This window comes from Pseudomonas sp. GW821-FHT07F01, from assembly GCF_059418825.1.
On sequence record NZ_JBWKQO010000006.1, the window covers coordinates 1 to 89,159 of the forward strand.

Genomic DNA, 89,159 nt, shown 5'->3' on the forward strand with positions numbered 1-89,159 from the left:
CGAACTCAGAAGTGAAACGATGCATCGCCGATGGTAGTGTGGGGTTTCCCCATGTGAGAGTAGGTCATCGTCAAGATCAAATTCCAAAACCCCTGTCTGTTCACGCAGACAGGGGTTTTGTTTTTATGCGCTATAAAGCCTGGGCTGTGTAGCAGAAGCAGATTACAGGGTGGGTTTAGGGCTTCATCAGCATCGAGTAAGCAGCCATCAAGACCACACTTGCTTGCCTCTTACGCCCTGTTCTTACGCATCTTGCTGTTTCTACGGGCGATTAACTTACGCCACCAGATATAGATGCCGGTCAGTGCCAGCACGGCAATCAGAACGCCCAATAGAGCAATGATCACCTGCCCCGTGGTACCGATGATCCTGCCTCCATGTATGGGCAGTTGCAGTCGGTAGAAGCGCTCTCCGAGGGTGCCTTGCCCCGCTATCTCCTGCCCCAGCAAGCGCCCATCCGTACCGTGGAAGAACAGCCAGGACTTACCATGGGCCTGGCTGTCATGCCGACCAAAACCTGCTCCATAGAAGTTGTATTCAAAGCTGTAATACAACTCACCAATCGTCTCCTTCAAGCCCAGCCGCTGCCCCTCTTCCAGAGCCCGTTCATAGGCCTGTTGATAAGTCAGCCGGGTTATCCCCAGCTCTGCCGCCGGTACTCGTCCCCGAGCTTCATAGACGCTGGGTTCGATGGACGAGAGCAATGACACCACGGGTTTGAACACCTGGCTCGGCAGGTTCATGGCCACGCTACTGATGGCGATCGGCAGCAGGAGCAGCCATAACCACAAGCCTGCGGCGCGATGCAGGTCGAAGTTGAGCCGATAGGCATGGCCGCCCTTGATCTTCCAGGCCGTGGCCCACTTGCGCCAGAACGGCCGTCCACGAGGCAGGGTCAGCAGCAAGGCAACAAAACAGTCGATGACCCAGGCAATGGCCACCAGCCCCATCAACCATAGCCCCCAATTGCCGGGCAGGCTCAGGTTGTAGTGGAACTCCAGCAGAAAAGGCACCAGGTTCTGCCGCTGGAAGCAGCAGGCGCCCCAAAAGCGCTGCCCCTGCTGATGGGCCGTAACCGGGTCCAAGTAAAATACTTGATTGCGCTCGGTATACGGTTGGCCGGTGGCCGGGTCGGTGCGTGGCACCGCTGCCAGCAGCGCGGCATGCCCGGCTTCTTGTGGATATTCCATGTACCAGACCTGCAGCCTCGGGTGCTCGGCCTGAACGCTATCCACCAGTGCGCCGGGGGCCAGCACCGGCCCCTTGCCTGGCGTGTGATAGAACTCGGGGTTGAGCCACTCATCCAGCTCGTGATGAAAGGCCAGGACACTCCCGGTCAGCCCGGCCAGCAGCAGGAACACTGCGGTGGCCAGGCCCATGTAGCGGTGCAATAGAACCAGAATGGCGCGCATGACATTTTCCCGTAGAGACGACAAAGCCAGCGGCTGCTGCCAGGCGCTGGCTTTGTTGGCGTCAACCTAGATCAGAACTGGTAGCTCACCGTGGCGGCGACATTGCGCTCTTCGCCCAGGTAGCAGTAGCTCAAGCTTGCACAGGAGGCGACGTAGGACTCGTTGGTCAGGTTGTTGGCATTGAGCCGTACATCCACTCCCTTGAGGCCCAGCTTGCCCAGGTCATAGCCGATGGAGGCATCGAAGAGCGTGTAGGCCGGTACCTTCATGGTGTTCTCGGCATCGGCCCAGCTGTAGCCCACATAGCGCACACCGCCGCCCAGGCGCAGGCCATCCAGCGCCGCGCTGTCGAACTTGTAGTCGGCCCACAGCGACGCCATCTGCCGCGGTGCCTGAGTAGGTGAGTTGCCCTTGTTCTCGATGAGGTTGGTGGCGCTGCTCAGGGTGCTGGTCATCGACTTCGAATACTGGATGTCGGTGAAGGTATAGCTGCCCAGCAGTTTCAGGTTGTCGGTCAGTTGCATGTGGGCTTCCAGCTCCAGCCCCTGGGAGCGAACAGCACCCACCGCACGATAGAAGTTTTCCTGGGGCAGCTTCGACGCCAGGTTCTCCTGGTCGATGCGGAACAACGAGGCAGTGAACAAGTTGTCCGTACCTGGTGGCTGATATTTCAGCCCGACTTCCCATTGAGTGCCGTCGGTAGGTGGCAGCGGATTGCCTGCGCTGTCTGCGTAGGAGTTGGGGTTGAATGACTCGGAATAGCTGACGTAAGGCGCCAGACCGTTATCGAACAGATAGAGCGCGCCCGCACGCCCAGTGAACTTGGTGCGTTTGTCGCTGATTTCGGTGCCCAGTGGACGCTGGGCTTCAGCCAGGCGGTTTTCATCCGAGGTTTCCACCCAGTCCTGGCGCAGCCCCAGGGAGAAGCGCCATTTGTCCAGCTCGATCAGGTCCTGCAAGTACACGCCGGTCTGTTCCAGGCGCCGCAAATAGCTGGTGTGGCTGTAGTAGTTGATCGTCGAGTTGCCATAGACCGGGTTGAACGCATTGATCGGTTGCAGCGTTCCCTGGTCCCAGTCGACCACGGTCTTGCGCCGTTGATAGTCGGCTCCCAGCAGTAAGGTGTGCTTGACCTCGCCAGTGAGGAATTCGGCCTGCAGCATGTTATCGACGATGAAGGAGTGGAGCTTCTCATCTCCACCCGAGTAATAGCGGTTCAGGTCATTGCTGGTGGCATTGGTCCAGCCATAGGCATAGACCTGGTCGAGCTTCACCTTGGAGTCCAGGTAGCGGAAGTTCTGGCGGGCGGTGAAGGTGTCGTTGAAACGATGCTCGAACTGATAGCCGAAGGACTGTTGATCGCGTTTGTAGCCATCCACGCCCGGCTCGCCCTCGAAGAAATGCTCGGAAATGCGCTGGCCATTGCGCTGGTTCAGGGTGCCGTTGGCCGGCATGCCGCCGTGGTAGCCGCCATCGGGGTCATTCTGCAAATAGGCCTGGAGCGTCAGGGAGGTGTCTTCACTGAAGTCGATACTCAGGGTCGGTGACAGGGCGAAGCGTTTTTCCTTCGCGTGGTCGAACTGAGTGTCGGACTTGTCCGTCAGGCCGATCAACCGATAGGCAACGCGCTTGTCGTCATCGAGCGGGCCGCTGAAGTCGAACCCCAGGCCCTGTTTGCCCTGGGTGCCCACGGTTGCCTGAATCTGGTGATAGGGCTCGTAGAGAGGCTTTTTGCTGGTCAGGGCCACCAGGCCGCCAGGGGAACTGCGGCCATAAAGCACCGATGAGGGGCCCTTGAGAATATCCACCCGTTCGAGGAAGTAGGGGTCGACCTGCATGCTGCTGTAGGTGCCGCTGTCACCCATGGACTTGAGGCCATCGAGGTAGATGTTGTCCACCGAACCATCGTTGAAGCCGCGCATCGCTACATAGTCGTAGCGATGGGTGGCGCCATAGGGATTGGTCAGCACGCCGGGGGTGTAGCGCATGGTCTGGGCGACGGTTTGCGCGCCCTGGTCGTCGATCTGTTCACGGGTGACCACCGAGACGCTTTGCGAGGTCTCCAGCAACGCGGTACTGGTCTTGGTGGCGATCTGACTGTGCGTCGCGTTGTAGCCCTCCATGCTGCCCAATGCGTTGCCCAGGGCGAAGCCCTTGACCTCAGTGGCGGGCAGGGTCAGGGCGCTGCCCTGGGGCAGGGGCCGCAGCACGTAGCTGCCGCCGTCCTGGCTGACCGCCTCCAGTCCCGAACCCCGCAGCAGCTGGTTCAGGCCCTGGGGAATGGAGTAGTCGCCCTGGAGCCCGGGGGACTGCCGGCCCTGGGTCAGGGCCGGGGTGGTGGACAGGGTGATCCCGGCCTGCCGGGCGAACTGGTTGAGGGCATCGCCGAGGTTGCCCGGGGCCACGCTGTAGCTGTGACGCGGGGCATCAACAGCGCTAGCGGCGGCCAGCACCTGGGGCGCCACTGTGCCGAGGCCGATGCTGGAGCACAGCAGGGCGGCGCGGATGGCTTGGCGCAAGGGGCGGGCGCAGGGAGAGCTTGGGCGGGTGTCGCGCAGAGTCATGGTAGGTTCCGTTGAAGTCGCAGGAAGCAGATTGAAGTGCTTACTGACTAAGCCGGACGTCCTGGCAAAACCCGCCAAAAAAAATCACCCCAGTGAATTTCAAGCCACTGGCCCCAAGGTCACCCACCAACGGGTGCGGTAGCGCAACTGCACTGGCAGGGTCTGGGGCAGGATGGCCAGCAACTTGTCGGTGTCTTCCAGGCGGAACACACCTGAAAGGCGCAGATTGCCAACCGCTGCCGAGCAGCCCAGATAGCCATGGCGATAGCGGCCGACCTCCTGGAGGAAGTCGTCCAGGCGCATGTTGCGCGTAACGATCAGGCCATCGGCCCAGGCGCCGACGTCCATCGCCAGGGGGGCCGCAGGTTCGGCCAGGCCATGGCTGATCTGATAGCTCTGACCTGCTTCCACCCGGGCGCTACGGCCGTCGGCGGTGTGCGGCGCATGAATGGCCACGCTGCCGTGGGTCACGCTCAGGCGCGTGCAGCGATCCTCCACGCGCACCACGAAGCGGGCGTCGAAGCCTTCCAGCAGGGCGTGGCGGCTCTCCACCAGCAGCGGGCGGGCAGGGCCGTGATCGGCTCCACAGGACACCATGATCTCGCCCCGGCGCAGTTTGATCAGGCGCTGCTCGGCATTGAAGTTGAGGTCCGCCGCGCTGTCGGTATTGAGTTCCAGGCGGGTGCCATCGGGCAACTGGAAGCCTCGCTGCTCGCCGACGGCGGTGGCAAAGTCTGCGTTCCATTGTTGCCAGCCCAGCAGATCCTTGCCGACCCAGGCACTGGAGCCCAGGAGCAGGGCGCCACTGAGCAGTTTCAGGGCCTGGCGCCGGCCCAGGCGCTGACTGCTGTGTTCCAGGGTATGCAAGGCCACCTGAGCCCCCGGCACTGAACGCAGGTTGGCCGTGAGTTCCTGCTGCAACGATTGCACCCGCTGCCAGGCCAGTTCGTGCTCCTGGTGCGCCGCCCGCCACAGATCGCACTGTTGCTGCAGCTTGGGGTTGGCACCGTTGTTGCGCAGGCGCAGCAACCAGTTGATTGCTTGCTTGACCACCAGGTGATCGGGATTGGGCTTGAGCGGCAGGCTGGCGGGAAAGTTATCCACAGGCTTCAACTCTCGTAGCGCAGCAGGTAGCAATGGTAGAGCGCCTGGGCGACATAACGCTCGACGGTACGCAGGGATAGGCCCATCTGCTGAGCAATCTGCTTGTGGGTAAGTTCCTCGCACTGAGCCAGGAGAAAAGCCTGACGTACTTTCGGCTTCAGCCCTTCAAGCATCCGCGCAATGCTTTCCAGCAGCTCCAGAATCAACGCCCGAGCTTCAGCGCCGGGTGTTTCGGCTTCGGGCAAGTGGGCGATGGTTTCCAGATAGGCACGTTCGATTTCCTCGCGGCGCCAGTGATCGATTACCAGCCCCCGGGCGATGGTGCGTAAAAAAGCCCGGGGGGCCTTGAGTTCCAGACGTTCAGTTTTCTGCAGCAGGCGTACGAAGGTGTCCTGAGCCAGGTCGGCAGCATCCGCGGCATTGCCCAGGCGCTGGCGCAGCCAGCGGTTGAGCCAGCCATGGTGATGGCTGTAGAGCGTCTGTACGGCGAACTCGGGTGATGACATGGACGCGGACTGCCTGAGTGTCACTAATGATAATTAGTCGCATTGTCATTGAGGCTTTATCGATTTGGCAATAAGCAGCGCACTGTCGGTCATCTGAAAATGTGCCACGGATGCTCTGGAACACCGTTCGGCGGGATTAGGTAAATTCAGGCGAGTAATTCAGAAAAATCTCTAAGGGTTCGCAGATTCTTGCCGAAAGACTGATAAGACATGCGTGCACCAAAGTAGAGCGGTCAGAGAACATCGCCTGCGCTGTTACATGGAATGTTGCATTACGGACGCATCCCCACTTTCGGCATAAGAAGTCCCATGAAATGAATCTCAAGTTCAGCCATAAAATCCTTTTGGCCGCCTCCGGCGTAGTGGTTCTGGCTTTTGCGTTGTTCACCTTGTACAACGACTACCTGCAGCGAAACACCATCCGACAGAACCTCGAATCCTCTATCCAGCAGGCCGGTGAGCTCACCTCCAGCAGTGTGCAGAACTGGATGAGCGGGCGGATCCTGGTGCTCGAGAACCTCGCGCAGAACGTTGCTCACCAAGGTCAGAACGCAGATTTCCCAGGGCTGGTGGACCAACCGGCCTTTACCTCGAACTTCCAGTTCACCTACGTCGGCCAGGCCAACGGTACCTTCACCCAGCGCCCTGACGCGAAGATGCCCGACGGCTACGACCCGCGTCAGCGCCCCTGGTACAAGCAGGCCGTCGCCGCCGACAAGACCATGCTGACCCCGCCCTACATGGCGGCTGTCGGTGGCCTGGTGGTGACCATCGCCATGCCGGTGAAAAAGCAGGGTGAACTGCTGGGCGTGGTTGGTGGCGACCTGAGCCTGGAAACCCTGGTGAAGATCATCAACTCGGTGGATTTCGGTGGCCTGGGCCACGCCTTCCTAGTCAGTGCCGACGGTCAAGTGATCGTCAGCCCGGACAAGGACCAGGTGATGAAGAACCTCAAGGACATCTACCCCGGCGCCAACGTACGGATCGAAAACGGCAACCAGGAAGTGGTCCTGAACAAACAGGAGCGCATCCTCTCCTTCACCCCGGTGACCGGCTTGCCGAATGCCGAGTGGTACATCGGTCTGTCCATCGACAAGGACAAGGCCTACGCACCGCTGAGCCAATTCCGTACTTCCGCCTTGATCGCGATGTTTATCGCCGTGGCGGTGATCGCCGTACTGCTGACCCTGCTGATCCAGGTGTTGATGCGCCCACTGATCACCATGGGCCGTGCGATGCAGGACATCGCCCAGGGCGAGGGCGACCTGACCCGGCGCCTGGTGGTGGAGAGCAAGGACGAATTCGGCGAACTGGGCAGCTCGTTCAACCAGTTCGTCGAGCGGATCCATGCCTCGATTTCCGAAGTGTCCTCGGCCACCCGCCAGGTACACGACCTGTCCCAGCGCGTGATGGCTTCGTCCAACGCTTCGATCATCGGTTCCGACGAGCAGAGCGCCCGCACCAACAGCGTGGCCGCCGCGATCAACGAACTGGGGGCCGCAACCCAGGAAATCGCCCGTAACGCCGCCGATGCCTCGCAGCACGCCAGTGGCGCCAGCGAGCAGGCCGACGACGGTCGCCAAGTGGTGGAACAGACCATCCAGGCCATGACCGAGCTGTCGCAGAAGATCAGCCTGTCCTGCACTCAGATCGAGACCCTGAACGCCAGCACCGACAACATCGGGCACATTCTCGACGTGATCAAGGGCATCTCCCAGCAGACCAACTTGCTGGCCCTCAACGCGGCCATCGAAGCGGCCCGTGCCGGCGAAGCCGGTCGTGGCTTCGCCGTGGTGGCCGACGAGGTGCGCAACCTGGCTCATCGTACCCAGGAGTCGGCGGAAGAGATCCACAAGATGATCACCTCCTTGCAGGTCGGCTCCCGTGAAGCGGTGTCGACCATGAACGCCAGCCAGGCGTCCAGCGAAGAGAGCGTCGAAGTGGCCAACCAGGCCGGTGCGCGGCTGGTCAGCGTGACTCAGCGGATCGGCGAGATCGATGGCATGAACCAGTCGGTGGCGGCGGCGACCGAAGAGCAGACGGCCGTGGTGGAGACCCTCAATGTCGACATCAACCAGATCAACCTGCTGAACCAGCAGGGCGTGGCCAACCTCAACGAAACCCTGAAGGATTGCGATGCCCTGTCGCAGCAGGCCAGCCGCCTGAAGCAGCTGGTGGACAGCTTCAAGATCTGAGGTTTCGCGTCACTTTCAAGCCCGCTCCCGCCTCACGGCAGGGCGGGCTTTTTCATGGGTACCGATCAGGCCGGGTGGTCGCCCAGCAGCCCCAGGTGAGTATTGATCACCTGCAACAGGCGCTGGCGCTGGGACTTGATGAAGAAGTGATTGCCGGCCACTTCGATCAGCTCGAACTCGCGGCTGGTGAACTCGCGCCAGTTGAGCATGAGGTTGGCCGTGGCCAGCGGGTCCTCGCTGCCGTAGAAGGCCGTCAACGGCACATCCAGGCAACCGCTGGAGGTGTCGTACCAGGTTTCGAAAAGCTTCAGGCCGTTGCGCAGCAGGCGTTCGTAGGATTGCAGGTCGTTCTGCCCGCGGGGCATCTCCAGGGGGCTGGCGCCGAGGGTCAGGATCGCCTCGCGAAACGCGGCGATGGGCAGGGAGTGGAGCAAGGGCCGGCGCGGCAGGCTATCCGGGCTGCGACAGCCGGAGACGAACAGGTGGCGGGTCTGCTGGGGAAAGCGTTCCTGGGCATGCTTGCTGGTCTCGTAGGCCAGCAGCGCGCCCAGGCCGTGGCCGAACAGCGCATGGGGCTCGCCGAGCCAGGGGTCGAGGGCGGTGAAGGTGTTTTCCAGCAGGCTGGGCCAGTTGTCGCAGGGCGCTTCGTCACGGCGCGGACCGTGCCCCGGCAGGTTGAGCACCACCAGCTCGATATGATCGGCCAGGCCACTGGACCAGACCCGCATTTGCTCGGCTGCCGCCCCGGCCTGGGGAAAGCAGATCAGGCGGATCCGGGTGGCTTGCCCGGGTTTGATCACCAGCGTCCATTGTCGGGTGTCGGTGTACACAGCTTTTCCTTAAGCAAGTGGGCCGGCACTGCGCCGGCCAGAGGCAGCCTGAAGAGGGCGTCGCAGTCTGCGGATGGTTTCTAACATAGTGCCTGTCGTCCGTGAAGGTACGCGTGTGCCGGGCTGGGCGGGCGGTTGCTGTCGGTCGCCGGAACGCGGCTTGCGGCTATGCTCTGAATGTTTCGCGCCGGCTCTTTTCCGGCGGCTGGTGATTGTAAGGTGCCATTGTTTTTTGCCGGGCCAGCCTTCACCATCAGCCGATTTACGACAGCTCCCATGGACGCATTGCATTGGCGGCACGTTTAGCTCTTTCTCGGACCCTGCGCTGGTTCTGCGCGGCATTGCTGCTGGCCGGCGCACTGCTGGGCAGCCTGCACGCCGACTGGGATTTCTCCCTGATCAGCCGCCGTGCCACGGCGCTCTACGGTCCGCTGGGCGAAGGGCAGCCGCGCATCGATGCCTGGCAGCACCTGTTGGCCACGCAAAAGCAGGTGCCCGAGCGCGAGCAGTTGAAGGTGGTCAACCTGTTCTTCAACAAGAACATGCGCTACGTGGAAGACATCGACCTGTGGCACCAGGTGGATTATTGGGAAACGCCGATCGAGGCATTGTGGAAGGGCGCCGGCGATTGCGAGGACTACGCGATCGCCAAGTATTTCAGCCTGCGCCACCTCGGGGTTTCCAGTGACAAACTGCGCATCACCTACGTCAAGGCCCTGCGCCAGAACCGTGCGCACATGGTCTTGACCTACTATTCCAGCCCGGAGGCCATGCCTCTGGTGCTCGACAGCCTGGAAGACTCGATCCGCCCGGCCAGCGAGCGTACCGACCTGTTGCCGGTGTACTCCTTCAATGCCGAGGGTCTGTGGCTGCCGGGGGCCAAAGGCAACAAGCGGGTGGGCGACACCAAGCGCCTGTCCCGTTGGCAGGACGTGTTGAAAAAAATGCAGGCCGAAGGTTTTCCGGTCGAGACGACTAACTAGGAGCACGAGCTCAGATGTCTTTGTTCAAACAACTGTTGATCGCAATCTGTGTGTTCCTGGTGGTCGCCTTCAGCGGCAGCTTCATGGTCAGCCTGGAAAGCTCGCGCACCCAGTATGTCAATCAGCTGCGCTCCCATGCCCAGGATGCCGCCACTGCCCTGGCACTGTCGCTGACGCCGAACATCGACGACCCGGCGATGGTCGAGCTGATGGTCAGCTCGATCTTCGACAGTGGCTACTACGCCAGTATCCGGGTGGTGGACCTGGCCACCGACAAGACCCTTGTCGAGCGCAGCGGCATCCCGGAAGTCGGCAACGTGCCCCAGTGGTTTGTCAGCCTGATCGGCCTGGAACCGGCGGGTGGCGATGCCATCGTCAGCCGCGGCTGGGAACAGGCGGCTCGGGTCGAGGTGCTCAGCCACCCGATGTTCGCCGTGGCCAAGCTCTGGCAAAGTGCCCTGGGCAGCCTGGGCTGGCTGTTGATCTGCGGTGCGGTGAGCGCGGTGCTCGGCGCCCTGCTGCTGCGGCGCCAGCTCAAGCCGTTGGACTACATGGTCCAGCAGTCCCACGCCATTGCCCGTCGTGAATTCCTCAGCCTGCCGCAATTGCCTCGGACTCCGGAGCTGCGGCGGGTGGTGCAGGCCATGAACCAGATGGTCGAGAAGCTCAAGGCGCTGTTCCAGGAGCAGGCCGAGCGCAGCGAGAAACTGCGCACCGAGTCCTATCAGGACAGCCTGACCGGGCTGGCCAACCGGCGTTATTTCGAAATGCAGCTGCACGCCCGCGTAAGCAACCCCGAGCAGGCCAGTTCCGGCTACCTGTTGCTGTTGCGGGTCAAGGACCTGGCCGGGCTGAACCAGCGCCTGGGCGGCCAGCGTACCGACCAGTTGCTCAAGGCGGTGGGTGAACAACTGCTGCGCGAGTGCGACAAGTACCCGGAAACCCACAACCTGGTCACCCGGGTCCGTGGTGGCGAGTTCGCGGTGCTGGCGCCGGGGCTGGTGCGTGAGGAAGCCATCCAGCTGGCCCAGAGCCTGGACAGTGCCCTGGGCAACCTGCACGCCACCGGCGCCACCGATGTTGCCTCAGTGGCCTCCATCGGCCTGGCGGCGTTTGCTCACGGTGATTCGCCGCAAGCGGTGCTGAGCCTCGGCGACCAGGCCCTGGCCCAGGCCGAAGCCCAGGGTGACACCAGCTGGGCCTGCCTCGATCAAGGCGCCAGTGCCCAGGTCGGGGATGACCACCATGCCTGGCACCGGCTGTTGGACCGGGCGCTGTCGGAGCAGCACTTCCAGCTGTACTTCCAGCCGGTGGTGGCCGCTCGGGACACCCACCTGGTGCTGCACTACAAAGTGCTGTCGCGGCTGCTGGATGAACAGGGCCAGACCATTCCGGCCGGGCGTTTCCTGCCGTGGCTGGAGCGTTTCGGCTGGACCTCGCGCCTGGATCTGCTGATGCTCGAACAGGTGCTGAGACAGATGGCGAGCCACGAAGACTGCCTGGCGCTGAACCTGTCGGCGGCGACCCTGGCGGACCCGCACGCCCTGAATCGGGTGTTCGAGATCCTGCGCCAGCATTCCGACCTGGGCCCGCGCCTGACCCTGGAGATCGGTGAAGAGCAATTACCCGAGCAGGCCATGCTGGAACAGCTGACCCGGCGCCTGCGCGAGCTGGGTTTCTCCCTCAGCCTGCAACGCTTCGGTGGGCGCTTCAGCATGATCGGCAACCTGGCGCGCCTGGGGCTGGCGTACCTGAAGATCGATGGCAGCTACATCCGCGACATCGATCAGGAAAGCGACAAGCGCCTGTTTATCGAAGCCATCCAGCGCGCGGCCCACAGCATCGACCTGCCGCTGATTGCCGAACGGGTCGAGACCGAGGGCGAGTTGCGGGTGATTCGCGAGATGGGCTTGTACGGGGTGCAGGGCCAGCTGTTCGGCGAGCCGGCTCCCTGGGGTTGAAACCGCTTTCGCCGGCGGTCCTGCTTACAGGCCTTTAAACCGCTTTCGCCGGCAAGCCGGCTCCTACAGTAGGAGTCGGCTGGCGAAAAGGGTTCAGATCAATCCGGTTTCATCGTCATTGATCAACCGGCTCAAACCGCCCAGCGCCTCGCGGGCCTGGGTGCGATCCATCAGCTTGGCCTGGGCCGCGGCCGGCAGGTCGGTGATGCGGATCACGCCCTTGAGGGTCAGGAGCTGGATCAGGTCGTCCAGCACCCGGATCATTTCCAGGTCGCTTTGCTTGAGTTGCTTGAGACTGACTTCCACCGCCTCGTTGGCGTACCAGGTCTGGATCTCGTGGTGGTCGGCGGGCAGCGTCTCGGTGGCCTCGGCGTAAGCGGCGGCTTCCACGCGAATCAGCTGGCCCTGTGCATCGCGTTGCACGTAGAACATGGCGAATCCCTCAGGCATGTGTTTCCGGCGTCAGGCAGGCAGCAGCATAGGCCAACGCAGCATTCAGAGCGCGAGTATGCGGTGCGCCGCGGCGCTCGTCACGCCGCGGGCTGCCTGCCGGGGCCCGGCGACCACCCTGGGGGGTGGCCGCTAGGGACCGGTCAGCTGTTGTTGTGATCGATCTTGATGGTCGGGTCGCTGCCGGCGATCAACGAATTGATGTTGGCGTTGGACCAGTTGTTGCCTTCCAGCTTGATCGTCACGTCGGCGTTGGCCAGGCCCCCGGCGGCGTTGAGCTTGCCCTCGGAGCTGACCTGCAGGGTCGAGACCCCGTCCACGGTGGTGATCTTGAGGAAGTTGTCGATGGTGCTGGCGCTCTCGCCCTGCAGCAAGTCACGCAGGTCGATGCGGTCGCCTTCGCTGGCCTTGAAGTCCTTGATCACGTCGTTGCCGGTGTCGCCGGCCTTCCAGACGAAGGTGTCGGCACCCGAACCGCCGATCAGGATATCGTTGCCCTGGCCACCGATCAGGGTGTCGTTGCCGGTTCCCCCCAGCAGGATGTCATTGCCCTTGCCGCCGTCCAGCAGGTCGTTGCCGCCCTGGCCGAAGAGAATGTCATTGCCGGCACCGCCCAGCAGAGTGTCGTTGCCGTCGTGGCTGCCAGACACATCGAACTCGGTGTAGTGCTCGGTGATGTACTGGTGCACGTTGCTGGTGGTGACCTTGCTCACGTCGACCCCGGTCTGCTTGGCCACATAGGCCTGCATGGCCTGGTAGCCCTCGCCTGCGACGCCGTTGAAGCTCACCAGGTCGCCGAACAGGATGTCGTTGCCGTCGCCGCCGCTGACCTTGTCGGCCCCCGGCATGGTCGCTTCGGTGTGGCCGATGATCGAGTTGGCCAGGTCGTTCGGGTCGATGTTGGTCTGCGGCTTGCCGTCGCTGTCGTAAGGCTTGAGGTCGTTGAGGCTGACACCACTGTTGATGCCGATGGCTTCGACGTTCGACAGGCCGCTGAGCAGGGCAAAGCCGCTGTTGGAGTTGGTGGTGGTGTAGTAGTCGGTGCTGCTGCCGGAGCCGGCCAGGTTCGACAGCTCGTAGGTACCGTCGCCCTGGGCGTGCAGGGTGCCCAGGGTCTTGCTGCTCCAGCCCCAGCCATTGTTGGTCTGCAGGATCGTCGTGCCGTCGCTGGCGACGCTCAGGTAGTGAGAGTTGTCGAGGTACTTGCCGAAGGTATCCCCCAGCTTGTAGTTGCTGGTGGTCACCACATCGTCGAGGCGCACGTTGCCGTACAGCGTCGGGTTGGTCTGCTCGCCGCTCTGGTAGTAGGTCGGCTTACCGTCGGTGATGAAGTAGGTCAGGTTGGTGGCGTTGCTGTTGCCGGTGGCCTGGCTGCTCTGGAAGAAGTTGGCCGTGGCCTTGAACACGTCTTCGTAGTTGGTACCGCCGCCGGACGTCATCGAGTCCAGCACCGCCTTGAGCTGGGCCAGGGCGGTCGGGTCGTTGAGGTTAACCGACACCGACTTGTTGACCTGGGTATCGAAGTCGGCGAGGAAGATGTTCACCGTCCCCGAGCTGCTGCCGCCGATGCTGTTCTTCAGGGTATTGAACACCGAGGTCAGGGAGTTCTTGGCCGCGGTGATCGAGGCGCTGCTCATGCTGCCCGAGCTGTCCACCATGAAGGCGATGTTGTAGTTGGTGCCCGGGACCACGGTCAGGCCGCCGATGTCGGCAACCACGATGTCGTTGCCATCGGTGCCGGTAACGGTGTCGTCGCCGGAAGTGGCGACCACCGAGTTGTAGACCGCCGGGTAGACCTTGACCGGGATCTGCGCCGAAGTGCTGGCAGAGCCGCCCAGGGACTCGGTGGAGGTCGAGGTCACGTTCAGGTTGAAGGTGCCGTTGTAGTACGGCGGCGGCGTGACCGTCAGGTTGCCCAGGTTCCAGCCGGTGACGTTGGCTTCACCGGAAGTCGCGGTGGCGGTGAAGGTGTGCCCGGCGCCATCGCTGAGCACCGAGCCTGCCGGAATGCCGCTGATCTTCACGCTGAGGGTTTCCGAGCCGTCGGTATCGGTCAGGCCGGTGGTGATCTTCGACAGATGCACGCTGCCGCCTTCGCCGCCCTCGTTGAGCTTGTAGCCGTCGTAGTAGCCTTCGCCGTTGGTGCCGTGCAGGTCGGACACCGAGACTCCGGCGTTGGTCAGGTCGGTGACGCCGGTGTACAGCGGCACGCCGGCGTTGCTCAGGTCCACCGCAGCCCCGCCGTTGACCGAGAGGTTGACGTCGTAGGAGCCCGGGCCGCTCTGGTTGTGGTGGTAGATATCGATGGTGTAGTAGCCGCTGGTGGTCGGGGTGAAAGTACCGTTGAGGTTACCGCCCGCGCCCCAGGTGGTGCTGGCCACGTTCTTGCCGCCGATGGTCACCAGCAGGCTGTCGTCGCCGGTGCCGGAGAAGGTATAGGCCTTGCCTGCTTCCAGGTAGATCAGGCCTGAGGTCTTCGACGCGGTGCCCGGCGTGATGTTGCCGTCGGACTGGACGTTGGTCGCCAGGCTGCTGCTGTTGGGTGTGCCGGCAGCGTCGATCACCGATTTCAGAGTGCTGGCGGAAGCGCCGCTGCCGTCGGTGCCCAGGCCGCTGAGGTTGGTCCAGACTTCCTTGAGCAGGCCCACCGAATTCACGCTGTTGCCGGCCACGCTCAGGGTCGGCGCATCGGCTACCGGGGTGATGTCGACGGTCACCGTGCCGGTGTTGCCCAGGGCCTGGCCGTCGGTTGGCTGGAACTTGATCTGGGCGTAATCGGCCTGCTGGTTGCCCACGCCGTTGCCGCCGTAGCCATTGGTTCCGGATTCGTTGGTGTCCGGTGTGAAGCGCAGTTTTCCGGCATCGATATCGGCCTTGCTGAAGGTCTGGTTGTTGGCCACATCCTTCCAGGTCGAACCGTCCAGGTATTGCAGTTTGCCGTCGCTGGGCAACTGGGTGATCTTCACGCCGAGGCTGGACGCCGGGCTGTCGACGTCGCTGACGCCGAAGTTCGACCAGGACAGTGCCAGCGGGGTGTCTTCGTTGCCGGTCACGGCGCCGCCAGTGGCGGTTGGGGCGTCGTTCACCGCCACCACGTTGACCGTGGTAGTGGCGACGTTGGAGTAGTTGCCGCCGTCGGTCACGGTCACGGTGATGGTCCGTGGCGTGGTGCTCGGGTCTTCACTGTTGTTGGTGAAGGTGATGTTCTTGATCTGCTGCATGTAGTCGGCCAGCGTCGCGCTGCCCGACAGGGTCAGGGTGATCGAACCGTCCTTGCTGTTGGCATTGATGGTGATGCCGTTGACGCTGTTGCCCAGGTTCAGCGAGTCCCCCGGCTGGCGGTTGGTCAGCACGATGGTGGCGCCGGTGAGCAGGGTGCTGTCCGGGTCGGTGATGCTCAGGTCGGTGTCGGCGATCGACACGCCGGGGCCTGTGGTGCCTTCGGTGAAGGTGACCTTGTAGTCGGCCCCGGTAGCACCGCTGGAGTTGTTGGCATCCAGGTCGATGACCGGCGGAGCGTCGTTATCGATGATCGAGGTAGTGACGCTGTTGTTGCTGCCCACCACCAGGTTCTCGAAGTTGCCGCCAGTGGCCGAGTCGATCTTGACCGTGAAGTTCTCGGTGCCTTCGGTGATCTTGTCGTCAATGGTGGCGACGTTGAAGGTGGCGCTGCTGGCGCCGGCCGGGATCTTCACGGTGTACACGCCGCTGAAGTCCGAACCGTCGGTGGCGGTGCCGCTGTAGCTGATCTTCAGGGTGACTTCGGTCTGCGCCGGGTGAGTCAGGCTCACGGTGTAGCTGGCGGTCTGGCCTTCGGTGACCGAGGCGCTGCCGCTGATACCCACCGAAGTGGTGTCCAGTGTATCGGTGACGTTGGTCACCGCTGGCGTGGTGTCCGTGACCAGCTTCTCGAAGTTGCCGCCAGTGGCGTTGGTGATGGTGGCGTTGACCTTGCCTGCGTCGATGTAGACGTCGTCTGCCGGCGCCGCAACGGTGACCGTCCCGGTGGTTTTCCCGGCCTCGATATGGATCACCGAACCGTTGGACAGGGTCACGGTCACCGGAGTGCCGGCGGCGTTGGTCAGGGTGGCGGTGTAGGTGATCTGGCCACCTTCAGCGACGGTGCCAGTGGCAGTCAGGCTGACGCTGGTGGTGTCGACCGTATCGGTCACGGTGGTGCTGACCGGAGTCTTGTCGGCGACCAGGTTCTCGTAGTTACCGCCGCTGACATTGGTGATGGAGTTGGTCAGCGGGGTATGGCCGACCAGCACATCGTTAGGCGCACTGATGCTTACCGAACCAGTGGTTTCGCCGACCGGGATGGTGATCTTCTCGCCATTGGCCAGGGTCACGACTACAGGTGAGCCGGTCACTGGAGCAGTGACGGTGGCGGTGTAGGTGACGTTGCCACCTTCGGCCGCCGAAGGCGTGGCCTTGAGCGACACGGTGGAGTTGTCGATGGTGTCGGTAACGTCAGTCACGGCCGGCGTGGTGTTCGGCACCAGCTTCTCGAAATTGCCGCCCTCGGCCTTGGTGATGGTGGCTTCGACCTTGCCTGCGTCCTTGTACACGTCGTCAGCCGGGGCCGCGACGGTGGTGGTGCCGGTAGTGGCGCCCGCGGCGATGGTGATTACCGCACCGTTGCTCAGGGTCACGGTCACCGGAGTACCGGCGGCGTTGGTCAGGGTGGCGGTGTAGGTGATCTGGCCGCCTTCAGCGACGGTGCCAGTGGCAGTCAGGCTGACGCTGGTGGTGTCGACGGTGTCGGTCACGGTGGTGCTGACCGGAGTCTTGTCGGCGACCAGGTTCTCGTAGTTACCGCCGCTGACATTGGTGATGGAGTTGGTCAGCGGGGTATGGCCGACCAGCACATCGTTCGGCGCGCTGATGCTTACCGAACCGGTGGTTTCGCCAACCGGGATGGTGATCTTCTCGCCATTGGCCAGGGTCACGACTACAGGCGAGCCGGTCACTGGAGCAGTGACGGTGGCGGTGTAAGTGACGTTGCCACCTTCGGCCGCCGAAGGCGTGGCCTTCAGCGATACGGTGGAGTTGTCGATGGTATCGGTAACGTCAGTCACGGCCGGCGTGGTGTTCGGTACCAGCTTCTCGAAATTGCCGCCCTCGGCCTTGGTGATGGTGGCTTCGACCTTGCCTGCGTCCTTGTACACGTCATCGGCAGGTGCGGCCACGGTGGTGGTACCCGTGGTGGCGCCGGCGGCGATAGTAATCACTGCGCCGTTGGAGAGGGTCACGGTGACCGGAGTACCTGCGGCATTAGTCAGGGTGGCGGTGTAGACGATGGAGCCGCCTTCGGCCACCGACTCGGTAGCGCTCAGGCTCAGAGTGGTGGTGTCTGGTGTGTCAGTTACCGAGGTTTCAGCCGGCTTGTCGCTAATTTCCAGCTTCTCGTAGTTACCACCGTCGGCTTTGGTAATGGTCGTGCTGAGCGAACTGCCGCCCGCCAATGCATCGTTGGGTGCGGTGAAGTTCACGCTGGCGGACGATTCACCCACTGGAATGGTGATGGTCTGTCCGTTGGACAGGGTCACTACGACCGGCGAGCCGGTTACTGGCGCAGTCACGGAAGCGGTGTACACCACATTGCCGCCTTCGGCGACGCTAGGGGTAGCCGTCAGTGAAACAGTGCTGGTGTCGATGGTATCGGTAACGTCGGTGACCGCTGGCGCTGGATTGGTTTCCAGATTCTCGAAGTTGCCGCCCTCAGCCTTGGTGATGGTGGCTTCGACTTTGCCTGCATCTTTGTAGACGTCATCCGCCGGGGCCGCGACGGTGGTGGTGCCAGTAGTGGCACCCGCTGCGATGGTGATCACTGCGCCGTTGGACAGCGTCACGGTCACCGGGGTGCCGGCGGCGTTGGTCAGGGTCGCGGTGTAGACGATGGAGCCGCCTTCAGCCACCGACTCGGTCGCGCTCAGGCTTAGAGTGGTGGTGTCCGGGGTATCGGTGACGGAGGTTTCAGCCGGCTTGTCGCTAATTTCCAGCTTCTCGTAGTTGCCACCGTCGGCTTTGGTAATGGTCGTGCTCAGCGAACTGCCGCCAGCGAGGGCATCGTTTGGCGCGGTGAAGTTCACCGAGCCCTGGCTTTCGCCCACTGGAATAGTGATGGTCTGTCCGTTGGACAGGGTCACCACGACTGGGGAGCCGGTTACTGGCGCAGTCACCGATGCGGTGTAAACGACGGTGCCGCCTTCAGCCACATTCGGAGTGGCGGTCAGACTGAGCGTCGACGTATCGATCGTGTCTGTGACGTCGGTGACTGCCGGGGCTGGATTGGTCTCCAGGTTCTCGAAGTTACCGCCTTCGGCCTTGGTAATGGTGGCTTCGACCTTGCCGGCGTCTTTGTAGACATCATCCGCCGGGGCCGCGACGGTGGTGGTGCCGGTAGTGGCGCCTGCGGCGATGGTGATCACTGCGCCGTTGCTCAGGGTCACGGTGACTGGAGTACCAGCGGCATTAGTCAGGGTCGCGGTGTAGACAATCGAACCACCTTCGGCCACGGACTCGGTAGCGCTCAGGCTCAGAGTGGTGGTGTCAGGGGTATCGGTAACCGAAGTCTCGGCTGGCTTGTCGCTGATTTCCAACTTCTCGTAGTTACCGCCATCCGCCTTGGTGATGGTAGTGCTCAGGGAGCTGCCGCCAGCGAGGGCATCGTTGGGTGCGGTGAAGTTCACGCTGGCGGACGACTCACCCACCGGGATGGTGATGGTCTGGCCGTTGGACAGGGTCACCACGACTGGCGAGCCGGTTACTGGAGCAGTGACCGACGCGGTGTAAACAACAATGCCACCCTCAGCCACGCTTGGTGTTGCAGTCAGACTGACAGTCGAAGTGTCGATGGTGTCAGTGACATCAGTCACCGCTGGCGCTGGATTGGTCTCCAGGTTCTCGAAGTTGCCGCCTTCGGCCTTGGTAATAGTGGCTTCGACTTTACCGGCGTCCTTGTAGACGTCATCGGCAGGTGCGGCCACGGTGGTGGTACCCGTGGTGGCACCGGCAGCAATAGTGATCACGGCACCGTTACTCAAGGTCACGGTGACCGGAGTACCGGCAGCATTGGTCAATGTGGCGGTGTAGACAATCGAACCGCCTTCGGCCACGGACTCAGTAGCCGAGAGGCTCAGGGTGGTAGTGTCTGGTGTGTCAGTTACCGAGGTTTCAGCGGGCTTATCGCTGATTTCCAACTTCTCGTAGTTACCACCATCCGCCTTGGTGATGGTGGTGCTCAGGGAGCTGCCGCCAGCGAGGGCATCGTTTGGCGCGGTGAAGTTGACGCTGGCGGACGACTCACCCACCGGAATGGTAATGGTCTGGCCGTTGGACAGGGTCACTACGACCGGCGAGCCGGTTACTGGTGCGGTCACGGAGGCGGTGTAAACCACGGTTCCGCCTTCAGCCACGCTCGGCGTAGCAGTCAGGGAAACAGTGCTGATGTCGATAGTGTCAGTGACATCAGTTACCGCCGGGGCTGGATTGGTCTCCAGATTCTCGAAGTTACCGCCTTCGGCCTTGGTAATGGTGGCTTCAACCTTGCCGGCGTCTTTGTAGACGTCATCGGCAGGGGCTGCGACGGTCGCTGTGCTCGAGGTAGCACCGGCAGCAATGGTGATCACTGCGCCGTTGGACAGAGTCACGGTTACTGGGGTGCCGGCTGCGTTGGTCAGAGTGGCGGTGTAGACAATCGAACCGCCTTCGGCCACGGACTCGGTAGCGCTCAGGCTCAAAGTGGTGGTGTCCGGGGTATCGGTGACGGAGGTTTCAGCGGGCTTGTCGCTGACTTCCAGTTTTTCGTAGTTGCCGCCGTCGGCCTTAGTGATGGTGGTGCTCAGGGAGCTACCGCCCGCCAACGCATCGTTGGGTGCGGTGAAGTTCACGCTGCCGGACGATTCACCCACTGGAATGGTGATGGTCTGTCCGTTGGACAGGGTCACCACCACTGGCGAGCCGGTTACCGGAGCAGTGACCGACGCGGTGTAAACAACAATGCCACCCTCAGCCACGCTTGGTGTTGCGGTCAGACTGACCGTCGACGTATCGATCGTGTCTGTGACGTCGGTGACTGCCGGGGCTGGATTGGTCTCCAGGTTCTCGAAGTTACCGCCTTCGGCTTTAGTGATGGTGGCTTCGACTTTACCAGCGTCTTTGTAGACATCATCAGCTGGCGCGGCGACGGTCGCGGTACCCGAGGTAGCACCGGCAGCGATGGTGATCACTGCGCCGTTGCTCAGGGTCACGGTGACTGGAGTACCAGCGGCATTGGTCAATGTGGCGGTGTAGATGATCGAACCGCCTTCAGCTACAGACTCAGTAGCCGAGAGGCTCAGGGTTGTAGTGTCTGGTGTGTCAGTTACCGAGGTTTCAGCCGGCTTGTCGCTGACCTCCAGTTTTTCGTAGTTGCCACCGTCGGCTTTGGTAATGGTCGTGCTGAGCGAACTGCCCCCAGCCAGAGCGTCGTTTGGCGCGGTGAAGTTGACGCTGGCGGACGACTCGCCCACCGGAATGGTGATGATCTGTCCGTTGGACAGAGTGACCACGACCGGCGAGCCGGTTACTGGCGCGGTCACCGACGCGGTGTAAACAACAATGCCACCCTCAGCCACGCTTGGAGTTGCGGTCAGACTGACAGTCGACGTATCGATCGTGTCAGTGACATCAGTCACCGCCGGGGCTGGATTGGTCTCCAGGTTCTCGAAGTTACCGCCTTCGGCCTTGGTAATGGTGGCTTCGACTTTACCGGCGTCTTTGTACACATCGTCAGCCGGAGCGGCGACGGTGGCAGTACCGGAAGTGGCACCGGCGGCGATGGTGATTACCGCGCCATTGCTCAGGGTCACAGTGACCGGAGTGCCAGCTGCATTGGTCAATGTGGCGGTGTAGACGATGGAGCCGCCTTCGGCCACGGACTCAGTAGCCGAGAGGCTCAGAGTTGTAGTGTCAGGAGTATCGGTGACCGAGGTTTCAGCCGGCTTGTCGCTGATTTCCAGCTTCTCGTAGTTACCGCCATCCGCCTTGGTGATGGTGGTGCTCAGGGAGCTGCCGCCCGCCAACGCATCGTTTGGCGCGGTGAAGTTGACGCTGGCGGACGACTCGCCCACTGGAATGGTGATGGTCTGGCCATTAGACAGAGTCACTACGACCGGGGAACCAGTCACGGGGGCGGTGACCGACGCGGTGTAAACCACAGTGCCGCCTTCGGCGACATTAGGGGTAGCTGTCAGCGAAACAGTGCTGGTATCGATGGTGTCAGTGACATCGGTGACGGCTGGAGTCGGGTTGGTCTCCAGGTTCTCGAAGTTGCCACCCTCGGCTTTGGTGATCGTTGCCTCGACCTTGCCGGCGTCCTTGTAGACGTCATCGGCTGGCGCGGCGACGGTCGCTGTGCCTGAGGTAGCACCGGCAGCGATGGTGATCACTGCGCCGTTGGAGAGGGTCACGGTGACCGGAGTACCTGCGGCATTAGTCAGGGTGGCGGTGTAGACGATGGAACCGCCTTCAGCCACGGACTCGGTCGCGCTCAGGCTCAGAGTGGTGGTGTCCGGGGTATCGGTAACCGAAGTCTCGGCTGGCTTGTCGCTAACTTCCAGCTTCTCGTAGTTGCCGCCGTCGGCTTTGGTAATGGTGGTGCTCAGGGAACTACCACCAGCCAGAGCATCGTTGGGCGCAGTGAAGTTCACGCTGGCGGACGACTCACCCACTGGAATGGTGATGGTCTGACCGTTGGACAGAGTGACGACTACCGGCGAACCGGTCACTGGCGCAGTCACGGAGGCGGTGTACACCACAGTGCCGCCTTCGGCGACGCTTGGTGTTGCAGTCAGACTGACCGTCGAAGTGTCGATGGTGTCAGTCACGTCGGTGACTGCTGGAGCTGGATTGGTCTCCAGATTCTCGAAGTTACCGCCTTCGGCCTTGGTAATGGTGGCTTCAACCTTGCCGGCGTCTTTGTAGACATCATCCGCCGGGGCCGCGACGGTGGTGGTGCCGGTAGTGGCGCCTGCGGCGATGGTGATCACTGCGCCGTTGGACAGCGTCACGGTGACCGGAGTACCTGCGGCATTAGTCAGGGTGGCGGTGTAGACGATGGAGCCGCCTTCAGCCACAGACTCAGTAGCCGAGAGGCTCAGGGTTGTAGTGTCTGGTGTGTCAGTTACCGAGGTTTCAGCGGGCTTGTCGCTGACCTCCAGCTTCTCGTAGTTGCCGCCGTCGGCCTTAGTGATGGTGGTACTCAGGGAGCTGCCGCCAGCCAACGCATCGTTGGGTGCGGTGAAGTTTACCGAGCCCTGGCTTTCGCCAACCGGAATAGTGATGGTCTGACCGTTGGACAGAGTGACGACTACCGGCGAACCGGTCACTGGCGCAGTCACGGAGGCGGTGTACACCACAGTGCCGCCTTCGGCGACGCTTGGTGTTGCAGTCAGACTGACCGTCGAAGTGTCGATGGTGTCAGTCACGTCGGTGACTGCTGGAGCTGGATTGGTCTCCAGGTTCTCGAAGTTGCCGCCTTCGGCCTTGGTAATAGTGGCTTCGACTTTACCGGCGTCCTTGTAGACGTCATCGGCAGGTGCGGCCACGGTGGTGGTACCCGTGGTGGCACCGGCAGCAATAGTGATCACGGCACCATTGCTCAAGGTCACGGTGACCGGAGTACCGGCAGCGTTGGTCAATGTGGCGGTGTAGACAATCGAACCACCTTCAGCCACGGACTCAGTAGCCGAGAGGCTCAGGGTTGTAGTGTCTAGTGTGTCAGTTACCGAGGTTTCAGCGGGCTTGTCGCTGACCTCCAGCTTCTCGTAGTTACCGCCATCCGCCTTGGTGATGGTGGTGCTTAGGGAACTGCCGCCAGCGAGGGCATCATTCGGCGCGGTGAAGTTCACCGAGCCCTGGCTTTCGCCAACCGGAATAGTGATGGTCTGTCCGTTGGACAGGGTCACCACGACTGGGGAGCCGGTCACTGGCGCAGTCACCGATGCGGTGTAAACGACGGTGCCGCCTTCAGCCACATTCGGAGTGGCGGTCAGACTGACCGTCGACGTATCGATCGTGTCTGTGACGTCGGTGATAGCTGGAGTCGGGTTGGTCTCCAGATTCTCGAAGTTACCGCCTTCGGCTTTAGTGATGGTGGCTTCGACCTTGCCCGCGTCCTTATAAACGTCATCGGCAGGTGCGGCCACGGTTGCCGTGCCCGAAGTGGCACCGGCAGCAATAGTGATCACGGCACCGTTACTCAAGGTCACGGTGACCGGAGTGCCAGCGGCGTTGGTCAGTGTGGCGGTGTAGACGATGGAGCCGCCTTCGGCCACCGACTCGGTCGCGCTCAGGCTTAGAGTGGTGGTGTCTGGTGTGTCAGTTACCGAGGTTTCAGCGGGCTTGTCGCTGACCTCCAGCTTCTCGTAGTTACCGCCATCCGCCTTGGTGATGGTGGTGCTTAGGGAACTGCCGCCAGCGAGGGCATCATTCGGCGCGGTGAAGTTCACCGAGCCCTGGCTTTCGCCAACCGGAATAGTGATGGTCTGTCCGTTGGACAGGGTCACCACGACTGGGGAGCCGGTCACTGGCGCAGTCACCGATGCGGTGTAAACGACGGTGCCGCCTTCAGCCACATTCGGAGTGGCGGTCAGACTGACCGTCGACGTATCGATCGTGTCTGTGACGTCGGTGACAGCTGGAGTCGGGTTGGTCTCCAGATTCTCGAAGTTACCGCCTTCGGCTTTAGTGATGGTGGCTTCGACCTTGCCCGCGTCCTTATAAACGTCATCGGCAGGTGCGGCCACGGTTGCCGTGCCCGAAGTGGCACCGGCAGCAATAGTGATCACGGCACCGTTACTCAAGGTCACGGTGACCGGAGTGCCAGCGGCGTTGGTCAGTGTTGCGGTGTAGATGATCGAACCGCCTTCGGCCACGGACTCAGTAGCACTCAGGCTCAGAGTGGTGGTGTCCGGAGTATCGGTGACCGAGGTCTCGGCAGGCTTGTCGCTGACTTCCAGTTTTTCGTAGTTGCCGCCGTCGGCCTTAGTGATGGTGGTGCTCAGGGAGCTGCCGCCAGCGAGGGCATCGTTTGGCGCGGTGAAGTTTACGCTGGCAGAAGACTCACCCACCGGGATGGTGATGGTCTGACCGTTGGACAGAGTGACGACCATTGGAGAACCGGTCACTGGTGCAGTCACGGAGGCGGTATACACCACGGTTCCACCTTCAGCCACGCTCGGCGTGGCAGTCAGGGAAACGGTGCTGGTGTCGATGGTGTCAGTGACATCGGTTACCGCCGGGGCTGGATTGGTCTCCAGGTTTTCGAAGTTGCCGCCTTCGGCCTTGGTAATGGTGGCTTCGACTTTGCCTGCATCTTTGTAGACGTCATCCGCCGGGGCCGCGACGGTGGCAGTACCGGAAGTGGCGCCAGCGGCGATGGTGATCACCGCGCCGTTAGAGAGCGTGACAGTAACAGGCGTACCCGCAGCATTGGTCAGGGTCGCGGTGTAGACAATCGAACCACCTTCGGCCACGGACTCGGTAGCGCTCAGGCTCAGGGTAGTGGTGTCCGGGGTATCGGTCACGCTGGTTTCAGCCGGCTTGTCGCTGATTTCCAGCTTCTCGTAGTTACCACCGTCGGCTTTGGTAATGGTGGTGCTGAGCGAACTGCCGCCCGCCAATGCATCGTTGGGAGCAGTGAAATTCACGCTGCCAGACGACTCACCTACTGGGATGGTGATGGTCTGACCGTTGGACAGAGTGACGACCACTGGAGAACCGGTCACTGGCGCGGTCACGGAGGCGGTGTACACCACGGTTCCGCCTTCAGCCACGCTCGGCGTGGCAGTCAGGGAAACGGTGCTGGTGTCGATGGTATCGGTGACATCAGTCACAGCTGGAGTCGGGTTGGTCTCCAGGTTCTCGAAGTTGCCGCCTTCGGCCTTGGTAATGGTGGCTTCGACTTTGCCGGCGTCCTTGTACACGTCGTCAGCCGGGGCCGCGACGGTCGCTGTACCCGAGGTAGCACCGGCAGCGATGGTGATCAGTGCACCATTGCTCAGGGTCACGGTGACTGGAGTACCAGCGGCATTGGTCAATGTGGCGGTGTAGATGATCGAACCGCCTTCAGCTACAGACTCAGTAGCCGAGAGGCTCAGAGTGGTGGTGTCCGGGGTATCGGTAACGCTGGTTTCAGCCGGCTTGTCGCTGATTTCCAGCTTCTCGTAGTTACCGCCGTCTGCCTTGGTAATGGTGGTACTCAGGGAGCTACCGCCCGCCAACGCATCGTTGGGAGCGATGAAATTCACGCTGCCGGAAGACTCGCCCACTGGGATGGTGATGGTCTGGCCGTTGGACAGGGTCACCACGACTGGCGAGCCGGTTACCGGCGCTGTCACCGAGGCGGTGTAAACCACAGTGCCGCCTTCGGCGACGCTCGGCGTGGCAGTCAGGGAAACGGTGCTGGTGTCGATGGTGTCCGTGACATCGGTGACGGCTGGAGTCGGGTTGGTCTCCAGGTTCTCGAAGTTGCCGCCTTCGGCCTTGGTAATGGTGGCTTCGACTTTGCCGGCGTCCTTGTAGACGTCATCCGCCGGGGCCGCGACGGTGGTGGTGCCGGTAGTAGCGCCAGCGGCGATGGTGATCACCGCGCCGTTGGAGAGGGTCACGGTGACTGGAGTACCAGCGGCATTGGTCAGGGTGGCGGTGTAGACGATGGAGCCACCCTCGGCCACGGTATCGGTGGCGGTCACGCTCAGGGTCGTTGTATCCGGAGTATCAGTAACCGAGGTCTCTGCCGGCTTGTCGCTGATTTCCAGCTTCTCGTAGTTACCGCCGTCCGCCTTAGTGATAGTGGTGCTCAGGGAGCTACCGCCCGCCAACGCATCGTTGGGTGCGGTGAAGTTCACGCTGCCGGAAGACTCGCCCACTGGGATGGTGATGGTCTGGCCGTTGGACAGAGTGACGACGACCGGCGAACCGGTCACTGGCGCAGTCACCGATGCGGTGTAAACGACGGTGCCACCCTCAGCCACGCTTGGTGTTGCGGTCAGGCTGACGGTCGAAGTATCGATAGTGTCTGTGACGTCGGTAACTGCCGGAGCCGGGTCGGTGACCAGTTTTTCGAAATTGCCGCCATCGGCCTTGGTGATGGTGACCTCAACCTTGCCGGCGTCTTTATAGACGTCATCGGCAGGGGCGGCGACGGTGGCAGTACCGGAAGTGGCACCGGCAGCGATGGTGATTACCGCGCCGTTGCTCAGGGTCACGGTGACCGGGGTGCCCGCAGGGTTGGTCAGGGTCGCGGTGTAGACGATGGAGCCGCCTTCGGCCACGGTATCGGTGGCCGACAGGCTCAGGCCGGTGTCGTCGATGCTGTCGGTCACGGTGGTGACCGCTTTGTCTGGGCTGGGTTGCAGGTTCTCGAAGTTGCCGCCTTCAGCCTTGGTGATACCGACTTCGATGGTCTCGCCGTTCTTGTAGACGTCATTGGCTGGCGCCGGGACGTCGATCGAGCCACTGGACTTGCCCGCTTCGATAGTGATCACCGAGCCGTTGGACAGGGTGATGGTCACCGGAGTCTGTGCCGGGTTGGTGAGGGTGGCGGTGTAGGTGATCTGCCCGCCCTCGGTAACGCTGGCATCAGCGGTCAGGCTGACGGTGGTGGTGTCGATGGTGTCGGTGACCTGGGTGACCGCCGGGGTCGGGTTGACCGTTACCAGCAGGCCGCCACCGCCGGTGGTGCCGGTCACGCTGACGCTGATCTGGCCCGGGTCGATATAGACGTTGTCCTGGGGCGCAAGGGGCACCTGCACGCTGCCAGTGGTCTGGCCGGCGCTGATGACGATGACCGCGCCATTGGACAGGGTCACAGTCAGGTCGGTAAGTGGCGCCTGGGTCAGGGTCGCGGTGTACACCAGGGTGCCACCGGCTTCGGTAATGGTTGGGGTGGCGCCCAGGGTCAGGGTGGCCGGGCGCAGGGAGTCACTCCCGCTGCCATTGCCGTTGCCATTGCCCAGGCCGCCATTGTTGGTCAGGCCGCCAAAGGTGTTGTCCTGGGTCGAGTTGGCCAGCCCCAGGCCAGCGGTGGGGAAACCGATGGTCGGGTCGACCCGGCCCGCAGTCTCTTCCAACTGCACAAAACTGTGGCCACCACCGGCCGCGCCGCCATTCCCCGCGGCGGTCGGGCCGGCGGCGGTGGCTTCCAGGTCGGTGGTCGGGTCGGCGCCGGCGGCGATGGCCTGCTGCAGTTCTGCCACCGAAGGGGCGGCCTGAGCGGTGGCCTGTGCCAGGTCCGTGCTGGAGTCCGGTGCGGCACCGCTCCACTGGGTGTCACGCCCCAGGTCCAGAGTACGCCCGTCGGTCAACTCCAGGGTGACGGCCCCGGCCGGGCCGGTGTCTACCTGGTCACCCACGAACAGGCGGTCCCCTTCAATGAGTACGCGTCGGATCCCTTCCGGGGAAACCACGAAAACTTGGCCGACAATGCTTTTGACGATGGCAACAACACTGCTCATTGGGGACTCTCCGGTGTACCGCTCAGTCGACTTCCATGTACCGGCTTGGGCGCGGGCCGCAACTCAGTCAGGACGTACTAGGTGTGTAATTGGGAACGGGTAATTGACAGATCTATCGTCAAAAGTTTGGCTATATTTTTTGGGTATTAACTTTATGCCAAACTATTGACCTTATGGACGCCATCCTAAACAATCGCCGAATTAATGTCACATTGATATTCACGCGGTAACCTGACTTGAAGTATGTGAACCAGTTCTTAGTTTGAACTTTCCGACGGACGGTTGTTTTGGTTGTAATAAATCGATGTGGTGCCACGTTCTGACGTGATTCTGGACACGCTGTCCGAGGGAAATTCTTACCATGCGTTTTCATCTGTTCAAGGCCCTGCCCTTTGCCTTAGCCGCCAGCTTTGTGCAGGCTCAAACCCTTCCTGAAGCCATGCAGAAAGCACTGGATGTGCACCCGGAAATCCAAGCCGGCGTGAACAGCCGTCTGGCTGCTGACTACCAGCTGAAAGCCGCCAAAGGTGGCTATCTGCCACGAGTGGACATGTTAGCTGGCTATGGTCGTGAAGGGACGGATAACCCTACGACCCGTGCGGGTACAGGCAGCAATCACTGGGAAACCTTGAACCGCGGCGAGTCAAGTTTGCGTCTGCAACAGATGGTTTTTGACGGTTTTGCCACGTCCAGCGAAGTCGGGCGTCAACAAGCCACCGTCAACTCCCGCGCCTACTCCCTGCTGGGCACCTCCGAGCGCACGGCCCTGACCGTGGCCCAGGTCTATCTGGATGTGCTGACCCGCCGTCAATTCGTGCAACTGGCGGAAGACAACCTGCGCAATCACGAGCGTATATACGACCAGATCAAACTGCGCACCCAGCGTGGCGTGGGTAGCGGCGCCGACCTTGACCAGGCTGAAGCGCGGATGGCCCAGGCCCGCAACAACCTGATCACCGAGCAGACCAACCTCGCCGACGCCCAGACCAACTACCTGAGTGCCGTCGGAGAAATGCCGGACCAGCTGGAACGCCCTGCCAGTTTTATGGCGCTGTTGCCGGCCAACCTCGACGAGGCCCGGCACCAGATGCTGGAAAACAGCCCGATCCTGCGTTCCGCCGAGTCCGATATCGTCGCTGCCGAGAAGCAGTACGATGCCGCCAAGTCGGCGTTCTATCCGCGCTTCGACGCGGAGCTGGGGCGTACTGCCGACAACGACCTGGACGGCCAGAACGGCCACAACAATGAATGGCAGGCCATGCTGCGCATGCGCTTCAACCTGTTCGCCGGCGGCAGCAACAAGGCCGACCTGGAGTCCAAGGCCTACCAGTCCAACCAGGCGCTGGATATCCGCAACAACGCCCTGCGGGTGCTGAACGAGGAACTGGGCCTGGCCTGGAACGCCTTGAACAACGCCAACGCCCAGGTGCCGATCGCCCAGCAATATGTGGATCACAGCACCAGCGTGCGGACCGCCTACCAGAAGCAGTTCAGCCTGGGTGAACGTACCCTGCTGGACTTGCTCGACAGTGAAAACGAGTTGTTCACCGCCTCCCGGCGCCTGGCCGAGATCCAGAACATTCAGTTATTTACTCAATATCGAATCAAGGCGACCATGGGCGAGTTGCTCAAAAGCCAGGGAGTGGTGGCACCTATGGCCTCCGTCGTGCAAAGCGATGTGAAGCCCAAGGTCCAGCTGCCCGGGATGAATTGAGCTAATTTCATCCAACCAGCCAGTCAAGAGTGTCGAGCGTGGAATCAGAAGTCAGTGTGCAACTCAGTCATGATCCACGCGGCATGCATGACGATCCCCTTCTGGATGGTTTGCTGACCCTCTGCTTCCTGCACCAGAAGCCCGCCAGTGCGGCGATGCTGACCACCGGCCTGCCCTTGCCATCCCAGCGCCTGAGCGCCGAGCTGCTGCCTCGGGCCGCGGCCCGGGCCGGGCTGCAGGGCCGGGTGCTGCGGCGCAAGCTCGAACAGATTCCAGCCATCGCCATGCCCGCCCTGTTGCTGCTCAAGGACGGTCGCAGCGCGGTGCTGCTGGGCTGGCAGGGTGAAGACCAGGCGCGGCTGCTGCTCAGCGAAAGCGATGGCGGCGAAGTCTGTGTCGACCGCCAGTTGCTGGCCGACGATTACAGCGGCCAGGTGTTCTTCGCCCAGCCCCAGCACAAGTTCGACGTCAACCACGGGTCGCTGATCCCCCGCGCCCGTTCCTGGTTCCGCGACACCCTCAAGCGCTCGCGCTGGCTGTATGCCGACGCCATTGCCGCGAGCCTGCTGATCAACATCATCGCCATGGCCGCGCCATTGTTCGTGATGAACGTCTATGACCGGGTGGTGCCGAACCAGGCCACCTCGACCCTGTGGGTGCTGTCCATCGGCATCATCGGCGCCTACATCTTCGACCTGATCCTCAAGGGCCTGCGCAGCTTGTGCCTGGACCTGGCGGGAAAGAAGACCGACCTGATCATTTCCGCCACGCTGTTCGAGCGCATCGTCGGCATGGCCATGAAGTACCGCCCGGCACGGGTCGGCAGCTTCGCCCAGAACATCCATGAGTTTCAGAGCCTGCGAGACTTTCTCGCATCCCTGACCCTCACCAGCCTGATCGACCTGCCGTTCACCCTGCTGATCTTCCTGGTGATCGCCATCCTTGGCGGGCATCTGGTGTGGATTCCGGTGCTGGCCTTCCCGATTGCCCTGTGCATCGGCTATGCCCTGCAGAAGCCCCTGGTGGCGACCATGGAAAAGACCATGGCCCTGGGCGCCGAGCGCCAGTCGAGCCTGATCGAGACCCTGGCCGGGCTGGACGCGGTCAAGGTCAACAACGCCGAGAGCGAGCGCCAGTACCAGTGGGAGCAGACCATCGGCACCCTCAGCCGGCTTGAGCTGCGGGTGAAGATGCTGTCCAGCCTGGCAATGAACATCACCTTGCTGATCCAGCAACTGGCCGGGGTGATCATGATCATCTTCGGCGTGTACCAGATCATCGACGGCAACCTCAGCATGGGCGGCCTGATCGCCTGCTACATGCTCAGCGGTCGGGCCCTGAGCCCGCTGGCTTCGCTGTCCGGGCTGCTGACCCGCTACCAGCAGGCGCGGGTCACCATGACCTCCGTGGACCAGATGATGGAGCTGCCCCAGGAGCGCAATTTCGACGAGCGCCCCCTGAGCCGCAGCGTGCTGCAGGGTGCCATCGAGTGTCGGCAACTGAGCTTTACCTACCCGGGGCAGCAGAACCCGGCGCTGAAGAACATCAACCTGATGATCAAGCCGGGGGAAAAGGTCGGCATCATCGGCCGCAGCGGCTCCGGCAAGAGCTCCCTGGCCAAGCTGCTGGTGGGGCTCTACCAGCCGGATTCCGGGGCCCTGCTGGTAGACGGTGTGGACATCCGCCAGATCGACGTCAGCGAACTGCGTCACAACATCGGCTACGTGCCCCAGGACATCCAGCTGCTGGCCGGTACCCTGCGTGACAACCTGACCTCCGGTGCCCGCTACGTCGAGGACGAACTGGTACTGCAGGCTGCGGAACTGGCGGGGGTCCATGAGTTCGCCAGGCTGCACCCACAGGGCTATGAATTGCAGGTGGGCGAGCGCGGGCAGAACCTTTCCGGTGGCCAGCGGCAGAACGTCGCCCTGGCTCGCGCGCTGTTGCTCAACCCACAGATCCTGCTGCTCGACGAGCCCACCAGCGCCATGGACAACACCGGCGAAGAGCGCTTGAAACAGCGCCTGGAGGCGGTGGTGCAGAGCAAGACCGTGGTACTGGTCACCCACCGGGCGTCGTTGCTGTCGCTGGTGGACCGGCTGTTGGTGGTGGACCGTGGACAAATCCTGGCCGATGGCCCGAAAGCGGTGGTGATGGAAGCGTTGAAGAAGGGGCAGATCAGTGTTGCTTAAGTCGGGATTCAAGGACTCGATCCGTCGCTATTTCAAAGGCACCGATTCGCTCCAGGGGCAGCCGCTGCCCGAGGTCAACAAGGCACTGATCGAAGATGCGCCGCGGGTTATCCGCCTGACCATCTGGGGCATCATCGCGTTCTTCCTGTTCCTGGTGCTGTGGGCCAACTTCGCGGTGATCGACGAGGTAACCAAGGGCGAGGGCAAGGCGATTCCTTCCTCCAAGCTGCAGAAGATCCAGAACCTGGAAGGCGGCATCGTCTCCGAGCTGTACGTCAAGGAAGGCCAGATAGTCGAAGCCGGCGCGCCGCTGATTCGCCTCGACGACACGCGCTTCCAGTCCAACGTCGGCGAGACCGAGACCGTGCGCCTGTCCATGCTGCTGCGGGTCGAGCGCCTGAGCGCCGAGGTGGATGAACGCGAGCTGAATTTCCCCGCTGAGGCGGTCAAGGAAGCGCCGGGCCAGGCGGCCAGTGAGAAATCCCTGTACCAGAGCCGTCGCCAGCAACTGCATGACGAGATCGGTGGCCTCCAGGAACAGCTGATCCAGAAGCAGCAGGAACTGCGCGAGTTCACCTCCAAGCAGGCGCAATACCGCCAGCAACTGGGCCTGCAGCGCCAGGAAATCGCCATGTCCGAGCCGCTGGTGGCCCAGGGCGCGGTGTCGCCGGTGGAAGTGCTGCGGCTCAAGCGTGCCGAGGTGGAAACCCGTGGCCAGCTGGACGCCACCACCCTGGCGATCCCTCGCGCCGAATCGGCGATCAAGGAAGTGCAGCGCAAGATCGATGAAACCCGCGGCAAGTTCCGCAGCGAGGCCCTGACCCAGCTCAACGAAGCGCGCACCGAACTGAACAAGGCCAGCGCCACCGGCAAGGCCCTGGAAGACCGGGTCAGCCGCACCCTGGTGACCTCGCCGGTACGCGGTATCGTCAAGCAGCTGATGGTCAACACCATCGGCGGGGTGATCCAGCCGGGCAGCGACATGGTGGAAATCGTCCCCCTGGACGACACCCTGCTGGTGGAAGCCAAGATCCGTCCCCAGGACATCGCCTTCCTGCACCCGGGGCAGGAAGCGGTGGTCAAGTTCAGCGCCTATGACTACACCATCTACGGTGGCCTCAAGGCCCGCCTGGAACAGATCGGCGCCGATACCATCACCGATGAAGACAAGAAGACCACCTACTACATGATCAAGCTGCGCACCGACCGCAGCCACTTGGGCACCGATGAAAAGCCGCTGCTGATCATCCCCGGGATGGTGGCCTCGGTGGACATCATCACCGGCAAGAAAAGCATCCTCAGCTACCTGCTCAAGCCGATCATCCGCGCCCGCGCCGAAGCCCTGCACGAACGTTGATCCATGTAAGAAACCACCTGCCAGCCTTGTAGGAGCTGGCTTGCCAGCGAAGGGGCCTTGAGAGCGCCTTCGTCGGCGTGCCGTCCCCAAGCGGTCCATCGGTTGAATCAACATATCGTTATTCACTAACGGTATTTAAATTCGTTTTCTTATATCTATAAAGTTGACTCCCTGCGTACCTGCCGACCAATCGGCGCGCCGCACGAAATGAACCCACACGGGATCTCCGTGAGTTTCTGATCGACGCGCGCGCCCTGGGCGCGCCTGCGCGGGAGTTTCAGTCATGTCTGCATCAGCCAGTGCCGCCTCCATTGCCGCACAAGCTTTCGAAATCCGGCCCTTGAATGGGGCTGTAGGCGCCGAGATCGTCGGCCTCGACCTGTCCCGGCCAGTCAACGACCAGGACTTCGCCCGCATCCACCGCGCCCACCTGGACCATCACGTAGTGGTGTTCCGCGACCAGCGCATCAGCCCCGAACAGCAGATTGCCTTCAGCCGTCGCTTCGGTGTGTTGCAGATTCATGTGCTCAAGCAGTTCCTGCTGGCCGGGCACCCGGAAATCCTCATCGTTTCCAACATCATCGAGAACGGCCAGTCCATCGGCCTGGGGGACGCCGGCAAGTTCTGGCACTCGGACCTCTCCTACAAGGAACTGCCGAGCCTGGGCTCGATGCTGCACGCCCAGGAACTGCCAGCCGAAGGGGGCGACACCCTGTTCGCCAACATGCACCAGGCCTGGGACAACTTGCCCGAGGCGCTGCGCAAGGCGGTCGAGGGGCGCAGCGCCGCCCACTCCTATACGGCGCGCTACAGCGAGACCAAGTTCGAGGGCAACTGGCGCCCGACCCTGACCCCGGAGCAACTGGCCCAGGTCGCCGAGGTGGTGCACCCAGTCGTGCGCACTCACCCGGAAAACGGCCGCAAGGCGTTGTTCGTCAGCGAGGGCTTCACCACCCGCATCGTTGGCCTGCCGGAAGACGAAAGCGCCCAGTTGCTGGCCGAGCTGTATGCCCACAGCGTGCTGCCGGACAACATCTACCGCCATCAATGGCAGCCCCACGACCTGGTGTTCTGGGACAACCGCTCGCTGATCCACCTGGCCGCCGGTTGCCCGAGCCATCTGCGCCGCAAGCTGTATCGCACCACCATCCAGGGCGACGCCCCTTACTGATCAGCCAGGCACGGCAGGAGAACCAGCATGTCCTTATCCATTCCCTTCATTCCCCGCCTCGGCAGACTGGCCACGGCCATCGGCCTGGGTTTCAGCCTGCTGGCCGGCAGCCTGGTTGCGCCTGCGCCGGCCCAGGCCGAAGGCGAGATCCGCATCGCTGAACAGTTCGGTATCGTCTACCTGCTGCTCAATGTGGTGCGCGACCAGAACCTGATCGAAAAGCACGGCAAGGAGCAGGGCATCGACATCAAGGTCGACTGGACCCAGCTGTCCGGCGGCGCGGCGGTCAACGACGCGCTGCTGTCGGGCTCCATCGACATTGCCGGGGCCGGCGTCGGGCCGCTGCTGACCATCTGGGATCGCACCCACGGCCGGCAAAACGTCAAGGCCGTAGCCTCTCTGGGTAACTTTCCCTACTACCTGGTGAGCAACAATCCCAAGGTCAAGACCATCGCCGACTTCACCGAAAAGGACCGCATTGCGGTACCGGCGGTGGGGGTCTCGGTGCAGTCGCGCTTCCTGCAATACGCCGCCGCCAAGCAATGGGGCGACAAGGAATTCAATCGCCTGGACAAGTACACCATCGCCGTTCCCCACCCGGACGCCACCGCCGCGCTGATTGCCGGCGGCACCGAGCTGACCGGGCACTTCTCCAACCCGCCATTCCAGGACCAGGCCCTGGAGAACCCCAATGTGCACGTGGTGCTCAATACCTACGACCTGCTGGGGCCCAACTCACCGACGGTGCTGTTCGCCACCGAGAAATTCCGCAACGACAACCCCAAGACCTACAAGGCCTTCGTCGAAGCGCTGGCCGAAGCGGCCGAGTTCGCCCAGCACGACAAGGGCGCAGCCGCCGATACCTACCTGCGCGTGACCAAGGCCAAGATCGACCGCGCCGCTTTGCTGAAGATCATCGACAACCCGCAGTTCGAGTTCAGCGTGACACCGAAAAACACCTACCCACTGGCGGAATTCCTCTACCGGGTCGGTGCGATCAAGAACAAGCCCGAGTCGTGGAAGGACTACTTCTTCCAGGATGCCAAACCGTTGCAGGGGAGCTGATCGCCATGAATGCCCTCTTGCCAGGCCACACGGCCAGCAATCGCGCTGCCATCGCCCAGGCGCTGTTGGCGGTGGAACAAGTCAGCCTGGAATACCGCACCCCGCAGCGGGTGGTGCGGGCCACCCACCAGGTGAGTTTCGAGGTTGATCCGGCCGACCGCTTTGTCCTGCTGGGGCCTTCAGGCTGCGGCAAGTCGACCCTGCTCAAGGCCGTGGCCGGGTTCATCCAGCCCTGTGAGGGCGAGATTCGCCTGCAAGGCCAGCGCGTCAGCCAGCCCGGGCCGGATCGTATCGTGGTGTTCCAGGAGTTCGACCAGTTGCCCCCCTGGAAAACCGTGAAGCAGAACGTGATGTTTCCCCTGCTGGCGTCGAAGACCCTCGGCCGCCGCGAGGCCGAAGAGCGCGCCCTGGAATACCTGGAGAAAGTCGGCCTGGCGGCTTTCGCCGATGCCTATCCGCATACCCTGTCCGGTGGCATGAAGGCCCGGGTGGCGATCGCTCGCGCCCTGGCCATGCAGCCGAAGATCCTGCTGATGGACGAACCTTTCGCCGCCCTCGACGCCCTGACCCGGCGCAAGATGCAGGAGGAGTTGCTGCGGCTCTGGGAGGAGGTGCGCTTCACCTTGCTGTTCGTCACTCACTCCATCGAGGAAGCGCTGGTGGTGGGCAATCGCATCCTCCTGTTGTCGCCTCATCCGGGGCGCGTGCGGGCGGAAGTCCACAGCCACCAGTACGACCTGCAGAGCCTCGGTGGCGTGGCTTTTCAGCAGACCGCGCGGCGCATCCACCGCTTGCTGTTCGATGAAGGCCAATCGCCGGAAACTGAAACCGAGCTGGATTTCGCCGATATCCGTATCGCTTATTGAGCCGTCAGGCCACCGTTGAACGAGGAATGCCCGATGAGCCACTCATCCCCTGCGCGCGAGGAATACGAAGTTGTCCTGCAGCCCTTGCTGCAAGTGCCCCTGGAGCGCGAGCTGCCCCTGGGGCAGCGCCTCTGGCAACAAGGCTGGTTGCGCAAGAGCCTGATCCTGGTCCTGCTGGCGCTGCTCTGGGAAGCCGTGGCCCGTTACCAGAACAACGACCTGCTGCTACCGAGTTTTCTGCAAACTGCCAGCGCTCTTTACCAGGGCCTGCTCAGCGGCGAATTGCTGGGCAAGGTGGGCATTTCCCTGGTGGTGCTGCTCAAGGGCTACCTGATCGGCATCGTCCTGGCGTTTGCCTTGACCACCCTGGCGGTCTCGACCCGGCTTGGCCGTGACCTGCTGAGCACCCTGACCTCGATGTTCAATCCGCTGCCGGCCATTGCCCTGCTGCCCCTGGCGCTGCTGTGGTTCGGCCTGGGGCAGAACAGCCTGATCTTCGTGCTGGTGCATTCGGTGCTCTGGGCTTTGGCCTTGAACACCTATGCCGGGTTTCTCGGGGTTTCCGAAACCCTGCGCATGGCCGGGCGCAACTACGGCCTCAAGGGCCTGCGCCTGGTGCTGTTCATCCTGATCCCGGCGGCGCTGCCGTCGATTCTCGCCGGGTTGAAGATCGGCTGGGCTTTCGCCTGGCGCACCCTGATCGCTGCCGAGCTGGTGTTCGGCGCCACCAGCGGCAAGGGTGGCCTGGGCTGGTACATCTTCCAGAACCGCAATGAGTTGTACACCGACAAGGTGTTTGCCGGGCTGGCAGTGGTGATCCTCATCGGCCTGCTGGTGGAAAACCTGATCTTCGACACCCTGGAGCGGATCACGGTAAAACGCTGGGGCATGCAGCGCTGAGCTACCTCGTCCGCCAGCCCCCGACCGTAGGAGCTGGCCTGCCAGCGAAAGCGTCCTCAAGGGCTATGCAAGGTTCGAGGGCCCATTCGCCGGCAAGCCGGCTCCTACGCGGCTAGTGGGTTCACGGGTAAGGATTGATCTCCCTCATTTTCCTCGGCGCCAAGCCTGCTAGCATTGCGCCTGGATCATCCCTGACCAGTCACGAGTGCTCAGCATGCAACTTCCGGACATGAACCTTCTGGTGGCCCTCGACGCCCTGCTCGACGAGGGCAGCGTGGTGGGCGCGGCGCGGCGCATGAACCTCAGCCCGGCGGCCATGAGCCGGACCCTGACGCGGATCCGCGACGCCCTCGGCGACCCGGTGCTTGTACGTGCCGGACGCGGCCTGGTGCCCACCCCCAAGGCCCTGGAACTGCGCAGCCAGGTGCGCGATGTAGTGGAGCAGGCGGCGCTGGTGTTCCGCTCGGCGGACAAGGTCGACCTGGGTTCCCTGCAGCGGCGCTTCAACGTGCGCGCCAACGATTTTTTCGTCGGTGTGTATGGCGGTCGCCTCATCGATACCCTGGAGCGTCAGGCGCCCTTGTGCGAGCTGCGCTTCGTGCCCGAAGGCGATGGCGATGACGAGGCCCTGCGGGAGGGAAGGATCGACCTGCGGATTAGCAACACCCGGCCCCTGACCCCGGAAGTCAAGGTGCAGAACCTGTTCACCACCGCCTTTGTCGGCCTGGTGCGCGAAGGCCACCCGCTGTTGGACGAAGACATCACCGCCGAGCGTTTTGCCGCGTTTCCCCACATCAGCATGTCTCGCCGGGGCATAGCCCGTGGACCTATCGATGCGGCCCTGGCCGAGCAGGGCCTGGAGCGCCGGGTGCCGCTGATTGCCCCGAGCTTCCACGCCGCCATGTTCATGCTGCCGGATTCGGACCTGATTTTGCCGGTGCCCCAGGAAACCCTGCTCAGCGTCTCGCGCCTGGGCCTGCGCTTGCGTTCGTTCGTGCTGCCGATTTCCCTGCCGACCCTGGTCCTGACCCAGGCCTGGCATCCGCGCTACGACAAGGACCCGGCGCACAAGTGGTTTCGCGAAACCCTGCGCACCTCCTGCCAGGCCACCTGGCAAGAAGCCCAGCCGACCTCCTCGTAGGAGCCGGCTTGCCGGCGCAAGCGGTCTTGAGGGCCCCTTCGCTGGCAAGCCAGCTCCTACGGTCAACAGGGTGAATCATTGCGTCTGACGCACTTATAAACTGTCGATAAGTCAGTTTTCGTCAGCATCGGCTGTTCATAAACTGCTCTGGTTTTCTTGTCTGGAGCAGTATTTCCATGAGTTCCCTCGCTGTCGCTGCGCCTGCTTCGGTTGAAGCCGCCAGCAAGCCGGCAGCCATTGCACCGCCGGTGTTCGGGCCGCGGATCATCATCGGCCTGGTGGGCGTGCTGCTGGCGGTGCTGGTCTCGGGCCTCAACGAGATGGTGACCAAGATCGCCCTGGCGGACATTCGTGGTGCGCTGTTCATCGGCTACGACGAAGGCACCTGGCTGGTGGCCTGCTACACCGCCACCTCGGTGGCGGCCATGGCCTTCGCGCCCTGGTGTTCGGTGACCTTTTCCCTGCGGCGCTTCACCCTGTGTGCCATTGGCCTGTTCACCCTGCTGGGGGTGCTGTGCCCCTTCGCCCCGAACTACGAAAGCCTGTTGCTGTTGCGCACCCTGCAAGGCCTGGCCGGCGGCGCGCTGCCGCCGATGCTGATGACCGTGGCCCTGCGTTTCCTGCCGGCCAACGTCAAGCTCTACGGCCTGGCCGGCTATGCCCTGACCGCCACCTTCGGCCCCAGCCTGGGCACGCCCCTGGCGGCACTCTGGACCGAGTACGTGGGCTGGCAATGGGCGTTCTGGCAGGTGGTGCTGCCTTGCCTGCTGGCGATGGCGGCGGTGGCCTACGGCCTGCCCCAGGACCCGCTGCGCCTGGAGCGTTTCAAGCAGTTCAACTGGCGCGGCCTGCTGCTGGGCTTTCCGGCGATCTGCATGCTGGTGATCGGTATCCTGCAGGGCAACCGCCTGGACTGGTTCGAGTCGCCGCTGATCTGTGTGCTGCTGGCCGGCGGCCTGGTGCTGCTGGTGCTGTTCATGATCAACGAGTGGTCGCAGCCGATTCCGTTCTTCAAGCTGCAGATGCTCGGCATCCGCAACCTGTCCTTCGCCCTGCTGACCCTGGCCGGGGTGCTGGTGGTACTGACGGCGGTGATCATCATCCCGTCCGCCTATCTGGCTCAGGTCCAGGGCTACCGGCCGTTGCAGACCGCGCCGGTGATGCTGGTGATGGCCCTGCCGCAACTGCTTGCGCTGCCCCTGGTGGCAGCACTGTGCAACCTGCGCTGGGTCGATTGCCGCTGGGTGCTGGGGATCGGCCTGGGCATGCTGGTGCTGTCCTGTCTGGGCGGTACGCACCTGACCTCGGCCTGGATCCGTGACGACTTCTATGTGCTGCAACTGCTGCAGATCTTCGGCCAGCCCATGGCAGTGCTGCCATTGCTGATGCTTTCCACCGGCAGTATCACCCCGATGGAAGGGCCTTTTGCCTCGGCGTGGTTCAACACCGTGAAAGGCCTGGCGGCGGTGATTGCCACCGGTGTGCTGGATGTGCTGACCACCCGCCGCCTGCATTTTCATTCGACCATGCTGGTGGACAGCCTGGGCAACTCGCCTCTGGTGGACGACGGCGTCGCCGGCCTGGCCCGGCGCCTGCACCAGCAGGCCGTGGTGCTGACCTCCGCCGACCTCTACTACTGCATGGCAGGGCTGGCCGCTGTGCTGATCCTGCTGATTTTCTGGCTGCCGACGCGGATCTACCCACCGCGGGCGCCGACTTGAACGAGACCTTTGTCATGACGACCCAGAACAAACACAAAATCGCCATTGCGGTAGCGGCAGTGGCGGCCCTTGGCGTGCTGGCCTACCTGGCGCTGCCGGGGCTGTTCGGCCGCGCCGGCGAGCAGACCACCAACGACGCCTTCATCGCCGCCGACTACACCCTGGTGGCCCCGCGCGTGGCGGGGTTCATCAAGGAAGTGCTGGTGGAGGACAACCAGCAGGTCAAGGCCGGGCAACTGCTGGCGCTGATCGACGACCGTGACCTGCGCGCCGCGGCCCAGGCGGCGGATGCCGAGACCCTGGTGGCCAAGGCGCAGTTGCAGAACGCCCGGGCGACCCTGGACCGGCAGAGTTCGGTGATCGCCCAGGCCCAGGCTGCCTTGAGCGCGGCCCAGGCCGAGCGAGCCTTTGCCGAGCATGAACTGAACCGCTACAACCACCTGGCCGGGGTCGGCGCCGGCACGGTGCAGAACGCCCAGCAGGCCCGGACCCGCATCGACCAGGCCAGCGCCCGGCTGGCCACCGCCACCGCAGCCCTGGCGGCGGAGCGCAAGCAGGTGGAGATCCTCACCGCTCAGCGCGACGCCGCCGAAGGCGGCTTGAAACGTGCCCAGGCGGCCCTGGAAATGGCCAGCTACGAGTTGTCCTACACGCGCATCGTGGCGCCGGTGGACGGCATGGTCGGCGAGCGCGCGGTGCGGGTCGGTGCCTATGTCACCCCGGGCAGCAAGATCCTTGCCGTGGTGCCGCTGCAGCAGGCCTATGTACTGGCCAACTTCCAGGAAACCCAGCTGACGGCCATGCATGCCGGGCAGGTGGTGGAGGTGCGGGTCGACAGCCTGGGCGGCGAGACCCTGCATGGTCGGGTGGAAAGCCTGGCCCCGGCCACCGGTGTGACCTTCGCCGCGGTGAAGCCGGATAACGCCACCGGCAACTTCACCAAGGTGGTGCAGCGCATTCCGGTGAAGATCCTTCTGGAACCCAACCAGCCGTTGGCCGAGCGGTTGCGGGTGGGCATGTCGGTGGAAGCCAGCGTGGACACCCACAGCTCTGCCACCAGCGCCCGCGAGGTGACCCAGCGATGAGCCGCGAACGCAGCCGTCACAGACGCTCCCACGGGCTCCGCACTCTGCTGGCGCTGAGCCTGCTGTCCCTGGCCGCGTGCAATGTCGGCCCGGATTTCCAGAGGCCCCAGGCGACCCAGGTCCAGGCCTGGTCTGCCCCGGCCCAGGCCGCTGCCAGCCAGGCGGTGGACAGTGCCATGCAGGAGCGCTGGTGGGAGGTGTTCAACGACCCGCAACTGTCGGCCCTGAGCCGTCGCGTCCTGAGCGATAACCTCGACCTGCAACTGGCCACCAGCCGTTTGCAGCAGAGCCGGGCGGCGCGCCAGGTCATCACTGCCGAACGCTATCCGAGCACCTCGGCCAATGGCGGCTACGGGCGCAAGCGCAACAGTGCCGAGGGCCTGAACGACCCTTCGGGGAACAACGGAAAATCGGCCTTCAATCTCTGGGAAGCGGGCTTCTCCGCCTCCTGGGAGCTGGATTTCTGGGGCCGGGTGCGGCGCGAAACCGAGGCCGCCGACGCGACCCTGGAAGTGGCGGAGAACGACCGGCGCGGGGTGCTGCTGTCGGTGCTGGCGGAAACCGCCCAGGACTACATCCAACTGCGCGGCGTGCAGAGCACCCGGGCGGTCACCGAGCAGAACCTCGAGGTCGCCCGGCACAGCCTGAAGCTCTCGCAACTGCGCCTGGCCGACGGCGTGGCCACCGACCTGGACGTGGCCGAAGCCGCCGCCCAGGTCGCCACCATCGAGGCGCAACTGCCGGAGCTGCAACAGCGCCAGGCGCAGTTGATCAATGCCCTCAGCCTGCTGCTGGGGGAGCCACCCCAGGCCTTGCACCAGGAACTGGCCAGCGATGCGCCAGTGCCGCAACCGCCATCCCAGGTGGCTATCGGCCTGCCTTCGCAACTGGCCGAGCGGCGTCCGGATATCCGCCAGGCCGAGGCGCGCCTGCATGCAGCCACGGCCAGCATCGGTGTGGCCAAGGGCGATTTCTATCCGCGCATTACCCTGTCCGGCAACTTCGGCTCCCAGGCCCTGCAACTGGCGGACTTCGGTTCCTGGAGTTCGCGGCAGTTCGGCATCGGCCCGCAGTTCAGCCTGCCGCTGTTCGATGGCGGCCGCCTGCGGGGCATGCTCCAGTTGCGCGAGGCCCAGCAGCAGGAAGCAGCCCTGGCCTACCAGCAGACGGTGCTGCGGGCCTGGCACGAAATCGACGACCAATTGACCCGCTACAACGCCAGCCAGTTGCGCCGCGACAGCCTGGCCGAAGCGGTACGGCAGAACCAGATCGCCCTGCGCACGGCACAGCAGCAGTACATCGAAGGGGTGGTGGATTTCGTCAACGTGCTGACTGTGCAGGGGGCCTTGCTGGCAACCCAGGAGCAGTTGGTGGAAAGCTCGGCCGGAGTGTCCCTGGCCATGGTTGGCCTGTACAAGGCGCTGGGGGGTGGTTGGCAGTCGGTCTATCCATTGCAGGCTGCCAGCCAGCCACGTTGAAAAGCGTTTTGCCTGGATTGAGAAAAAAGTGTAATGATAATTGCTCTCAATCATGTGCGCAGTTTCATTCATGCAAGCCACCACTGACGGCAACGCTCAACTCCATCGTCTGTATCAGGATCATCACGGCTGGTTGCAGGGCTGGTTGCGCAAGCGCCTGGGCGATCGCGAGCATGCCGCGGACGTGGCGCAGGACACCTTCCTGCGCCTCTTGCTCTCGGGGCGTTTTCCCGGGCAGCAGGAAAGCCGCAGCTACCTGGCGCAGATCGCCCGCAACCTGGTGGTCGACCAATGGCGGCGCGCGCGCATCGAGCGCGCCTACCTGGAAAGCATCGCCCACTTGCCGGAGCCGCAGACCCCCTCCCTGGAAAGCCGCGCGCTGATTCTCGAAACCCTGATGCAGATCGACGCCATGCTCGACCGCATGCCGGACAAAGTGCGCCAGGCCTTTGTCATGTCGCAGTTCGAGGGGCTGGGCTATGCGCAGATTGCCGAGCGCCTGGAGGTTTCCGTCAGCTCGGTGCAGAAGTACATGACCCGTGCGATCCAGGCCTGTTACCAGGTGCTCTACGCAGAATGAAACCTCATCAAGCACCCATTGCCCCCAGCGTTGTCGAGCAGGCCAGCAAGTGGCTGATGCTGCATTGGGGCGGCGAATTGAGCGCGCAGCAGCGCAGCGCCTTCGACGCCTGGCAGCAGGCCGATCCCGAGCATCAGCGAGCCTGGCAACGCCTGCAGCAACTGCAGCAGACCCTGCAAGGCGTGCCGGAACACAGCACCCATGTACTGTTGGCCAAGGCGCCGGACCAGCAGCGCCGCGCCGCACTGAAGCTGCTCGGCTTGCTGCTGGTGGCCGGTGGCAGCGGCTACCTGGTGCAGGACAGCCAGCCCTGGCGAGCGGCCTTCGCCGGGCAGCGCAGCGCCACCGGGGAAATACGCCACCTGACCCTGAGCGACGGCAGCCGCCTGGACCTCAACAGCGCCAGCGCCGTCGACCTGCTGTTCAGCGCCAGCGAACGGCGCATCCGCCTGATCCAGGGCGAGATCCTGCTGACCAGCGGGCATGACCCGTCGCGGCCGCTGATCGTGGAAACCCCCGCCGGCGATATCCAGGCCCTGGGCACACGTTTCGCCGTGCGCGAATTGGACGGCGGCACCCGGGTCGATCTTTACGAAGGGGCGCTGCGGATCAGCCCCCGCCATGCACAGGCCCTGCAACTGAATGCCGGCGAACGCCTGTGGTTCGACGCCGGCCGGGTGTCGGCCCGGCAAGTGGCCCAGGTCAATGCCAGCAGCTGGAGCGAGGGCCGGTTGATTGCCGAACGCCAGCCCCTGGGGCAGTTCGTCGCTGAGCTGTCACGGTATCGGCCAGGGGTGCTGCGCTGCGATGAGCAGGTGGCGGGCTTGCTGCTGACCGGGGTCTTTCCCCTGGCCGACAGCGATGCGGTGCTCGCCGCCCTGGAGCGCTCGCTACCGGTACGGGCCCATGCGGTGACCCGCTACTGGGTAACCCTCAAGCCGCGAGGCTGAATGCAAAAATATTTTGTCAGGCGGTTGTCGATTCCGGCGCGCCGTTCGGGATACCCCATGAAAGCCGATCAAGACGCATTCTCATGGGGAGTTCAGGAATGCCTTACCAGACCGCTGCATCCATTTTGACCCTGGGCGCTACCGCGCGCCGCCGAGCCTTTGTTGCGCTGCTGGCGGTGGCACCCGTGCTGCCAGGCATTGTCCAGGCCGAGCCGGGCAGCCAGAGCCAGGCCCGCGACTACCAGATCGCCCCCGGCAACCTCGACCAGGTGCTGAACCGCTTTGCCAGTGCGGCGGGGATTCTCCTGTCGGTGGATGCGAGCATGACGGCCGGCAAGCACAGCCAGGGCCTGCAAGGTCGCTACGAAGTGGCGCAAGGGCTGCACCAGCTCCTCGCGGGGACCGGCCTGCAAGCCACCCAGAGTGGCGCCAGCTGGGGGCTGCAGCCAGTGGCCCAGGGCGCTGCGCTGGAGCTGGGGCCAACCCGCATCGGCGCCACCCAAGTGGATGAAAATGCCTGGGGCGCGGTGCCGGGGATCGTGGCCAAGCGCAGCGCCACCGGCAGCAAGACCGACTCGGCGCTGGTGGAGATTCCGCAGACCATCAACGTGATCGGCGCCAAGGAGATCAGCGCCCGTGGTGCCCAGAGCGTGACCGAGGCGCTGCTCTATACCCCGGGCATGACCGGCGGCGGCTTTTCCGACCGGGTGAAGATTTTCGACGAACCCACCTCCCGTGGTTTTTCACCGACTCCGCTGTACCTCGACGGCCTGCACTTGCCCTATGGCGGTGGCAGTACCGGTGGTGCCCTGCAGATCGAGCCCTATTCCCTGGAGCGCATCGAAGTGCTCAAGGGCCCGGCCTCGGTGCTCTACGGGCAGAACCAGCCGGGCGGGATCGTCAACATGGTCAGCAAGCGGCCCACCGAGACCCCCGTGCATCAGCTGAAAGTGGAAGCCGGCAGCTACGACCACAAGAGCATCGCCCTGGACCTGGGCGGCCCGCTGGATGAGCAGGGGCAGTTCCTCTATCGCCTGACCGGCCTGGCCAGCGACAGCCAGGACGCCATCGATTACGTGCAGCGCCAGCGTCAGTTCATCGCCCCGAGCCTGACCTGGCGGCCGGATGACGACACCCAACTGACGGTGTTTGCCCAGTTCCAGAAGGACAACGACGTGCCCGAGGCCCAGGGCCTGCCCAGCGTGGGCACGGTGTTCGCCAACCCCAACGGCAAGATCGACCGCGACCTGTTTCTCGGCGAGCCCGGGGTCAATGCCTACGACCGTGACCAGTTCGTCGTGGGCTACGAGTTCTCCCATCGCCTGAACGATGTCTGGACCCTGAAGCAGAATGCCCGCTACGCCGACGTCGACGACCGTTACCGTGCGCCGCTGCACGGCTACAAGTTCGTCACCAACCCCAAGACCGGGCTCGACGACCAGCGCTACATGACCCGCTACGGGGTCGACTGGAAGCAGCACAACAAGGTCTTCGGCGTGGATAACATCGCCCAGGCCGAGTTCGACACCGGGCCGTTCAACCACACGGTGCTGGTGGGGCTGGATTACTACCACTTCAATTCGAAATACCACGGCAAGTACGACTACAACCCGCCGATTCTCGACATGTTCACCCCTACTTACGGCCAGTCGCTGAATTTCGGCAACGCTTACCAGTGGGACAACACCATCATCCAGACCGGCCTCTACGTGCAGGACCAGATCAAGTACGAGAAGTGGGTGCTGGTGCTGGGCGGTCGCAACGATTGGGCGGAAACCGACAACAAGGCGCCGCTGGGTGGGGCCCATACCAACGTCAAGAACCAGTCCTTCACCGGGCGCGGGGGGCTGGTGTACCTGTTCGACAACGGGCTGGCGCCCTTTGTCAGCTACTCGGAATCCTTCCTGCCGTTGAGCGGCACCAGCTTCCAGCGCAGCGCGTTCGAGCCTTCCACCGGCAAGCAGTACGAAGTGGGGGTGAAATTCCAGCCTCCGGGCCAGGAGAGCTTCGTCCAGGTATCGGCCTATCAGCTGGACCAGGAGAACATTCTGACCACCGACCTGGCCAACCCCGGGTTCAGTATCCAGAGCGGCGCGGTGCGCTCCCGGGGTATCGAGCTTGAAGCCAAGGCCAGCCTCAGCGAATCGCTGGACGTGATTGCCTCGGCATCGCGCAACGACATCAAGTACACCAAGGACAACGATGGCCGCGAGGGTCGCCACCCGGCGGGCATGCCACCCCTGACTGCTGCGTTGTGGCTCAACTACACCATCCTGGGCGACACCCCCCTGGCAGGCCTGGGAGCGGGCGTCGGCGCCCGCTACGTCAAGGGCAGCTACGGCACCGACTACGACGGCGCCTTCCAGATCCCTTCCTACACCGTGTACGACGCCGGCCTGACCTACGACCTTGAAAAGTCGCCGTTGCAGCTCAAGGGCGTGAAGCTGGCGCTGAACGTGAAGAACCTCACCGACAAGACCTACGTCGCCAAATGCACCAGCATCTGGGACTGCTACTACGGCGAAGGCCGGACCATGGTCTCGAGCCTGACTTATGACTGGTAAGGGGCCGTCTGACTGATTTGCAGGTCCCTGGTTCGCTCTCGGCTGTTTGTGGGAGCTGGCTTGCCAGCGAAGGCGTCTGCCAGGCCGCCTTCGCTATCAAGGATTCTGCAAGAACACCACGTAGCCCTTGAACCAGGGGCTGTCGCGCAGGGCCTGGGGTTCCTGCCATTCACCGCCCTGGATCAGGCCGACCTTGTAGGGCAGGCCCATGCGGTCCAGGCGCGGCAGGTAGCTGGCGTAGTTGGGGATGCTGCGGCGGCCCTGGTAGGTCTGCACCACCACTTCGTCCACCACGCCCTTGAGCTGGGCGATGGCTTGCGGGTCGGCGTTGCTGCCCCAGTCCATCAACCCGGTGATGCTCAGGCGGTAGTGCGCCGGCAGGCGCTGGCGCAGGTCGCGCAGGAAGTGGCCATAGCGCTCCAGGTCGTGGGTGCTGCTGTCGAAATCGATCTGGATGCCCACCACCTGGGTGCCCGTGGCCTGCCAACGCCGGACCTGGCCCAGCAACTGGTCATACAGCGGTTCGGGCCAGGCCAGGGTGTGGGCGCGGTAGACCACCCACACCTGCTCCTGGCGCAGACGCGACACCGGCAGGCCCTGGGCGATGAGCTGGACGCCGCTGGCCGGATGGCGCCGCGAACGGCTGATCTGGCCCTGGAGGAGGTACAGGGTCCTGGCCTGGCCCAGCACCGGCTGGGTCTTGACCCCGCTCCACAGCCAGAAGGCGTCGTAGTCGGCGGCGTCCACTGCCGCGCTGGCCGGCGTTGCCCAGCACAGCCACAGCAGCAGGCCATAGCCCAGGCGCTTGCCTACCAGTAGTAACGCAGCGACTGGGCCCACTGGGTATCCCCCAACTTGGTCTTCAACTGGCGGAACCAGGCCTTGCGCACGGCGGGCTCGACGCCGGCACCGCCACAGTTGTTATGGCCCGAGGAGGCGTAGCAGTTGATGGCTCGGTACAGCGCGTAGGCGCGATCGTCACGGCTGGCCTTGGGGTTGTTGATTACCACCTGATAGCCGTCGAGCCGCGAGAACGGCTTGCCCGGGAACGTGTCCTGGGTACCGCCCAGGTTCTGGGCCGGTGGCGGTGTGTCCAGAGGCATGCGGTCGAAGCCGCTGAAACGCATGAACTCGCCGAGGCAGAGCAGCCCGGCCGGGGCTTTCGGGTCACGCTGCAGGAGGGCGGCCGTCTCCAACAGGCTTGGGCAGCGGTAGTCGGGTTTTTCTTCTTCGGGCTGTGGGCCATTCCAGTGGAAGTCCTGCAACGGCGGGGTATCGAGGTAGATGTAGCCCAGGCTGGCGGCAAGGCTAGCGTCGGGCAGGGTGGGCGGCAGTTGCTCGAAGTCTTTGCCGAAGGCCGCGTACTGGCCGCGGGTCAGGTCCTTGTACAGCAGGATAAAACGCGCGGCGTTGCGTTCCGCTGGCAACTCGGCCTTCTGCGCTTGCTGGCGCAGCAGTTGGGGAGAGGCCACCTGGCGCAGGAGAATGGCGCGCACCTGGGCAGCCTTGATCGGCGAGCCGTCGGCGAACACCTTGGCCAGTTGCCCGCTGCGCTCGTAGCTGTAGGCCAGGGCCAGTTCCAACTGTTCACGTTGCAGCGGTTGCTGGGCCAGGGGCAGCAATTGCAGCCACAGCGCCTCGGCGCCTTTCCAGTCCTGCTGGGCCTGCAGGGCCAGGCCACGCAGGATCTGCTGGCTGAAGCTCAGGTAGTCCAGTTGCGCAGGCACTTGGCTGGGCAATTGTTTGAGCGCCGCCGCCGGTTGTTTTTCGACATACAGGCTGAAAGCGGCCTGGAGGTAGTCGAACAGCGCCGGCTGGCTGGCGAACAGGGCCTTTTGCTGTTGCAGGGCGTCCCGGGTCAGGGGCGCCGATGGGGCGTCGCGCATGCGCATCAGGTCCTTGACCGCCAGCAGCAGCGGAGCCTTGAAGTGGTCTTCGGGCAGGCTCAGCAGTTTGTAGTCGACTTCTTCCACCAGGTCGTCCAGAGGCATGTTGCGCGGGGTGCCGGGAGCCTGGGTCAGTTGCCAGGCGTAGTCCTCGGCCAGGGCCTGGGTGTCGCCCGTCAGCCAGTGCACACGGCGGATCAGACCCTTGGCGGAAACGGCGTAGCGGCCTTGTGGATAAGTCTTCAGGTAGGCCTCGAAACCGGCGCCGGCCTGTTGCAGGACGGGTTTATCCACATGCTCCAGATTGACCATGCTCCATTCATCGAAGGCGTTCTGCTGGGCCAGGTTGAGCAGGGTGCGCGGGCTCATGTAGGCCGCGGTTTCGGCCAGCCAGGGCTGGGGATTGTCCTTTAGCGCGGCAAAACCGTTGCCGGCTTCGTTGAAGCGGCCGCTGTAGAAGTCGGCGGCGGCCTGCAGATAGCTGGCGAACGCCTTGGCCGCCGCCGAGTTCAGGTTGGCCGGCAGCAGCTTGCTCATTTCGCTGGCGTTCCAGTCGCAGCTGGCCAGCAATTGCACCCGGGCCTCGGCCAGGGCCTGGCGTTCTTCCGGGCTCAGTGGCGCCTGGTCGAGCTGCTCCACAAAAGCCAGGGCACTGGCGTCCGAGTTGCTGCGGCAGCGGCTGCCTTCTCCGGAGAGAAAGCCGTTCCCGGCGGCTTCCTTGCTATCGCGACGCAGGCCTACGGCCTGCAGCAGGCTGTCGAGCTGCTCGGTGGCGGGCGAGGGGCCGGGCTTGGGTGGGTTGCCAGTGTCGGGATCGAGTTCGGGCTGCGCCGGGTGCAGGCGATAGTGCATGAAGGGCACAGGGCCGTAGCCCATGCCCAGCTCATCCTGGGTCAGGGCCCGGGGTGCCAGGGGCAGGCTGCCCTGGTCGGCCAGCAGCAGCCGCAAGTTGACCCGGCTGTCGTTGCCTGGGCTGAGAAAGGGCAGGTTGCTGCAACCGTCCAGGCGATTTGAGTAGAGCGACCAGGTCGGCGAGCAGATGTCATCCGAGCTGGCCTGGGCCTGGCCGGCGCACAGGGCGGTGAGGGTCAATGCCGAGAGCAGAAGCTTGCGCATGAATTGTCCTTAATTCAGAAAAGCCATGAGGGCAGGTTCCGAGTGTGGCGAAAATCATACAGAAGGCGCCGGCTGGCACCTACGTCGCTGGTTAGAAAATCCGCCGTTCTGTGACGCGCCTTTGCTGTCCTCCGGTCTATGTTCATCCATTGCCGGTGATGGCCGGGCCTGATCCCGGAAGGCGGTACCCGAGGGCAATCGGCAGGCGTCGCACATGGCATTCGAGGAGCGGCTTTTTACCCTTGCGTCTGTGCTTTGCGGTTTTCCAGGCAAAGGACGATGCTATCGGGGTTTGAGCGACCAGATCAGGCGAGTTTATGGGGAGCAAGGAATGGATTTTCGCAGAGCGCCGGAGTTGATCGGGCGTTTGCAAGAGCAGGCCGTCGTGCCTCGGGAGCAAGGTGTGCAGCGGCTGATGCGCTTGGCGCTGGAGTATTGGTTGCTGCCGGTGTTGCTGTTGGCTGCGGCCGTTCGCTTTTATGACCTGACCGCCGCGGCCATCTGGGGCGACGAAGGTTCCAGCCTGGTGCTCAGCCAGTATTCGCTGAGCGAAATCTGGTTTCATGCGGCCCGCGACGTCCATCCGCCGCTGTATTTCATGCTCTTGCGTGGCTGGATTGAACTGTTCGGCGACGGGATTTTTTCCATTCGCACCTTCAGCGCGCTGCCAGGGATAGTCACCGTAGGGCTCGGCATGTGGCTGGTGGCGCTGCTGGCGACCCGTCGCGCGGCGATTCTCGCCGGTGTGCTGCTGGCCCTGCTGCCCACGGCCGTGCGCTACAGCCAGGAAGTGCGCATGTATGCGCTGCTCGGCCTGTTGCTGTTGGGAGCGACCCTGGCCCTGGTGTACTGGCTGCGCCAGCCTTCGCGTCCCGGCTATCTGGTGAGCTACGCGCTGCTGATGACCCTGGCCTTCTACACCCATTACTTCACGGTGTTCTGCGTGCTGGCGCACTGGCTGTACCTGGCCGTTTCGGGCGTGCGCGCCGAGGGTGGCGGGCGCCTGGTCACCCGCCCGGCCTGGTGGCTGGCGAATGCGGCGATCGTGCTGCTGTTCCTGCCCTGGGTTCCGGAGTTGCTCGACCTGCTGCGGCACATGGACGAGCTGAAGGCCAATGGCGATGTCGGCTGGGAGCCGGTGGTCACCTGGTCTTCGCTGCCGGCGATGGTCTGGCAATTGCTGATCCAGGACGAAGGCGACAACCTGCCAGGTGCGCTGTTCGTGGGCATGCCGCTGCTGTTGCTGGCGGTCTGTAGCGTCCTGGCCTGGCGTGATGGTGCACCTGCCAGGTTCGGCGGGCTGCTGGCGAGTTTCACCCTGCTGCCGTTGTTGTTGGTGTTTGCGGTGTCGTTCGCTTCGCCAGTGTTTATCGAACGCTACCTGACCGCGTATGCCTTGGGCTTGCCGATGATCATGGCGGTGCTCATCGATCGCTGGCTTAAGACTGCCCGGCTGGTGGCGCTGGCGTTGCTACTGGGGTTCGTGGGGCTGGAAGCGGTGGGGCTGAAAAACAACATCGATGTCGACGCCAACGACCAGATCAGCGTGATGGTCGACTACGTCAACCGGCACTACGTCGCGGGCGACCGCATCGTTATCAGCGACATGCTCTGGTACTTGAGCTACGTCTACTACAACCGCACCGATGCCCAGCCGATGCTCTATACGCCGCCGCTGCCGGGAGGCACCTCCAGCAGGCCGAACGCGTACGGCTTCGGCACCCTGATCGACCACCCGGATCAGGTCTACCTGGATCAATTGAGCGCCTTGTCAGTGGGCAGCGGGCGGTATTGGCTGGTGGGGTCGGACGATCAGTCCGAGGAATTCGCGCCATTGCCCCAGGGGTGGCACAAAGTCGGTCAGTTCGCCGCGGGTGGTACTCGGGCCCGCTTGTTTGTCCTCTGTGGCTCGGCAGCCGGCGCTTCCTGTGCCGGGCAATGAACGCGCAGGGTGCCGTTCGGAAGTTCGAGGCCTTGTGTCTTGCAGCGCGACCTAGACTTGCATCAGGAGTCACAGTCCTGTCCCCGCTTGCGGGGCACCGAGGTGCATCATGCGTATGGCAAGAACCGTGCAGCGCAGCCTGGAACAAGCCGCTTGCGAGTTTGATCTGGTGAGCCATCCCCATTCCGCCAGCAGCCTGGAAACGGCGCGGGTGGCGGGGGTACCGGCGGAGCGAGTGGCCAAGTCGGTGATCCTCGACGATCACCACGGCCATTACCTGATGGCGGTGTTGCCGGCCAGTCGGCACCTGGACCTCGGCAAGGTGCGCGGCAGCGGCGAATGGCAGGTCACCCGGGAAAGCACCCTGGCCCACCTGTTCAACGACTGCGAGCGCGGCGCGGTGCCGGCCCTGGGCGAGTCCTATGGGCTGGACGTGGTGATCGACCCGCTGCTGACCCGGCAGAAAGACATCTACCTGGAAGCCGGCAACCACCACAACCTGGTGCACATGAGCATGGCTCAGTACCTGAAGCTGGTGCCCCACGCCGAGGTTTGCGAAGTCTCGCACTGATCAGGAGCCCGACCATGGAAGCACCGACCCACAGCCTGCCAGCGTTGTTCAAGCAGTTGGGGCTGGCCGACGACCCGGTGAGCATCGAGCGTTTCATCGCCACGCATTCGCCGCTCAAACCGGAGCTGCACCTGGCGGACGCATTTTTCTGGAGCGAGAGCCAGGCCGACTTTCTGCGCACGGAAGTGCTCGATGATGCGGATTGGGCCGAGGTGGTGGATCAGTTGGATGTGTTGTTGAGGAAGGGGCGCGGGGGCTGATGAGCTGTAGTTGTTGATATGGAGTATTTAGACCAGAATCACGACCTGAATTGAGGTCATGATTATGCAGAGTATTCTGGCTGACAAAGCCGTCAGCGTATCTGAGTTGAAGAAAAACCCTTCTGCCGTCTTGAGTGGTGCCCAGGGCGGGCCAGTGGCGGTGTTGAATCACAATCGTGTCATGGGCTACATGGTTCCGGCCGAGGTTTTCGAAGCGTTGATGGAACGCCTGGATGATCTGGAGTTGGCCGAAATCATCCGCGAACGCAGCCATGAGACGCCCGTTCCGGTCAGTCTGGATGACTTATAGCCTTGAGTTCCTGCCTTCGGCACACAAGGAATGGAACAAGTTGGGGCATACGCTTCGAGAGCAATTCAAGAAAAAGCTCGCCGAACGGCTTGAGGTGCCGCGAATCCCTGCTGATGCCCTGCATGGGCTTCCCGATTGCTACAAAATCAAACTCAAGGCTTCGGGCTACCGATTGGTTTATCAAGTGATCGAAGAGCGCGTCGTGGTTTGCGTGGTTGCGGTCGGCAAGCGCGAGCGTGGAACCGTTTACGAGCAGGCCAGGAAACGCTGAGGTTCGCTGGCAAGCTGTGCATCTTCACTCTCAGGCAATTGTTACAAAACTTGACTGGATTTATCCGTCAATGACATATTGATAGTTAGCAAACTAACAGTGTGCGAACAATCTTGTGTCCAACTCCCTTGAATCACTCCACATGAATATCAGCAGTGGCATGGTGGTCGCGTCCCGGCATTGGCGGCGGATCTGCCAGACCACGCTGGTCAACTTCGGCATTTCCGAAGCCTGCGCGGTGCCGCTGTTGATGATCGGGCGCCTGGGCGAGGGCGTGCGCCAGGTCACGGTGGCCCAGGCCGCAGGGATGGAAAGCCCGTCCCTGGTGCGCCTGCTGGATCAACTGTGCAGCGCCGGCTACGTGTGCCGCAGCGAAGATCCCCACGACCGCCGGGCCAAATGCCTGAGCCTGACCGACACCGGTCGCGAGCTGGTGCAGGCGGTGGAAAGCGAGTTGGTGCGCCTGCGCCATGAAGTGCTGGAAGGCATTGGCAGCGCCGACCTGGAAGCGGCGTTGCGGGTGATCCGCGCGTTCGAGTCCGCCAGTCATGTACCGGTGCTGCCATCTTGAAAGGCTTCTTTACCGGCATGCCTCCCGCGCGGGACTGGTTCTATGGCGTACGTACCTTCGCCGCGTCGATGATCGCCCTGTACATCGCCATGCTGATGCAGATGCCCCGTCCGTATTGGGCGATGGCCACGGTGTACATCGTCTCCAGCCCCTACGTCGGCCCCACCAGTTCCAAGGCCCTGTACCGGGCGATCGGCACCTTTCTCGGGGCGGCGGCCGCGGTGCTGTTCGTGCCGATGTTCGTGCAGAGCCCCTATCTGCTGGTGGTGATCATCGCCCTGTGGACCGGGATCCTGCTGTTCCTGTCCATGCACCTGCGCACTGCCAACAACTACGCCCTGATGCTGGCCGGCTACACCTTGCCGCTGATCGCCCTGCCGGTGGTGGACAACCCCCTGGGGGTCTGGGACGTCGCCGAGGCGCGGACCGAGGAAATCTTCCTCGGCATCGTTTGCGCCGCGGTGATCGGCAGCATGTTCTGGCCCCGGCGGCTGGCCCCGGTGTTCGTCGATTCCGCCGCCAAGTGGTTCGCCGATGCCGCGCTCTACAGCCAGCGCTTCCTGGCCCGCAACGTCCAGCCCGAGGAAGTCAGTGCCCTGCGCGCGTCCATGGTGGGCACCTTCAACACCCTGGAACTGATGATCGGCCAGTTGCCCCACGAGGGCGCCCGGCCGCAGACCGTGCGCAACACCAAGGAGCTGCGCGGGCGGATGATCAATCTGCTGCCGGTGGTGGATGCTTTGGACGATGCTCTGTACGCCCTGGAACGGCGTACCCCGGAACTGGTGGCGCAGTTCGCCCCCTTGCTGGCCAAGGCCGATGAATGGCTGCAAGGCACCGCCCGGGATGCTTCGGTGGAACGCTGGCAGGCCCTGCGCGATGAACTCGAAGCCTTGCAGCCAAGCCCCGAAGCCCTGGATGACCGGCGCCAGCTGCTGATGTCCAACGCTCTGTATCGCCTCGGCGAGTGGATCGACCTGTGGCAGGACTGCCGCAGCCTGCAGCACGCGATCCAGAGCGAAAGCCAGGCCCCCTGGCGCGCGGTCTACCGGCATTGGCGCCTGGGTCGGTTGACGCCGTTTCTCGATCGCGGGTTGATGCTGTACTCGGCGGGCTCGACGGTCCTGGCGATCATCGTCGCCTCGGTGCTGTGGATTCTCCTGGGCTGGACCGACGGCGGCAGCGCCGTGATCCTGGCGGCGGTGGCCTGCAGTTTCTTTGCTTCCATGGACGACCCGGCGCCGCAGATCTACCGGTTCTTTTTCTGGACCGCGATGTCGGTGCTGTTCGCCAGCCTCTACCTGTTCCTGATCCTGCCCAACCTGCACGACTTCCCGATGCTGGTGCTGGCCTTTGCCGTGCCGTTCATTTGCGTCGGCACCCTGACGGTGCAGCCGCGGTTCTACCTCGGCATGCTGCTGACCATCGTCAACACCTCGTCCTTCATCAGCATCCAGGGCGCCTACGACGCGGACTTCCTGAGTTTTGCCAACTCCAACCTGGCCGGCCCCATGGGCCTGCTGTTCGCCTTTGTCTGGACCCTGATCGCCCGGCCGTTCGGCTCCGAACTGGCGGCCAAGCGCCTGACCCGCTTCAGCTGGCGCGACATCGTCAGCCTCAGCGAACCGGCGACCCTGGCCGAACACCGGCACATGGGTGCACAGATGCTCGACCGCCTGATGCAGCACCTGCCGCGCCTGGCCATGACCGGGCAGGACACCGGCATAGCCCTGCGGGAGTTGCGCGTGGCCCTCAATATGCTGGACCTGCTGGCCTACGCACCGCGGGTGCAGGGTGTGGCCCAGAGCCTGCTGCGCCAGGTGGTGGCCGAGGTGGGCGAGTACTTCAAGGCCTGCCTCAAGGCCGGCGAACGCCTGCCGGCCCCCAGCGGGCTGCTGATGACCCTCGACCGTACCCGCCGCGCCCTCGGCAGCCAGGGCCTGCAAGGCGACCACGAAACCCGCCTGCACCTGCTGCACGCCCTCAGCGGCCTGCGCCTGGCGCTGTTGCCGGGGGTGGAATTCGTCGCCACCGGCGAGCTTGAAGAACCCCTTCCCCATGGCATCGATGGAGCGCCCCTATGATCGGTGATCTGGATATCAGCGGGGTGTTCCTGCCCACGCTGCTGGTGCTGATGGGCATCACTTATGGCTTGTACCTGCTGGTGCACGGGGTGCTGACGCGCTTGCACTTTTATCGTCTGGTCTGGCACCGGGCGCTGTTCAACGTGGGTCTCTACGCTCTGCTACTGGGCGCCGTGGACTCTCTCAGTCGATACCTGATGACATGAAAAAACCTTTATTGACCATTGGCCGTGTGGTCCTGACGTTACTGGTGGTGACCTTCGCGGTCGTGGTGGTCTGGCGCATGGTGATGTACTACATGTTCGCGCCCTGGACCCGGGACGGGCATATCCGCGCCGATATCGTGCAGATCGCTCCGGACGTGTCCGGGCTGATCCAGCAAGTGCAGGTGCGTGACAACCAGCTGGTGCAGCGCGGCCAGGTGCTGTTCAGCATCGACCAGGACCGCTTCAAGCTGGCCCTGCGCCAGGCCAAGGCGGCCCTGGCCGACCGTCAGGAAACCCTGGCCCAGGCCCAGCGCGAGGCCAAGCGCAACCGTGGCCTGGGCAACCTGGTGCCGCGCGAGCAACTGGAAGAAAGCCAGTCCCGCGAGGCCCGCGCCCAGTCGGCCCTGGCCGAGGCCCAGGTGGCGGTGGACAGCGCCCAGCTCAACCTCGACCGCTCGGTGGTACGCAGCCCGGTGGACGGCTACGTCAACGACCGTGCACCGCGCACCCAGGAATTCGTCACCGCCGGGCGCCCGGTGCTATCGGTGGTGGACAGCAACTCCTTCCACATCGATGGCTATTTCGAAGAGACCAAGCTCGATGGCATCCATGTCGGCCAGGCCGTGGATATCCGTGTGATCGGCGACCGTGCGCGGCTGCGCGGGCATGTGGAAAGCATCGTCGCCGGGATCGAGGACCGTGACCGCAGCAGCGGCTCCAACCTGTTGCCCAACGTCAACCCGGCCTTCAGCTGGGTGCGCCTGGCGCAACGGATTCCGGTGCGCATCGCCTTCGACGATGTGCCGGCGGACTTTCGCATGATCGCCGGGCGCACCGCCACGGTGTCGATCCTCGACGACCAGGCCAAGCAGGAGCCCGGCCAATGAACAACGGCGCGCGTTTGGCCCTGGCTGGGCTCGGCCTGCTGCTCTCGGCCTGCCAGATGGTCGGGCCGGATTACCAGGTGCCCGGGGATGCTGCGGTGCAGCGCAAGGATTTGCAGGGCCAGTTGAGCGCCAAGGGCGCCAACGTGGTGTCGGCGCCGGTGCCTGCCGACTGGTGGCGGCTGTACCAGGACCCGCGCCTGGACCAGCTGGTGCAACAGGCCCTGGCTTCCAACACCGACCTGCGGGTGGCGGCGGCCAACCTGGCTCGGGCCCGTGCCCAGGTGGATGAAGCCCAGGCCGCCGGTGGCTGGAGCGGTGGGGTCAAGGCCGGGGTCGAGCGCCTGCAGGAATCCGGCGAAGCCTTCCTGCTGCCGGAAAAGGTGCCAGTGGCCAACGTCGGCAACCTGTCCATCAGCACCTCCTACCAGTTCGACCTGTTCGGCACCTTGCAGCGCGGCATCGAGGCGGCCCAGGCCAATGCCGACGCGACCCAGGCTGCGGCGGATACCGCGCGCATCACCCTGGTGGCGGACGTGGTGCGGGCCTACACCCAGGTTTGCGCGGCCAACGAAGAACGGGAAATCGCCGAGCACTCCCTGAGCCTGCAAGCCCAGAGCACCGAGCTGACCCAGCGCCTGCGCGATGCCGGGCGCGGCGACGAAACCCAGGTCACCCGTTCCCAGACCCAATTCAAATCCCTGCGTGCCGAACTGCCGCGCTATGAGGCGGCGCGCCAATCGGGCCTGTTCCGCCTGTCGATGCTGCTGGCCAAGCCGCTGGATCAATTGCCCGCCGGCACCGACAGCTGCGCCCAGTTGCCGCATATCACCCAGCTGTTGCCGGTGGGCGATGGCGCGGCGCTGCTCAAGCGCCGCCCCGACGTACGGCAGGCCGAGCGCCAGCTGGCCGCCGCCACCGCGCGAATCGGCGTGGCCACCGGGGCCCTGTATCCGGATATCAGCATCGGCGCGACGGTCGGCACCGTGGGCATCCTCGACAACCTCGGCAAGCCTTCCACCAATCGCTGGGGCTTCGGCCCGCTGATCAGCTGGACGGTGCCGGCCAATGGCGCCCGCGAGCGCATTCATGAAGCCGAGGCCGCCAGCCAGGGCGCCCTGGCGCATTTCGATGGGGTGGTGCTCAACGCCATCCGCGAAACCCAGACCGGCCTGGCCCAGTACAGCGCGCAACTGCAGCGCCGCGATGCCCTGGCGGATGCCGAGCAGTCGGCGCAACTGGCGGCGGACCAGACCCACCGCTTCTTCCAGGCCGGGCGCGCGTCCTTCCTCGCCGACCTGCAGGCCACCCGTACCTACACCGATATGCGCGCGCAACTGGCGGCGGCCAACACCCAGGTAGCCATGAGCCAGATCGATCTGTTCCTGGCCCTGGGCGGCGGTTGGGAAAGCGGACGAACGCAAGGCCCGGAGCACGCGAAACCCTGAGGCGGTTGCTATGCTTTGATCAGTTGGAAAAGTGCCTTGTGCAACGTGCCTTCCAACCGATCAAAGCATGTGATGGTCATGGGGATTCCAATAATGAAAAACCCTTATGCTCCGGGCTTCTGGTGCGCGCTCTGCGCCCTGGTGCTGCTGTCTGCCACCTACTTCTACGGCATCATGCTGGCCCATCAGATCGACAAGGCACTGGTGTTCCTCGACAGCGCCAGCGCGTTGATCGCGGTGATGGCCATCGGTGTGGTGGCCTGGGCCTCCTTTCAGGGCCAGAAAATCAAGAAGAAACAGCTCGAACAGAGCAAGACCCTGGTGGTCATCTGGGACACCAAGGTGGCCCTGCGCCGGGTCGAAACCGTATTCGACCGTTACTTCTGGGGCAGTTACTGGCAACCGGGGCGGACCTTCGCCGAAGTCATGGGCGAACTCACCGGCACCCCGCTGGAAAAGAGCCTGGAGGCCCTGAAGAAGCAGTGCATGCTGCTGGACAAGCAAGCCGAGGACGGTCACCACTGGCTGAGCAATGCCCGGGAGCTGTCGGATGTCGCCACCGCCATGGCGCGGGAGCGCTACCAGCTGGATTTCTGCGACCCACGGGGCGAATCCCGGGGCAACAGCGCGGTGATCGACCGGGATTTCGAGGTCCTGGTGTACACCTGGAGCGCCCGGCTCAAGAGCTTCGATCATCAGCTCGATGCCTTGGAAATCGAATACTCCTAAAAGCCCCTTCCCCTGGCCCTGTAACAGCGGCGGCTGCCGGTTTGCGGCAGCCGCTGCCGTGGCCATCTCCCCGCGCTCCACGGTTTTTCACATTCAAAGATTGGGCTCGCCCTAGCCGCCAGTGGTAATCTGCGCCGGTTTTACGCGGAGTCGAGCCGCAACCCGTCATGGGTTCAGGGAAGACGACCACACCTTCAAACAACGGATATTGATCGGGTCAGACATGAATAAATCAGCAGGCGTACTGTTAGGAATCGTCGTCGCAGTAGGTGCCATCAGTGCCGGCGGCGCCTGGTACACCGGCACCAAGCTGGAAGGGGTCCTGCAGCAGCAGGTGATTGAAAGCAACAAGGAACTGCAAGCGGCGCTGATCGGCTATGACGCCACCGCCACTCTGGAGCTGGTGTCCCTGGAGCGTGGCGTGTTCAGCAGCAATGCCCGCTACCGCCTCAAGACCCAGGGCGAGGTGTTCAACGGTGGGCTGGAACTGATGATCGCCGACCATATCGAACACGGCCCGCTGCCTTTCTCGCGCTTGATCCGCCTCAAGTGGCTGCCAGTCATGGCGTCCAGTCATTACGAGCTGGAGAACAACGGGCAGACCGACAAGTGGTTTGCCGCCACCAAGGGTGCTGTACCGTTCAAGGGCGTGGTCAATGTCGGCTATGACCTGTCCGCGGAGGGCACCCTGGATTTCGCTCCGATGGAACTGGCCCTGGATGAGCTGAACAACCTCAAGTTCTCCGGCCTGAATGCCACTTTCAGCGTCGGCGACAATCGCCGCAAGGCCAAGGTCGATGGCTATATGGACAGCCTGAGCCTGTTCCTCAGCTCGCCGGACAAGGCCCCGCTCAAACTGGAAATCAACGGCCTGACCCTGGCCAGCAACCTGCAGAAAAGCAGCTTCGACTACTTCCTGGGCCAGAACACCCTGGAACTCAGCGGCCTGAAGGCCACCTTCGGCGACAAGCAGTCGGTGCTGACCCTGAAGCACTTCGAGCAGAAGACCTTCAGCGAAGAAACCGGCAGCACAGTGGCGGGCCGTGCGGATTACCGAGTGGGCGAAATCGCCTTCGACGGCAAGACCGTGGGTTCGGCCGAGATGCTCTGGAGCATGAAGAGCCTCGACAGCCAGGGCATGCTCGATCTGGTCCAGGTCTACCAGAACGTGCTGCAGCCGTATCAGAAGGCCGCCACCGAGGCCTCTGCCGAGGGTGAACCGGCTCCGGAACTGCAAATGTCCGACGCCGAGCAGGTCAAGGTACGGGCTGCCGTGAACAAGGTCCTGGAAGCCAAGCCGCAGATCGCCCTGGAAAGCCTGGCATTCAAGACCGCCGGTGGTGAAAGCCGTTTCAGCCTGAGCCTGGATCTGGCCAAGCCGCAGAGCCTGGAGCTGCCGCCGGCTGAGCTGGGCAAGCAACTGGTCAGCCAGCTGGATGCCAAGCTGTCGCTGTCCAAGCCGATGGTGGCAGACATCGCCGCCCTGCAGGCCCAGGTCGAAGGCCAGACCGATGCCAAGCTGATCGCCGAGCAAAGCGCGGCCACTGCAGAAATGCTCAGTGCCATGGCCCTGTCCACCCAACTGGCCAAGCTGGAAGGCAATGACGTGGTGTCGGCCCTGCACTATGCCAATAACGAAGTGAACTTCAATGGCCAGAAAATGACCGTTGAGCAGTTCATCGGTTTGGTCATGAGCAAGCTGGGGGGCGTAGGCGCCCAGCAGTAAAGGTGCACGGGCCGCTTTGCGCGGCCCTTCTTGTGCAACCCCTGACGCCCGGCCTGTGCAGCCCACAGGTCGGGCGTTGTGCTGTCTGGAGCAAGGCGGTGAGGGCGGCTGCAGGCCCCGCAGAATCTGATTCTGAATAAATATGGCGCTGCAAATTCTGAACTAACCTTCGTGGAAGAATTCTCCCAGACGCTCTGTCGATCTTCTGATCGTCCGGGCTGGGGCGTAAGGGCGGGGCGCATAACTCCGGCTAGCCACGTAAGGATGCTGACGAAATGCAACGCACTGTTCATCCCGCTCGCCGCTACGGCCTTCGTCCGCTGTTTCGCCTGGCATTGTGCAGCCAACTGTTATGGCCGGGCCTGGCGTTCGCCGATGCGGCCTATGACCAGTTGATCATCCAGGCCCGGGCCGGCAGCTACGCCCCGGCGCTGAACCATTTGCGCCAAGTGCCGGCGGACCGGTTGAACAACGGGCTGGTCAGCGACCACCTGCAGATCGCCAGCTGGGCGGGCCTCGATGCCGAGGTGGTGAAGGTCTACGAGACCCAGGGCCGCAACCGGGTGCTGCCGGCGCAGGCGCTGGCCGCTACGGCCCGTGCCTATCGCAACCTCAAGCAGTGGGACAACGCCACCCAGGTCTATCGCCTGGCCCTGCAGCGCGACCCGCAGAACGCCGACCTGCAGCTGGGGCTGGCCCTGACCCAGGCCGATGCCGGCCAGCCGGCCGAAGCCGTGGCCCGGGCCAAGGCCCTGGTGGCGGCCAAGCCCGATGACCCGAACCGGCGCCTGGCCCTGGGCTACGCGCTGACCCGCGCCAACCAGCCTTATGACGCCCTGGCCGCATACGACCAGGCGTTTATCCGCGCTGGCGACAAGCCCGAAGTCATCCGCGAATACATCTACGCCCTGCAGCGGGCGCGCCTGCCGGAACCGGCCCTGCGCCTGGCCCGGCAGCACCCCGGGCTGATCGATCCGGTGATCCAGCGGCGCATCCAGGCCGACCTCGCCGCCGAACGGGTGCGCCTCTCGGAGCTGGCCAGCCGCAGTGAGAAAGAGCGCTTTGTGGTGGCCGACCGTGCCCTGGCCGACTACGACACCCTGTTCGCCGCCTGGGGCAAGGACCCTCAAGCCCAGGACGACCTGACCCGCTGGCGCATCGACCGCCTGGGCGCCCTCAAGTCCCGGGCGCGCACCGCAGAGGTGATCAGCGAATACGAGCAGCTCACCGCTGCCGGCGTGGCCATTCCCCCGTATGCCCTGCGCTGGGTGGCGGCCTCCTACCTCGACCAGCGCCAGCCGGAAATCGCCGCGGACCTGTATCGGCGTGTGTTTTCGGCACCGGACGGTGATGCCGACCACCGCCTGGAAGACACCACCGCGCTGTATTACGCGCTGCTGGAAAGTGAACGCCCGGAAGAGGCGCTGAAACTCGCCAATGACCTGGCCGACAGTGTGCCGCAGCGAATTCAGCTCACCGGGCAAACCGTGGGCGACCCCAATGACGACTGGGTCGATGCCCAACTGCTGGCGGCCCAGGCCGGTGCCGACGGCACGGCCGGGGCTGACCTGCCGGGCACCGAGCAGCGCCTGGAGACCCTGGCGGGGCAGGCTCCGGGCAACATCAGCGTGCGCCTGGCCCAGGCCGATCTGTACCGGGTGCGCGACTGGCCCCGGCTTTCGGAAAGCCTGCTCAAGGAAACCGAGAGCGTGGCCCCGCGCGATGTCAGCCTGGAAGTGTCCCAGGGCCATACGGCCCAGGACCTGCAGGAATGGCGGCAACTGGATGCGCTGACCGACGACGTGGTGGAGCGCTTTCCGGAGAGCCGCCAGGTGCAGCGCCTGGCCCGCGAGCGCGAAGTGCACGACATGGCCGAACTGCGGGTCATGACCTATGGCGGCAAGAGTTACGGCGGTGGCAGCAATGGTGCCGGCGCGGTATCCGGCAGCCGTGATTTCGGCATCGAAAGCCGGCTTTACACGCCGCCGATCGCCGAGGACTGGCGCCTGTTCGGCGGCATCGGCTATGCCATGGGGGACTTCTCGGAAGGGATCGGCAATCACCGCTGGCAGGTCCTGGGGGTGGAGCGGCGCACCCGCGACATGACCCTGGAAGCGGAAGTCTCCAACCATTCCTATGGCTACGGCGACAAGACCGGTGCCCGGGTGTCGCTGGCGCGGGACATCGACGATCACTGGCAATACGGCGGCAGCCTCGACTACCTCTCTGCCAACACCCCGCTGCGGGCCCTCAACAGCGATATCAGCGCCAACGGCGGCAGCGCCTTCCTGCGTTGGCGGGCCAATGAAAGCCGCGAGTGGAAACTGTCCCTCAGCCCGTCGCACTTCAGCGACGGCAACAATAGGTTCGAGGCCCTGCTCACGGGCCGCGAAGGGGTCTACCGCTCGCCGAAAGTGCAGGTCGACCTCGGCCTGGAAGTGGGCGCCAGCCACAACACCCTGGAAGACACCCCCTACTACAACCCCGAGGCGGACCTCAGCGTCCTGCCCACCGTCACCGTCAACCACGTGCTCTATCACCGCTATCAGACCTCCTGGAGCCAACAGTTCCAGGCCGGCGCCGGTACCTACAGCGAACGCGGCTACTCCACTGGAGCGGTGGGGCTGCTCAGCTACGGCCAGCGCTACAGCTGGAACGACGTGTTCGACATCGGCGGAGTCCTGAGCGTGATCAACCGGCCTTACGACGGCGATCGGGAAACCGACCTGCGCCTGGCTGTCGACCTTACCTATCGCTTCTAGAGAAGAGTGTGACGATGCGCCTGATCAACCGTTGCATCCTCCTGCTGGGAGCCCTGGTTCTCAGCGCCTGTTCCCAGCCCGCCGCCGACTTTCTAGCCCCGGCGCAACGGCCGTTGCCCAACACCGAGGCGCCCTGGCCGAAGAACCACGTGCTGGGCATTGCCTACCACGACATCGAGGATCGCGACCCGGACCAACGGGTGGTGGCGGTGCGCACCGAGCGGATGATCGAGCAACTGGCCTGGTTGCGGGAAAACGGCTACCGGCCCGTGACCGTGGACCAGATCCTGGCGGCGCGCAACGGCGGCCCCGAACTGCCGGCCAAGGCCATCCTGCTGACCTTCGATGACGGCTATTCGAGCTTCTACACCCGGGTGCTGCCGGTGCTGCGCAGCTATCACTGGCCTGCGGTGCTGGCGCCGGTGGGCACCTGGATCGACACCCCGGCCGACCAGCCGGTGAACTTCGCCGGCGAGCTGCGGCCCCGCTCACAGTTCCTGACCTGGGCGCAGGTCCGGGAAATCTCCCGTTCCGGGCTGGTGGAAATCGCCGCCCATACCGACCACAGCCACCTGGGCATTCTTGCCAACCCTCAGGGCAACCTGCAGCCGGCGGCGGCGACCCGCCGTTTTGACGCCGCCTCCGGGCGCTATGAAAGCGAGGCGGATTTCCAGGCGCGGATGCGCCAGGACGTGACCGCCATCTCGAACAAGATCCTGGCCGTGGCCGGCTATCGCCCGCGGATCTGGGTCTGGCCCTACGGCACGGCCGACGGCTCCACCCTGCAAGTGGTGGACAGCCAGGGCTTCAAGCTGGCCCTGACCCTGGACGACGGCCTGGACACACTCGACAACCTGATGAGCAGCCCGCGTTTCCTGGTGGTGTCGGACCCGGACGGCATGCACTTCTCCAACAGCATTGTCGGTGCCGAGACCGCCGCGCCCATGCGCGTGGTGCACGTGGACCTGGACAACGTCTACGACCCGGACCCCAAGCAGCAGGAGGTCAACCTCGGCAAGCTGGTGCAGCGCATGGCCGACCTGGGGGCCAACACCGTATTCCTCCAGGCCTTCGCCGACCCCAAGGGCGACGGCCTGGTGCAGTCGCTGTATTTCCCCAACCGGCACCTGCCGATGCGCGCCGACCTGTTCGACCGGGTCGCCTGGCAGTTGCGCACCCGGGCCCACGTCAAGGTCTATGCCTGGATGCCGGTGCTCAGCTTCGCCCTGGACGCCCGGCTGCCCCGGGTCACGCGCTGGGATCCGGCCACCGGCCAGAGCACCATCGATCCTAAGCAGTACCAGCGGCTGTCGCCCTTCGACCCCACTGTGCGCCGGCAGATCGGCGACCTCTACGAGGACGTGGCGCGCATGACGTCGGTGGACGGCATTCTGTTCCACGACGACGCCGTGCTCTCGGATTTCGAAGACGCCAGCCCCGGGGCCTTGCGCGCCTATGCAGCCCAGGGCCTGCCGGGTTCCATGGCCGCCCTGCGCGACGATCCGGCCACCCTGCAGCGCTGGACACGCTTCAAGAGCCGCTACCTGATCGACTTCACCCATGAGCTGGCCGCCAAGGTCCGGGCGATTCGCGGGCCGCAGGTGCAGACCGCGCGCAACCTGTTCGCCGAGCCGATCATCAACCCGCAGAGTGAAACCTGGTTCGCCCAGAACCTCGATGATTTCCTGGTCAGCTACGACTGGACCGCGCCCATGGCCATGCCGCTGATGGAAGGCCAGAGCCAGCGGCATTCCGGGCCCTGGCTCGAAGCCTTGGTGGACCAGGTGCGCGCCCGCCCCGGTGCCTTGCAGCGCACGGTGTTCGAGCTGCAGGCCCGGGACTGGGCCCGCAAGCCCGCCAGCGACCTCTCCGCCCAGCAACTGGCGGACTGGATGGGCCGCCTCAAGCGCCAGGGCGCGACCAATTTCGGCTACTACCCGGACAACTTCCTCGAGAACTCACCGGACCTGAAGACTCTGCGGCCCGCGCTCTCCAACAAATGGAGCCCTTGAATCATGGTGGATCGTATCTTTGCGCTGGTGGTCCTGGCGCTCGTTCTCGGCGTGCCCCTGGGGCTGATCTTCGTGCTGACCGGCGAATTCCTCATGGACTTCGTCTTCTACTACCCCTTGTTCATGTCGGCGCTGTGGATCGCCGGCGGCCTGTATTACTGGATGCACTGGGAGCGCCACTGGCCGTGGAGCGACGACACCCTGCCGCCGCCCCTGGCCGGTGAGCCGCTGATCAGCATCCTCATTCCTTGCTACAACGAAGGCGACAACGTCGCCGACACCATTCATGCGGCCCTGGCCCAGCAGTACCCGAACATCGAAGTGATCGCCATCAACGATGGCTCCAAGGACAACACCGCCGAGGTGCTGGACCGCCTTGCCGCCCAGGACCCGCGCCTGCGGGTGTTGCACCTGGCGCAGAACCAGGGCAAGGCCGTGGCCCTGCGCATGGGCGCGGTGGCGGCACACAGCGAATACCTGGTGTGCATCGACGGCGATGCGCTGCTGGCGCCCAACACGGCGGCCTACCTGGTGGCGCCGATGCTGGACAACCCACGCCTGGGCGCCGTGACCGGCAACCCAAGGATCCGCACCCGTTCGACCCTGGTGGGTCGGGTCCAGGTGGGCGAGTTCTCCTCGATCATCGGCCTGATCAAGCGCACCCAGCGGGTGTTCGGCAAAGTCTTCACCGTCTCCGGGGTGATCGTCGCCTTCCGTCGCACCGCCCTGCACCGGGTGGGCTACTGGAGCCCGGACATGATCACCGAAGACATCGACATCAGCTGGAAGCTGCAACTGGACCACTGGTACGTGTTCTTCGAGCCGCGGGCGCTGTGCTGGATCCTCATGCCGGAGACCCTGCGCGGCCTGTGGAAGCAACGCCTGCGCTGGGCCCAGGGCGGCGCCGAGGTGCTGTTCAAGAACATCCGCGGGATCTGGGAGTGGCGCCACCGCTACCTCTGGACCCTGCTGTTCGACTACTGCCTGTCCACCGGCTGGGCCTTCACCTTCCTGCTGTCGGTGATCTTCTGGGCCCTGGGCAAGTTCATCGTCATGCCCGAGGCCATCGCGGTGCACACCATCGTCCCGCCGGCCTTCACCGGGCTGGTGCTGGCGATGGTCTGCCTGACCCAGTTCGCGGTGAGTATCCTGATCGACCGCCGTTATGAAAAAGACCTGTGGAAAACCATGTTCTGGGTGGTCTGGTACCCGCTGGTGTTCTGGTTCATCAGCCTGTTCACCACTCTGGTGAGCTTTCCCCGGGTGCTGTTTGGCGAACACCAGAAACGCGCGCGCTGGGTCAGCCCGGACCGCGGCATCAAACCCATCGATGACGAAGAGGAGGTGCGCTGATGAAAATCATCCGAACCCGCCAGCGTCCGTTCATGGTGATCGTCGACGTTGTCCTCACCGTACTGGCCTGGGTAGGCCTGCTGTACTTGCTGGTTCGTGGGCTCATTCCGCTGCTGGACAGCCATGAAGGGCCGCGGATCGAAGCGGGCATGCTCGATGCCCTGACCACCCTGCAGTTCTATGCCTGGGTGGCGGTACTCAATGCGGTGCTGCTGATTTCCTGGGCCCGCTACCGCCAGCGTCGCAACAAGAGCTACCCGCCCCGGCTGCCGGCACCCGTGGTGGACGACAAGCGCCTGAGCGAAACCTTCAAGCTCAACGACGCGACCTTCGCCCAGATGCGCCAGCCCGGCACCATGATCGTGCACAACGACGAGGAAGGCGGTATCAGCCACGTCACCACGCAGTTCTATCGCATTCTTCCCGAAGACCAGCAGCACCCGCCGCTGAGGGTGGAACCGCCACCGCGGGTGATCCATCTGCGTTCGGAAGGGGATGAAGGCAAGAAGACAGGAGAAGATTGATTGCCCAGGGGGGATGAGCCCTGGGGGGGTACGGCTCTTCTGAATTTGCAGAGGGAATTGTCTGATTCTATTTTCAGTAAATAAATCAATGCGTTATTGATTTATTTGGGGTTTCTGCATGGGTTTGTCGCTACGGATGTGGTTGTGGGTGAGTTGTTCTTTAATCGTAGCGAGAGAGTGAGAGCCAGGGTTCTTGCGTACGGGCGTTGGCTCTTCTAAGTGTGCAATTTCAAACTTTTGCTAAAACTTTTTAAAACTCTATAGCCTTGATTTAAAAGGCTTTCAGATGATTTTTACTTTAAATATTTCAAAATTTAAAATGGGCGGCTCCATAATGGAATTGCATGTTTCTTATCTCGTAAAGTTGCTTGAAAGTTCGATTTGATTGTTATTGGCGATTCTGCGGCAGTCATTTGACGATGCAGTAATAGCTTATTAGCGTCACGCCCTTCGTAGCTCTTGTCGTCACGCTTTCGAAGGATCGGATATGTCTCTCTCCACGCTCGGGATGAGGTTGTGCTGTGCCTTGTCCTGCCTGCTGCTGTTTAGCGCGCTGCATAGCGCCGCTGTCGCGCCGATGCCTGGTACCACCTTCAACCTGGGCGCCCAGTCCTTCATCCGCGGCTACAAAGACCCGAGCCTGAACGGCGACAGCGGCTACTGCTGGCGCAACCACCTGCGCTGGACTCGCCCGATGGGCAACCACCTTGTCACCGGCGTGAGCTTTACCCATTCCCTCGAACGTCCCGAAGCCTTGAGTGAACGGGAAACCCCGACCCATTTCCGCCTGGATTTCTATCTCTGATTGCACTGATTCATTGAGGCTTTTGACATGGACGTTCGCCAACTCGCCTTTCTGGCCCGCCAGCCTTCCGCCACCCTGCAAGCGCGGGATACGTTCTGGGGGCTGTCCAAACGCGGTCTGGCGTTCATCCTGGCCAACGTGATGTTCTGGCAGCCCGTGGTGGCGATGGCCGACGGCATCGTGGTCAACGGCAGCGGCACCAGCCTCGGCCAGGCCGGCAATGGCGTGCCCATCGTCAACATTGCCACGCCCAATGGCGGCGGCCTGTCGCACAACAAGTTCAGCGACTACAACGTCGGCCAGCAGGGGCTGATCCTCAACAACGCCACCGGCCGCACCCAGGAAACCCAGCTCGGCGGAATCATTCTCGGCAACTCCAACCTGGGTGGCCGCGCGGCCAATGTGATCCTCAACGAGGTCAACGGCGGCAGCCCCAGCCAGCTCAAGGGCTACACCGAAGTGGCCGGGCAAGCGGCCCATGTCATTGTCGCCAACCCCTACGGCGTGACCTGCAACGGCTGCGGCTTCATCAACACCCCCAAGGCCACCCTGACCACCGGCAAGCCGGTGATCGAGAACGGCCAGCTCCAGCGTTACCAGGTGGACCAGGGCAGCGTCGCCATCGAGGGTGCGGGCCTCAACGCGAGCAATATCGACCAGTTCGAAATCATCACCCGCAGCGCCAAGATCAACGCCGAGATCCAGGCCAGGCACCTGGCGGTGGTCGCCGGGGCCAACGACGTCGACGCCAAGACCTTGAACGCCACGGCCCGCACCGCCAACCCGGCGGATGCACCGCAACTGGCCATCGACTCATCAGCCCTGGGCGGCATGTACGCCGGGGCGATCAAACTGGTGGGCACCGAGGCCGGGGTCGGGGTGAAGCTCGACGGCAAGCTGATTGCCAGTGGCGGTGATATCCAACTGGATGCCAACGGCCAGTTGCGCATGGCGGACGCCACTGCCGAGAAGGGCGCGGTGGCGATCAAGGCCGGCAGCCTGGAGGCCCAGGGCGCGGTCTACGCCGGCACCGATCTCAAGGTGCAAACCCGGGGCGACCTGAGCAGCCAGAAAACCCTCGCCGCCCGCGACAGCATCCAGCTGGACAGCGGTGGCCAACTGAGCAACCAGGGCATCATCGAAGCCGGGGTCAACCTCAACAACAGCCGCAACCCGAATGGCGATGTCACGCTGACGGCGCAAAACCTGAACAACAGCGGCAAGAGCGTGGTGGCCAGCCGTGATCTGACGGTCACGACCACCCAGACCCTGAACAACCAGGGCGGCACCTTGAGCGGGCAGCGCCAGGTCACGGTCAGTGCCGGGGCTCTGGATAATAGTCATCAGGGCAAGCTGCTGAGCGCCGAGCGCCTGCAACTCGATGCCGAGCAAGTGCGCAACGGCCAGGGCGGCCTGATCAAGAGCCAGCAGTCCCTCAATGCCACCCTGGGCCACCTGGGCAACAGCGGTGGCGAGCTGTCGAGCCAGGGCAGCAGCACCCTGGTACTGGCCGGCATGGACAACCTCACCGGCGTGGTACTGGCGCAACAGACCCTGACCATCACCGGCAGCGCTGAGCTGGACAACCAGGGCGGGCTGCTGTCGGGCTGGCAGGGCCTGACCCTCAACGGCACAGGCTTGAACAACAGCAACAAAGGCACCGTCTCCAGCCTCAAGGGCGGTGTCGAGGTCACCCTCAGCGACGCCTTGAACAACAGCCAGGGCGGTGGCCTGGTCAGCCAGCAGGCTCTGGACGTCAAGGCCGCCAGCCTCGACAACAGCCACCAGGGGGTGATCTCCAGCGCCGGCGAGCAAAGCCTCAAGCTGCGCGACCGGCTGGACAACAGCCAGGGCGGCTCCATCGACAGTGCCGCGACCCTGACCCTGCAGGCCATGACCCTGGGCAACCAGGGCGGCACCCTTGACGCCGCGGGTGACCTGACCTTTACCGGCACCGACCTGGACAATGGCACCGGCACTTTCACCGGCAAAACCGCCGTCACCCTTAATCTGTTGGGCGCGTTGAACAATACCCACGGCAAGCTGGCCAGCGGCGGCCCGCTGCGCATCGAACGCGCTGGGCAGATCGACAATCGGGGTGGCCAGATGGCCAGCCAGGGCCTGCTGAGCCTGTTCGCTGCCAGCCTGGACAATCGTAACCGTGGGACCTTGATGGCCAACGACCCACTGACCCTGACCCTGGACGGCGCACTGCAGAACAGCGGTGATGGCTTGATCTACAGCCAGACCGGCGGCCTGCACGTTCAGGCCGGGAGCCTCACCAATGGCAAGGGCACCCTGCAGAGCCAAGGCGCTCTGAACCTGAGCACCGGCGACATCGACAACCAGAGTGGTCGCATCCTGGCCAGGAACGGTAACCTGAACATCGGCGCCGGCCACTTGGATAACCGTGGGGGCGTGCTTTCTAGCGTGCAAGGCTCGATGATCGCCGATCTTCGCGGCGTGCTGAAAAACGGCTATGACCCGAGCAACAACCGCCAGGGCGGCGTGACCCAGGCCCAGCGCCTGACCCTCAAGGCCCTGGCTGGCATAGACAACGACGGCGGGCGGATTTCCGCGCAAAGCGGCGATGCGCTGATCACCACCGGCGATTTCGATAACCGCAACGGTGGCCTCTACGCCAAGGGCCTTGTCAAAGTTAGCGGCGGCCATTTCGACAACAGCGGCAACAACGGGCAAATCGCTGGCCAGCAGATTAATTTCGACCTCAGCGGCGCTCTGAATAACCACAAGGGCATCATCGAAAGCGACAGCAGCCTGACGATCAAGGCCGCCAGCCTCGACAATCAGACCGGCCAATTGCGCGCCCTGGGAGACGGTGGCGATACACGGCTGGAGCTCGGCGGATTGTTCGACAACCGCGATGGCTCTCTGGAAACCGCCAACCAAAACCTGGCCTTCGACGCTGGCAGCTTCAACAACCGTGGTGGCAGCGTGCTGCACAGCGGCAACGGCCTGTTCGGCCTGTCCATGGCCAACCTCGAGGATGTGGGCGGGCGCCTGAAAACCGCCGGCCAGCTGACCCTGGAAGGCGAACGCTGGACCAACAGCAGCTCGATCCAGGCCGGGAAACTGACAGTCAACGTCAACCACCTGACCCAGGCCCGTACGGGCCAGCTCCTAGCCGGCAATGGCCTGATAGGCAGCGGCGTGAACTGGATCAATGACGGCCTGATCGGCAGTGATGCAGGCGTCAATATCGACCTCAGTGGTCATTACAGCAGCAAGGGCCGACTCAGCAGCTTTGGGCAACTGGACCTAAAAGCTGCCCAAGTGGACCTGGCAGACAGTGCCAGTATTGCTGGCGGCGGCAACACCACAGTCTCGGTGTTCGGCCAGTTGAACAACGCAGGGCGCCTGAGCGCTGCGGCCGGGCTCACGCTCAACGCGAGTGGCATCAACAATCAGGGCACCCTTGGGGCTGCCCAGAACCTGACCTTGACCACCGGCGGCCTGCTCAACGATCACGGGCTAGTGTTCAGTGGCGACGACATGGGGCTGCGGGTCGACACCCTGACCAACAGCTACGGCAACGTTTACAGCCTCGGTCATCTGACGATCGATCGCGATGGTCAGGGGGCTCTGGCCAGCCGCATCGCCAACCGTTCCGGCACCCTGCAAAGCGATGGTTCCATGACGCTTGCAGCCAGCACCCTTGAGAACATGCGCGATGTGCTGGCTACCAACAACGGCGGCATCTACACCGCCAGAATCGCTGAAGTCGCCTGCATCGAGGGCTACAACGCCGGTGACTGTGGCGGCAAACGCAATCACGTGTGGGAGATCGTTCAGCGCGACAAATTCGAAGTCACCGAAGCGAGTGCGGCGTCGAGCATTGCCGCTGGCGTCAACCTGAATATCAACGCCGGCGACCTGCTGAACCAGAGCAGCAGTATCAGCGCGGCCGGCAACCTGATAGCCACGGTCAACAACCTGACCCACAGCGGCGTGGAAACCGGCGAGACCGAAACCATCCGGGTGTTCATGTCGGCGCGGACCAAAAATGCCAGTGCCTGGTACAACGTCGCTAACGCTGTCACCAACCGATACTGGTTCCAGAGTGCGGGTTATACGCCTGATGACCTGGGTGGTCTGGAAGGCGCGCTGGCCGGTTTTATCGGCATGACCGAACGTGAGTGGGTCGGCCTGGGGACGACGAAAAAACTCGCCGGTGGTGATCAAAGCTATGCCGCAGTGATCCAGGCCGGGGGAGCGGTGAGCATCAAGGCCGGCAATGGTTTCGATAGCAGCGTGGTCCGTCCGGGTTACACCTATGTCGGCAGCGGTGCGCGTACCGATACCCAAGTACCGGGTACCGCCTTCGCCACTCGCATCAGCCTCAGCCCGCAACTGCCCCCAGACCTGACCCAGCAACAGGTCAACCCCCTGGCCCTGCCTGGCTTTAGTCTGCCCGCTGGGCAGAACGGTCTGTTCCGCCTCAGTGGTCAGAGCAGCAGCGCCGCACCAGCTCCGGCGCAGATCGCCGGCCTGCCGGATGCCGCGAACCTTACCCGGCCGCACAAGTACCTGATAGAAACCAACCCGGTACTCACCGACCTCAAGCAGTTCATGAGCTCGGACTACCTGCTGTCCAGCCTCGGTTACAACCCGGACGACAGCGCCAAACGCCTGGGGGATGGCTTCTACGAGCAGAAGCTGATTCAACAAGAGGTACAAGCCCGTACCGGCCAGCGTTTTATCGACGGCCAGAACAGCGACGAACAGCTGTTCAAGTACCTGATGGACAACGCCATTCAAAGCCGGCAACAGCTCAACCTGTCGGTGGGCGTGACCCTGACCTCCGAGCAGGTGGCGGCCCTGACCCACGACATCGTCTGGCTGGAAAGCCATGAAGTGAACGGCGAACAAGTGCTGGTGCCCGTGCTCTACCTGGCCCAGGCCAAGAACCGACTGGCCCCGAACGGCGCCCTGATCGCGGGTAACGACGTCAACCTGATCGCCGGCCAGGACCTGAACAACGTCGGCACCCTGCGCGCGACCAACAACCTGTCGGCCCAGGCCGGGCAGAACCTGATCAACAGCGGCCTGGTGGAAGCCGGTAGTCGCCTTGACCTGCTGGCCGGCAACGACCTGGTGAACAAGGCCGGCGGCATCATCGCCGGGCGTGACGTGAGCCTCGCCGCAACCTGGGGCGACGTCATCAACGAGCGCACCCTGACCTCGCACCAGAGCAGCAACGGCAGCTACGCCCAGCAGCGCGACTTCGTCGACAACGCCGCCCGGGTAGAAGCGGCGAACAGCCTGGTGATCAGTGCCGGGCGCGACATCAACAACAACGGCGGCGTACTCAAGAGCGGAGCCGACACCAGCCTCAAGGCCGGTCGCGACGTCAACCTGAGCGCTGTGGAACAGGTGGTCAGCAACGACCGCGGCGTGCGCTACAACGACCTCAGCGTGACCCAGAACGGCTCCAGCCTGCAGGCCGGTCGCGACCTGGCCATCAGCGCCGGGCGCGACATCACCGCCATCGCCAGCCAGATCGAAGCCAAGCGCGATGTGGCGATGACCGCCACGGAAAACCTGAGCCTGGTTTCAGCGGCCAGTGAGCAGCATGCGTATAGCAAGACCAAGAAGGTCACCAGCCAGGAGGATCATGTTCAGCAGGTGGGCACCACCTTGGTCGCCGGCGGCAATGTGGCGCTCAAGGCCGGTGAGGACCTTGCGCTGACGGCCAGCCGGGTGACGGCGGGGGATGAGGCGTATCTCTATGCGGGTAACGACCTGAACCTCAATACTGCAGAGAACAGCGACTACTCCTACTACTCCAAGACCAAGAAAGGCTCATGGGGCAAGAAGAAGTCGACGATGACCGAAAGAGGCAGCGAGGAGGCCGTGTCCTCGGTCATTCAAGCCACAGGCAAAACCAACGTCGTTGCCGCCAATAACATCAATATCAGCGGTTCCACGGTGAACAGTGACAAAGGTGATCTGTCTGTTCTCGCCGGTCACGATATCAACGTGGAAGCGGCACAGAACAGCCAGTTCAGCGCTTCAGCGAGATCCAAGTCGGGCGGGTTTGGTCTGGCCAGCACGAGCAAGAAGAGTGCGGATTCGTCGAGTCGCACTTCGCTAGCGGGGTCGACCCTCAGTGGTAACACCACGCTGGTACAGGCCGGGAATGACCTGCTGGTGTCTGCCAGTAATGTGGTGTCCACCGAGCAGACCAACCTCCAGGCGGGCAAGGACATCCGTATCGAAAGCGGCATCGAGACCTTCAGCTCGCAGCACAGTCAGTCCACCAGCAAGTCCGGTCTGATGAGTTCCGGCGGGATTGGCGTCACCTTGGGTTCGTCGAAGAACAGCTTCAAACAGCAGATCCAGGGCCAGACCGAGAAGGGCAGTACTGTCGGTAGCGTGCTGGGCAACGTGGTGGTCACCGCCGGTAAAGATCTGACGGTCAAAGCCTCGGATGTGGTGGCGGGTAAGGACATCAGCCTGATCGGGCAGAACGTCAGCATCCTCGATGCCGATAGTAAGAGCAGCACGCGGACTAATCAGGAGAGCAAGAAAAGCGGTTTGACCCTTGCCTTGTCGGGGGCTGTGGGATCGGCGGTGAACACTGCGGTACAGACTGCGCAGGACGCGCGGAAGGAAGATGACAGCCGCTTGGCGGCGTTGCAGGGGATCAAGGCCGGGCTGTCTGGCTACCAGGCGTGGCAGGGTGCGCAGGCCATTGAGTCTGGTGCACAGGAAGGCAGCTTCTTCGGTATTGCCCTGTCCTTGGGTACACAAAAATCCAGCTCCAAGCAGGCGCAGGACCAGAGTGTTAGCCAGGGCAGCAGCCTGACCGCGGGTAACGATTTGCGGGTGATTGCCACTGGCAGCGGCCCATCAGATGTCGGCGGCGACCTGTCGGTGGTCGGTGGCAAGCTGCAGGCGGGCCACGATGTGTTGCTGTCGGCCGCACGCGATATAGATCTGCGGGCCGGTGCCAATACCCAGAAGCTCGATGGCTCCAACAAGAGTGGTGGCGGTGCCATCGGCATCAGCCTGGGAGTGGGTTCCGGTGGTGGCGGCCTGTCGGTCTTCGCCAATGCCAACAGCGGTGTTGGCAAGGAGAAGGGCAACGGCACCACCTGGACTGAAACAACTGTTAATGCGGGCAACCAACTGACGCTGAACAGTGGCCGCGACACGACCCTGGAAGGGGCGCAGGCCAACGCACAGAAGGTGGTGGCCGATATTGGCCGCAACCTGACCCTGACCAGCTTGCAGGACAGCGATCGTTTTGACTCCAAGCAGACCAACGTCAGTGCTGGTGTGAGCTACGCAATCATCGGCAGTGGCAGCAGTGCTTCGCTGAGTGTCAGCCAGGACAAGATCAAGTCCAGGTTCGACAGTGTGCAGGAGCAGACAGGGTTGTTTGCCGGCAAGGATGGCTATCAAGTCACCGTCGGTGAACACACCCAGCTCAATGGCAGCGTGCTTGCCAGTACCGCCAGTGCCGACAAGAACAAGCTCGACACCGGCACGCTGGGGTGGTCCGACATTCGCAACAAGGCCGACTTCAGCAGCCAGCATCAGAGCGTGAGTGGCGGTACTGGTGGCGATCTGGGCTCGATGTTCATGGGCAATATGGGCAGCCTGCTGTTGGTGGGTAGCAACAACAGTGGGCATGACAGCAGCACCACTTACGCCGCTGTTTCTGATGGACAGATCACGGTCCGTAACCCGGACAAACAGCAGCAGGATGTGGTGGCCCTAAGTCGCGATGTCGAACACGCCAATAACGCCCTGAGCCCGATTTTTGATAAGGAGAAAGAGCAGAAACGCCTGCGTCAAGCGCAGCTGATTGGCGATATTGGCAATCAGGCGATGGACATTATTCGCACCCAGGGCTCTATCGAGGCGGCCAAGGCCCAGAAAGACCCGCAGATGCTCGAAGCTGCCCGACAGAAGCTGGTTAAGGAAGGCAATCTCTCCCCAACGGGTGAGCAGATTGCGAAGCAGGTCAACGAAACCGTAATGGAGCAATACGGTACTGGTAGCAATCTCCAGCGTGCGGCACAGGCCGTTACAGCAGCGGTACAAGGACTGGCGGGGGGCAATTTCAGCCAGGCGCTGGTGGGCGCATCGGCCCCTTATCTGGCTGGGCTGATCAAGGAAAGTATCCCCGACAATCTTGAAGCCCGAGTCATGGCTCACGCAGTTCTTGGTGCCGTATTGGCCAAGTCGCAAGAGAACTCTGCTTTGGCCGGTGCGGCTGGGGCCAGTATCGGAGAGCTAGTCGCTACCAAGCTGTTCCCGAACAAATCCGTTGATCAACTGACAGAGGCCGAAAGGCAGCAGATTTCGGCGCTATCAACATTGGCCGGTGGCTTACTGGGCGGGTTGGTTGGCGGCGACTTTGCCAATGCCGTAGCCGGTGGTGAAGCCGCCAAGAATGCGGCCGAGAACAATGCCATGGGCATGGAGGTTGGTACTAATCTCGCGCTTTGGTTATCCAATAACAAAGACTGTGACATCGAGTGCAAAGGCAAGATTGCGCAGCAAGGAGCTAGCGGTGGTCTAGTACTTTCTGCTGCGATGTTGGCGGCTGTAACCGCCACTGTAGCGGCTCCTGAAGTCATTGCTCTTGCCCGTGCTTCCATGGCTGGTTGCAAGGCTAATCCGGTACTGTGCGTTAACGAAGTCAATATTTGGTTGGCTGAGTTTGTGGCGAGTGAGGCACTACCAGCCGGATTGGTCGCCGGTGGAGCGGCCAAACTGACAGCGGAGCAGCTCAGCGACGTCCGAGCATTGATGGAGCTGCAAAAGCAGACAGGAAAGAAGGTTACTTCTGAGACGCTGACCAGCGTTCTCGGTACAGGAGGTGCGGCAAAGGTTGGCGGAGAGCCTCCTAAGAAAATTGAACATGCGGATCTAGGCGAGTTATTGGGGCGAGGAGGAAATAAAGATGTATTTGCCTATGGTGACAATCAAGCCGTTGGAGTACTTCGCGAAGGAAAATCAATAGAAAGTCTTAATCAGGAACTATCGATACTAAACCAGCTTGACAGGCTGGGTTTGCCAACTGTAAATGTTCGTGGTCCAGTTTTAATAGATGGTCAGCCTGCATTGGTATATGAGAAATTTGCATCAGGATCTAAGGATGTTGTAAAACTAAAGGATGGTAAGATAAGAGTTGTTGGTGAGTCCAGTTTGCTTAATGAGAGAAGTGTTTCTGATTTGAAAGCGATTCGTCAGACCATGGTAGATGGTGATATCAGAATCAATGACTTGCAGTTCCTAATTGCGAAAGATGGCCGTGTCGTTATCTCCGATCCTTTGGACGTCAAGGTGGGTGTCCCTCCGTCATATAATAATCTAAGAATGATTGATTTGCTCATTCAACAGGCTCAGAAGGCGGTAGGTAAATGAATTCCGAATCTTGTATTCCAACAGATATATCAGATGAGTTAAGGCAGCTTGTCGGGTGTAAATTGATATCTATAAAACGTTATAGTTGGTGGCCCCCTAAGGAGGTGGTAGGTGATTATGGAATAGCTCCGAAAGATGTATTTTCTCTGACGGCTGGCCCTGCGACGATTGAAATGGAAACAGGTGTTGTTTTGGGTATTGCCAGTGACCCATCATTGAACTCTGTGGTGGTTTGGGTAGAGAAAGATGCCGGAGGCAATTATTTGCGAGATGAACCATTGGACAGGGATGAAGAGTTGCACGAAATATCGTCCGTCGATCCACTATATTCTAATGATTTCTGGCATAGGGTTGTCGGGTGTAGGATTGTGAAGATTACAGTACTACAACGAGTATACGAGTCTATAAAAATTTCGCAGCGTCCCTGTCAGGTTGGATTGTCATTTTCATTGGACTCTGGAGATGTTTTTCTTGCTGTTCATGGACTGCATGATGAGTCAGATGATTTTTCAATAATTCCTGAGTCGTTAATTTTTCAAAATCTTAAAGAAAGCTTGAGAGAGATTTTACTCTGACTTGGATAAAGCTTGGTTTTTCTGATTTACCAGTCTTCGGGTCATAGAACGATAGTGGCGCATCCTTTTGATGCCTACTCCAATATACCAATTCCACAGCATGCCAAGGAGTAGCTGAATTAAAAAGGGATATTAATATGGGTAGCCAAGCATCTGTAGATGTAAATCTGTCTCGGCCTTGTAGTCCAAAAGATATAGTAATGGCACTCCTTGACTCTGGGTGGAGTTTTGAGTTTGAAGGGGATGTTCTATTTTTGTTGTCGTCAGATGTTGACAGTTATGATTGGCAGAAAAAGTCTGCTGAGCATTTCAACTTAAAGGAGTTTCTCGACTCTCACTCGCCATTTGGGAAGATTGGCATTGCTATGGTTTTCGATGGTAGGTTTGGAGGTGAGTTCTTAATTCGACAGGATTGTATATCGTTGTCTATTTCAATAAATAGAGTTTGTCTTTTTGGAGTTGTTCCGGATTTTACTGAGTATATTTTTAGGCTTAATAAAGTTATGGTTGATTTTGCTTTTTCTGATGTTGAGTGTAAATGTATTTCTTGATTGTTATTTGGTGCAGAGATAATTGGGTTTGTAGTTTTTTCTTGCGGATGGGAAGAGAGATTTCGACTTTGAGAAGGTCGAAAGTGACAGATTTGATATTCATGTTTTCGACTAGTTCTGAGGAAGACTTGCGTGCGCGAGTCAATGACGGATAGTGGTGTCGTAACTAGTTCGATTTTTTACTATAGAATACCTCAGGTATTTAGTTGTGCTTTTCTGACGGATGGTTTTGAGCGAGAGCTAATAGGGAAGATAGGTGGCGATTCAGATATTATAGGTATTGAGTATAGTGATTCGTTGGATGAGCTTATGACATCACTCATGCCATTTGACTCAAGCATAGCCAAGAAATCACTCACGCCCCCCCCCCCCTTGGGCCTGTGTTGACGGCGAAGTTATTAACTTTCCATTTTCCCTTGTTCGATCTTGATTATGTATAGAACTTTTTGTGAAAGATTAATTGAAGGTGGAGTGAGAGGTTTTATTCTATAGAAAATGAGTATTTCTATAGGATTAAAAAGACAATTTTTTAGGTGGCGTGAATATATATTTGTTTCGGGGGCTCAGTAATTCTAGTTTTATTGTTGCGAGAGCTCGCTGCTGAGTATTGTTTTTTAAGTGCTATCACACCTAATTTTAAGTGGGGTCGATCAGATGCGCGTTTCCGCTTTCTGAGTCGCTGAGTCGAAAGACTTAGGGACTTCACTTACTTAACTGAAGCTCCCGAGGTTGTGAACTATATCAATGGATACAGTTGAGTACTCCCGCTCCTGCGGAAGCAGCCTGCTGGCTCCTTCCAAGTCTCCTTCCTGAATGAGTCGGTGAATCGAATGCGCCAGTGGCGTGATATCGGTCATCCGTTTGATCCACTGATTTACATACAACTGCACGGCCTCCTTGCTCAGGCCAATCTGAATGGCCCGATGTTCCTGTGGCCGCAAGTACAGATCCCGTTCCGGGTCCCACTGAATCCGCACCGGCGACTGGTCTTTCAACTTCAACCACTCTTCCTTGCTCATGGACTCGTCGACATGGCTCAGGCAGCCGTTGGCCAGGGCCCATTCGAAGCCTTCGCGGCTGATGTCGATGGCCAGGATGCGGGTCTGTCCGGCGTCCTTAAAACCCCAGCCGGCGCGGTACATCATCCAGAGGAAGGACGGCTTTATCCAGGTCATGCGCTCCATCTTGAAGGGTGGGGAGACGAAGGTGCCGTGGGCCAGGGCGGCGTCGGCGATGTTGTCGGAGTAGGCCTGGTAGACGCGGATGGTGTCGGCGTCGTAGAGCGCGCGGATCTGGCGCTCGGGGATTTCTGTTGCGGGTTTATGCATGGCATTTCCTTATGAAGAATGGGCGGCCGGGAAGCCGCCCTGGGGTGTTTAGAGTTCGGCCTGCGGTTGCAGGCGCCGTGATGTCACATCCAGCAGATCACAGCCATCGCGCAGCAGGATGCTGCACACCAGGGTCAGTTCCTGCAGTAGCACCGGTTCGCTGCGTAGGGTCTCGGCGGCGAAGTTCTCCAGCAGTTGGGTCGCGGCGCGGATGCGAAAGGCTGCGGCGTCGTGCAACACATCGATGGGCGCCTGGGTGTCGATCAGCAGGGAAGGAATCAGGCAGTCGTGGCCGGTTAGGGATATATAACGGTTCATTAGTACACCTCGCTTAATGGATCGATGTACTCGTTACTCCGGTCGCCAAACCAGGTCGCCATATGGGCGACGGCCGGACTATAAGCCGCGGGCTTGCGAGGGTGCAAGGCAAGTGTGGTGGCGTCTTTTCCGAGAGCGTTGTAGGGCTTTTTCCGTACACATCCATCCCGCTTGCGACTGTATTTCCAGGTGTTTAGCCAGGGCGCTTTTGGCGAACGGTCGGCTAGCATGTATGTACATTTGTAAATACGGAATTGCTCATGTACGTTGCATGGGACGAGGCCAAGAACCACGCCAACATGCTCAAGCACGGCATCGATTTCAACGATGCGGTGCTGATGTTCCAGCGCCCGGTGCTGTCCTTGCGCGATGAGCGCCTGGACTACGGCGAGGAGCGCTGGGCCAGCCTCGGTTGGATCAGGGCCCTGGTGGGCGTGGTGGTCCATACCGAGCGGCGAGGCCAAGCGATGCGCATTATCTCGGCGCGAAAAGCCACTAAGCGGGAGGCTAAATATTATGTCCAACGGATCGAAAACTGATTGGGATCGCCTGGCGAAAACCGATGACCAGGGCATCGATACTTCTGATATCCCCGAGCTGGATGACGATTTCTTTCGCCGCGCCGAGGTGCACCTGCCGGGCAAGAAGGCCGTGACCATTCGCCTGGACGCCGATGTGCTGGAGTGGTTCAAGGGCCAGGGCGCGGGTTACCAGACGCGGATCAACCAATTGCTGCGCCAGTACATGCAGGCCCACCGGGACTGAGGCCTGTGCATCATTTCAGGAGGCGGGCGGATGGCCCGCCGCTCTTTCCGGCCGGCTGTGGAGGGTGGTCGCCATTGCGATTCCTGTCTGAAATATTCATTTACAACTACCCCCGTCCTCAAGCTCAATCTGCTCCCTTGCCTGGTGCGAAGGAGTGCGCTCTTTCGTGCAGGCTATAGTCTTGTGCTCACCCTGACCTCATCCGCAAATAAGGTGCTTTCGTATGTCTCGCTTTGCCTCCCGCAATACTTGGCTGGCCGTTGGTGCCGCGTTGCTGTGCCTGCACTTGCCCGTGCAGGCCCAGGAGCGTTTTACCCTGAACATTCCCGGGGTTTCGGATGACCGGCTGTTCACCACGGGCAATGCCAGCGATGCCAAGGGCTGTGGCGGGCACAATAATTCCCCGGCCTTGAACTGGACTGCCGGCCCGACCGGGACCTTGAGCTACGCCATCGTCATGCACGACCCGGACGGGGCCAAGGGCCAGGGCGTGGATCACTGGGTGCACTACGGCATCAAGCCCACCACCCGGCAGATTCCCGCCGGTGCCGGCAACAAGCCGAACCTGGAAGGGCTGGCCGGCCTCAACAGCCGCAACGGTACTTCCTATATGGGCCCGTGCCCGCCGGTGGGTGACAGCGCGCACCACTACATCATCCAGATCTACGCCCTGGACCTGCCGCCGGAAGCTCTGCCCGCCGGGCTGACCCGCGCCCAACTGCTGGAAAAGATCAACGGTCACGTACTGCGCAACAGCAGTGTGGTGCGCCGCTATTCCCGCTGAGTGAAATTTTTTTCGAAGGCTTAACCCGAATCGCCCAGGGGCTTCGTCTGAAGGGGGGAATGGATCATTTCTTTCCGAGGTCAGCCCCATGTCCCTTCCCGTGCATTTCCTTCGTCCGGCCGCCCAGGGTTTTGCCGCCGGCTTGTTGCTGGCAGTTGCCGGCTGTGGTGTGTCGTCCAAGCCCGAATCCGCTGCCGGCTCGTCAACCCAGGGAGCATTGCAGGCTGCGCCTCAAGCGCAGTACGAGGTGCAGCATGCCGATGCCACGATGGCCAAGCGCGCAGTGCATCCCATGAGGTTGTCAGCGCCGATGCCGGCGCCCGTTAGCTCACGGGATTCGCTGGTGGCCGGTTACCGCGACGAGCCCCGGGAGCAGTACCAGAAACTGCCGGACAACCCGATCCACAGCGTCGCCGAAGCACCGGTCTCGACCTTCAGCGCCGACGTCGATACGGGTGCCTATGCCAACGTCCGCCGCTTGCTCAACCAGGGCAGCCTGCCGCCGGAGGGCGCGGTGCGCCTGGAGGAACTGGTCAACTACTTCCCCTACGATTACGCCCTGCCCACGGACGGCTCGCCCTTTGGCGTGACCACCGAGCTGGCGCCGTCGCCGTGGAATCCCCATACCCGCCTGCTGCGCATCGGCATCAAGGCATCGGATCGCGCGGTGGCGGAGCTGGCCCCGGCCAACCTGGTGTTCCTGGTGGATGTCTCCGGCTCCATGGATCGCCGTGAAGGCCTGCCCCTGGTGAAAAGCACCCTCAAGCTGCTGGTGGATCAACTGCGGGACCAGGATCGGGTGTCGCTGGTGGTCTACGCCGGTGAATCACGGGTGGTGCTGGAGCCCACGTCCGGTCGTGACAAGGCGAAGATCCGCACTGCCATCGACCAGCTCACCGCGGGTGGTTCCACGGCGGGCGCCTCGGGTATCCAGCTGGCCTACCAGATGGCCCAGCAGGGTTTTATCGACCAGGGCATCAACCGCATCCTGCTGGCCACCGACGGCGACTTCAACGTCGGCGTCAGCGACTTCGACAGCCTCAAGGCCATGGCCGCCGAGAAGCGCAAGAGTGGTGTCTCCCTGACCACCCTGGGGTTCGGTGTGGATAACTACAACGAGCACCTGATGGAGCAACTGGCCGATGCCGGTGACGGCAACTACGCCTACATCGACAACCTGCGCGAAGCGCGCAAGGTGCTGGTGGACCAGCTCAGCTCGACCCTGGCGGTGGTGGCCAAGGACGTGAAGCTGCAAGTGGAGTTCAACCCGGCCCAGGTCAGCGAATACCGCCTGCTGGGTTATGAGAACCGTGCACTCAAGCGAGAAGACTTCAGCAACGACAAGGTCGACGCCGGGGAAATCGGTGCAGGGCATACGGTTACCGCGTTGTATGAAATTGTCCCGGCTGGCGAGAAGGGTTGGCTGGAGCCGCTGCGTTATGCCCAGGCCAAGGCGCCGCAACAGAGTGGCAAGCAGGGCGAACTGGCCATGCTGCGGCTGCGCTACAAGGCGCCGGAAGGCGGCAGCAGCCGCCTGATCGAACGGCCCATCAGTGCCCAGCAGCCGGGCAGCCTGGCGGCGGCCAGCCCCGACCTGCGCTTCGCCGCAGCCGTGGCGGCGTTCTCCCAGCAGCTCAAGGACGGCCGCTACACCGGCAACTTCAGCCTGGCCGACACGGTCAAGCTGGCCCAGGGCGCCAAGGGTGCCGACCCTTACGGCCTGCGAGGCGAGTTCGTACAGCTGGTGGAGCTGGCGCAAAGCCTGCAAACTCAGGCGCCGAAAGCCCAGGCGGCGCAGCCCGTGGACTTGAGCCAAGTGCAGAGCCGCCTTGAGTAGACCTCAGACCCGCAGTGAACAGGAGTTCAACCGCCCTATGTCTGCTGCCCAATCCACCAGCGACGCCAGCAGCGATGAAACGCTGCTGGCGCGTTACCGTGCCGGAGACCCCGCGGCCTTCGAGGTGCTTTACCAGCGCCATCGCCAGGGCTTGTATCGCTTTGTGCTGAGCCTGTGCGGCAAGGCCGAGCTGGCGGATGAGGTCTACCAGGAAACCTGGCTCAGCCTGATCCGCAGCACCAGCCAGCCCCAGGGCCGGGCCAGCTTTCGTACCTGGCTGTACCAGATTGCCCGCAACCGCTTGATCGACCACTGGCGCAAGCACGGCCAGCGCAACCCGTTGCACGACAGCTATGACGAACAACTGCACGGTGAAGCCGACCAAGCCCCCGGCCCCGAACAGCAACTGAGCCTGTGCCGCGACCAGCAGCGTATCGAAGCCGCCCTGCAGGACCTGCCCGAAGACCAGCGCGAGGTGTTCTTGCTGCGGGCCCACGGCGACCTGGAACTGCCAGAAATCGCCAGCCTGACCCAGGCTCCCCTGGAAACGGTGAAAAGCCGTTTCCGCTATGCGTTGAAAAAATTGCGTCGGCTCCTGGCCGAGGAGGTACTCACATGACTGACGCCCGACAGACCCCAACCCCCGAAGAGCAGATGCTCGCGCATATCCGCCAACACAGCACCCAGGAACCACCGGCCCATCTGGATGCCCTGATCCTGGCCACTGCGCGCCGCGAAGCCCCGGCGCCCAAGCCCGGCCTCTGGCAACGCTGGATGCGCGCCTGCCAGCGGCCGCGCTATCAACTGGCCTTTGCCAGCCTGTTTGGCGTGGCGCTGGTCATCGGTTTGCTGCGGCCTTCCCCGGAGCACTATCCACAAGAGCAGGCCTTTGTCCCTGCGCCCGCTCCAGCCCCAGCTGCGCCCATGGCACGCCAGGCGGCGCCACCTGCCGCCGAGCTGGCCGGGGCCTTGAGCGTCCCTGAGCCGGCTGCCCCTTCGCCCATCGCTCCGGCGGCCCCTGTCGGCAGTTTTGCCGCGGCGCCGGAGATGGAAGCGTCCGCTGATGCAGCGCCACCTGCGATGGCCAAGCCCAGGGCCGAGTCGAGCAAGCTGGCCAAGCGCATGTCGGCGCCGGCCGCGCCCCGGGCGATCAAGCGATTGAATGAGCAACTGCAGACAGTGCTGCGTCTATGGGACGAGGGCCAGAACCGCGCGGCGGCCGAGCTGCTGCTCCAGCTGCAGGAAACTTATCCACAGGAGGATCTGGACGCGCGCCTGCAAGCCTTGCGTCGTCAATAAGGTGCGGGGGTTGGCTGTCGCAGCGGAAAACGCGCACTATCTGCCCAGTTTCCAGAAAGTGAGAGGCCGGTCATGGCACCCCGCATCGACCGTATTGCTGCAATGTTGAACTGCCCGATCAAGGGCGCGGAGCTGCGCCAGGCCATCAAGGAAAGCCGCAAGGACTTTGGCCTTGAAGAGGGCGAGGACCTCGATCAGCAGGCCGACGACGAAGACGATCAGGCGGCCCCGCACTCCGACGCCGTCGAGGAGGAGTGATCCGGCAGCCCCAGCGCTCAGGCGTAGGGGGTGGCGGGCAACTCGATGAACTCGGCGCAGGCACCGTCCGCGGTCATGCGCCGGGCCCGTTCCGGCAGCAGCCGGGCGTGGTTTTCCACTTGCCAGCGATACCAGCTCAGGCGCTGCACGATGCGCCGCCGGCAGGGCTCCGGCAATTGCCCCAGCAGATCGACACTCTCGGGCGCCCAGCGGGCTCGGGTCGAGTAGTAGCAGAACAGGTTTTCCCGCAGGCCGAAACAGTCCTCAATGCTTTCCTCGACGCTGTACGCGTAGCGCTCGAAGCTGGCACTCAGTTGCTGTGCGCCGTCGGCATTGTCCCGCAAGTAGGCGAAGATCCCCGGCCAATTGATGCAGTACAGGTGCTCGTCCCAATCGCCGTCCCGGGTCAGGTACTGGCCCTGGCCGCGAAAGAACTGCAGCACTTCCTCGCGCTCCAGAGCCACTTCAAAGTTGCTTTTCATCGGGTGTTCCCTTGACGTCGGCGATGCTCACAGATAACGCCACGCATTCGATCACGCAATCGAAGCCGATTTCCAGGCGCAGGTGATAACCGGGGTCCAGGCGAGTGAGCTGGGTGCGCATGCGCCCGTCGAAGCGCGTGCCGCTGACCGCCAGTTCGCTGATGCCCTGGACCTTGAGCACGAAACTGCAGTGGGTCGCCGCCTCGATCACCGGCCAGCTGGCAGGCACAGACAAGCGCGGCAGTTCACCGCTCAGGTGCAGGCTCAGTTGCTCGCCCTGGAACTGCGGGCCCTGGGTCTCCAGGTCATAGGGCGTGGCGGTCACATCGAACTCGGCCCGCCAGGCTTCAGGGTTGTCGATGCCGAACAGCCAATCCCCGCCGAAACGCTCACGGTGCGGGATTGCCCGGCACTCTGCCAGCGAAGGCAATTGCGCGCGGACCAGGTCTTCCTGCCAGCGCTCCCGTGCCGCGTTCAGCAGGCGCTGGAAAAGGTCCCGGCTGTTGTCGATCACCCCTGGCCAGTTGCTGGGCCACTGATCGTATTCGTAGTCGTCCTCGATGGGCTCCCAGATCTGTTCGAAGTCGTAGTCCGGGTCATCCAGGGCCGCTTGCAGCACCTCCACCAGCCGCTGTCGATGCCGGAAATTTTCCCGGGAACCGTGGCGCATCAGGCCGTAGTGGCGGACCAGGTATTCGCGGTCGTCCGGGTCATTGGGGTTGTAGCGGTTCAGTTCGGCATCCAGGGCCGGGGGCATGTCATAGCCCATGAACCAGGTGACCCAGTCGCGTATCTGGGGCTCGAAGGGTTGATTGTGCAGGGGATGGCGCAGCATCGGGACCTCCTGTCCGGGGGCGGCGAATGTAGCAAGTTGCGCTTCGCCAGGACAGCCCAGGGCCGTCATGTGTGCGGGGTGCCGTTCGGGCATTGCGCCGTTTTGCATCGCGGATCAACAAAAAAGCCCCAGGCCGTAAGACCTGGGGCTTTTTCGCTGAAGATGGCGCACTCGGCGGGATTCGAACCCACGACCCCTGCCTTCGGAGGGCAGTACTCTATCCAGCTGAGCTACGAGTGCAGTGCGGGCGACATCATACCTATGTCGACTCGGGGCGTCCACGCCGGTTTTCATCGGCTGGTGCTTGTCCGTCGCAACCCCCGGAAACCCGGGCCGTAGTGGCAGTTTTTCCTGCTGAAGCTTCCTCGTACCTGCGCGCAACCTGCAGCCAGAACCGTGCAATCACGGGGCACAGGGAGGTGCAGGAGATGAACTGTTCCATGCCGGGCGGCCTGCAAGCGGGCCTGCCGGACCAACTGTTCGAAGCCAGCTGGAGGGCGGTATTGCCCGGTTTGCAGCGCCGCGCCCGGCAGTTGGCGCGGGGCAACGCCGATGGTGCCCAAGAGTGGCTGGCGGCCACGGCGATCAAGGCGCTGCTGTTCTTTCGTCGCTCGCCGGAGCGGATTCGCGACCCCCAGGGCTTTCTGTTCCTGGTCCTCGATCATGTGTTTGTCGACAGCTGCCGCCGGCAGGCCCGGGAGCAGCGCCTGTTTGTGGATTTCGCCGGGCTCGAGGATGACCCGCTGCAGCAGCTGGAGGCCCCGCAGATGTCGGTGCTCGACCAGGTGGAATTGCTGGAAACCCTGGCCCTGCTCAGTCGACGGGTGGCGCAACTGCCGCCGAAGAAGCGCCGCCTCTTTGAACTAAAGTTTGTCGACGACCTGCCCTATCCCCACATCGCCGCCGAGCTGGGCATGAACCAGCCCTTGGCGCGCAAGTATGTGCAGCTGTTGCGGGCGCAGTTGCGTTGATGCGGCCTGAGGTTTCACAGCCGGCTCGCTCGGGCGTTCCTGTTCAGTGAGCCTGTTTTCGATGCTGTAGCCGGTGCCGCCGCCTTCTGCGGTGGGCCATTCCATCTAAGGAGAGATGTATGCCCGATCCAATGGTCAACTCGCAGATCACCGATGCCGTCACCCAGACCAACGTCAAGGTCGTGGCCGAGGCTCCGGCCCAGGCCATCGCCTCGCTGTACCAGGTGGCCAGCCACTCGGCCGGCCTGTCGCTGCAGAACGCGGTCAACAGCCAGCAGGCGCTCAACCAGATCTCCAATGCGGTGGTGTCCAAGGCCGTGGCGCTGATCATGGCGATTGGCGAGTAGGGCTGACCGCCCGGGAGAATCGTCATGGCCTGGTTCAAGAAGAAAACCCCACCCGCAGCCGCGGCCGATGAAAGCGCCGGCGCGGCGGCCGACCCTGGTGCCGCTGCAGTAGCCGCCGAGCCTGAGGCACCCTCGGCGATGGCCGGTGACGCCGCCTCGACAGCCAGCGCGCCGGCGCCCGATCCTGCGCCATCGCCCGCAGGCCCGGCGCAGCCCTCGATGATGCAGACGATGAACGCGCACCTGCTCAAGCAGGCCGGCACGCCCAGCAGCGACAGCACCGATGCCCTGAACAGCCAGATTGTCCAGGCGGTGCAGTTCAGCAATGCCCAGACCTTCAGCTATGCCCCGGCGCAGATCGCAGCAGCGCCGGACATGATGATCAGCCAGGCCGCCGGCCTGGTGGCGCAGTCGGCGGCGGGGTATTTCGACGGGGTCAGCAAGCTGGCCCTGGCGGCCCAGGCGGTGCTGCTCAAGCAGATGACCGAGAACATCGTCAAAGAGAACGTCAAGGGGGCTGCCGAGGATGCCCTGGGCGCGTTGGTCACCGATCTGCTGGTGGGCGCGGCGGCTGCGGTGGCGGCGGCTGCCGGAGCCATGGAGGCCGACGCGGCCGGCGTGGCCATCGACAAGATCGACCAGAGCATCGCCAAGTACAGCAGCACCCTGGCCAATCGCACACCGTCCTCCTGAGCAAGCGCCCCGGGCGCGCCAGGTGCCCGGGGCCTGCACGGCCAGGAGCATGACCGCGACACAGGCTTTCCCCCTGGCGTTGAAGTTCGACGGACCCGGTGCCCAGCCCTTCAACGTCATTCATTGAGTAAGGAGCATGCAATGGCGAATGAAGAGCAGACCCCGATGGCGACGATATTCGGCTTTGCCGAGAAGTATCTGAAACGCCCGTTGACCCAGGTCGAGCGCCAGGTACTGGAGGCATTTGCCCAGGACAAGCCGCTGGACATGTCCAGGGCCGCGCAACAGAGCGTCGATCAGGCGCGGCAGCGGGCCACGGAGCTGATGCAGTCCGATGGGCTGCGCACCCGGCAGATCATCGATCAACTGGCCGGTTCCGCCGCCGCGGGCAAGGCCGATCCCCAGGCGCGGGAGCTGGTGCTGCGCCAATTGCTGGCGGCCGCCGAGTCCGAGGAGCCGCTGTCGGTATCGCCCCCCGGGGCCGGCCTGGTGACGACCGCCGCCGCTGCAGCCGCCGCGGCGGCGCTGGCGCCGGCACTGTCCCCGGCCAGCTTCCCGGCGGACGATCCGCAGCTCAAGGCAATGATCAGCGCCCTGGTCCAGCAGGAGGTGAAAGCCGCGGTCGAGGCGCGGATGGCCGGGCTGTCGCAGAAAGTCGAAGACACCCTCAAGCAACTGACCGCCGGCAGTGGGCAATAAGGGCCCCCTGAAATAACCGCAAGGCCGTTCAAGCCCCGCTTCACAGCATCAGGGCTGCCACGTTCACTCAATGACACGGAATGCTCCGTGTGCCTAACAAAGGAAGTTGAGCCATGCCACTTGTAAACGAACAAATCACCGATGCCGTCACCCAGACCAACGTCAAGGTCGTCGCTGAAGCGCCGGCCATGGCGATGGGCACCATCTACCAATCCATGGCCCAGGCCACCGCGATCCTGTTCCAGAACTCGGTCTCGGCGCAG

The 89,159-nt window shown here is 62.8% G+C and carries 61 protein-coding genes, 1 tRNA gene, 1 rRNA gene and 2 pseudogenes; 51 read left to right on the forward strand and 14 right to left on the reverse strand.

What is annotated here, in order from left to right:
- A 5S ribosomal RNA gene (rrf, locus tag AC07R1_RS21920) occupies nt 1–76 on the forward strand; the annotation flags it as partial.
- 154 nt (nt 77–230) lie between these two features.
- On the opposite strand, the gene AC07R1_RS21925 is transcribed toward rrf, so the two are convergent.
- From AC07R1_RS21925 to AC07R1_RS21940, 4 genes are all read right to left on the reverse strand, one after another.
- Complete coding sequence (locus AC07R1_RS21925) at nt 231–1,412, reverse strand: PepSY-associated TM helix domain-containing protein (protein ID WP_123483036.1); 1,182 nt, start codon at nt 1,410–1,412, stop codon at nt 231–233.
- Nucleotides 1,413–1,483: 71 nt separating this feature from the next.
- Entirely contained in the window at nt 1,484–3,976 is a 2,493-nt protein-coding gene (locus AC07R1_RS21930) for a TonB-dependent siderophore receptor (RefSeq protein WP_495110936.1), read from the reverse strand.
- A 99-nt stretch (nt 3,977–4,075) separates the two neighbouring features.
- The gene (locus AC07R1_RS21935) at nt 4,076–5,080 is read right to left on the reverse strand and encodes a FecR domain-containing protein (protein ID WP_065363326.1); all 1,005 of its coding nucleotides are present in this window, start codon (nt 5,078–5,080) and stop codon (nt 4,076–4,078) included.
- A 5-nt stretch (nt 5,081–5,085) separates the two neighbouring features.
- Nucleotides 5,086–5,586, reverse strand: a complete 501-nt coding sequence (locus tag AC07R1_RS21940; protein WP_011058508.1) for a sigma-70 family RNA polymerase sigma factor — start codon at nt 5,584–5,586, stop codon at nt 5,086–5,088.
- A gap of 314 nt (nt 5,587–5,900) precedes the next feature.
- On the opposite strand from AC07R1_RS21940, the pseudogene AC07R1_RS21945 reads away from it, so the two are divergent.
- Nucleotides 5,901–6,926: pseudogene (locus AC07R1_RS21945) on the forward strand (HAMP domain-containing protein); the annotation flags it as partial.
- A gap of 69 nt (nt 6,927–6,995) precedes the next feature.
- Nucleotides 6,996–7,781: a methyl-accepting chemotaxis protein gene (locus tag AC07R1_RS21950; protein ID WP_370059459.1), complete on the forward strand. Its 786-nt coding sequence runs from the start codon at nt 6,996–6,998 to the stop codon at nt 7,779–7,781.
- A 65-nt stretch (nt 7,782–7,846) separates the two neighbouring features.
- Here AC07R1_RS21950 and AC07R1_RS21955 read toward each other — a convergent pair whose 3' ends face one another.
- Nucleotides 7,847–8,611, reverse strand: coding sequence for a thioesterase II family protein (locus tag AC07R1_RS21955; protein WP_495110937.1), 765 nt, complete (start codon nt 8,609–8,611; stop codon nt 7,847–7,849).
- 290 nt (nt 8,612–8,901) lie between these two features.
- On the opposite strand from AC07R1_RS21955, the gene lapG reads away from it, so the two are divergent.
- Together lapG and lapD are read left to right on the forward strand one after the other, a co-directional pair.
- Nucleotides 8,902–9,594 (forward strand): cysteine protease LapG, encoded by a 693-nt coding sequence (gene lapG / locus AC07R1_RS21960; protein ID WP_011058511.1) that lies wholly within the window; start codon nt 8,902–8,904, stop codon nt 9,592–9,594.
- 14 nt (nt 9,595–9,608) lie between these two features.
- Complete coding sequence (lapD, locus tag AC07R1_RS21965; protein WP_342404119.1) at nt 9,609–11,555, forward strand: cyclic di-GMP receptor LapD; 1,947 nt, start codon at nt 9,609–9,611, stop codon at nt 11,553–11,555.
- A gap of 93 nt (nt 11,556–11,648) precedes the next feature.
- Here lapD and AC07R1_RS21970 read toward each other — a convergent pair whose 3' ends face one another.
- Together AC07R1_RS21970 and AC07R1_RS21975 are read right to left on the reverse strand one after the other, a co-directional pair.
- Complete coding sequence (locus AC07R1_RS21970) at nt 11,649–11,987, reverse strand: hypothetical protein (RefSeq protein ID WP_011058513.1); 339 nt, start codon at nt 11,985–11,987, stop codon at nt 11,649–11,651.
- Nucleotides 11,988–12,148: 161 nt separating this feature from the next.
- The gene (locus tag AC07R1_RS21975; protein WP_495110938.1) at nt 12,149–27,508 is read right to left on the reverse strand and encodes a LapA family giant adhesin; all 15,360 of its coding nucleotides are present in this window, start codon (nt 27,506–27,508) and stop codon (nt 12,149–12,151) included.
- Between the two features lie 361 nt (nt 27,509–27,869).
- Between AC07R1_RS21975 and AC07R1_RS21980 the strand changes: the two genes are divergently transcribed.
- From AC07R1_RS21980 to AC07R1_RS22045, 14 genes are all read left to right on the forward strand, one after another.
- Nucleotides 27,870–29,222, forward strand: a complete 1,353-nt coding sequence (locus AC07R1_RS21980) for a TolC family outer membrane protein (protein ID WP_011058515.1) — start codon at nt 27,870–27,872, stop codon at nt 29,220–29,222.
- Nucleotides 29,223–29,260: 38 nt separating this feature from the next.
- On the forward strand, nt 29,261–31,414 hold the full coding sequence (locus tag AC07R1_RS21985; protein ID WP_011058516.1) for a type I secretion system permease/ATPase: 2,154 nt from the start codon (nt 29,261–29,263) through the stop codon (nt 31,412–31,414).
- Nucleotides 31,404–32,771 (forward strand): HlyD family type I secretion periplasmic adaptor subunit, encoded by a 1,368-nt coding sequence (locus AC07R1_RS21990; RefSeq protein WP_011058517.1) that lies wholly within the window; start codon nt 31,404–31,406, stop codon nt 32,769–32,771. Before AC07R1_RS21985 ends, AC07R1_RS21990 begins: the two co-directional genes overlap by 11 nt.
- Before the next feature lie 283 nt (nt 32,772–33,054).
- Nucleotides 33,055–33,942, forward strand: a complete 888-nt coding sequence (locus AC07R1_RS21995; RefSeq protein WP_011058518.1) for a TauD/TfdA dioxygenase family protein — start codon at nt 33,055–33,057, stop codon at nt 33,940–33,942.
- Between the two features lie 27 nt (nt 33,943–33,969).
- Nucleotides 33,970–35,007 (forward strand): ABC transporter substrate-binding protein, encoded by a 1,038-nt coding sequence (locus AC07R1_RS22000; RefSeq protein ID WP_015633677.1) that lies wholly within the window; start codon nt 33,970–33,972, stop codon nt 35,005–35,007.
- A gap of 5 nt (nt 35,008–35,012) precedes the next feature.
- Nucleotides 35,013–35,873, forward strand: coding sequence for an ABC transporter ATP-binding protein (locus AC07R1_RS22005; protein WP_011058520.1), 861 nt, complete (start codon nt 35,013–35,015; stop codon nt 35,871–35,873).
- 33 nt (nt 35,874–35,906) lie between these two features.
- A complete protein-coding gene (locus AC07R1_RS22010) occupies nt 35,907–36,773 on the forward strand; it encodes an ABC transporter permease (protein WP_011058521.1) in 867 nt (288 codons plus the stop codon).
- A 214-nt stretch (nt 36,774–36,987) separates the two neighbouring features.
- The gene (locus AC07R1_RS22015; protein WP_011058522.1) at nt 36,988–37,914 is read left to right on the forward strand and encodes a LysR family transcriptional regulator; all 927 of its coding nucleotides are present in this window, start codon (nt 36,988–36,990) and stop codon (nt 37,912–37,914) included.
- A gap of 176 nt (nt 37,915–38,090) precedes the next feature.
- A complete protein-coding gene (locus tag AC07R1_RS22020; protein ID WP_011058523.1) occupies nt 38,091–39,635 on the forward strand; it encodes an MFS transporter in 1,545 nt (514 codons plus the stop codon).
- 14 nt (nt 39,636–39,649) lie between these two features.
- Nucleotides 39,650–40,720, forward strand: a complete 1,071-nt coding sequence (locus tag AC07R1_RS22025) for an HlyD family secretion protein (RefSeq protein WP_011058524.1) — start codon at nt 39,650–39,652, stop codon at nt 40,718–40,720.
- Nucleotides 40,717–42,198 carry an efflux transporter outer membrane subunit gene (locus tag AC07R1_RS22030; protein ID WP_072453136.1) on the forward strand — a complete coding sequence of 494 codons (1,482 nt, stop codon included), beginning with the start codon at nt 40,717–40,719 and terminating at the stop codon, nt 42,196–42,198. Before AC07R1_RS22025 ends, AC07R1_RS22030 begins: the two co-directional genes overlap by 4 nt.
- 70 nt (nt 42,199–42,268) lie before the next feature.
- Nucleotides 42,269–42,778: a sigma-70 family RNA polymerase sigma factor gene (locus AC07R1_RS22035; RefSeq protein WP_011058526.1), complete on the forward strand. Its 510-nt coding sequence runs from the start codon at nt 42,269–42,271 to the stop codon at nt 42,776–42,778.
- Nucleotides 42,775–43,728, forward strand: a complete 954-nt coding sequence (locus tag AC07R1_RS22040; RefSeq protein ID WP_019093513.1) for a FecR domain-containing protein — start codon at nt 42,775–42,777, stop codon at nt 43,726–43,728. The genes AC07R1_RS22035 and AC07R1_RS22040 overlap by 4 nt, the downstream gene beginning before the upstream one ends.
- A 98-nt stretch (nt 43,729–43,826) precedes the next feature.
- Nucleotides 43,827–46,292: a TonB-dependent siderophore receptor gene (locus tag AC07R1_RS22045; protein ID WP_053148377.1), complete on the forward strand. Its 2,466-nt coding sequence runs from the start codon at nt 43,827–43,829 to the stop codon at nt 46,290–46,292.
- A 96-nt stretch (nt 46,293–46,388) separates the two neighbouring features.
- Here the strand turns inward: AC07R1_RS22045 and AC07R1_RS22050 are convergent, their stop codons facing one another.
- Together AC07R1_RS22050 and AC07R1_RS22055 are read right to left on the reverse strand one after the other, a co-directional pair.
- Nucleotides 46,389–47,132, reverse strand: coding sequence for a DUF3142 domain-containing protein (locus AC07R1_RS22050; protein WP_495110939.1), 744 nt, complete (start codon nt 47,130–47,132; stop codon nt 46,389–46,391).
- Nucleotides 47,102–49,294 carry a PA5441 family protein gene (locus tag AC07R1_RS22055; RefSeq protein ID WP_495110940.1) on the reverse strand — a complete coding sequence of 731 codons (2,193 nt, stop codon included), beginning with the start codon at nt 49,292–49,294 and terminating at the stop codon, nt 47,102–47,104. The genes AC07R1_RS22050 and AC07R1_RS22055 overlap by 31 nt, the downstream gene beginning before the upstream one ends.
- Nucleotides 49,295–49,625: 331 nt before the next feature.
- Here AC07R1_RS22055 and AC07R1_RS22060 point away from each other — a divergent pair, with 331 nt between their 5' ends.
- The 20 genes from AC07R1_RS22060 (at nt 49,626) to AC07R1_RS22155 (ending at nt 78,280) form a co-directional block, all read left to right on the forward strand.
- Nucleotides 49,626–51,236, forward strand: a complete 1,611-nt coding sequence (locus AC07R1_RS22060) for a glycosyltransferase family 39 protein (protein WP_495110941.1) — start codon at nt 49,626–49,628, stop codon at nt 51,234–51,236.
- Between the two features lie 109 nt (nt 51,237–51,345).
- Complete coding sequence (locus tag AC07R1_RS22065) at nt 51,346–51,807, forward strand: aminoacyl-tRNA deacylase (protein ID WP_011058532.1); 462 nt, start codon at nt 51,346–51,348, stop codon at nt 51,805–51,807.
- A 14-nt stretch (nt 51,808–51,821) separates the two neighbouring features.
- A complete protein-coding gene (locus AC07R1_RS22070) occupies nt 51,822–52,067 on the forward strand; it encodes a DUF2789 domain-containing protein (protein ID WP_011058533.1) in 246 nt (81 codons plus the stop codon).
- Between the two features lie 64 nt (nt 52,068–52,131).
- Nucleotides 52,132–52,377 (forward strand): type II toxin-antitoxin system Phd/YefM family antitoxin, encoded by a 246-nt coding sequence (locus AC07R1_RS22075; RefSeq protein ID WP_011058534.1) that lies wholly within the window; start codon nt 52,132–52,134, stop codon nt 52,375–52,377.
- A complete protein-coding gene (locus AC07R1_RS22080; protein WP_011058535.1) occupies nt 52,367–52,648 on the forward strand; it encodes a type II toxin-antitoxin system RelE family toxin in 282 nt (93 codons plus the stop codon). The genes AC07R1_RS22075 and AC07R1_RS22080 overlap by 11 nt, the downstream gene beginning before the upstream one ends.
- Nucleotides 52,649–52,790: 142 nt before the next feature.
- Nucleotides 52,791–53,219: a MarR family winged helix-turn-helix transcriptional regulator gene (locus AC07R1_RS22085; RefSeq protein ID WP_011058536.1), complete on the forward strand. Its 429-nt coding sequence runs from the start codon at nt 52,791–52,793 to the stop codon at nt 53,217–53,219.
- Nucleotides 53,216–55,303, forward strand: a complete 2,088-nt coding sequence (locus tag AC07R1_RS22090) for an FUSC family protein (RefSeq protein ID WP_041751900.1) — start codon at nt 53,216–53,218, stop codon at nt 55,301–55,303. Before AC07R1_RS22085 ends, AC07R1_RS22090 begins: the two co-directional genes overlap by 4 nt.
- Nucleotides 55,300–55,509, forward strand: coding sequence for a DUF1656 domain-containing protein (locus AC07R1_RS22095; RefSeq protein WP_011058538.1), 210 nt, complete (start codon nt 55,300–55,302; stop codon nt 55,507–55,509). Before AC07R1_RS22090 ends, AC07R1_RS22095 begins: the two co-directional genes overlap by 4 nt.
- Complete coding sequence (locus AC07R1_RS22100) at nt 55,506–56,396, forward strand: efflux RND transporter periplasmic adaptor subunit (protein ID WP_011058539.1); 891 nt, start codon at nt 55,506–55,508, stop codon at nt 56,394–56,396. Before AC07R1_RS22095 ends, AC07R1_RS22100 begins: the two co-directional genes overlap by 4 nt.
- Nucleotides 56,393–57,841, forward strand: coding sequence for an efflux transporter outer membrane subunit (locus AC07R1_RS22105; RefSeq protein ID WP_011058540.1), 1,449 nt, complete (start codon nt 56,393–56,395; stop codon nt 57,839–57,841). The genes AC07R1_RS22100 and AC07R1_RS22105 overlap by 4 nt, the downstream gene beginning before the upstream one ends.
- A gap of 93 nt (nt 57,842–57,934) precedes the next feature.
- A complete protein-coding gene (locus AC07R1_RS22110) occupies nt 57,935–58,570 on the forward strand; it encodes a hypothetical protein (protein ID WP_015633693.1) in 636 nt (211 codons plus the stop codon).
- Nucleotides 58,571–58,793: 223 nt separating this feature from the next.
- Nucleotides 58,794–60,296, forward strand: a complete 1,503-nt coding sequence (locus AC07R1_RS22115) for a YdgA family protein (protein ID WP_495110942.1) — start codon at nt 58,794–58,796, stop codon at nt 60,294–60,296.
- A gap of 275 nt (nt 60,297–60,571) precedes the next feature.
- The gene (gene pgaA, locus AC07R1_RS22120; protein WP_011058543.1) at nt 60,572–63,058 is read left to right on the forward strand and encodes a poly-beta-1,6 N-acetyl-D-glucosamine export porin PgaA; all 2,487 of its coding nucleotides are present in this window, start codon (nt 60,572–60,574) and stop codon (nt 63,056–63,058) included.
- 14 nt (nt 63,059–63,072) lie between these two features.
- Nucleotides 63,073–65,070: a poly-beta-1,6-N-acetyl-D-glucosamine N-deacetylase PgaB gene (gene pgaB, locus AC07R1_RS22125; RefSeq protein ID WP_011058544.1), complete on the forward strand. Its 1,998-nt coding sequence runs from the start codon at nt 63,073–63,075 to the stop codon at nt 65,068–65,070.
- Nucleotides 65,071–65,073: 3 nt separating this feature from the next.
- Nucleotides 65,074–66,423 carry a poly-beta-1,6-N-acetyl-D-glucosamine synthase gene (gene pgaC / locus AC07R1_RS22130; RefSeq protein WP_019093523.1) on the forward strand — a complete coding sequence of 450 codons (1,350 nt, stop codon included), beginning with the start codon at nt 65,074–65,076 and terminating at the stop codon, nt 66,421–66,423.
- Nucleotides 66,423–66,947, forward strand: coding sequence for a poly-beta-1,6-N-acetyl-D-glucosamine biosynthesis protein PgaD (gene pgaD, locus AC07R1_RS22135; protein ID WP_011058546.1), 525 nt, complete (start codon nt 66,423–66,425; stop codon nt 66,945–66,947). Before pgaC ends, pgaD begins: the two co-directional genes overlap by 1 nt.
- A 487-nt stretch (nt 66,948–67,434) precedes the next feature.
- Nucleotides 67,435–67,752: a ShlB/FhaC/HecB family hemolysin secretion/activation protein gene (locus AC07R1_RS22140; protein WP_065363335.1), complete on the forward strand. Its 318-nt coding sequence runs from the start codon at nt 67,435–67,437 to the stop codon at nt 67,750–67,752.
- Between the two features lie 27 nt (nt 67,753–67,779).
- Nucleotides 67,780–77,154 carry a hemagglutinin repeat-containing protein gene (locus AC07R1_RS22145; protein WP_495110943.1) on the forward strand — a complete coding sequence of 3,125 codons (9,375 nt, stop codon included), beginning with the start codon at nt 67,780–67,782 and terminating at the stop codon, nt 77,152–77,154.
- Entirely contained in the window at nt 77,151–77,729 is a 579-nt protein-coding gene (locus AC07R1_RS22150; RefSeq protein ID WP_495110944.1) for a hypothetical protein, read from the forward strand. Before AC07R1_RS22145 ends, AC07R1_RS22150 begins: the two co-directional genes overlap by 4 nt.
- A gap of 137 nt (nt 77,730–77,866) precedes the next feature.
- Nucleotides 77,867–78,280, forward strand: coding sequence for a hypothetical protein (locus tag AC07R1_RS22155; protein ID WP_495110945.1), 414 nt, complete (start codon nt 77,867–77,869; stop codon nt 78,278–78,280).
- Between the two features lie 710 nt (nt 78,281–78,990).
- On the opposite strand, the gene AC07R1_RS22160 is transcribed toward AC07R1_RS22155, so the two are convergent.
- Entirely contained in the window at nt 78,991–79,608 is a 618-nt protein-coding gene (locus AC07R1_RS22160; protein WP_495110946.1) for a DUF4291 domain-containing protein, read from the reverse strand.
- 48 nt (nt 79,609–79,656) lie between these two features.
- Nucleotides 79,657–79,926, reverse strand: coding sequence for a hypothetical protein (locus AC07R1_RS22165; RefSeq protein WP_053148398.1), 270 nt, complete (start codon nt 79,924–79,926; stop codon nt 79,657–79,659).
- Between the two features lie 260 nt (nt 79,927–80,186).
- Here AC07R1_RS22165 and AC07R1_RS22170 point away from each other — a divergent pair, with 260 nt between their 5' ends.
- The 7 genes from AC07R1_RS22170 (at nt 80,187) to AC07R1_RS22200 (ending at nt 84,869) form a co-directional block, all read left to right on the forward strand.
- Complete coding sequence (locus AC07R1_RS22170; RefSeq protein ID WP_495110947.1) at nt 80,187–80,465, forward strand: BrnT family toxin; 279 nt, start codon at nt 80,187–80,189, stop codon at nt 80,463–80,465.
- A complete protein-coding gene (locus tag AC07R1_RS22175) occupies nt 80,443–80,691 on the forward strand; it encodes a BrnA antitoxin family protein (RefSeq protein ID WP_011058552.1) in 249 nt (82 codons plus the stop codon). The genes AC07R1_RS22170 and AC07R1_RS22175 overlap by 23 nt, the downstream gene beginning before the upstream one ends.
- A gap of 223 nt (nt 80,692–80,914) precedes the next feature.
- Nucleotides 80,915–81,475, forward strand: a complete 561-nt coding sequence (locus AC07R1_RS22180) for a YbhB/YbcL family Raf kinase inhibitor-like protein (protein WP_011058553.1) — start codon at nt 80,915–80,917, stop codon at nt 81,473–81,475.
- A gap of 88 nt (nt 81,476–81,563) precedes the next feature.
- Complete coding sequence (locus AC07R1_RS22185; protein ID WP_123473136.1) at nt 81,564–83,312, forward strand: vWA domain-containing protein; 1,749 nt, start codon at nt 81,564–81,566, stop codon at nt 83,310–83,312.
- Between the two features lie 37 nt (nt 83,313–83,349).
- The gene (locus AC07R1_RS22190; RefSeq protein WP_011058554.1) at nt 83,350–83,931 is read left to right on the forward strand and encodes an RNA polymerase sigma factor; all 582 of its coding nucleotides are present in this window, start codon (nt 83,350–83,352) and stop codon (nt 83,929–83,931) included.
- On the forward strand, nt 83,928–84,611 hold the full coding sequence (locus AC07R1_RS22195; RefSeq protein ID WP_495110948.1) for a hypothetical protein: 684 nt from the start codon (nt 83,928–83,930) through the stop codon (nt 84,609–84,611). Before AC07R1_RS22190 ends, AC07R1_RS22195 begins: the two co-directional genes overlap by 4 nt.
- A gap of 72 nt (nt 84,612–84,683) precedes the next feature.
- Entirely contained in the window at nt 84,684–84,869 is a 186-nt protein-coding gene (locus AC07R1_RS22200; protein WP_011058556.1) for a hypothetical protein, read from the forward strand.
- 17 nt (nt 84,870–84,886) lie between these two features.
- Here AC07R1_RS22200 and AC07R1_RS22205 read toward each other — a convergent pair whose 3' ends face one another.
- From AC07R1_RS22205 to AC07R1_RS22215, 3 genes are all read right to left on the reverse strand, one after another.
- Entirely contained in the window at nt 84,887–85,351 is a 465-nt protein-coding gene (locus AC07R1_RS22205; RefSeq protein WP_011058557.1) for a hypothetical protein, read from the reverse strand.
- Nucleotides 85,335–86,186 (reverse strand): hypothetical protein, encoded by an 852-nt coding sequence (locus AC07R1_RS22210; protein ID WP_011058558.1) that lies wholly within the window; start codon nt 86,184–86,186, stop codon nt 85,335–85,337. Before AC07R1_RS22210 ends, AC07R1_RS22205 begins: the two co-directional genes overlap by 17 nt.
- A 163-nt stretch (nt 86,187–86,349) precedes the next feature.
- Nucleotides 86,350–86,426: transfer RNA gene (locus tag AC07R1_RS22215), tRNA-Arg, on the reverse strand.
- Between the two features lie 188 nt (nt 86,427–86,614).
- On the opposite strand from AC07R1_RS22215, the gene AC07R1_RS22220 reads away from it, so the two are divergent.
- The 5 genes and pseudogenes from AC07R1_RS22220 to AC07R1_RS22240 all read left to right on the forward strand — a co-directional run.
- Entirely contained in the window at nt 86,615–87,157 is a 543-nt protein-coding gene (locus AC07R1_RS22220; protein ID WP_072443737.1) for an RNA polymerase sigma factor, read from the forward strand.
- 119 nt (nt 87,158–87,276) lie between these two features.
- Nucleotides 87,277–87,504 (forward strand): RebB family R body protein, encoded by a 228-nt coding sequence (locus tag AC07R1_RS22225; RefSeq protein ID WP_011058560.1) that lies wholly within the window; start codon nt 87,277–87,279, stop codon nt 87,502–87,504.
- A gap of 24 nt (nt 87,505–87,528) precedes the next feature.
- The gene (locus tag AC07R1_RS22230; RefSeq protein WP_011058561.1) at nt 87,529–88,197 is read left to right on the forward strand and encodes a hypothetical protein; all 669 of its coding nucleotides are present in this window, start codon (nt 87,529–87,531) and stop codon (nt 88,195–88,197) included.
- A gap of 141 nt (nt 88,198–88,338) precedes the next feature.
- On the forward strand, nt 88,339–88,896 hold the full coding sequence (locus tag AC07R1_RS22235; protein WP_041115110.1) for a hypothetical protein: 558 nt from the start codon (nt 88,339–88,341) through the stop codon (nt 88,894–88,896).
- 194 nt (nt 88,897–89,090) lie between these two features.
- Nucleotides 89,091–89,159, forward strand: a pseudogene (locus AC07R1_RS22240) (RebB family R body protein); the annotation flags it as partial.

Excerpts from the sequence above, each read along its gene's own strand:
- AC07R1_RS22075 (WP_011058534.1), top strand. The coding sequence starts at position 52,132 with ATGCAGAGTATTCTGGCTGACAAAGCCGTCAGCGTATCTGAGTTGAAG.
- AC07R1_RS22085 (WP_011058536.1), top strand. The coding sequence starts at position 52,791 with ATGAATATCAGCAGTGGCATGGTGGTCGCGTCCCGGCATTGGCGGCGG.
- AC07R1_RS22020 (WP_011058523.1), top strand. The coding sequence starts at position 38,091 with ATGAGTTCCCTCGCTGTCGCTGCGCCTGCTTCGGTTGAAGCCGCCAGC.
- AC07R1_RS21940 (WP_011058508.1), bottom strand. The coding sequence starts at position 5,586 with ATGTCATCACCCGAGTTCGCCGTACAGACGCTCTACAGCCATCACCAT.
- AC07R1_RS22170 (WP_495110947.1), top strand. The coding sequence starts at position 80,187 with ATGTACGTTGCATGGGACGAGGCCAAGAACCACGCCAACATGCTCAAG.
- AC07R1_RS22200 (WP_011058556.1), top strand. The coding sequence starts at position 84,684 with ATGGCACCCCGCATCGACCGTATTGCTGCAATGTTGAACTGCCCGATC.
- AC07R1_RS22145 (WP_495110943.1), top strand. The coding sequence starts at position 67,780 with ATGGACGTTCGCCAACTCGCCTTTCTGGCCCGCCAGCCTTCCGCCACC.
- AC07R1_RS22180 (WP_011058553.1), top strand. The coding sequence starts at position 80,915 with ATGTCTCGCTTTGCCTCCCGCAATACTTGGCTGGCCGTTGGTGCCGCG.
- AC07R1_RS22155 (WP_495110945.1), top strand. The coding sequence starts at position 77,867 with ATGGGTAGCCAAGCATCTGTAGATGTAAATCTGTCTCGGCCTTGTAGT.
- AC07R1_RS22080 (WP_011058535.1), top strand. The coding sequence starts at position 52,367 with ATGACTTATAGCCTTGAGTTCCTGCCTTCGGCACACAAGGAATGGAAC.
- AC07R1_RS22035 (WP_011058526.1), top strand. The coding sequence starts at position 42,269 with ATGCAAGCCACCACTGACGGCAACGCTCAACTCCATCGTCTGTATCAG.
- AC07R1_RS22210 (WP_011058558.1), bottom strand. The coding sequence starts at position 86,186 with ATGCTGCGCCATCCCCTGCACAATCAACCCTTCGAGCCCCAGATACGC.
- AC07R1_RS22220 (WP_072443737.1), top strand. The coding sequence starts at position 86,615 with ATGAACTGTTCCATGCCGGGCGGCCTGCAAGCGGGCCTGCCGGACCAA.
- AC07R1_RS21930 (WP_495110936.1), bottom strand. The coding sequence starts at position 3,976 with ATGACTCTGCGCGACACCCGCCCAAGCTCTCCCTGCGCCCGCCCCTTG.
- pgaD (WP_011058546.1), top strand. The coding sequence starts at position 66,423 with ATGAAAATCATCCGAACCCGCCAGCGTCCGTTCATGGTGATCGTCGAC.
- AC07R1_RS22015 (WP_011058522.1), top strand. The coding sequence starts at position 36,988 with ATGCAACTTCCGGACATGAACCTTCTGGTGGCCCTCGACGCCCTGCTC.
- AC07R1_RS21950 (WP_370059459.1), top strand. The coding sequence starts at position 6,996 with ATGGCTTCGTCCAACGCTTCGATCATCGGTTCCGACGAGCAGAGCGCC.
- AC07R1_RS22010 (WP_011058521.1), top strand. The coding sequence starts at position 35,907 with ATGAGCCACTCATCCCCTGCGCGCGAGGAATACGAAGTTGTCCTGCAG.
- AC07R1_RS22115 (WP_495110942.1), top strand. The coding sequence starts at position 58,794 with ATGAATAAATCAGCAGGCGTACTGTTAGGAATCGTCGTCGCAGTAGGT.
- AC07R1_RS22225 (WP_011058560.1), top strand. The coding sequence starts at position 87,277 with ATGCCCGATCCAATGGTCAACTCGCAGATCACCGATGCCGTCACCCAG.
- AC07R1_RS22140 (WP_065363335.1), top strand. The coding sequence starts at position 67,435 with ATGTCTCTCTCCACGCTCGGGATGAGGTTGTGCTGTGCCTTGTCCTGC.
- AC07R1_RS22110 (WP_015633693.1), top strand. The coding sequence starts at position 57,935 with ATGAAAAACCCTTATGCTCCGGGCTTCTGGTGCGCGCTCTGCGCCCTG.
- pgaB (WP_011058544.1), top strand. The coding sequence starts at position 63,073 with ATGCGCCTGATCAACCGTTGCATCCTCCTGCTGGGAGCCCTGGTTCTC.
- AC07R1_RS21975 (WP_495110938.1), bottom strand. The coding sequence starts at position 27,508 with ATGAGCAGTGTTGTTGCCATCGTCAAAAGCATTGTCGGCCAAGTTTTC.
- AC07R1_RS22030 (WP_072453136.1), top strand. The coding sequence starts at position 40,717 with ATGAGCCGCGAACGCAGCCGTCACAGACGCTCCCACGGGCTCCGCACT.
- AC07R1_RS22060 (WP_495110941.1), top strand. The coding sequence starts at position 49,626 with ATGGATTTTCGCAGAGCGCCGGAGTTGATCGGGCGTTTGCAAGAGCAG.
- AC07R1_RS22235 (WP_041115110.1), top strand. The coding sequence starts at position 88,339 with ATGGCGAATGAAGAGCAGACCCCGATGGCGACGATATTCGGCTTTGCC.
- AC07R1_RS21925 (WP_123483036.1), bottom strand. The coding sequence starts at position 1,412 with ATGCGCGCCATTCTGGTTCTATTGCACCGCTACATGGGCCTGGCCACC.
- AC07R1_RS22190 (WP_011058554.1), top strand. The coding sequence starts at position 83,350 with ATGTCTGCTGCCCAATCCACCAGCGACGCCAGCAGCGATGAAACGCTG.
- AC07R1_RS21970 (WP_011058513.1), bottom strand. The coding sequence starts at position 11,987 with ATGTTCTACGTGCAACGCGATGCACAGGGCCAGCTGATTCGCGTGGAA.
- AC07R1_RS21995 (WP_011058518.1), top strand. The coding sequence starts at position 33,055 with ATGTCTGCATCAGCCAGTGCCGCCTCCATTGCCGCACAAGCTTTCGAA.
- AC07R1_RS22070 (WP_011058533.1), top strand. The coding sequence starts at position 51,822 with ATGGAAGCACCGACCCACAGCCTGCCAGCGTTGTTCAAGCAGTTGGGG.
- AC07R1_RS22065 (WP_011058532.1), top strand. The coding sequence starts at position 51,346 with ATGCGTATGGCAAGAACCGTGCAGCGCAGCCTGGAACAAGCCGCTTGC.
- lapD (WP_342404119.1), top strand. The coding sequence starts at position 9,609 with ATGTCTTTGTTCAAACAACTGTTGATCGCAATCTGTGTGTTCCTGGTG.
- AC07R1_RS22160 (WP_495110946.1), bottom strand. The coding sequence starts at position 79,608 with ATGCATAAACCCGCAACAGAAATCCCCGAGCGCCAGATCCGCGCGCTC.
- AC07R1_RS22055 (WP_495110940.1), bottom strand. The coding sequence starts at position 49,294 with ATGCGCAAGCTTCTGCTCTCGGCATTGACCCTCACCGCCCTGTGCGCC.
- AC07R1_RS22205 (WP_011058557.1), bottom strand. The coding sequence starts at position 85,351 with ATGAAAAGCAACTTTGAAGTGGCTCTGGAGCGCGAGGAAGTGCTGCAG.
- AC07R1_RS22005 (WP_011058520.1), top strand. The coding sequence starts at position 35,013 with ATGAATGCCCTCTTGCCAGGCCACACGGCCAGCAATCGCGCTGCCATC.
- pgaC (WP_019093523.1), top strand. The coding sequence starts at position 65,074 with ATGGTGGATCGTATCTTTGCGCTGGTGGTCCTGGCGCTCGTTCTCGGC.
- AC07R1_RS22040 (WP_019093513.1), top strand. The coding sequence starts at position 42,775 with ATGAAACCTCATCAAGCACCCATTGCCCCCAGCGTTGTCGAGCAGGCC.
- pgaA (WP_011058543.1), top strand. The coding sequence starts at position 60,572 with ATGCAACGCACTGTTCATCCCGCTCGCCGCTACGGCCTTCGTCCGCTG.
- AC07R1_RS22150 (WP_495110944.1), top strand. The coding sequence starts at position 77,151 with ATGAATTCCGAATCTTGTATTCCAACAGATATATCAGATGAGTTAAGG.
- AC07R1_RS22195 (WP_495110948.1), top strand. The coding sequence starts at position 83,928 with ATGACTGACGCCCGACAGACCCCAACCCCCGAAGAGCAGATGCTCGCG.
- AC07R1_RS22175 (WP_011058552.1), top strand. The coding sequence starts at position 80,443 with ATGTCCAACGGATCGAAAACTGATTGGGATCGCCTGGCGAAAACCGAT.
- AC07R1_RS22100 (WP_011058539.1), top strand. The coding sequence starts at position 55,506 with ATGAAAAAACCTTTATTGACCATTGGCCGTGTGGTCCTGACGTTACTG.
- AC07R1_RS22185 (WP_123473136.1), top strand. The coding sequence starts at position 81,564 with ATGTCCCTTCCCGTGCATTTCCTTCGTCCGGCCGCCCAGGGTTTTGCC.
- AC07R1_RS22095 (WP_011058538.1), top strand. The coding sequence starts at position 55,300 with ATGATCGGTGATCTGGATATCAGCGGGGTGTTCCTGCCCACGCTGCTG.
- AC07R1_RS22025 (WP_011058524.1), top strand. The coding sequence starts at position 39,650 with ATGACGACCCAGAACAAACACAAAATCGCCATTGCGGTAGCGGCAGTG.
- AC07R1_RS22230 (WP_011058561.1), top strand. The coding sequence starts at position 87,529 with ATGGCCTGGTTCAAGAAGAAAACCCCACCCGCAGCCGCGGCCGATGAA.
- AC07R1_RS22045 (WP_053148377.1), top strand. The coding sequence starts at position 43,827 with ATGCCTTACCAGACCGCTGCATCCATTTTGACCCTGGGCGCTACCGCG.
- AC07R1_RS22000 (WP_015633677.1), top strand. The coding sequence starts at position 33,970 with ATGTCCTTATCCATTCCCTTCATTCCCCGCCTCGGCAGACTGGCCACG.
- AC07R1_RS22105 (WP_011058540.1), top strand. The coding sequence starts at position 56,393 with ATGAACAACGGCGCGCGTTTGGCCCTGGCTGGGCTCGGCCTGCTGCTC.
- AC07R1_RS22165 (WP_053148398.1), bottom strand. The coding sequence starts at position 79,926 with ATGAACCGTTATATATCCCTAACCGGCCACGACTGCCTGATTCCTTCC.
- AC07R1_RS21980 (WP_011058515.1), top strand. The coding sequence starts at position 27,870 with ATGCGTTTTCATCTGTTCAAGGCCCTGCCCTTTGCCTTAGCCGCCAGC.